This is a genomic window from Burkholderia cenocepacia (assembly GCF_900446215.1).
GTDB lineage: Bacteria > Pseudomonadota > Gammaproteobacteria > Burkholderiales > Burkholderiaceae > Burkholderia > Burkholderia cenocepacia.
The window spans coordinates 113,973-227,756 of sequence record NZ_UAQZ01000015.1; the positions used below are offsets into that span (position 1 = coordinate 113,973).

103 protein-coding genes, 1 tRNA gene and 1 pseudogene (2 of these 105 running past the window's edge) are annotated in these 113,784 nt (G+C 68.2%); 52 read left to right on the plus strand and 53 right to left on the minus strand.

Features of this window, described 5'->3' with window-relative positions:
* From DTA15_RS30200 to DTA15_RS30245, 10 genes are all read right to left on the minus strand, one after another.
* Positions 1 to 368: the 5' portion of a DUF502 domain-containing protein gene (locus DTA15_RS30200; RefSeq protein WP_006477842.1), read on the minus strand. Its footprint begins 283 nt before the window's first position; only the first 368 of its 651 coding nucleotides appear in the window; the start codon lies at positions 366 to 368; its stop codon lies beyond the left edge, outside the window.
* Between the two features lie 61 nt (positions 369 to 429).
* Positions 430 to 783: an FmdB family zinc ribbon protein gene (locus DTA15_RS30205; RefSeq protein WP_006497387.1), complete on the minus strand. Its 354-nt coding sequence runs from the start codon at positions 781 to 783 to the stop codon at positions 430 to 432.
* Positions 784 to 878: 95 nt separating this feature from the next.
* Complete coding sequence (locus tag DTA15_RS30210; protein WP_006487899.1) at positions 879 to 1,505, minus strand: class I SAM-dependent methyltransferase; 627 nt, start codon at positions 1,503 to 1,505, stop codon at positions 879 to 881.
* Positions 1,506 to 1,522: 17 nt separating this feature from the next.
* Positions 1,523 to 3,100 (minus strand): ubiquinone biosynthesis regulatory protein kinase UbiB, encoded by a 1,578-nt coding sequence (ubiB, locus tag DTA15_RS30215; RefSeq protein ID WP_006487907.1) that lies wholly within the window; start codon positions 3,098 to 3,100, stop codon positions 1,523 to 1,525.
* Positions 3,101 to 3,112: 12 nt separating this feature from the next.
* The gene (locus DTA15_RS30220; protein ID WP_006487883.1) at positions 3,113 to 3,739 is read right to left on the minus strand and encodes a ubiquinone biosynthesis accessory factor UbiJ; all 627 of its coding nucleotides are present in this window, start codon (positions 3,737 to 3,739) and stop codon (positions 3,113 to 3,115) included.
* Positions 3,740 to 3,903: 164 nt separating this feature from the next.
* Positions 3,904 to 4,935, minus strand: coding sequence for a Tim44 domain-containing protein (locus DTA15_RS30225; RefSeq protein WP_006487901.1), 1,032 nt, complete (start codon positions 4,933 to 4,935; stop codon positions 3,904 to 3,906).
* Between the two features lie 41 nt (positions 4,936 to 4,976).
* The gene (ubiE, locus tag DTA15_RS30230) at positions 4,977 to 5,708 is read right to left on the minus strand and encodes a bifunctional demethylmenaquinone methyltransferase/2-methoxy-6-polyprenyl-1,4-benzoquinol methylase UbiE (protein ID WP_006477837.1); all 732 of its coding nucleotides are present in this window, start codon (positions 5,706 to 5,708) and stop codon (positions 4,977 to 4,979) included.
* Between the two features lie 52 nt (positions 5,709 to 5,760).
* Positions 5,761 to 6,174 carry a gamma-butyrobetaine hydroxylase family protein gene (locus tag DTA15_RS30235; RefSeq protein WP_006487879.1) on the minus strand — a complete coding sequence of 138 codons (414 nt, stop codon included), beginning with the start codon at positions 6,172 to 6,174 and terminating at the stop codon, positions 5,761 to 5,763.
* Positions 6,171 to 6,614: an HIT family protein gene (locus tag DTA15_RS30240; RefSeq protein WP_006487903.1), complete on the minus strand. Its 444-nt coding sequence runs from the start codon at positions 6,612 to 6,614 to the stop codon at positions 6,171 to 6,173. Before DTA15_RS30240 ends, DTA15_RS30235 begins: the two co-directional genes overlap by 4 nt.
* 84 nt (positions 6,615 to 6,698) lie before the next feature.
* Positions 6,699 to 10,724, minus strand: coding sequence for a DUF3683 domain-containing protein (locus DTA15_RS30245; protein WP_006487887.1), 4,026 nt, complete (start codon positions 10,722 to 10,724; stop codon positions 6,699 to 6,701).
* A 585-nt stretch (positions 10,725 to 11,309) separates the two neighbouring features.
* Between DTA15_RS30245 and ilvA the strand changes: the two genes are divergently transcribed.
* Both ilvA and queF read left to right on the plus strand, forming a co-directional pair.
* Entirely contained in the window at positions 11,310 to 12,833 is a 1,524-nt protein-coding gene (gene ilvA, locus DTA15_RS30255) for a threonine ammonia-lyase, biosynthetic (RefSeq protein WP_006487895.1), read from the plus strand.
* 12 nt (positions 12,834 to 12,845) lie between these two features.
* Entirely contained in the window at positions 12,846 to 13,676 is an 831-nt protein-coding gene (gene queF, locus DTA15_RS30260; protein WP_006487889.1) for an NADPH-dependent 7-cyano-7-deazaguanine reductase QueF, read from the plus strand.
* A gap of 82 nt (positions 13,677 to 13,758) precedes the next feature.
* Here queF and DTA15_RS30265 read toward each other — a convergent pair whose 3' ends face one another.
* From DTA15_RS30265 to DTA15_RS30275, 3 genes are all read right to left on the minus strand, one after another.
* The gene (locus DTA15_RS30265) at positions 13,759 to 14,145 is read right to left on the minus strand and encodes a RidA family protein (RefSeq protein WP_006497391.1); all 387 of its coding nucleotides are present in this window, start codon (positions 14,143 to 14,145) and stop codon (positions 13,759 to 13,761) included.
* Between the two features lie 78 nt (positions 14,146 to 14,223).
* Entirely contained in the window at positions 14,224 to 15,705 is a 1,482-nt protein-coding gene (locus DTA15_RS30270) for an N-acyl-D-amino-acid deacylase family protein (RefSeq protein ID WP_006487893.1), read from the minus strand.
* Between the two features lie 2 nt (positions 15,706 to 15,707).
* Positions 15,708 to 16,646 (minus strand): MurR/RpiR family transcriptional regulator, encoded by a 939-nt coding sequence (locus DTA15_RS30275; RefSeq protein ID WP_006487897.1) that lies wholly within the window; start codon positions 16,644 to 16,646, stop codon positions 15,708 to 15,710.
* Between the two features lie 119 nt (positions 16,647 to 16,765).
* Here DTA15_RS30275 and DTA15_RS30280 point away from each other — a divergent pair, with 119 nt between their 5' ends.
* A complete protein-coding gene (locus DTA15_RS30280; protein WP_020979402.1) occupies positions 16,766 to 18,046 on the plus strand; it encodes an amino acid deaminase in 1,281 nt (426 codons plus the stop codon).
* A 157-nt stretch (positions 18,047 to 18,203) separates the two neighbouring features.
* Positions 18,204 to 18,785, plus strand: a complete 582-nt coding sequence (locus tag DTA15_RS30285; protein WP_006487930.1) for a DJ-1/PfpI family protein — start codon at positions 18,204 to 18,206, stop codon at positions 18,783 to 18,785.
* A gap of 67 nt (positions 18,786 to 18,852) precedes the next feature.
* Here DTA15_RS30285 and DTA15_RS30290 read toward each other — a convergent pair whose 3' ends face one another.
* A complete protein-coding gene (locus tag DTA15_RS30290) occupies positions 18,853 to 19,299 on the minus strand; it encodes a MarR family winged helix-turn-helix transcriptional regulator (RefSeq protein WP_006487928.1) in 447 nt (148 codons plus the stop codon).
* Between the two features lie 58 nt (positions 19,300 to 19,357).
* Positions 19,358 to 20,953: an MDR family MFS transporter gene (locus DTA15_RS30295; protein WP_006487923.1), complete on the minus strand. Its 1,596-nt coding sequence runs from the start codon at positions 20,951 to 20,953 to the stop codon at positions 19,358 to 19,360.
* A 106-nt stretch (positions 20,954 to 21,059) separates the two neighbouring features.
* Here DTA15_RS30295 and DTA15_RS30300 point away from each other — a divergent pair, with 106 nt between their 5' ends.
* Positions 21,060 to 21,902, plus strand: a complete 843-nt coding sequence (locus DTA15_RS30300) for an EcsC family protein (RefSeq protein WP_006497394.1) — start codon at positions 21,060 to 21,062, stop codon at positions 21,900 to 21,902.
* On the opposite strand, the gene DTA15_RS30305 is transcribed toward DTA15_RS30300, so the two are convergent.
* On the minus strand, positions 21,872 to 22,834 hold the full coding sequence (locus DTA15_RS30305) for an alpha/beta hydrolase (RefSeq protein WP_006497395.1): 963 nt from the start codon (positions 22,832 to 22,834) through the stop codon (positions 21,872 to 21,874). The genes DTA15_RS30300 and DTA15_RS30305 overlap by 31 nt on opposite strands.
* An 89-nt stretch (positions 22,835 to 22,923) precedes the next feature.
* Positions 22,924 to 23,358, minus strand: a complete 435-nt coding sequence (locus DTA15_RS30310) for a CHRD domain-containing protein (protein ID WP_006487921.1) — start codon at positions 23,356 to 23,358, stop codon at positions 22,924 to 22,926.
* A gap of 490 nt (positions 23,359 to 23,848) precedes the next feature.
* Here DTA15_RS30310 and DTA15_RS30320 point away from each other — a divergent pair, with 490 nt between their 5' ends.
* The gene (locus DTA15_RS30320; RefSeq protein WP_012492412.1) at positions 23,849 to 24,850 is read left to right on the plus strand and encodes a hypothetical protein; all 1,002 of its coding nucleotides are present in this window, start codon (positions 23,849 to 23,851) and stop codon (positions 24,848 to 24,850) included.
* Positions 24,851 to 24,880: 30 nt separating this feature from the next.
* Here DTA15_RS30320 and DTA15_RS30325 read toward each other — a convergent pair whose 3' ends face one another.
* The 3 genes from DTA15_RS30325 to DTA15_RS30335 form a co-directional block, all read right to left on the minus strand.
* On the minus strand, positions 24,881 to 25,654 hold the full coding sequence (locus tag DTA15_RS30325; RefSeq protein ID WP_006487919.1) for a class II aldolase/adducin family protein: 774 nt from the start codon (positions 25,652 to 25,654) through the stop codon (positions 24,881 to 24,883).
* 243 nt (positions 25,655 to 25,897) lie between these two features.
* A complete protein-coding gene (locus DTA15_RS30330) occupies positions 25,898 to 27,520 on the minus strand; it encodes a phospholipase D family protein (protein ID WP_006487925.1) in 1,623 nt (540 codons plus the stop codon).
* Positions 27,521 to 27,722: 202 nt separating this feature from the next.
* On the minus strand, positions 27,723 to 28,439 hold the full coding sequence (locus tag DTA15_RS30335; RefSeq protein WP_012492411.1) for a FadR/GntR family transcriptional regulator: 717 nt from the start codon (positions 28,437 to 28,439) through the stop codon (positions 27,723 to 27,725).
* Between the two features lie 128 nt (positions 28,440 to 28,567).
* Here DTA15_RS30335 and DTA15_RS30340 point away from each other — a divergent pair, with 128 nt between their 5' ends.
* The 4 genes from DTA15_RS30340 to DTA15_RS30355 are packed head-to-tail and all read left to right on the plus strand — an operon-like array spanning position 28,568 to position 33,278.
* Positions 28,568 to 29,365 carry a (Fe-S)-binding protein gene (locus DTA15_RS30340; RefSeq protein WP_006484086.1) on the plus strand — a complete coding sequence of 266 codons (798 nt, stop codon included), beginning with the start codon at positions 28,568 to 28,570 and terminating at the stop codon, positions 29,363 to 29,365.
* A complete protein-coding gene (locus tag DTA15_RS30345; protein WP_006491603.1) occupies positions 29,362 to 30,087 on the plus strand; it encodes a LutC/YkgG family protein in 726 nt (241 codons plus the stop codon). The genes DTA15_RS30340 and DTA15_RS30345 overlap by 4 nt, the downstream gene beginning before the upstream one ends.
* On the plus strand, positions 30,084 to 31,529 hold the full coding sequence (locus DTA15_RS30350; RefSeq protein ID WP_006488727.1) for a LutB/LldF family L-lactate oxidation iron-sulfur protein: 1,446 nt from the start codon (positions 30,084 to 30,086) through the stop codon (positions 31,527 to 31,529). The genes DTA15_RS30345 and DTA15_RS30350 overlap by 4 nt, the downstream gene beginning before the upstream one ends.
* A gap of 48 nt (positions 31,530 to 31,577) precedes the next feature.
* Positions 31,578 to 33,278, plus strand: coding sequence for a lactate permease LctP family transporter (locus DTA15_RS30355; RefSeq protein ID WP_006488730.1), 1,701 nt, complete (start codon positions 31,578 to 31,580; stop codon positions 33,276 to 33,278).
* 111 nt (positions 33,279 to 33,389) lie between these two features.
* On the opposite strand, the gene loiP is transcribed toward DTA15_RS30355, so the two are convergent.
* The 5 genes from loiP to DTA15_RS30380 form a co-directional block, all read right to left on the minus strand.
* Positions 33,390 to 34,151: a metalloprotease LoiP gene (gene loiP / locus DTA15_RS30360; RefSeq protein WP_006477817.1), complete on the minus strand. Its 762-nt coding sequence runs from the start codon at positions 34,149 to 34,151 to the stop codon at positions 33,390 to 33,392.
* Between the two features lie 202 nt (positions 34,152 to 34,353).
* Positions 34,354 to 35,136, minus strand: coding sequence for a glycosyltransferase family 2 protein (locus tag DTA15_RS30365; RefSeq protein ID WP_012492410.1), 783 nt, complete (start codon positions 35,134 to 35,136; stop codon positions 34,354 to 34,356).
* Between the two features lie 125 nt (positions 35,137 to 35,261).
* A complete protein-coding gene (locus tag DTA15_RS30370) occupies positions 35,262 to 36,566 on the minus strand; it encodes a chorismate transformation FkbO/Hyg5 family protein (protein WP_012492409.1) in 1,305 nt (434 codons plus the stop codon).
* 37 nt (positions 36,567 to 36,603) lie between these two features.
* Positions 36,604 to 37,320, minus strand: coding sequence for a 3-oxoacyl-ACP reductase FabG (gene fabG / locus DTA15_RS30375; protein ID WP_006490635.1), 717 nt, complete (start codon positions 37,318 to 37,320; stop codon positions 36,604 to 36,606).
* Between the two features lie 69 nt (positions 37,321 to 37,389).
* Positions 37,390 to 37,674, minus strand: coding sequence for a phosphopantetheine-binding protein (locus tag DTA15_RS30380; protein ID WP_006490634.1), 285 nt, complete (start codon positions 37,672 to 37,674; stop codon positions 37,390 to 37,392).
* Between the two features lie 545 nt (positions 37,675 to 38,219).
* On the opposite strand from DTA15_RS30380, the gene DTA15_RS30385 reads away from it, so the two are divergent.
* The 10 genes from DTA15_RS30385 to DTA15_RS30430 all read left to right on the plus strand — a co-directional run bounded on the left by DTA15_RS30385 (position 38,220) and on the right by DTA15_RS30430 (position 48,609).
* Complete coding sequence (locus DTA15_RS30385) at positions 38,220 to 38,873, plus strand: COG4648 family protein (protein ID WP_012492407.1); 654 nt, start codon at positions 38,220 to 38,222, stop codon at positions 38,871 to 38,873.
* Between the two features lie 59 nt (positions 38,874 to 38,932).
* Positions 38,933 to 40,690 carry an acyl-CoA synthetase family protein gene (locus DTA15_RS30390; protein WP_006493463.1) on the plus strand — a complete coding sequence of 586 codons (1,758 nt, stop codon included), beginning with the start codon at positions 38,933 to 38,935 and terminating at the stop codon, positions 40,688 to 40,690.
* Complete coding sequence (locus DTA15_RS30395) at positions 40,687 to 41,670, plus strand: lysophospholipid acyltransferase family protein (RefSeq protein ID WP_006490863.1); 984 nt, start codon at positions 40,687 to 40,689, stop codon at positions 41,668 to 41,670. The genes DTA15_RS30390 and DTA15_RS30395 overlap by 4 nt, the downstream gene beginning before the upstream one ends.
* Positions 41,667 to 42,311 carry an outer membrane lipoprotein carrier protein LolA gene (locus tag DTA15_RS30400; protein WP_006490865.1) on the plus strand — a complete coding sequence of 215 codons (645 nt, stop codon included), beginning with the start codon at positions 41,667 to 41,669 and terminating at the stop codon, positions 42,309 to 42,311. Before DTA15_RS30395 ends, DTA15_RS30400 begins: the two co-directional genes overlap by 4 nt.
* On the plus strand, positions 42,311 to 44,779 hold the full coding sequence (locus DTA15_RS30405) for an MMPL family transporter (RefSeq protein WP_012492406.1): 2,469 nt from the start codon (positions 42,311 to 42,313) through the stop codon (positions 44,777 to 44,779). Before DTA15_RS30400 ends, DTA15_RS30405 begins: the two co-directional genes overlap by 1 nt.
* Positions 44,776 to 45,669: a polysaccharide deacetylase family protein gene (locus DTA15_RS30410; RefSeq protein WP_006497413.1), complete on the plus strand. Its 894-nt coding sequence runs from the start codon at positions 44,776 to 44,778 to the stop codon at positions 45,667 to 45,669. The genes DTA15_RS30405 and DTA15_RS30410 overlap by 4 nt, the downstream gene beginning before the upstream one ends.
* Positions 45,670 to 45,732: 63 nt before the next feature.
* Positions 45,733 to 46,956: a beta-ketoacyl-[acyl-carrier-protein] synthase family protein gene (locus tag DTA15_RS30415; protein ID WP_006491657.1), complete on the plus strand. Its 1,224-nt coding sequence runs from the start codon at positions 45,733 to 45,735 to the stop codon at positions 46,954 to 46,956.
* Positions 46,957 to 46,964: 8 nt separating this feature from the next.
* Complete coding sequence (locus DTA15_RS30420) at positions 46,965 to 47,783, plus strand: beta-ketoacyl synthase chain length factor (protein ID WP_012492405.1); 819 nt, start codon at positions 46,965 to 46,967, stop codon at positions 47,781 to 47,783.
* Positions 47,780 to 48,283 (plus strand): hotdog family protein, encoded by a 504-nt coding sequence (locus DTA15_RS30425; RefSeq protein WP_006481514.1) that lies wholly within the window; start codon positions 47,780 to 47,782, stop codon positions 48,281 to 48,283. The genes DTA15_RS30420 and DTA15_RS30425 overlap by 4 nt, the downstream gene beginning before the upstream one ends.
* Positions 48,280 to 48,609 carry a hypothetical protein gene (locus tag DTA15_RS30430; RefSeq protein WP_012492404.1) on the plus strand — a complete coding sequence of 110 codons (330 nt, stop codon included), beginning with the start codon at positions 48,280 to 48,282 and terminating at the stop codon, positions 48,607 to 48,609. The genes DTA15_RS30425 and DTA15_RS30430 overlap by 4 nt, the downstream gene beginning before the upstream one ends.
* Before the next feature lie 101 nt (positions 48,610 to 48,710).
* Here the strand turns inward: DTA15_RS30430 and DTA15_RS30435 are convergent, their stop codons facing one another.
* The 9 genes from DTA15_RS30435 to DTA15_RS30475 all read right to left on the minus strand — a co-directional run bounded on the left by DTA15_RS30435 (position 48,711) and on the right by DTA15_RS30475 (position 56,514).
* The gene (locus tag DTA15_RS30435) at positions 48,711 to 48,917 is read right to left on the minus strand and encodes a hypothetical protein (RefSeq protein WP_006481510.1); all 207 of its coding nucleotides are present in this window, start codon (positions 48,915 to 48,917) and stop codon (positions 48,711 to 48,713) included.
* Positions 48,918 to 49,022: 105 nt separating this feature from the next.
* On the minus strand, positions 49,023 to 49,766 hold the full coding sequence (gene phbB / locus DTA15_RS30440; RefSeq protein ID WP_012492403.1) for an acetoacetyl-CoA reductase: 744 nt from the start codon (positions 49,764 to 49,766) through the stop codon (positions 49,023 to 49,025).
* Between the two features lie 210 nt (positions 49,767 to 49,976).
* Positions 49,977 to 51,170: an acetyl-CoA C-acetyltransferase gene (locus tag DTA15_RS30445; RefSeq protein WP_012492402.1), complete on the minus strand. Its 1,194-nt coding sequence runs from the start codon at positions 51,168 to 51,170 to the stop codon at positions 49,977 to 49,979.
* A 288-nt stretch (positions 51,171 to 51,458) separates the two neighbouring features.
* Positions 51,459 to 52,043 carry a TIGR01841 family phasin gene (gene phaP / locus DTA15_RS30450; RefSeq protein ID WP_006491043.1) on the minus strand — a complete coding sequence of 195 codons (585 nt, stop codon included), beginning with the start codon at positions 52,041 to 52,043 and terminating at the stop codon, positions 51,459 to 51,461.
* A 497-nt stretch (positions 52,044 to 52,540) separates the two neighbouring features.
* Positions 52,541 to 53,305: a ParA family protein gene (locus tag DTA15_RS30455; protein ID WP_006491044.1), complete on the minus strand. Its 765-nt coding sequence runs from the start codon at positions 53,303 to 53,305 to the stop codon at positions 52,541 to 52,543.
* A 101-nt stretch (positions 53,306 to 53,406) separates the two neighbouring features.
* Positions 53,407 to 54,030, minus strand: a complete 624-nt coding sequence (locus tag DTA15_RS30460; protein WP_034178637.1) for a DNA-3-methyladenine glycosylase — start codon at positions 54,028 to 54,030, stop codon at positions 53,407 to 53,409.
* The gene (mug, locus tag DTA15_RS30465; protein WP_006491045.1) at positions 54,017 to 54,547 is read right to left on the minus strand and encodes a G/U mismatch-specific DNA glycosylase; all 531 of its coding nucleotides are present in this window, start codon (positions 54,545 to 54,547) and stop codon (positions 54,017 to 54,019) included. The genes DTA15_RS30460 and mug overlap by 14 nt, the downstream gene beginning before the upstream one ends.
* Positions 54,548 to 54,669: 122 nt before the next feature.
* Positions 54,670 to 55,227, minus strand: coding sequence for a single-stranded DNA-binding protein (locus DTA15_RS30470; protein ID WP_012492400.1), 558 nt, complete (start codon positions 55,225 to 55,227; stop codon positions 54,670 to 54,672).
* Positions 55,228 to 55,326: 99 nt separating this feature from the next.
* On the minus strand, positions 55,327 to 56,514 hold the full coding sequence (locus DTA15_RS30475; protein WP_006483141.1) for an MFS transporter: 1,188 nt from the start codon (positions 56,512 to 56,514) through the stop codon (positions 55,327 to 55,329).
* A 264-nt stretch (positions 56,515 to 56,778) separates the two neighbouring features.
* On the opposite strand from DTA15_RS30475, the gene uvrA reads away from it, so the two are divergent.
* The gene (gene uvrA, locus DTA15_RS30485; protein ID WP_006483142.1) at positions 56,779 to 59,664 is read left to right on the plus strand and encodes an excinuclease ABC subunit UvrA; all 2,886 of its coding nucleotides are present in this window, start codon (positions 56,779 to 56,781) and stop codon (positions 59,662 to 59,664) included.
* 220 nt (positions 59,665 to 59,884) lie between these two features.
* The gene (locus DTA15_RS30490) at positions 59,885 to 60,967 is read left to right on the plus strand and encodes an AI-2E family transporter (RefSeq protein ID WP_006483146.1); all 1,083 of its coding nucleotides are present in this window, start codon (positions 59,885 to 59,887) and stop codon (positions 60,965 to 60,967) included.
* Positions 60,968 to 61,060: 93 nt separating this feature from the next.
* Here DTA15_RS30490 and purU read toward each other — a convergent pair whose 3' ends face one another.
* The 5 genes from purU to DTA15_RS30515 form a co-directional block, all read right to left on the minus strand.
* Positions 61,061 to 61,945 carry a formyltetrahydrofolate deformylase gene (gene purU / locus DTA15_RS30495; protein ID WP_006483149.1) on the minus strand — a complete coding sequence of 295 codons (885 nt, stop codon included), beginning with the start codon at positions 61,943 to 61,945 and terminating at the stop codon, positions 61,061 to 61,063.
* A gap of 73 nt (positions 61,946 to 62,018) precedes the next feature.
* Complete coding sequence (locus DTA15_RS30500) at positions 62,019 to 62,885, minus strand: NUDIX hydrolase (RefSeq protein ID WP_006483154.1); 867 nt, start codon at positions 62,883 to 62,885, stop codon at positions 62,019 to 62,021.
* A gap of 5 nt (positions 62,886 to 62,890) precedes the next feature.
* Positions 62,891 to 63,505, minus strand: coding sequence for a LysE family translocator (locus DTA15_RS30505; protein WP_006483140.1), 615 nt, complete (start codon positions 63,503 to 63,505; stop codon positions 62,891 to 62,893).
* A gap of 75 nt (positions 63,506 to 63,580) precedes the next feature.
* Positions 63,581 to 64,147: an adenine phosphoribosyltransferase gene (locus DTA15_RS30510; RefSeq protein ID WP_034178636.1), complete on the minus strand. Its 567-nt coding sequence runs from the start codon at positions 64,145 to 64,147 to the stop codon at positions 63,581 to 63,583.
* Positions 64,148 to 64,224: 77 nt separating this feature from the next.
* Positions 64,225 to 66,228, minus strand: a complete 2,004-nt coding sequence (locus tag DTA15_RS30515) for a monovalent cation:proton antiporter family protein (RefSeq protein WP_006483134.1) — start codon at positions 66,226 to 66,228, stop codon at positions 64,225 to 64,227.
* Between the two features lie 125 nt (positions 66,229 to 66,353).
* On the opposite strand from DTA15_RS30515, the gene kdsD reads away from it, so the two are divergent.
* From kdsD to DTA15_RS30570, 11 genes and pseudogenes are all read left to right on the plus strand, one after another.
* Positions 66,354 to 67,337: an arabinose 5-phosphate isomerase KdsD gene (gene kdsD, locus DTA15_RS30520; RefSeq protein WP_006483136.1), complete on the plus strand. Its 984-nt coding sequence runs from the start codon at positions 66,354 to 66,356 to the stop codon at positions 67,335 to 67,337.
* Positions 67,337 to 67,873, plus strand: coding sequence for a KdsC family phosphatase (locus DTA15_RS30525; RefSeq protein ID WP_006483148.1), 537 nt, complete (start codon positions 67,337 to 67,339; stop codon positions 67,871 to 67,873). Before kdsD ends, DTA15_RS30525 begins: the two co-directional genes overlap by 1 nt.
* 3 nt (positions 67,874 to 67,876) lie before the next feature.
* Positions 67,877 to 68,491: an LPS export ABC transporter periplasmic protein LptC gene (gene lptC / locus DTA15_RS30530; protein WP_006483145.1), complete on the plus strand. Its 615-nt coding sequence runs from the start codon at positions 67,877 to 67,879 to the stop codon at positions 68,489 to 68,491.
* A 20-nt stretch (positions 68,492 to 68,511) separates the two neighbouring features.
* Positions 68,512 to 69,177, plus strand: a complete 666-nt coding sequence (gene lptA / locus DTA15_RS30535) for a lipopolysaccharide transport periplasmic protein LptA (RefSeq protein ID WP_006483139.1) — start codon at positions 68,512 to 68,514, stop codon at positions 69,175 to 69,177.
* A complete protein-coding gene (lptB, locus tag DTA15_RS30540) occupies positions 69,174 to 69,950 on the plus strand; it encodes an LPS export ABC transporter ATP-binding protein (protein WP_006483143.1) in 777 nt (258 codons plus the stop codon). Before lptA ends, lptB begins: the two co-directional genes overlap by 4 nt.
* Positions 69,951 to 70,122: 172 nt before the next feature.
* Positions 70,123 to 71,628 (plus strand): RNA polymerase factor sigma-54, encoded by a 1,506-nt coding sequence (locus DTA15_RS30545; RefSeq protein WP_006483132.1) that lies wholly within the window; start codon positions 70,123 to 70,125, stop codon positions 71,626 to 71,628.
* Positions 71,629 to 71,786: 158 nt separating this feature from the next.
* Entirely contained in the window at positions 71,787 to 72,146 is a 360-nt protein-coding gene (gene hpf / locus DTA15_RS30550; protein ID WP_006477786.1) for a ribosome hibernation-promoting factor, HPF/YfiA family, read from the plus strand.
* A 195-nt stretch (positions 72,147 to 72,341) separates the two neighbouring features.
* Positions 72,342 to 72,854: pseudogene (locus DTA15_RS30555) on the plus strand (PTS sugar transporter subunit IIA).
* A 129-nt stretch (positions 72,855 to 72,983) separates the two neighbouring features.
* On the plus strand, positions 72,984 to 73,952 hold the full coding sequence (gene hprK, locus DTA15_RS30560) for an HPr(Ser) kinase/phosphatase (RefSeq protein WP_006483133.1): 969 nt from the start codon (positions 72,984 to 72,986) through the stop codon (positions 73,950 to 73,952).
* 74 nt (positions 73,953 to 74,026) lie between these two features.
* Positions 74,027 to 74,935, plus strand: a complete 909-nt coding sequence (rapZ, locus tag DTA15_RS30565) for an RNase adapter RapZ (RefSeq protein ID WP_006483144.1) — start codon at positions 74,027 to 74,029, stop codon at positions 74,933 to 74,935.
* A gap of 26 nt (positions 74,936 to 74,961) precedes the next feature.
* Positions 74,962 to 75,597, plus strand: coding sequence for an LON peptidase substrate-binding domain-containing protein (locus tag DTA15_RS30570; RefSeq protein ID WP_006483137.1), 636 nt, complete (start codon positions 74,962 to 74,964; stop codon positions 75,595 to 75,597).
* A 117-nt stretch (positions 75,598 to 75,714) separates the two neighbouring features.
* Here DTA15_RS30570 and mutY read toward each other — a convergent pair whose 3' ends face one another.
* Positions 75,715 to 76,821: an A/G-specific adenine glycosylase gene (mutY, locus tag DTA15_RS30575; protein ID WP_006483131.1), complete on the minus strand. Its 1,107-nt coding sequence runs from the start codon at positions 76,819 to 76,821 to the stop codon at positions 75,715 to 75,717.
* 24 nt (positions 76,822 to 76,845) lie between these two features.
* Positions 76,846 to 77,673: a bifunctional DNA-formamidopyrimidine glycosylase/DNA-(apurinic or apyrimidinic site) lyase gene (gene mutM / locus DTA15_RS30580; protein ID WP_006483152.1), complete on the minus strand. Its 828-nt coding sequence runs from the start codon at positions 77,671 to 77,673 to the stop codon at positions 76,846 to 76,848.
* A gap of 247 nt (positions 77,674 to 77,920) precedes the next feature.
* On the opposite strand from mutM, the gene DTA15_RS30585 reads away from it, so the two are divergent.
* From DTA15_RS30585 to hisC, 8 genes are all read left to right on the plus strand, one after another.
* Positions 77,921 to 79,744, plus strand: a complete 1,824-nt coding sequence (locus tag DTA15_RS30585) for a tetratricopeptide repeat protein (protein ID WP_006483151.1) — start codon at positions 77,921 to 77,923, stop codon at positions 79,742 to 79,744.
* The gene (gene lolB / locus DTA15_RS30590; RefSeq protein ID WP_020979425.1) at positions 79,744 to 80,364 is read left to right on the plus strand and encodes a lipoprotein insertase outer membrane protein LolB; all 621 of its coding nucleotides are present in this window, start codon (positions 79,744 to 79,746) and stop codon (positions 80,362 to 80,364) included. Before DTA15_RS30585 ends, lolB begins: the two co-directional genes overlap by 1 nt.
* A gap of 27 nt (positions 80,365 to 80,391) precedes the next feature.
* The gene (gene ispE, locus DTA15_RS30595; RefSeq protein WP_006483733.1) at positions 80,392 to 81,273 is read left to right on the plus strand and encodes a 4-(cytidine 5'-diphospho)-2-C-methyl-D-erythritol kinase; all 882 of its coding nucleotides are present in this window, start codon (positions 80,392 to 80,394) and stop codon (positions 81,271 to 81,273) included.
* 55 nt (positions 81,274 to 81,328) lie between these two features.
* A tRNA-Gln gene (locus DTA15_RS30600) sits at positions 81,329 to 81,405 on the plus strand.
* A 44-nt stretch (positions 81,406 to 81,449) separates the two neighbouring features.
* On the plus strand, positions 81,450 to 82,412 hold the full coding sequence (locus DTA15_RS30605; RefSeq protein ID WP_006483739.1) for a ribose-phosphate pyrophosphokinase: 963 nt from the start codon (positions 81,450 to 81,452) through the stop codon (positions 82,410 to 82,412).
* Between the two features lie 161 nt (positions 82,413 to 82,573).
* Entirely contained in the window at positions 82,574 to 83,179 is a 606-nt protein-coding gene (locus DTA15_RS30610) for a 50S ribosomal protein L25/general stress protein Ctc (protein WP_006483734.1), read from the plus strand.
* A gap of 120 nt (positions 83,180 to 83,299) precedes the next feature.
* Entirely contained in the window at positions 83,300 to 83,899 is a 600-nt protein-coding gene (gene pth / locus DTA15_RS30620) for an aminoacyl-tRNA hydrolase (RefSeq protein ID WP_006477776.1), read from the plus strand.
* A 116-nt stretch (positions 83,900 to 84,015) separates the two neighbouring features.
* Positions 84,016 to 85,083: a histidinol-phosphate transaminase gene (gene hisC, locus DTA15_RS30625; protein WP_006483731.1), complete on the plus strand. Its 1,068-nt coding sequence runs from the start codon at positions 84,016 to 84,018 to the stop codon at positions 85,081 to 85,083.
* 77 nt (positions 85,084 to 85,160) lie between these two features.
* Here the strand turns inward: hisC and DTA15_RS30630 are convergent, their stop codons facing one another.
* The 3 genes from DTA15_RS30630 to rsmD form a co-directional block, all read right to left on the minus strand.
* Complete coding sequence (locus tag DTA15_RS30630) at positions 85,161 to 85,427, minus strand: YfhL family 4Fe-4S dicluster ferredoxin (protein ID WP_006483745.1); 267 nt, start codon at positions 85,425 to 85,427, stop codon at positions 85,161 to 85,163.
* 59 nt (positions 85,428 to 85,486) lie between these two features.
* Positions 85,487 to 85,984: a pantetheine-phosphate adenylyltransferase gene (gene coaD, locus DTA15_RS30635; protein ID WP_006477773.1), complete on the minus strand. Its 498-nt coding sequence runs from the start codon at positions 85,982 to 85,984 to the stop codon at positions 85,487 to 85,489.
* 111 nt (positions 85,985 to 86,095) lie between these two features.
* Complete coding sequence (gene rsmD / locus DTA15_RS30640; protein ID WP_006483748.1) at positions 86,096 to 86,710, minus strand: 16S rRNA (guanine(966)-N(2))-methyltransferase RsmD; 615 nt, start codon at positions 86,708 to 86,710, stop codon at positions 86,096 to 86,098.
* Positions 86,711 to 86,926: 216 nt separating this feature from the next.
* Here rsmD and ftsY point away from each other — a divergent pair, with 216 nt between their 5' ends.
* Entirely contained in the window at positions 86,927 to 88,087 is a 1,161-nt protein-coding gene (ftsY, locus tag DTA15_RS30645) for a signal recognition particle-docking protein FtsY (protein ID WP_006483736.1), read from the plus strand.
* An 85-nt stretch (positions 88,088 to 88,172) separates the two neighbouring features.
* On the opposite strand, the gene maiA is transcribed toward ftsY, so the two are convergent.
* On the minus strand, positions 88,173 to 88,817 hold the full coding sequence (maiA, locus tag DTA15_RS30650) for a maleylacetoacetate isomerase (protein WP_006499022.1): 645 nt from the start codon (positions 88,815 to 88,817) through the stop codon (positions 88,173 to 88,175).
* A gap of 179 nt (positions 88,818 to 88,996) precedes the next feature.
* Between maiA and ybiB the strand changes: the two genes are divergently transcribed.
* The gene (gene ybiB, locus DTA15_RS30655; RefSeq protein WP_006483732.1) at positions 88,997 to 89,971 is read left to right on the plus strand and encodes a DNA-binding protein YbiB; all 975 of its coding nucleotides are present in this window, start codon (positions 88,997 to 88,999) and stop codon (positions 89,969 to 89,971) included.
* A 368-nt stretch (positions 89,972 to 90,339) separates the two neighbouring features.
* Positions 90,340 to 91,986: a 2-isopropylmalate synthase gene (leuA, locus tag DTA15_RS30660; RefSeq protein WP_006483729.1), complete on the plus strand. Its 1,647-nt coding sequence runs from the start codon at positions 90,340 to 90,342 to the stop codon at positions 91,984 to 91,986.
* Between the two features lie 143 nt (positions 91,987 to 92,129).
* On the opposite strand, the gene DTA15_RS30665 is transcribed toward leuA, so the two are convergent.
* On the minus strand, positions 92,130 to 92,513 hold the full coding sequence (locus DTA15_RS30665) for a nuclear transport factor 2 family protein (protein ID WP_006483747.1): 384 nt from the start codon (positions 92,511 to 92,513) through the stop codon (positions 92,130 to 92,132).
* A 45-nt stretch (positions 92,514 to 92,558) separates the two neighbouring features.
* Positions 92,559 to 93,128: a lipid A 3-O-deacylase PagL gene (gene pagL / locus DTA15_RS30670; RefSeq protein ID WP_006483740.1), complete on the minus strand. Its 570-nt coding sequence runs from the start codon at positions 93,126 to 93,128 to the stop codon at positions 92,559 to 92,561.
* A 360-nt stretch (positions 93,129 to 93,488) separates the two neighbouring features.
* Here pagL and rpoH point away from each other — a divergent pair, with 360 nt between their 5' ends.
* The 6 genes from rpoH to DTA15_RS30710 all read left to right on the plus strand — a co-directional run bounded on the left by rpoH (position 93,489) and on the right by DTA15_RS30710 (position 101,037).
* Complete coding sequence (rpoH, locus tag DTA15_RS30680) at positions 93,489 to 94,424, plus strand: RNA polymerase sigma factor RpoH (RefSeq protein WP_006483735.1); 936 nt, start codon at positions 93,489 to 93,491, stop codon at positions 94,422 to 94,424.
* Between the two features lie 360 nt (positions 94,425 to 94,784).
* The gene (cydP, locus tag DTA15_RS30685) at positions 94,785 to 95,057 is read left to right on the plus strand and encodes a cytochrome oxidase putative small subunit CydP (RefSeq protein ID WP_369718778.1); all 273 of its coding nucleotides are present in this window, start codon (positions 94,785 to 94,787) and stop codon (positions 95,055 to 95,057) included.
* The gene (locus DTA15_RS30690) at positions 95,047 to 96,627 is read left to right on the plus strand and encodes a cytochrome ubiquinol oxidase subunit I (RefSeq protein ID WP_006483728.1); all 1,581 of its coding nucleotides are present in this window, start codon (positions 95,047 to 95,049) and stop codon (positions 96,625 to 96,627) included. Before cydP ends, DTA15_RS30690 begins: the two co-directional genes overlap by 11 nt.
* Positions 96,628 to 96,658: 31 nt before the next feature.
* The gene (gene cydB, locus DTA15_RS30695; protein WP_006483746.1) at positions 96,659 to 97,795 is read left to right on the plus strand and encodes a cytochrome d ubiquinol oxidase subunit II; all 1,137 of its coding nucleotides are present in this window, start codon (positions 96,659 to 96,661) and stop codon (positions 97,793 to 97,795) included.
* A 62-nt stretch (positions 97,796 to 97,857) separates the two neighbouring features.
* Positions 97,858 to 97,980, plus strand: coding sequence for a cytochrome bd-I oxidase subunit CydX (cydX, locus tag DTA15_RS30700; RefSeq protein WP_006483737.1), 123 nt, complete (start codon positions 97,858 to 97,860; stop codon positions 97,978 to 97,980).
* A 570-nt stretch (positions 97,981 to 98,550) separates the two neighbouring features.
* On the plus strand, positions 98,551 to 101,037 hold the full coding sequence (locus DTA15_RS30710) for a beta-N-acetylhexosaminidase (RefSeq protein WP_012492396.1): 2,487 nt from the start codon (positions 98,551 to 98,553) through the stop codon (positions 101,035 to 101,037).
* A gap of 180 nt (positions 101,038 to 101,217) precedes the next feature.
* Here the strand turns inward: DTA15_RS30710 and nagE are convergent, their stop codons facing one another.
* From nagE to DTA15_RS30740, 6 genes are all read right to left on the minus strand, one after another.
* On the minus strand, positions 101,218 to 102,984 hold the full coding sequence (nagE, locus tag DTA15_RS30715; protein WP_012492395.1) for an N-acetylglucosamine-specific PTS transporter subunit IIBC: 1,767 nt from the start codon (positions 102,982 to 102,984) through the stop codon (positions 101,218 to 101,220).
* 86 nt (positions 102,985 to 103,070) lie between these two features.
* On the minus strand, positions 103,071 to 105,653 hold the full coding sequence (gene ptsP / locus DTA15_RS30720; protein WP_012492394.1) for a phosphoenolpyruvate--protein phosphotransferase: 2,583 nt from the start codon (positions 105,651 to 105,653) through the stop codon (positions 103,071 to 103,073).
* Between the two features lie 15 nt (positions 105,654 to 105,668).
* Complete coding sequence (locus DTA15_RS30725; RefSeq protein ID WP_006499033.1) at positions 105,669 to 106,700, minus strand: SIS domain-containing protein; 1,032 nt, start codon at positions 106,698 to 106,700, stop codon at positions 105,669 to 105,671.
* Positions 106,693 to 107,796, minus strand: a complete 1,104-nt coding sequence (nagA, locus tag DTA15_RS30730) for an N-acetylglucosamine-6-phosphate deacetylase (RefSeq protein WP_012492393.1) — start codon at positions 107,794 to 107,796, stop codon at positions 106,693 to 106,695. The genes DTA15_RS30725 and nagA overlap by 8 nt, the downstream gene beginning before the upstream one ends.
* Positions 107,797 to 107,882: 86 nt before the next feature.
* Complete coding sequence (locus DTA15_RS30735; RefSeq protein WP_006487014.1) at positions 107,883 to 108,617, minus strand: GntR family transcriptional regulator; 735 nt, start codon at positions 108,615 to 108,617, stop codon at positions 107,883 to 107,885.
* 301 nt (positions 108,618 to 108,918) lie between these two features.
* Complete coding sequence (locus DTA15_RS30740) at positions 108,919 to 109,830, minus strand: LysR family transcriptional regulator (RefSeq protein WP_006487039.1); 912 nt, start codon at positions 109,828 to 109,830, stop codon at positions 108,919 to 108,921.
* 183 nt (positions 109,831 to 110,013) lie between these two features.
* Here DTA15_RS30740 and DTA15_RS30745 point away from each other — a divergent pair, with 183 nt between their 5' ends.
* Both DTA15_RS30745 and lhpI read left to right on the plus strand, forming a co-directional pair.
* Positions 110,014 to 113,460 carry a molybdopterin-dependent oxidoreductase gene (locus tag DTA15_RS30745; RefSeq protein WP_006487023.1) on the plus strand — a complete coding sequence of 1,149 codons (3,447 nt, stop codon included), beginning with the start codon at positions 110,014 to 110,016 and terminating at the stop codon, positions 113,458 to 113,460.
* 24 nt (positions 113,461 to 113,484) lie between these two features.
* A protein-coding gene (gene lhpI, locus DTA15_RS30750) for a bifunctional Delta(1)-pyrroline-2-carboxylate/Delta(1)-piperideine-2-carboxylate reductase (protein WP_006487025.1) crosses the window boundary here: on the plus strand, positions 113,485 to 113,784 show its 5' portion. It continues 636 nt past the right edge of the window; only the first 300 of its 936 coding nucleotides appear in the window; its start codon is at positions 113,485 to 113,487; its stop codon lies beyond the right edge, outside the window.

The following is a 113,784-nucleotide window of genomic DNA, read 5'->3' on the forward strand; positions in this document are numbered from 1 at the left end:
AGCGCCTTGCGGAATGCATTGCCGCTGCTCGACAGCAGCGTGTCGGACACCTGCTTGACGCTCGTGTAGATCGGCCCGACGACCGGGATGTGACGCACGACCGCGTTCCACCACGTGACGAGCTTCTGGCCGATGAAGTTCTGCGTGGCCAGCCCGACGACGAAGATGAACGCGAGCGTCAGCACCGCGCCGATCCCCGGCAGATGGAAGCCGAGCATCCGCTCGGGCTGCCACGATTCGGGCAGCAGGAGCAGCGTCTGGTCCATCGTGCCGATGATGAGGCCGAGCACCCACAGCGTGATCGCGAGCGGGACGAGAACCAGCAGGCCGGTCAGGAACACCGTTTTCAGGGTCGTCTTTTTCATCATCTGCCGTCAATGAACCGCGCCGGCGGCGCGGGTTGGTCGCGACCCGGACGGGCCGCGACGGTCAACTACCGGCGGCGGGCGCTGCGGCCGGAGCCGGCGCGGCGCTCGTCGTCGAGGTACTGCCCGAACTGCTCGCCGCAGCCGGCGCGGCCGCGGCGGGTGCGGCTTCAGCCGCCGGTGCGGCCGGCGCCGCGTCGCCCGACGCCGTCGCCGGCGCGCTGGTACCGCCCGAGCCGCCGCGAAAATCGGTGACATACCACCCCGAGCCCTTCAGCTGGAAACCGGCGGCGGTCACCTGTTTGCGAAAAGCATCCTTCCCGCATTCAGGGCATTGCGACAGCGGCGCGTCGCTCATCTTCTGGAGCACGTCCTTCGCGAAACCGCACGCTTCGCATCGATAGGCGTAGATCGGCATGATATTTTTCCCGCAGAAACTGGAAACGGCTTGCAAAACCTTGAATTATAGCCGAAACCCTGGCGCGCTCCGGCAATGGCCGCGACGCCCGTGCCTCAGCGGCGACGCCACGTGAGCCAGCGCTCGTGCCCGTCGAACACGGCCAGCGAATCGGTCACGGGCAAATCCTCGACCAGCTCGAAGTGCGGCGCGAGCAGCGCATCGAGTTCCGCGCGCTCGATCCCGAACGGCGGCCCCTTCGGTTTCGCCACCACGAAGAAATAGCCGGCCAGCAATCCGCCCGCGGGCAGCAGCTCGGCCATCCGCGCCGCATAATCGGCACGCAGGCTCGGCGGCAACGCGCACAGGAACGCACGCTCGTACACCCACTGCACGTCGAACGGCGGCCGGTACTGGAAAAAATCGGCCTGCTCGACGACGTCCGCATGCGCGCCGAGCTGCGCCTTCGCCGCAGCGACCGCCTGCGCGGCGAAATCGATCGCCCGCACCGGCCAGCCGGCCTGCGCGAGCCAGCCGGCCTCCTGCGCGCTGCCGCAGCCGGGAATCAGCACCGCGCGCGGCGCCAGCCGCTGCGCGAACACGCGAAAGCCGTCCGGCACGCCGCCGAATTCCCACGGCGTCACACCGCGCTCGAAGCGCTCGTTCCAGAACGACGCGCTGCCCGGGTCGCGTGTCGCGAAATCGGTGGCCGACGGTGCGGCCGGTTGCTTCGGATCGGACATCGCCGTGCTCCTTTCGATCAAGCGCCGTACGCGAGCGCGAGCAGCACGCGCGCGACGAGCGCCCCGACGCCGACGGCCAGGCCGAAGATCAGCAACGCCTGCAGCAGCCGGTTCGTCCGCTTCTGCTCGACGAGGACCTGACGCATCAGTTCCTCGCTCGCGGCGCGCGGCGCATCGTGGCGCGCGGCCAGCGCATGGTGGATCAAGCGCGGCAGTTGCGGCAGCGTCTTGCTCCACTGCGGCGCCTCGACCTTGAACCGCTCGTACCAGCCGCGCAGGCCGATCTGCTCGGTCATCCAGCGCTCGAGATACGGCTTCGCGGTCTTCCACAGGTCGAGTTCGGGATCGAGCGAGCGGCCGAGCCCTTCGACGTTCAGCATCGTCTTCTGCAGCAGCACGAGCTGCGGCTGGATCTCGACGTTGAAGCGGCGCGACGTCGAGAACAGGCGCATCAGCACCTGGCCGAGCGAAATGTCCTTCAGCGCGCGGTCGAAATACGGCTCGCACACCGCGCGGATCGCGCTTTCGAGCTCCTCGACGCGCGTCTCGGGCGGCACCCAGCCCGATTCGAGGTGGAGCGTCGCGACACGGTGGTAGTCGCGCTTGAAGAACGCGAGGAAGTTCTGCGCGAGGTAGTTCTTGTCGAAATCGGACAGCGCGCCGACGATCCCGAAATCGAGCGCGATATAGCGGCCGAACGTGTTCGGGTCGAGGCTCACCTGGATGTTGCCGGGGTGCATGTCCGCGTGGAAGAAGCCGTCGCGGAACACCTGCGTGAAGAAGATCTCGACGCCTTCGCGCGCGAGCTTCTTGATGTCGACGCCGGCCGAGCGCAGCGTCTCGACCTGGCTGATCGGCACGCCGGTCATGCGCTCCATCACGAGCACCTGCGACGTCGAGAAATCCCAGAACATCTCGGGCACGAGCAGCAGGTCGAGGCCCGCGAAGTTGCGGCGCAGCTGGCTGCCGTTGGCGGCCTCGCGCATCAGGTCGAGCTCGTCGTGCAGGTACTTGTCGAATTCGGCGACGACCTCGCGTGGCTTCAGGCGCCGGCCGTCGGCCCACATGCGTTCGGTCCACGTCGCGATGTCGCGCATCAGCGCGAGGTCGGAATCGATCACCGGCAGCATGTTCGGCCGCAGCACCTTGACGGCGACGGCCTTGCCCGCATGCACGCCCTGCTTCAGCTTCGCGAAATGCACCTGCGCGATCGACGCGCTGGCGATCGGCTCACGCTCGAATTCGTCGAACAGCTCGTCGACCGGCGCGCCGAGCGACTTCTCGATGATCGCGATCGCGACGGCCGAATCGAACGGCGGCACCTGGTCCTGCAGCTTCGCGAGTTCGTTCGCGAAATCGACCGACAGCAGGTCGCGGCGCGTCGACAGCACCTGGCCGAACTTCACGAAGATCGGGCCCAGGCTTTCGAGCGCGTGACGCAACCGCACGGCCGGCGGATCGGAGAAGCGGCGACCAATCGTCGTGATCCGCAGCAGCAGCTTCACCCGCCGGTCGTCGATCCGGGACAGCATCACTTCGTCGAGACCAAAGCGGATGACGGTGTAGACAATCTTGATGAAACGGAAAATGCGCATGCCCTGCGGCCCTCAGTGCGCGCCGCGCGGGCCGGAGCCCGTGCGCGCGCCGATTTTTTGTTCGAGTCGCTCGACCCGCTTTTCGACCCGCGCGAGCGCATCGCGTGCGCGCGCCAGCTCGGCGTCGAAGCCGCCGAGCGACGCGCGCCGGACGACCTGCGGGTTCTCGTCGAGCCAGTATTCGGCGACGGAATCGAGCACGTTGCGGCCGGTGCGGCGTGCGCGCGCGCCGGCGTCGCGCACGACCGTCGCGATCCGGTACGCCGCCGCGTCGCCGACCAGCTTCGCGAGATCTTCTTCCGGTTCCCAGCGCAGGTGCTCGGCCAGCTTCGCGATCTGCGTCGCGAATTCCGCGTCGCCTTCGATCTTCACGTGCTTCATCACGGCCGCCTGGCCGCCCTGCAGGAACGCGGCGACCGTGTCGCCGGCGAGCGCGATCGACACGTCGACCTGTTGCGCATCGTGCGCGTCGACGGCCGACAGATAACCGTCGGGCTGCACCAGCAGCGTGAGCGTGACGGGAGGCACGTCGATCCGGGCGGTCTTGCCCGCATAGGGAATCAGGCGGTCGCGTGCCCACGATTCGCGCGCGAGCAGGTGATTGACGGCAGCAGCAAAAGGCTTGGCGGCAAAGGTCATCGGGCTGGGAAAGAAAAAACCCGCGCAGGCCGGGCGCCCACGCGGGTTTCTATTGTAACGTCGGATCGATGGCGGACCGTGCCTGACCGTACACCCGGGCGGCAAGCGGTCGCAGTGCGGCGGCCGTCGCCCGGGTGCCCGGCGGCGCGGGCCGCCGGCCACGCTCAGTGCGTGTTGATCTGCTGGATACCCGCGAGCAGCCAGCCCTGGCTGCCCGACTTCGACAGGTTCCACACCTCGTCGAACGGCGCCGCCGACGTATTCGCCGATTCGCGGATCAGGCCGTGGAAGCGCACGCTCGCCGACTGCTCGATGCCGCGATCCTCGATCGCGACCAGTTCCGCGTCGAGCTGTACGACGTCGGTCTGGTTCGCGTCGTTGCCGCGCGAATCGAGGTCGATCTTGATCTCGGCGAACATTTCGGGCGTCGTGAACTCGCGGATGTCGGCCAGGTTGCCCTGGTCCCACGCGGCCTGCAGGCGCACGAAATAGACTTTCGCGCTGCGCAGGAACGCTTCGGTGTCGAAGCCGGCCGGCACCTGCAGGGGCGCCGCTGCCGCAGCAGCCGCGCCGGCGGCCGCCGCACCGCCGCCGAACACGCCCTGCGCTTCGTTCGCATAGCTGCTGCCGCTGCCCGCGTAGTTGCTGCCGGCATTGCCTTGCTGGAACGACGGGCTTTGCGAGTAGCCGCCCGACGACGATGCGGCGCCGCCGACCGAATACGCCGGCTCCTGCGGGCGACGGCGGTTCATGAACTTGCGGATCAGCCAGATGCCGACCATCGCGAGCAACGCAATCACGATGACGTTCGCCATCATGCTCGCGAATGCGCCGCCGAGACCGAAGTGCGACAGCAGCGCCGCGATACCGAGACCGGCCGCGAGGCCGGCGATCGGCCCGAGCCAGCGCGAGCGGTTGGGCTGCGCGGCCGGCGTGGGGGCAGCCGGGTTCGTGCGCTGCGCCTGCGACGGTGCGGCCTGCTGCATCGGCTGTTGCGCAGGCGGCGTGGCCTGGCGCTGCGTGACGGTGGAATTCTGGCGGCCGATGCTGCGCCCGCCGCCCATGCGCTTGGCTTCAGCGTCGAGCGATGCGAACGTGCCGGCCGTGAGCAGGCCGACCATCAGCAGCGTGCCGACCCGTCGAGCCCACGGCTTCGACGGTTTGCTACGGTTGAACAACGAACGCGATTCAGACATCAGCTTCTCCGAATGTAAGACGAATGTAGGGAAAGAACCCCTTAGTACTTGGTCCCTAGGTGTAAAGCTACCACGCCACCTGACAAATTGTAATATTTGACGGCGTCGAGGCCCGCTTGTTCCATCATCGTCTTCAGCGTGTCCTGATCGGGGTGCATCCGGATAGATTCAGCAAGATACCGATAACTTTCGGCATCTTTCGCGAACTTGTCGCCAAGCCACGGTAATACTTTGAAAGAATACAGATCGTACGCTTTTTTCAGCGGATCCCAGACTTTCGAGAATTCCAGCACCATCACGCGACCGCCGGGCTTCGTCACGCGGCGCATCTCGGCCAGCGCGGCATCCTTGTGCGTCATGTTGCGCAGCCCGAACGCGACCGTGACCACGTCGAAGTAGTTGTCCGGGAAGGGAATTTTCTCGGCGTCGCACAGCAGCGACGGCGTCACGACGCCCTTGTCGAGCAGCCGGTCGCGGCCCACGCGCAGCATCGATTCGTTGATGTCGGTATGCCAGACCTCGCCCGTCGGCCCGGCCGCCTTCGCGAACGACTTCGTCAGGTCGCCGGTGCCGGCCGCGATGTCGAGCACCTTGAAGCCGGGGCGCACGTTCGCCTGCGCGATCGTGAACGCCTTCCACGCGCGGTGCATGCCCGCCGACATCAGGTCGTTCATCAGATCGTAGTTGCTCGCGACCGAATGAAACACGCCCGCCACTTTCTTCGCTTTTTCGTTTTCCTCGACGCTCTCGAAGCCGAAGTGGGTTTTGCTCATCGCGTTGATCCTCAGTAAATGGCAAGACGGCGCCGAGCGGGCGCCGTCGATTTCAGTGGCAGTGGCCGTGCGGCGCGCCGGCCGCCTGCATCGGCGCGTCGCGCTCGACGCCCGCCGCCTTCAGTTTGTCGAAATAGTCACGCCACAGCGCGTCCTGCTGCGTCGCCAGCTCGTACAGCAGGTCCCACGAGTAGATCCCGGTCGAATGGCCGTCGGAGAACGTCGGCTGCAGCGCGTAGTTGCCGACGCCCTCGAGCGCGGTGATCGTCACTTCGCGCTTGCCGGTCTGCAACGTTTCCTGGCCGGGCCCGTGGCCGCGCACCTCGGCCGACGGCGAATAGACGCGCATCAGCTCGAACGGAATCCGGTAACTCTCGCCGTTCGGGTACTGCAATTCGAGCACGCGCGACACCGCGTGCACGACGACGCCGGACGGAATCGGCGTCGTGGAAGTCAAACCGCTCATGCTTGCCTCGAATCGGTCATGCGTTGAATTTCCTCGCGCACCGCATTGTGCAGCAGCGAGGCCTGCGCCGCGCGCGAACGCAGCAGCGCCTCGGACACGCTGCGCTGGCGCGGCGCCCACACGGGCTGCGGAAAATGGGCGTCGTTGGAAAAGCGCGGAATCACGTGCCAGTGCACGTGTGGCACCATGTTGCCGAGGCTCGCGAGATTCACCTTGTTCGGCTGCATCACGCGGCGCACGGCCCGCTCGACCGCGTAGACCACGCGCATCAGATGTGCCCGCTCGGGCTCGCCGAGATCGGAGAACTCGGCCACGTGCGCGGCCCAGATGACCCGGCAGAAGCCCGGATACTCGTGCTCGCCGGTGGCAAGCACGACGCGCAGCGCATCGTCCTGCCAGAGCACCTCGCCGCCGTCTTCACGGCAAAACACGCATTCCATCGTCGCTCCCATGTGGACGGGCGCCGGCATGCCGCGCCGGCGCCCGCTCATTCCCGGCCCGGTCGGGCGCTCGTCATGCCCGCATTAGACCAGCACGCGCTCGATCCCGCCATGGTTCGCGCGTGCGACATAATCGGCCATCCAGTTCTCGCCGAGCACCTGACGCGCGATTTCGACCACGATGTAGTCGGCTTCGAGGTTCGCGTCCTCGCTGTAGCGCGACAGGCCCTGCAGGCACGACGGGCAGCTCGTCAGGATCTTCACGTCCGGGCCGTTCGCGGCCGCGGCGGCCGGCGCCGGCGCGTCGCCCGCGACCACCGGAATCGCGCGCAGCTTCGCGGCGCCCTTGCGGATCTCTTCCTCCTTGCGGAAGCGGACCTGCGTCGAGATGTCCGGCCGCGTGACCGCCAGCGTGCCCGATTCGCCGCAGCAGCGATCGTTCTTCTCGATCTTGTAGCCGTCCTTCTCGGCGCCCATCAGCTCGTTGACGAGCTTCACCGGGTCGATCGTCTTGATCGGCGTGTGGCACGGGTCGTGATACATGTAGCGCGTGCCCGTCACGCCGTCGAGCTTCATCCCCTTCTCGAGCAGAAACTCGTGGATGTCGATGATCCGGCAGCCCGGGAAGATCTTGTCGAATTCGTAACCCGCGAGCTGGTCGTAGCAGGTGCCGCACGACACGACGACCGTCTTGATGTCGAGGTAGTTCAGCGTGTTCGCGACGCGGTGGAACAGCACGCGGTTGTCCGTGACGATCTTCTCGGCCTTGTCGTACTGGCCCGAACCGCGCTGCGGATAGCCGCAGCACAGGTAGCCCGGCGGCAGCACCGTCTGCACGCCCGCTTCCCACAGCATCGCCTGCGTGGCCAGCCCGACCTGCGAGAACAGGCGCTCGGAGCCGCAGCCCGGGAAGTAGAACACCGCCTCCGAATCGACGGTCGTCGACTTCGGGTTGCGGATGATCGGCACGATCTTGTTGTCCTCGATGTCCAGCAGCGCGCGCGCCGTCTTCTTCGGCAGGTTGCCCGGCATCTTCTTGTTGACGAAGTGGATCACCTGCTCGACCACCGGCGGCTTGCCGGTCGTCGCGGGCGGGTGCTGCGTCTGCTTGGTCACGACCTTCTTCAGCATGTCGTTCGCGAAGCGCTGCACCTTGTAGCCGACGCCCATCATCACGCCGCGCGCGACATTGATCGTCTGCGGATTGGTCGCGTTCAGGAAGAACATGCCCGCCGCGTTGCCGGCGTTGAACTTCTTCTTGCCCATCTTGCGCAACAGGTTGCGCATGTTCATCGTGACGTCGCCGAAATCGATCTTCACCGGGCACGGCGTCGCGCACTTGTGGCACACCGTGCAGTGGTCGGCCACGTCGTTGAACTCGTCCCAGTGCTTGATCGACACGCCGCGGCGCGTCTGTTCTTCGTACAGGAACGCCTCGACTAAGAGCGACGTCGCGAGGATCTTGTTGCGCGGGCTGTACAGCAGGTTCGCGCGCGGCACGTGGGTCGCGCACACCGGCTTGCACTTGCCGCAGCGCAGGCAGTCCTTCACCGAATCGGCGATCGCGCCGATGTCGGACTGCTGCATGATCAGCGATTCGTAGCCCATCAGCCCGAAGCTCGGCGTGTACGCGTTGCGCAGGTCGGCGCCGTCGAGCAGTTTGCCCTTGTTGAAGCGGCCGTTCGGGTCGACGCGCTGCTTGTATGCGCGGAATTCGGCAATCTCGTCGTCGGTCAGGAATTCGAGCTTCGTGATGCCGATCCCGTGTTCGCCGGAAATCACGCCGTCGAGCGAGCGCGCGAGCGTCATGATGCGGGCGACCGACGCGTGTGCGTCCTGCAGCATCTCGTAGTTGTCGGAGTTGACCGGGATGTTGGTGTGGACGTTGCCGTCGCCCGCGTGCATGTGCAGCGCGACGAACACGCGGCCGCGCAGCACGCGCTTGTGGATCGCCTGCGCCTCGTCGAGGATCTGCTTGAATGCGCCGCCGTTGAAGATCGCGCGCAGTTCCGCGCGGATTTCCTGCTTCCACGAGATGCGGACCGTGCGGTCCTGCGTGATGTGGAACACGGTCGCGCCCGGCTGTTCGTCCGCACGATCCGCGAACTTCTCGGCGAGCGCCTCGTAGCCGAGCTGCACCAGGTAGTGCTGCGCCTCGCGCAGCGGCTGGTCGAGCCGGTCGCGCACGAATTCCCAGCGCGCACGCACGCGCTTGAGCAGTTCCAGCGCCTGCTGGACGCGATCCTCGAGCAGTTCCGCGCTCGGGATCTCGTTCGCGTCGTCGGTCTTGCCGAGCGGCAGGTTGCCGCCGCGGAAGAACGCTTCGAGCGCGTCGACCAGCTGCAGCTTGTTCTTCAGCGACAGCTCGATGTTGATCCGCTCGATGCCGTCGGTGTACTCGCCCATCCGGTTCAGCGGGATGACGACGTCCTCGTTGATCTTGAACGCGTTCGTGTGCTTCGCGATCGCGGCCGTGCGGCTGCGGTCGAGCCAGAAGCGCTTGCGCGCCTCCGCGCTGACCGCGACGAAGCCTTCGCCGCTCTTGCCGTTCGCCATCCGGATCACTTCGGACGTCGCGTGCGCGACCGCATCGGCGTCGTCGCCGACGATGTCGCCGATCAGCACCATCTTCGGGAATGCGTTGCGCTTGCTCTTGGTCGCGTAGCCGACCGCGCGCAGGTAGCGCTCGTCGAGGTGCTCGAGGCCCGCGAGGATCGCGCCGCCCTGCTTCGACGTCTCGAACAGGTAATCCTTGATCTCGACGATGCTCGGGATCGCCTCGCGCGCCTGGCCGAAGAATTCGAGGCAGACGGTGCGCGTGTGCGCGGGCATCTTGTGCAGCACCCAGCGCGCGGACGTGATGAGCCCGTCGCAGCCTTCCTTCTGCACGCCCGGCAGGCCGGCGAGGAACTTGTCGGTCACGTCCTTGCCGAGCCCTTCCTTGCGGAACCGGCGGCCTTCGATCTCGAGCATCTCGCTCTTGAGCAGCTTCTCGCCCGGCGCATACGCGCCGTCGAACCACTTCAGCTCGAAGCGCGCGACCGCGATGTCGTGGATCTTGCCCTGGTTGTGCTCGTGGCGCGTGACTTCGAGCCAGTTGCCGTCCGGGTCGACCATCCGCCACCAGGCGAGGTTGTCGAGCGCGGTGCCCCACAGCACGGCCTTCTTGCCGCCCGCGTTCATCGCGACGTTGCCGCCGATGCACGAGGCGTCGAGCGACGTCGGATCGACCGCGAACACGTAGCCGGCCGCCTCGGCCGCTTCCGTCACGCGGCGCGTGACGACGCCCGCGCCGGAGAAGATCGTCGGCACCTTGTGCGCGACGCCGGGCAGCTCGGTCAGCTCGACCGCGCCCAGTTGTTCGAGCTTTTCGGTGTTGATCACCGCGGAGAACGGCGTGAGCGGCACCGCGCCGCCCGTGTAGCCGGTGCCGCCGCCACGCGGGATCACGGTCAGGCCGAGCTCGAAGCACGCCTTGATCAGACCGGCGATCTCGGCTTCGGTATCGGGCGTCAGCACGACGAACGGGTATTCGACGCGCCAGTCGGTCGCGTCGGTCACGTGCGACACGCGCGACAGCCCGTCGAAGCGGATGTTGTCCTTCTGCGTGCAGCGGCCGAGCGCCTTGGTCGCGCGGCGGCGCAGCTCGGCCATCTTGTCGAATTCGTCCGCGAACTCGTTGACCGCACGCTGCGCGGCGGTCTCGAGCATCTCGACGCGCGACGCGCGCTCGCGACCCGCGTCGTCGCGATGCTCGGTGAGATCCGCGCTGCGGCGCTTGCCGATCTCGGTCAGACGGTGGTTCAGCGCCTCGATCAGCAGCGCGCGGCGCTTCGGGTTGTCGAGCAGGTCGTCCTGCAGGTACGGGTTGCGACGCACGACCCAGATGTCGCCGAGCACTTCATACAGCATCCGCGCCGAGCGGCCCGTACGGCGCTCGGCGCGCAGCTCGTCGAGCACCGACCACGCCTCTTCGCCGAGCAGGCGGATCACGATCTCGCGATCCGAGAAGGACGTGTAGTTGTAGGGAATCTCGCGCAAGCGGGGCGCGGGGTCGGCGGCGACGGCGGCGGCCGCGCCATGCGGATCGAAAACTTGTGGTGCGTTCATGTTCGGACGACTCGGAGGGCCGATACACCGTGCACGGGCGTCGGCAAGCGCGTGGGCGCAATCTTGGGGAAATCTGTTCTGTTACCAGGCGCGCGGCTGTCCTTCATGGGGCCGGAGCGGGCGACTCGCCCCTCCTGGCCGGCGACAGGGCCTGGCGGCACTCGGGATCATCAGCACGATCGCGCGCGGCGCGCATGCCGTTCGGCCGCGGGGCTGGCTGCGCGCGGCGTCGGCTTCAACGGTGCGATCCGAGGGTGCCTCTGCATCTTCCGAATCCTTGATTCAAAACGGAATTCTAACCCATGATCGGGCGGTCCGTGACACGCCGGACAGGTCGTGGGGCTATCGCCGCGAGCCGCGCCGGGCGGGGCTCGGCGCGGTTTCATGCGATCATTCGCCGTCCGTCCGGTCGGTAACCACGCGGTTAAGCCGATAAAAAGCGGCGCCCGGCGGCGCGCCTCCCCTGCCGGCACGCCCACCCGGCCGCCCGCAGCTGCCCGCCCGGCATGCCGCTTGCGTACGGGCGGACCCTTGGCGCTATCATTGACCCTTTACCGTCTGCATCCGCACTGCACGCGAGCGCCCATGGCATCCCACGATTACCTGAAGAAAATCCTCACCGCGCGCGTCTACGACGTCGCGATCGAGACGGAACTCGAACCCGCCCGCAACCTGTCGGCCCGGCTGCGCAACGCCGTTTACCTGAAGCGCGAGGACAACCAGCCGGTGTTCTCGTTCAAGCTGCGCGGCGCGTACAACAAGATGGCGCACATTCCGACGGATGCGCTCGCGCGCGGCGTGATTACGGCGTCGGCCGGCAACCACGCGCAGGGTGTCGCGTTCTCGGCGGCCCGGATGGGCATCAAGGCCGTGATCGTCGTGCCGGTCACGACGCCGCAGGTGAAGGTCGACGCGGTGCGCGCGCACGGCGGCCCGAGCGTCGAGGTGATCCAGGCGGGCGAATCGTACAGCGATGCATACGCGCACGCGGTGAAGGTCCAGCAGGAGCGCGACCTCACGTTCGTTCACCCGTTCGACGATCCGTACGTGATCGCCGGCCAGGGCACGATCGCGATGGAGATCCTGCGTCAGCACCAGGGCCCGATCCATGCGATCTTCGTGCCGATCGGCGGCGGCGGGCTCGCGTCCGGCGTCGCCGCGTACGTGAAGGCGGTGCGTCCGGAGATCAAGGTGATCGGCGTGCAGGCCGAGGACTCGTGCGCGATGAAGCAGTCGCTGGACGCGGGCGAGCGCATCGAGCTGAGCGAGGTCGGCCTGTTCGCGGACGGCACCGCGGTGAAGCTCGTCGGCGAGGAAACCTTCCGGCTGTGCCGCGAATTCCTCGACGGCGTCGTGACGGTCAACACCGACGCGCTGTGCGCGGCGATCAAGGACGTGTTCCAGGACACGCGCAGCGTGCTCGAACCGTCGGGCGCGCTCGCGGTCGCGGGCGCGAAGCTGTACGCGGAACGCGAAGGCATCGAGAACCAGACGCTCGTCGCGGTCACGTCCGGCGCGAACATGAACTTCGACCGGATGCGCTTCGTCGCCGAGCGCGCCGAGGTCGGCGAAGCGCGCGAAGCGGTGTTCGCGGTCACGATCCCCGAGGAACGCGGCAGCTTCAAGCGCTTCTGCTCGCTGGTCGGCGATCGCAACGTCACCGAGTTCAACTACCGGATCGCCGACGAGAAGTCCGCGCACATCTTCGTCGGCGTGCAGATCCGCCGTCGCGGCGAATCGGCGGAGATCGCCGCGAACTTCGAGTCGCACGGTTTCAAGAGCGTCGACCTGACGCACGACGAGCTGTCGAAGGAGCACATCCGCTACATGGTCGGCGGCCGCTCGCCGCTCGCGCTCGACGAGCGCCTGTTCCGCTTCGAATTCCCGGAACGGCCGGGCGCGCTGATGAAGTTCCTGTCGTCGATGGCGCCGGACTGGAACATCAGCCTGTTCCACTACCGTAACCAGGGCGCGGACTACAGCTCGATCCTCGTCGGGCTGCAGGTGCCGCAGGCCGACCGCGCCGAATTCGAACGCTTCCTCGCGGCGCTCGGCTATCCGTATGTCGAAGAGAGCGCCAACCCGGCTTACCGCCTCTTCCTGTCGTAAAGGCTGCGTGCAATGAATCCCGAACAATCCCCGCTCGGCAAGGCCACCGTCTACGCGGCGCAGTACGATGCGTCGCTGCTGTTCCCGATCCCGCGCGCCGGCGCGCGCGAGCAGCTCGGCATCACGTCGGCGCTGCCGTTCTTCGGCACCGACATCTGGAACGCGTACGAACTGTCGTGGCTCAACGCGCGCGGCAAGCCGCAGGTCGCGATCGCGACGTTCTACGTGCCGGCCGAATCGCCGAACATCGTCGAATCGAAGTCGTTCAAGCTGTATCTCGGCTCGTTCGCACAGTCGAAGTTCGACTCGGTCGACGCGGTGCGCGACGTGCTGAAGCGCGACGTGTCGGCCGCGTGCGGCGCGAGCGTGTCGGTCCAGCTGGTGTCGGCGCACGATTTCCGCAAGCTGGAGATGGACGAGCTCGACGGGCTGTCGCTCGACCGGCTCGACCTCGACGCCGACGTGTACGAACCCGATCCGTCGCTACTGTCGGCGGCCGACGGCGAGGACGAAGCACCGGTCGAGGAGACGCTCGTGTCCGACCTGCTGCGCTCGAACTGCCCGGTCACGGGCCAGCCCGACTGGGGCAGCGTGCAGATCCACTACGTCGGGCCGCAGATCGACCACGCGGGGCTGCTGCGCTACATCATCTCGTTCCGCAATCACACGGGCTTTCACGAGCAGTGCGTCGAGCGGATCTTCCTCGACATCATGCGCGCGTGCAAACCGGTGAAGCTCGCGGTGTACGCGCGCTATACGCGCCGCGGCGGGCTCGACATCAACCCGTTCCGCACCAACTACAACCAGCCGATGCCGGACAACGCGCGGACGGCGCGGCAGTAACGGCCACGCGCGTCAAACGAAACAGCCCGGTCGGCTTCAACCGACCGGGCTGTTTCACTGTGCGCGGGGAAGCGTGGCCGCGTTACTTCGCCGGCGCCTTGTAAGCGATGCAATCGACCTCGACCTTGCAGTCGATGACCATGCTCGACTGCACGCACGCGCGCGCCGGCGGGTTCTCGCCGAAGTACGAAATGAACACCTTGTTGAACGACGCGAAATCGCGTGCGTCGTCGAGCCATACGCCGCAGCGCACGACGTGCTCGAGGCCGTAGCCGGCTTCCTTCAGAATCGCGATCACGTTCTCGATCGCCTGCTTCGACTGCGTGACGATCCCGCCTTCGACGACCTCGCCGTTCACCATCGGCGTCTGGCCCGACACGTACAGCCAGCCGTCGGCCTCGACCGCCCGTGCAAACGGCATCACCTGGCCGCCGGTGCCCTTCGCTTCGCCTACGCCATATCGCTTCATCGTTTCACTCCTCACATTTCGGTTACGGATGCACGCGCCGGCTGCTGCGGCGCGCACGGAAGATCGGAATGCGTGCGTTCAGAACGCCGCATCGGCACTGGCCGGCACGCGCTCGCCGCGCGCGACGAAACCGCCGGCGCGCTCGCCGGTCGGTTGGCCGTTTTCATAGGTCAGCACGCCGTTCACCCACACGGCGTCGATCCCGTGCGCGGGCTGCTGCGGCTTCTCGAACGTCGCGGCGTCGATCACGCTCGCCGGATCGAACAGCACCAGGTCCGCGTGATAGCCGACATGCACCTCGCCGCGCTTCGGGATGCCATAGCGACGCGCGGACAGCGACGTCATCTTGCGGATCGCCTCCTCGAGCGGCAGCAGGTTGGTGTCGCGCACGTAATGGCCGAGCACGCGCGGAAACGCGCCCCACAACCGCGGATGCGGCAGCGGATCGTTCGGCAGGCCGTCCGAGCCGACCATCGTCGCCGGATGCGACAGGATCCGGCGCACGTCGTCCTCGGACATGTTGTGGTACATGGCGCCGGCCGGACGGATGCGCTGCGCGGCTTCCTGCTCGGTCACGCCCCAGTCGGCCGCGATCGCCTTCAGCAGCTTGCCCGCGACTTCCGGGTGCGGCTCCGACCACGTGATCGTGATGTCGATGTCGCCCGTCACCTGCTTCAGGTCGAGCGTCGACGAACTGCGGCTGTACGGATAGCAGTCGCAGCCGACCGGCTGGTAGCGGCGCGCGCCTTCGAGCGACGCGAGCACCTCGGTGCTGCGCCCCCAGTTCGACGGGCCCGCGCATTTCAGGTGCGAGATCACGACCGGCACCTGCGCGTGACGGCCGACGCGATAGGCTTCGTCCATCGCGTCGAGGATCGCGTCGAACTCGGTGCGCATGTGCGTCGTGTACAGCGCACCGGAGCGGGCGAGCGGCTCGGCGAGCGCCATCACTTCCTCGGTCGGCGCCGCGAACGCGGAACCGTACGCGAGACCCGACGACAGGCCGAGCGCGCCGTTCGCGAGCGCCTCCTCGAGCTGCGCGCGCATGCCGGCGATCTCGCCGTCGGTCGCCGCGCGGTCGAGGCGGTCCATCTGGTTGTTGCGCAGCGCCGTGTGGCCGACGAGCGCCGCGACGTTCACGGCCGGGCGCGCGTCGTTCACGGCCGCGACGTAAGCGGCGAAGGTCGGGTACTGGAACGCGCCGCGCTCGCCGAGCAGGTTCATCGGGTCGGGCGGGTCGCCCGCGAGCGTCACCGGCGATGCGCTGATCCCGCAGTTGCCGACGATCACGGTCGTCACGCCCTGCGAGATCTTCGGGATCATCTCCGGCGCACGGATCACGTGCGTGTCGTCGTGGGTATGCACGTCGACGAAACCCGGCGCGAGCGCCCTGCCGTTCGCGTCGACGACGTGCTCCGCGAGCCAGTTCGACAGGTTGCCGATCGCCGCGATCAGGCCGTTGCGGATCGCGACGTCGCGCGTGACGGGCGGCGCGCCGGTGCCGTCGTACAGTTGCGCGCCGACGATCAGCGTATCGGCCGCTTCGGGATGCGAATGCATGGTCAGTCTCCTACCGGTTGACGGTCGCCGCCGCCGCGGTGCGCGTCAAGCGCGTGTTTGATGCGGCGCAGCGATTCCCGGCCCGCATCGCCGAGCCGCAATGCGACGCCGGTGACGAGCACGTCGATCGCCATCATCATCGCGTAGCGCGAGGTCGACGGCTTGTAAATGAAATCGGTTTCGAACGCGACGACCGGGATCAGGTGGTCGGCGAGCTTCGCGAGCGGCGACGCCGGCGCGGTGATCGCGATCAGCTTCGCGCCGTAGCGCTTCGCGAGCCGGCAGCTCTCGAGCAGCTCGGGCACGCGCCCGCTCACCGACAACGCGACGACGACGGTGTCGCCCGACAGCGTCGCGGCCACCATCCGCTGCAGCAGGCTGTCCTGGTAGCTCGCGACCGGCCGGCCGAAGCGCACGAGCCGGAAGCGCAGCTCGTCGGCGAGCGCGGTCGAGCCGCCGCCCTGCCCGTACACGTACGTCATCTTCGCGCCGGCGAGCAGGTCGGCCGCCGCGTCGAACGACGTGTTGCGCAACAGCTGGTGATTGTGGGCGAGCGCCACGCGGATCTCGTCGTAGACCATCGACGCGGGACTCGCGTCGTCGGCCGGCGTGTCGTCGGACGGCACCAGGAAGCGCTGGCCGACGGCCGCCGCCTGCGCGACGAGCACCTTCAGTTCGCGCACGTCGCGACAGCCGACGGCCTTCGCGAAACGCGTGACCGTCGCGACGCTGACCTCCGCGTCGCGCGCGAGCGCACCGATGCTCGCATGCGCGGCGCGGGCCAGATCGGCGAGGATGAACGCGGCGACCTTGCGCTCGGCCTCGCGCAACTCGGGCGCGCATTCGGCGATCCGCGCGACGATGTCGAGGACCGGCGGAGCGGCCTGAGCCGGATAGGGCTCGGCGGCTGGCGGAGCGGACGGGGAAGCGGGCGTATTCATCTGCGGAAAAGGATACGAAGCTGGATGTTATTAAATAACATCACCGCGCCGATGCTACTTTCTGTACCATCTGCATGTCAACTTCAGTGCAATGCATAGTGATGATGGAGCGGGATGACATGAAAGTTACAAACTATCAGGAAGCGACGATCGATCCGTTCGGCAAGGGCCTGGGCAATCTGCCGAGCGCGAGCGTGCCGCTCGGCGACGCGGGCCGGCTCGAATGGAACCTGCTCGCGGAAGACGTCAGCCTGCCGGCCGCCGTGCTTTACGAGGATCGCGTCGAGCACAACCTGAACTGGATGCAGGCGTTCGTGCAGAAATACGGCGTCAAGTTCGCGCCGCACGGCAAGACGACGATGGCGCCGCAACTGTTCCGCCGCCAGCTCGACGCCGGCGCGTGGGGCATCACGCTCGCGACCGCGCACCAGACGCAGGCCGCGTATCACGGCGGCGTGCGGCGCGTGCTGCTCGCGAACCAGCTGGTCGGCCGCCAGAACATGACGATCATCGCGGGGCTGCTGTCCGATCCCGATTTCGAGTTCTTCTGTCTCGTCGATTCCGCGGAGAGCGTCGACCAGCTCGGCCGCTTCTTCGGCGCCGCGCAGAAGTCGCTGAACGTGCTGATCGAGCTCGGCGTGCCGGGCGGCCGCGCGGGCGTGCGCGATGCCGCGCAGCGCGAGGCCGTGCTGGCCGCGATCGCGCGCTATCCGGACACGCTGAAGCTGGCCGGCATCGAGCTCTATGAAGGCGTGCTGAAAGAGGAAGGCGAGATCCGCGCGTTCCTGCAGCAGGCGGTCGCGCTCACGCGCGAGCTGGCCGAAGCCGGCCGCTTCGCGCGCACGCCGGCGATCCTGTCCGGCGCCGGTTCGGCGTGGTACGACGTGGTCGCGGAAGAATTCCGGAAGGCGTCCGACGCGGGCTTCGCGGAAGTCGTGCTGCGTCCGGGCTGCTACCTGACGCACGACGTCGGCATCTACAAGAAGGCGCAGAGCGACGTGTTCGCGCGCAATCCGATCGCCCGCTCGATGGGCGAAGGGCTGCTGCCGGCGCTGCAGCTGTGGGCGTACGTGCAGTCGGTGCCGGAGCCCGATCGCGCGATCGTCGCGCTCGGCAAGCGCGATGCGGCGTTCGACGCGGGCCTGCCCGAGCCGGCGCGCCACTTCCGCCCGGGCCGCGACAGCGCGCCGCGCGACGTCGCCGCCACCGAAGGCTGGGCCGTCACCGGGATGATGGACCAGCACGCGTACCTGCAGATTCCGCCGGGCGCGGACGTGAAGGTCGGCGACATGGTCGCGTTCGACATCTCGCACCCGTGCCTGACGTTCGACAAGTGGCGCCAGGTGCTGGTGCTCGATCCGCAATTCCGCGTGACGGAAGTCGTCGAAACGTTCTTCTGACGCACGCCGCGCGCGACGCCGCCCAGCCGCTCGCGCGGGGCGGCCGTCACGCGCGCTTCAATCTGCCGGAGTACACTGCGCTTTCGTCCTCAGGGCCCGTCGCCGCCGTCATGCACGGCGCGACCGGGCCTTCAACGCTGCTTCACTGGAGAAAGCCATGGCCGCGAAGAAGATCCTGTTCCTGACCGGCGATTTCGCCGAAGACTACGAAACGATGGTGCCGTTCCAGGCGCTGCAGGCCGTCGGCCACCACGTCGATGCAGTCTGCCCGGGCAAGCGCGCGGGCGACAAGATCAAGACCGCGATCCACGATTTCGAAGGCGACCAGACCTACACCGAGAAGCCCGGCCACCAGTTCACGTTGAATGCGGCATTCGACGACGTCGATGCGGCGCGCTACGACGCGCTCGCGATCGCGGGCGGCCGTGCGCCCGAATACCTGCGACTCGATCCGAAGGTGATCTCGCTCGTGCGCGAGTTCGCCGAGGCCGGTAAGCCGATCGCGGCGATCTGCCACGCGGCGCAACTGCTCGCGGCCGCCGACGTGATCCGCGGCAAGCGCATTTCGGCCTACCCGGCCTGCGCGCCGGAAGTGAAGCTCGCGGGCGGCGAATACGCGGACATCCCGGTCGACGCGGCCGTGACCGACGCGCCGTTCGTCACCGCGCCCGCGTGGCCTGCGCATCCGGCCTGGCTCGCGCAGTTCCTCGCGTTGCTCGGCACGCGCATCGAGCTGTAAACCGTCACCTGATCAGAATGAAATGAAGCGGCGGCCGGCGGCGCTCAAGTACCGCCGGCCCCGCGCATCAACGCGCGACCGGCGTCGACCCGACATCCGCGATCCGCGATTCCAGCATCGCGAGCGCACCCGACAGCGCATTCAGCACATCGTCCGGCAACTGCGCCATCGTCTGGTCGAGAAACGCCTTGCGGCGCGGCAGGCACGCGTCGAACGCCGCGCGGCCGGCTTCCGTCAGCGTGACGTTGGTCACGCGGTTGTCGCGTGCGTCCGATTCGCGCTCGATCCAGCCGAGCGCGTCGAGCGACTTCAACTGGCGCGTGAGCGCGCCCGGATCGATGCGCAGCACTTCGACGAGCTTCTTCTGCGACGCATGCCCGTCCATCGTGTGCAGCGCGACCATGATGCGCCAGCGCGGCATCGGCTGCCCGACGTGCGCTTCGAACGCGGTCATGAAGGCGCGATACGTGCGTCCGAATTGCTGCAAGATCGCGACGCGGTCCTGTTCTTCCATGCGCTGATTTCGTTCCGGTGAATCGTTGAGTCGTCGAATCGCTCGATCGCGTGACCGGTCAGTCGGCCGCGACGTGCGGTTCGATCTTGCGCCGCAGCGCGATCGGCGGCACGCGACGGCACTGCCACACCGACACCACGGCGACGACGGCCGCCATCGCGACCCCCAGGTGAATCGCGCCGACCAGCGATTCGCGGGCCGCTTCCAGCAGCAGCGCGCCATTATGCCCGGCACGCGTCAACTCCGCGACGAGACCGCCCTGCGCCGCGCGATCGATCAGGATCTGCGGATCGGCGAGCCGCGCGTGCCACTGCATCGCGTGGTCGGCGGACAGCGCGTTGCGCACACCGCTCGAATACATCTGGTTGACGAGCGTGCCCGTCAGCGCGGTGCCCAGCATCCCGCCGACCATCCGCAGCGACTGCAAGAGCGCCGTCGCGATGCCGAGATGCTCGCGGCCGGCCGTCTGCTGCGCGAACACGGTGAGGTTCGGCAACACGAAACCGAGCCCGATGCCGCCCGCGACCATCAGCGCCATCAGCATCCAGGCCGGCGTCGTGTGGGTCGCCACGACGATGCCCGCGCACGCGACGGCGAACAGCACGAAGCCGACGTGCAGCATCGCGTTCGGATTGCGGATGCGCGTGACGACGCGGCCGTTCATGATGCTGCCGATGGTGATGAACACGACGAGCGGCGTGATCACGAGCCCGGCCTCCTTCGGCGACATCCCGAAGCCGCCCTGGAACAGCAGCGGCGCGTAGAACAGCAGCGAGAACATCGAGAAACCGGCGAGGATCGCGAGCACGAACAGCGCCGACAGCGCACGGTTGCCGAACATGTCGAACGGCAAAATCGGCTGCGCGCAGCGTTTCTCCCAGTGCCACAGGCCGACGCCCGCCACGACCGCGACGACGAGCAGCAGCGACGCCCAGCTCATGACGCCGTACTTCGGCAGCCATTCGACGAACAGTTGCAGCGCACCGAGCGACAGCGCGATCAAGAGCGCGCCCGGCCAGTCGAGCCGCATCTTGCGATCGTGTTCGACGTGGCGCAGGTGCGGCAGGTAGCGCCACACGAAAATCAGCGACAGGATGCCGATCGGCAGGTTGACGTAGAACACCGAGCGCCAGCCGAACGACTGGGTCAGGAACCCGCCGAGCGACGGGCCGACCGCGTTCGCGATGCCGAACGCGGAACTCATCAGCACCTGCCAGCGCAGCCGCACGACGGAATCGGGGAACAGATCGGGAATGCACGCGAACGCGGTGCCGACCAGCATCCCGCCGCCGATTCCCTGCAGTCCGCGCGCGAGCACGAGGGTCAGCATGTCGTTGGCCATCCCGCACAGCACCGACGCGCCGGTGAACACGACGATCGACGCGATCACGAACGGCTTGCGGCCGTAATAGTCGCCGAGCCGGCCGAAGATCGGCACCGTGATCACGGAACTGAGCAGGTACGAGGTCGCGACCCACGCGTACAGGTCGAAGCCGCGGAGTTCGGCGACGATGGTCGGCAGCGCCGTGCCGACGACCGTCTGGTCCAGCGCGACCAGCATGGTGACGAACGAGATCCCGATCATCGCCAGCAGCGACTCGCGGAACGGCAGGACTTGCCCGCTCGAATGGTGGGCGGCGGTGTGAACGGCCATTTTTTGTCGATGCAACTTTTGCCGAGTCAAAGAATCTCAAAATTCTAGCATGCCGGAGTAATCTAGGCTGGCGATGGTTCAGGGCCCGCTCAGGCCAAGGAGAAAGATGGAACCGATTTCAATCACCCCCGCGACGGCGCTGTCGCCGGAGGATCGGGACGCGCTGCGGCGCGCGAAACAGGTGCTGGAAAGCCCGTCGCTGACGATGAAGCTGACGGGCGTGCTCGGCGCGCCGGTCGAGAAGATGATCGCGCGGCTGCCGGACTTCGCGACCGGCAAGATCAACGACGCGACGCAGCTCGCGCTGCGCAAGTGCCTGAACATCGCGCTGCGCACGCTCGGCAAGCCGCAGGCGCCGGACGCGGAGCCCGAGAAACCCAGCAACCTGCTGCACAAGCTCGCGGTCGCGACGACCGGCGCGGCGGGCGGCGCGTTCGGTTTCCTCGCGCTGCCGGTCGAGCTGCCGGTGACGACCACGCTGATCTTCCGCTCGGTGTGCGACATCGCGCGCAGCGAGGGCGAGGACCTGACGTCGGTCGATACGCAGTTGCAGTGCCTGGCCGTGCTCGGCATGGGCGGCAACCCGGACAAGCAGGAGGAAGACGCCGATCTCGGCTATTTCGTGCTGCGCGGCGCGCTTGCGCAGGCGATCTCGAAGGCGTCGTCGGACATCACGGCGAAAGGCATCGCCGCGCACAGCTCGGCGGCCGTGTTCAAGCTCGTGCAGACCGTGGCCTCGCGCTTCTCGGTGCAGGTGACCGAACAGATGGCCGCGAAGTCGATCCCGGCGATCGGCGCCGTGCTCGGCGCGACCGTCAACACGCTGTTCATCGACCACTTCCAGCAGATGGCGCACGGCCACTTCACCGTGCGCCGGCTCGAACGCAAGTACGGCTCGGTGGCCGTCAAGGCCGCCTATCAGGCGATCGACGCCTCGCCCACGCGCTGAACCGCGCGCTCGACCGCGACGCGGCGCAGGAACGCGGCCGCGCGGTCGAGCGCGTCGCGCGCTTCCGGCACCATCGGTGCGTACAGCTGCCACACGTGCGGCATGTCGGGCCACACCTCGATTTCGACCTGAACGCCGGCCGCCTTTGCCTTCTCGGCGACGCGGCGTGAATCGTCCAGCAGCACCTCGGTGCTGCCGGCCTGGATGTACAGCGGCGGCAGGCCCGTGAAGTCCGCGTAGAGCGGCGATGCGTACGGATTCGTCGCGGGCTCGTCGCCGAGATACAGCTTCGCCGCCTTCGGCAGCGCCGCGGCCGCGAACATCGGATCGACGCCGTCGTTGCTGCGCATCGTGCCGCCGGTGCCGGCCAGGTCGGTCCACGGCGAGAACAGGATCGCGCCGGCCGGCAGCGGCTCGCCGCGATCACGCAGCGCGACGAGCGTCGCGAGCGCGAGGCCGCCGCCCGCCGAATCGCCGCCGAGCACGATCGACTCGGGCGGCGTGCCGAGCGCCAGCAGTTGCCGATAGGCGGCGAGCGCATCGTCGAGCGCGGCGGGGAAACGGTTTTCGGGTGCGAGCCGGTAGTCGAGCGAGAACGAACGGACGCCCGCGCGCTTCGTCAGGCCGAACACCAGCGGTCGGTGGGTCTTCGTCGAACAGAAGTAGTAACCGCCGCCGTGGAAATACAGCAGCGTGCGGCCGGGCCCGCGGCCCGCGCCCGTGTCGGTGCGCTCGAGCCATTCGCCGCGCAGCGGCGCGTCCCCGGCGCCGTAGCACTGCCGCAGCCGGTAGCCTGACGGCGGGCGGCGCGGCACGAACATCCGCAGGTCGGTGAAGCGCCGGGCACGCGCGGGGTCGAGCACCTCGCGCATGGTTTCCGGACGAAACTGCCAGCGCAGCAGCCAGCAGGCGAACTTGCTTTGCCAACTCATCGGACGCACTCCGTCATCGCAGTGTGACGATGGTACGTGCGAACGCTCCCGCGTCGCTCGACAGGTGCCTCTATATCAAACGCCGGCGCTCAGTTCGCCGGCATCACCTGGCCGCGGATCTCGCCGGACGGGTGTTCCTTCGTATGAATGTTGAAGTACCACTTGCCGCCCATCAGGTCGGTGACCTGCGCGTCGGTGAGCGCCTTCGAACCCTTGATCGGGCTCGCCAGCTCGTCCTTCGGAATCGGCACCTGCACGCCGGCGTTCTGGCCGACCGGCGCGGGCCCGTGGAAATGCGCGGCCGTCGCCGGCCCCGTGAGGTGTTCGTAAGTAACCGTCCACTGCAGCATGTGGGTGGCCGTGTCGTAGGTGGCGGCGACGGCGCCCGAGCCCTTGGTCGCCGTCGGCGGCACTTCGCTCGACGGCTGCAGGCTGGCGGACAGGCGCACCGTTTCGGCAGCGGCGCTGCCGGCCGCCAGCACGCCCGCGCATAACGCGACCTGGAGCAAACGCAGCTTGAGCATGGATTCTCCTTGTACGACGTGGTACGCCGCCCGGGCGGCGGCGTCACCCGTGATGGTAGTCGATCGGCGCCCGCTCCGGCAGCCTGCCGAAACCTGGAAGAGACCTTTGCAGCACGGCCCCTGAATCCGTGCACGGCCTTTCGCTACACTTCGTTTCACAGTTGCTTGTTTCCTTCGTCCGAAGGAGTCTGCGAGTATTCACGCGGCCACCCCGGCCGCGTTTTTTTTGCGTGTCTCGAACGGCAAGCGGAAATGCCGCGCGCGAACGCCGCGCTTTGGCCCTGCTCATCATCAAGCAGGACGAATCATGCTTCGTCGCGCACACGTCGCGATCGAAACGCGTGTCGACCAGTACCGCAACCCGCATGTTGTCCCGATGTGCGTAATACGTTATTGCGCGCAGCCGGGTCGACACGTGTTTTCGTGCGCAGGACAATGACCGCGTGTTGTCGTGACTGGAAAGAAGTGAACCGTGCCGGCCCGTCTCCCGATGCCCTGCCCGACCCGCCCCGCCCGTGTCCGCCCGCTGGTGGCCGGTCTCTGCTCCGTCGCCGCGCTCTACGGCGCGCCCGCCGACGCACAGGAGTTCGCGCTGTTCACCGGCCCGCTGTGGGGCGGCGGCCAACGCACGTATTCCTGGGCGTTCGATTACCAGGAAGGCTTGAGCCCGCATACCGCGCTCGGCTTCACGTGGTACAACGAAGGGCACATTCCGAATCATCACCGCGACGGCCAGGCAGTGCAGTTCTGGGGCCGCGTGCCGCTCGCGAACCGCCGCCTGGTGCTGTCGGCCGGCGCGGGCCCGTATCGCTACTTCGACACGGTGCCGGCCGCCGAAGGCCGCGGCTACTCGAATACGCATGGCTGGGGCGTGCTGATGAGCGTGCGCGCCGCGTACTACACGTCGCACCGCTGGATCGCGCAGCTTCAGGTCAACCGCGCGCAGGTGTTCGGCGGGCCCGACACGACGTCGGTGATGTTCGGCGTCGGCTATCAGCTCGATGCACCCGACACGCCGGGCCCGCGCGACACCGCGCTGCCGCGCACGCGCAAGGTCACGCACAACGAAGTCACGGCGATGCTCGGCGAGACGATTCTGAACAGCCGCTCGTCGCCGTCGACGCTCGGCGGCAGCATCGAATACCGGCGCGGCCTCACGCGTTCGCTCGACTGGACCGCGACGTGGATGTACGAAGGCGCGAAGCAGTCGGTTCGCCGCAACGGGATCGCGTCCGAGCTGTGGCTCACGCGCGCGTTCCTGAACGACAAGGTCACGCTGTCGGCCGGGGCCGGCGCGTATTTCACCGTCAACCAGCGCAACCGCGAAGGCCAGCCGGGCCCGGGTGACGGCCGGTTCTCCGGCATCGTGTCGATCTCGGCCAGCTACCGGATCTCCGACCGCTGGCTCACGCGCGTCACCTGGAACCGCGTGGTCACGCGCTACGACCGCGACACCGACGTGATCCAGGCCGGCGTCGGCTACCGGTTCTAGCCCGGTGCCCTCACCGGGCTACCGCCCGCGTCACGCGCGGTAGCCCGGATCGATCCGGTCGACGATACGCTGCAGCGCGTCGAACGCGTCCTGTCCCGCGCCATGCTTCGGATCGAAATTCAGCGAATCGCGCACGCACCCTTCGAGCACTGGCGGCGCGATCGGCAATGCGTCGCCGATCGCATGCGTCGCGACCTGCACCTCGCATGCGCGGTTGAGCAGCCACATCAGCGAAAACGTCTGCGCGAGCGTCGCACCGATCGTCACCGGTCCGTGGTTGCGCAACAGCAGCACGGGCCGCCCGCCCGCACTCCCGACGATGCGCCGGCCTTCCTCGAGATGCACGGTGATGCCTTCGAAGTCGTGATACGCGATCTTCCCGTACAGCTGCGCCGAATAGAAATTCGAGAACGACAGCCCGTCGCGCGAACAGCACACGGCCATCGTCGGCGTCGTGTGCACGTGCATCACGCAGTGCGCATCGGGCAGCGCCGCATGGATCGCGCTGTGGAACGTGAAGCCGGCCGGATTGATCGGCCAGTCGGAGTGACCGATCACGTTGCCGTCGATGTCGATCTTCACGAGATTCGACGCGCATACCTCGCGGTAATGGAGCCCGAACGGGTTGATCAGGAAATGACCGTCCTCGCCCGGCACGCGCAGCGAGATGTGGTTGTAGATCAGCTCGGTCCAGCCGAGATGATCGAAGATGCGGTAGGCGGCCGCGAGCTGCACCCGCGCCTGCCATTCGGCTTCGGAGAAGCGCGCGGGACGCGTGAACGGCTGGTTCGGTACACGTTGCATGAGGAACTCCGGTTGCGGGGGCGCGCGGCCCCGGGCGAATGGCGGCGCGCATCGTCCATCGTGTGCCGGCGCCGCGCGCGGTGCGTACACGCCCGTGCGGCGGCACGCCGTTCGGCGCGTTCCGGCCCGCATGGTGCGAGCGGACCGGCGGCGCCCTCACGATTCACATATCGTTGCGCGCACAACCATATCACCTTTCCCCGCGCACCGGTATCGCGGGTTTTGCCGGAGCCGTTCCCGCCCTTACAACTGGTCGTCGACCGGCAGCAGCGTGAAGATGCCCGTCATCACGTTGCGCAGCAGCCCCGCATGCGGGTCGACGTGATAGGTGGTGGGCTGGCCGCCGTCGGCGCCCGTCCATTCGAGCGCGGGCGGGCTGCCGTCGGTCCGCTTCGCGAGCGTGACGCGGTAGCTTTCGTCCGGCTGCGTCACGCGCGCGAAGATCGCCGCGGCCTGCTGCGCGAGCACCGGGCTGTGGATCACGAGCGCGAGCTCGGTGTTCAGGTACGCGGAACGCGGGTCGAGGTTCAGCGAGCCGATCACGAGGATTTGCCGGTCGATCACGTACGCCTTCGCATGCAGGCTCGCGCGCGAGCGCGAACCGAACAGCCGCGCGGGCAGCTGGTCCGGCTGCGACTTGAACTCGTACAGCTCGACGCCGCGCTGCAGCAACGGCACGCGATACGGCGCATAGCCGGCCTGCACCGCGACCGCGTCGGTCGCCGCGAGCGAATTCGTGACGATCGCGACGCGCACGCCGCGCGCGGTCGTGTCGCCGAGGATCTTCACGCCGGCGTCGTGCGGCACGAAGTACGGCGAGAACGCGAGGAATTCCTTCTGCGCGCCGCGCGTCAGCTCGGCCAGCCGCTGCATCGGCGGGCTCACGTAGGTGCCGGTCGGCCGCGCGACCTTGTCCGGCGCATCGACCTCGAATTCGGCCGGCGCCCACACGAGCTCGAGTTCGTCGCGCGCGATCTGCCGGGCGAGCGGCGTCGCGTTCAGCGGTTTCGCGTTGTACGGATCGGCGTTCTTGCGCCAGTGGTCGCGCAGCTCGTCGCGCATCGCGTCGAGATCCTTCGGATCGAACGTCTGATGATTGAGCACGCGCAACGGATAGCTGCTCGCGCTCGCCCAGTAGTCGTCGAAGCTCTTCGAGATGTCGTTCGTCACCGGGCCGGCCGCGAGCACGTCGAGATCGCGGAACTGCAGCGTCGGGCTCGCGCTGAAGTATTCGTCGCCGAGATTGCGGCCGCCGACGATCGCGATCTGGTTGTCGGCGATCATCGCCTTGTTGTGCATCCGGCGCGTGAAGCTGTCGATCCGCGTGAAGAAGTTGGTCGTGCGCTCGACCATGCCGCGCTGCGACGCGCCGAACGGGTTGAACACGCGGATCTCGATGTTCCGGTGCGTATTCAGCGCGGCCATCACGCGGTCGATATCGTCGAAGTTCAGATCGTCGACCAGCATCCGCACGCGCACGCCGCGATCGGCCGCGTACAGCGCGGCGCCGAGCAGCAGCTTGCCGGTCGTATCCTCGGTCGCGATGTAGTACTGCATGTCGAGCGTCTTCGTCGCCGCTCGCGCGAGCGCGATGCGCATCTGCAACGCGATGGCGCCGTCGGCGAGCAGCCGGAAGCCCGACTGCCCCGGATGCGCGGCTTCCGGCGCGGCCAGCGCATCGCGCAGCGGCGTCGCGGTATCGGCGGACAACGCGTGGGAGACCGGGCGATCGAGCGAGGTGGCGGGCGGATGCGTCGCGCACGCGGCGAGCGGCAGCAGCGCGCAGACGACCAGCGCGCGGGCCTGGCGGCAGGCGGCGCGCCACGACAGCGCGACCGGTGCGCGCCGGATCAAGGACGTGAGCACGGAAGCTTCCTCGACAGTCGGATCAATGGGCACGTCATCGCCGCGGCGCGCGGCTGACAAGCGGTTCCGGTCGATTCTAGTAGGCGCCCGACGAACCGGTCAATCGCGCGGGCCGCGCAGCCGCGCCGCGCGCCGGGCAGGGTGGCGCGCGATGCGCGACCGGCCGCCGCGCGGGCTGCCGCCGTCACTGGTCCGACCAATCTCACGACGTATCGCCGCTGCGTTCGAAATGGCTGCGCACGTAGTCGATATGCGTCTGCATCGCGGTGCGCGCCTCCTCGGGCCGCTGCGCGCAGATCGCCTCGCACACGACCCGGTGCTGCAGCAAGAGCAACTCGGATGCCTGCTCGTCCTCCATCGTCATCCCGGCAACGTTGATCGAAATGTGCTCGCGCAACATTCCGATCACGCTCGTATGCAGGTGCAGGAACATCGTGTTGTGCGACGCGAGCGCGATCGCCTCGTGCAGCTTCGCGTCGGTCGCGGCCTCGACGGCCGCGTCGTCGTTCGCGTGCGCGGTTTCGAGCTCGCGCAGCAGCGCGCGGATCCGGCGCCGGTCGTTCGCATCGGCCCGCAGCGCGGCGAAATAGGCGGTCGCCCCTTCCAGCACGCGGCGGAATTCGAGGATGTCGTCGCGCAGCGCCGGATGATCGGCGACCAGTTGGCCCCACGGCGACGCGATGCCGGCGCGCAACTGGTCCGTCGCGTAGACGCCCGCGCCGCGCCGGCTCTGCAGCAGCCCGCGCGCGACGAGCCGCTGGGTCGCCTCGCGCACCGTATTGCGCGCGACGCCGTACTGCTGCGCGAGCACGCGCTCGGCCGGCAGCCGCGCGCCGGCCGGCCACGTGCCGTCGAGCAGCGCCGTCTCGATCTTGCGCATCACCACTTCGGTCCGGCCCCGTGCCGTCATCGCTGCCATCGTCGCGTCTCCCCGCGGAATGCGTGCCGCGCCGATTGGCCCAACCAATTTGAGCTACAGCGCGGACGCGGGAATTATGCAGCGAAATCGACGCTCCGCATGCCGGGCCGTCGCCTCTGGAGCGAGACATGAACTCAAGGCCGTACCCCACCGCCCCCGCGCACGTCTATCTGTTCGCGACCTGCCTGGTCGACCTGTTCGTCCCCGAAGCGGGGCTCGACGCGGTCCGCCTGCTGGAACGCGAGGGCCTGACGGTCCACTATCCACGCGGCCAGAGCTGCTGCGGGCAACCGGCCTACAGCAGCGGCAACCCCGACGAAGCGCGCCGCGTCGCGGCCGCGCAGCTCGACCTGTTCGCGCAACCGTGGCCGGTGATCGTGCCGTCCGGCTCGTGCGCGGGCATGATCCGGCACCACTGGCCGGCGCTGTTCGCCGACGATCCCGTTCACGGCCCGAAGGCGCGCGCGATCGCGGAGCGGACCTACGAACTCGCCGAATTCCTCGTCCACGTGCTCGACGTACGGCTCGACGCGATCGCGGCCGGCGCCGGGCCCGACGAACGCGTCGTGCTGCACACGTCGTGCGCGGCGCGGCGCGAGATGGGCACGCGCGTGCACGGCGTCGCGCTCGTCGACGCGCTGCCGGGTGTGACGCGCATCGAACACGAACGCGAATCCGAATGCTGCGGCTTCGGCGGCACGTTCTCGCTGAAGCATCCGGACATCTCCGGCGCGATGGTGCGCGACAAGGTCGCGTCGGCCTGCGCGACCGGCTGCGACCGGCTCGTGTCCGCGGACTGCGGCTGCCTGCTGAACATCGGCCACGCCGCGGCCAAGGCCGGCGCGCCGCTGCCGGTCGAGCATCTCGCGAGCTTCCTGTGGCGCCGCACGGCCGGCGCCGGCTCGCTGCGCGGAGAGTCGCAATGAGCGCGCGCAACGCGATCCTCGCGCGGCTGCGCGCAGCCGCCCCGGATGTCGCAACGAACGCGGCCGCTGCACTCGACGCGCGCATCGACACACACTACGCGGCACGGCGTACGCGGGTCGCGCCCGATCCTCTGGCGCTCGCGCAGACGATGCAGACCGCGCTCGCCGCCTCGCACGCGGACGTCTGGTGCGCGAGCGCCGACGCATGGCCCGCGCAGCTGGCCGCGCGGCTCGCCGACGCCGGCGTGCGCCGCCTGCTGCTCGACCCGGTCCGCGCCGAATCCGCGGCGCTCGCCCGCGCGCTGCCCGAGACGGTCGCACCCGTACCGTTCGACCGGCCGATCGACGCATGGAAGGCCGAACTGTTCGACACGATCGACGCCGGCTTCACCGTCGCGCGCTCGGGCATCGCGGCCACCGGCACCGTCGTGCTCGCGCCCGATGCCGGCACGCCGCGCACGGTGTCGCTAGTGCCGCCGCTGCACATCGCGCTCGTTCACGCGAACACGCTGCACGCGGACCTGCACGCCGCCGTGCACGCGGAGCGCTGGCAAGCCGGCATGCCGACCAATCTCGTGCTGGTATCGGGCCCGTCGAAGACGTCCGACATCCAGCAGACGCTCGCCTATGGCGCACACGGCCCGCGCCGCCTGTGGGTCGTGATCGTCACCGATTCGGCCGCGCCGCCGGCCGCCCCCGCCTGCGAGGACCTGCCGCGATGAGCAACCACCCGCTGCAATTCGTCGCCCCCGGCGACTTCAAGACCCGTGCGCGCGCCGCGCTCGACGATCCGGCGCTGCGCCAGAGCTTTCGCGGCGCGATGGACTTCCTGCAGGGCAAGCGTGCGACGCAGTTCCCCGACGACACCGAGCTGCAACGGTTGCGCGATCTCGGCGAAGCCGTGCGGCAGCATGCGCTCGCGCAACTGCCCGTGCTGCTCGAACGGCTGGAGACGAAGCTCACCGAAGCCGGCGTGCACGTGCACTGGGCCGAGACCGCCGCCGACGCGAACGCGATCGTGCTCGGCATCGCGCAGGCAAAGAAGGCGCGCCGCGTGATCAAGGGCAAGTCGATGGCGAGCGAGGAAATCGAGCTGAACCATTACCTCGCGGAGCACGGCGTCGACTGCATCGAATCCGACATGGGCGAATTCATCGTGCAGCTCGCGGGCGAAAAGCCGTCGCATATCGTGATGCCGGCGATCCACAAGACCCGCGGCGACATCGCCGAACTGTTCGCGGCGCACCTGCCCGGCACGCGCTACACGGAAGACGTCGACGAACTGATCCAGACCGGCCGGCGCGCGCTGCGCCGTGCGTTCGCCGAGGCCGACATCGGCCTGTCGGGCGTGAACTTCGCGGCCGCCGACACGGGCACGCTGTGGCTCGTCGAGAACGAAGGCAACGGCCGCCTGTCGACGACGGTGCCCGACACGCACGTGGCGATCATGGGAATCGAGAAGGTCGTCGAGAAGCTCGAGCACATCGTGCCGCTGTCGAGCCTGCTCACGCGCTCGGCCACCGGCCAGGCGATCACGACCTACTTCAACCTGATCTCCGGCCCGCGCCGCGACGGCGAACGCGACGGCCCGCGCGAGCTGCATCTCGTGCTGCTCGACAACGGCCGCACGCAGGCGTACGCGGACGAACAACTGCGCGCGACGCTGCAGTGCATCCGCTGCGGCGCGTGCATGAATCACTGCCCCGTCTATACGCGCATCGGCGGCCACGCGTACGGCACGACCTACCCGGGCCCGATCGGCAAGATCATCTCGCCGCACCTGCTCGGCCTCGACGCGACGGCCGACCTGCCGACCGCGTCGACGCTGTGCGGCGCCTGCGGCGAGGTGTGCCCGGTGCGGATCCCGATCCCGCAACTGCTCGTGCGGCTGCGCACCGAAGCGAACCGCAAGCCCGACGAGCCGGTCGCGCATCCGTTGCGCGGCCAGGGCGCGAACTACCACCGCGCGGAAGAACTCGTGTGGCGCTTCTGGTCGGGTGCGTTCGCGCATCCGCGTGCGTACCGCGCCTTCCGCTGGACCGCGACGCGCCTGCGCGCGCTGACGCCCGCGAAACAGATGGGCTGGACGCAGCACCGCACGCCGCTCGAACCGGCGCCGCGCAGCCTGTCCGACCTGCTGCGCGCACGCGGCCAGCCCGAATAGCACCCGCTTTCAAACCCGTACCCCGATAAATCCATGGAGGAGACACCCATGCAGGTTTGGCACCAGATCTACACCCCGCTCGGCAGCCTCGGGCTGTCGGCGTTCGTCGCCGCGATTCCGATCATCTTCTTTTTCGTCGCGCTGGCCGCGCTGCGGATGAAGGGCCACGTCGCGGCCGCGATCACGCTGCTGTTGTCGCTCGGCGTCGCGATTCTCGCGTACGGGATGCCCGTGCCGCAGGCGCTCGCGGCCGCCGGCTTCGGCTTCGCGTACGGCCTGTGGCCGATCGCGTGGATCATCGTCGCGGCCGTGTTCCTGTACAAGATCGTCGTGAAGACCGGCCAGTTCGACATCATCCGCGCGTCCGTGCTGTCGATCACCGACGACCAGCGCCTGCAAATGCTGCTGATCGGCTTCTCGTTCGGCGCGTTCCTCGAAGGCGCGGCCGGCTTCGGCGCGCCCGTCGCGATCACCGCCGCGCTGCTCGTCGGCCTCGGCTTCAAGCCGCTGCACGCGGCCGGGCTGTGCCTGATCGCGAACACCGCGCCGGTCGCGTTCGGCGCGATGGGCATCCCGATCATCGTCGCCGGGCAGGTGACGGGCATCGATGCGTTCCACATCGGCGCGATGGCCGGCCGCCAGTTGCCGCTGCTGTCGCTCGCGGTGCCGTTCTGGCTCGTGTTCATGATGGACGGGCTGCGCGGCGTACGGCAGACCTGGCCGGCCGCGCTCGTGGCGGGCGGCAGCTTCGCGGTGACGCAGTACTTCACGTCGAACCACATCGGGCCCGAGCTGCCGGACATCACGTCGTCGCTCGTCAGCCTCGTCGCGCTCGCCGCGTTCCTGAAGGTCTGGCAGCCGAGCCGCGCGAAGCAGACGGCGGGCGGCATCGTCGCGTCCGGCGGCGGTGCGGCGCTCGCGGGGTTCGGTACAGGCGGCAACGGCTCCGGCACGAGCCGCCAGCCGTCGCCGTACACGCTCGCGCAGACCGTGCGCGCGTGGTCGCCGTTCCTGATCCTGACGGCCGTCGTCACCGTGTGGAGCATCGCACCGTTCAAGGCGCTGTTCGCCGCGCACGGCGCGCTCGCGTCGACCGTGCTGAAATTTCACGTGGCCGGGCTCGACCAGCTCGTCGTGAAGACCGCGCCGATCGCCGCGACGCCGAAGGCGCTCGACGCGGTGCTGAAGATCGATCTCGTGTCGGCGGTCGGCAGCGCGATTCTCGTGACCGCGCTGATCTCGATGGCGCTGTTGCGGATGAAGCCGCGCGACGCCTGCGTCACGTTCGGCGAGACGCTGAAGGAACTGACGCGCCCGATCCTGTCGATCGGCCTCGTGCTCGCGTTCGCGTTCGTCGCGAACTACTCGGGGATGTCGTCGACGCTCGCGCTGATGCTGGCCGGGACCGGCGCCGCGTTCCCGTTCTTCTCGCCGTTCCTCGGCTGGCTCGGCGTGTTCCTGACCGGCTCGGACACGTCGTCGAACGCGCTGTTCTGCTCGCTGCAGCAGGCCACCGCCCATCAGCTCGGCGTGCCGGAGACGCTCGCGGTCGCCGCGAACACGACGGGCGGCGTGACCGCGAAGATGATCTCGCCGCAATCGATCGCGGTCGCGTGCGCGGCGACGGGCCTCGTCGGCAAGGAATCCGAGCTGTTCCGCTTCACGGTGCGGCACAGCCTGCTGTTCGCGGTGATCGTCGGGCTGATCACGCTCGTGCAGGCGTACGTGCTGCCGGGGATGGTGCCGTAAGCGGCGCGCAGGCACGGCCCAAAACAAAACCCCACGCCCGAACCACGAGCGTGGGGTTTTTCATGTCGCTTGCCGATCGCCGGCGCGAACGGCCGGCGCTCCGCCGCGCGATCAGCTGCCCTTCGCGATGCGATCCTGGATGTGCTGCGCGCGGCTCGCCGACGACGGGTGCGAGCTCATCATCGAGCTCTGGCCGCCGTCCATCTGCGCGAGCTTCTGGAAGCCGGTGACGAGGCCCTTCTGGCTCATGCCCTTCTGCTTCATCAGGTCGAACGAGTAGTCGTCGGCCGCGCTTTCCTGCGACTGCGAGAACTGCGCGTTGATGAACTTCTCGGTGATGTCGCCGAGCTGCGAGCTCGACAGTGCCGCCACGCCCGGCGAGGCCGCGCCGGCCGCGCTGCGCGCCGCGCTCACCGCGTATGCGGTCTGCATCGCCTTCTTCGAGTGGCCGAGCGCGACGTGGCCCATTTCATGGCCGATCACGCCGCGCAGCTCGTCGTCGTTCATCATGTCCATCAGGCCGCTGTACACGCGCACGCAGCCGTTGCCCATCGCCCACGCGTTGACGTCCTTGGTCAGGTAGACCTTGTAGTTGATCTTCTGGCCGTTCAGCGTCATGTCGCCGAAGCCCTTCATCACTTTCGTCAGGCGCTTCGCGTAGGCGCTGTTCGCCGGCGCGATCTTCGATTCGGCGTCGCTCGACTTGCACGATTCGTTCGACAGCGCGGCGATGTCGCTGTCCGACAGCGTCGCTGCCTTGTACAGGTTGGTCCCCGCCGACGTCAGGCTGTTCGCGTCAAGGCTCTGTACCCCGCCGCATGCGCTCAACAGAAACGCCACGCCACACGCCGCCACCGCTTTCTTGAGTTGCATCCCGGAATCCCTCGATAGTTGTATTTGGGAGCGGCGATTTTGCATAATCCGGCAGAAAATTACCAGATGTTTACATCGGATGACACGTTCATTACTCGGTGGATTGACATGACGCGGCGATCCGGCACCGGATTGGCGACGAAAAGCAGGGTAATCGCCGCACGCGGGGCGGCGGCCGCGAAGGAAACGGCCGGCTCTTCGCTCAGGCCGTCTGGTCGCGCCGCCGCGTCAGACGCCGGGCGACCAGCATCGGCAGCCGCATCGCGAAGCCGGCGAACAGGCGCAGGTGCATCCACGCGAGCAGCGCGTTGTCGCGGCCGTAGTGAAAGTGCGACACGCCGCCTTCGTCCCGGCCGAAATAGCGCACCGGCGCGTCGATGCGGATCGGCCGCACGCCGGCCCAGCACAGCCGCACGGCGGCTTCGGGATCGAAGTCGAAGCCGCGCATCCACGGCTGGCGCCGCATGATCGCCGCCAGCGGCGCGACCGGATACACGCGAAAACCGTACAGCGAATCGCCGATCCCGGCCCACAGCGTCTCGAGGTCGGCCCACGCGTTCGACAGCCGGCGCCCCTGCACGCGCAACTGCGGCGCGCTCGCGTCGAACTTCGGCACGCCGAGCACCATCGCATCGGGCGCGGCCTGCGATGCCGCCATGAAGGCGGGAATCAGGTCGGCCGGATGCTGGCCGTCGGAATCCATCGTCAGCACGTGCGTGAAGCCGCTCGCGGCCGCCGCGTCGAGCCCCGCGAGCACCGCGGCGCCCTTGCCGCGATTCTCCGGCAGCACGATCACGCGCAAGCCGGGATCGCGCTCGGCCATCGCCTGCAGCCGTTCGGCGCTGCCGTCGGTGCTGCCGTCGACGACGACCCACACCGGGTTCCACTGCGCGCGCGCATGGCGCACGGTCGTGTCGACCTTGGCGCCCGGGTTGTAGCTCGGAATCAGGACGAGATGAGTGGGCGACGCGTGCAGCTTGAACATGGAAACAGCCGATGACGAAGACGGGGATCCTGACAAAAGTGTATGACCGGCCGACGAACGCCGGCACGCTTCGTCGACCCCGGCCGCCTGCCCGACCGGTGGCCGGATCGTGAGGCTCTCGCGCTTCATGACAGCCACTCCATCGCATGACCGGCGCTGGCCTCGATCTCGACCAGCAGGTCGTCGCGGCACACGTCCGCATGCACGAACAGCGGCCGCACGTGAGGACCGGCGGCCTCGCGCAGCACGCGGCCGATCGCGGCCAGCGCCGCGGTATCGCCTGCATCGCGCACGTAGACGCGATAGCCGAGGTCCGCGAGCGAGAACGGGCCGTGCCCCTGCCGCGCGGCCTGCTCGAGTACCGCCGCGAGGTTCGCGACCGTCTCGCGCGTCTGCGCGACGACGTCGCCGCGATGCACGGTGCGGTGCCCGACGATGCTCGCGGTGCCCGAGACGAACAGCACCGGCGTCGCATCGCCGTCGGCCCACGCGGCGGCGCGCGCGAACGTCGGCGCGCGCGGGCCGTACTGCGCCGGATAGTGATAGGCGCTCACCTGGCGCGGATTCTCGATGGAATCGGCCGGCGTGCGGCTCGCGAGGAAATGGATCGCGAGCGGCGCGGCCGGCGACGCATCGCCGGCGACCGGCACGACCGAGCCGAGCGCGCACGCGGCCGGCACGCCGCCCGTCAGTGCGCGGCGGCACGCGTCGAACGCCTGCTGACGGCCGATATTGAACTGACGATAGCGCTCGATCCCGAACTGCACCGCATTGATTGCCGGCACGGTGTTCCAGATCCGCAGCGGATGCGGCATGCCCAGCGTATCGAGCAGCTCGAACAGCGCGCGGTACGCGTCGAACGTCGCGCGTTCGAGCGGCGTGCCGCCGTCGCGCCGCGCATCGTACGCCGCATCCGTCTCGTGCACGACGAGGCTGCCGAACACGAGCCCCGCCGCTTCGCTGTAGCGGTAATGCAGCGCACCGCGCCGTTCGCTGCGCAGGTCGTGCGCATCGCATTGCCACACTTCGCAGACCGCATCGTCCGGTGCGACGTCGGCGCCGAGCAGCGCCATCTGTACCGGTGCGACCGGCAGGCCGGGCGCGGCATCGGTCAGCATCCGCGCCATGGCGGCCGCGCGCGATGCGTCCGGTGTTCCCGCCGCGCCGATGCACACCGCGCCCAGCGCGCCGGGAAACACGCGATCGAATCCGTCATCCCGGCCGCGCGCATCGTGCAGCAGCGCGACGAGCCGCGCATGGCTCGCCTGGACGAGCCGCAGCGCGCGGCCGCCGCCGTGCGCGAACGGCGCGGCCGCAGGCGCGGCGGCGGGCAACATCGGACACGGACGCCGTTCGGCGTCGACTGGATGCACGGACACTTCGATTTCCTCACGATGCGGCACGGGCCGCGCGATCACGCGGCCCTGCACCGCGTTGCGTTACGTCAGGCCCACGCGGCGCGCTTCGTCATGCGAGCCCGCCGTTGACGGACAACACCTGCCCCGTCACATAGGCCGCGGCGTCGGACACGAGATACGCGACCATCGCCGCGACTTCGTCGGGCCGGCCCGCGCGCTGCGCGGGCACGAGCTGCTTGATGCGTTCGGCGGGAAACGCCTGTTCGGCCATCGGCGACGCGATGATGCCCGGCGCCACCGCGTTCACGGTGATGCCGCGCGACGCGAGCTCCAGCGACAGCGACTTCGTCGCGCCGATCAGCCCCGCCTTCGCGGCCGCGTAGTTGGCCTGCCCGCGATTGCCGGTCACACCGGCCACCGATGCGATGTTGACGATCCGTCCGCGCCGCGTGCGGATCATCGGCAGCAGCAACGGCTGCGTGACGTTGAAAAAGCCGTTGAGCGTCACGTCGATCACGCTGTGCCATTGCCGGCGCGACATGCCGGCCATCGGCGCGTCGTCGTGGATGCCCGCGTTGTTGACGAGGATCTGCACCGGCGCATCGTCGATGAACGGCTGCAGCGCGGCGAGCGTCGCGTCGGCGTCGGTCACGTCGAACGCGATCGCGTGCGCGGCGCCGCCGGCCGCGACGATCTGCTGCGCGACCGCCTCCGCCTGCGCGAGATGGCGGTTCGCATGCACCCACACTTCATGGCCGGCCTGCGCGAGCGCCGTGCAGATCGCCTGCCCCAGCGCACCGCTGCCGCCCGTCACGAGCGCCCGCATCGCCTTGCTCCGTTCATCGCGTTTTCCCCTCGATCGATGCCGTCGCGCATCGTCCGCCGAGCGACGCCGTCACTTCGTGCGATGCGCGGCGACGTAGGCAGCCAGCGCACCGAGCGTCGCAAAGATTGTCTGGTTGTCCGGATTGTCCGAGCGCAGTTCGAAGCCGTATTTCTTCGAGATCAGCAGCGCGATTTCCAGGATGTCGATGGAGTCGAGCCCGAAACCTTCGCCATACAGCGGGGTGTCGGCCGTCACTGTTTCGAGCGGGACGTCTTCGAGATTCAGTTCGCCGATGATCAGCGTGGCGAGCTCTTGTTCCAGTGCGTTCATCATGCGTGCGGGCAGGCGGCCCATGGCAGCGGGAGGCGCCCGGAAACGGCAACCGTCGTGCACGCCCGGCGCGTGCAAATCTCCGTCCCTCCGGCGTCTGCCGGCTTCCCCGCCTGCGTCATGTGGGGATCGTTTGTAAAAGTTACGCGGATTCTAGACGATGGGTATCGGGTCGTATACCGCGAATGGTTACAGACTCGCTAGCCGGCGCCGCGGCCCGTTTCGCACGGGAATGGACGAGACGCTTGAGCCGCTTTGGATGGAAATGGACCGACCCCGCGAAACCGTTCGTCCGGTGCCATACAATCGGTTACAAAACCCGGTCGCGGGCGGCCCGAAGCCGCCCCGCCGCGGCCCTAAAATGAGCGTGCCCGACCATCGGCCCGGACTCGCGTCCCGGCCGCCATTCATATGATGTTTGACGGCCCGACCCCGCGTCCGGCCACGATCCGCCCGATGTTTCCAGTGATGCCGCGTCCGCCCTTGCGCCCCGTTCCGGTTCGCCCGCCCGTCAGCCGCTGCAGCCCGGCCGCCGGCCGGTGCGCGCGCCGTGCGCCCGGAGGCCGTCGATGAGCCGGCTGCTGCCCGTCGTGCGCGGCGTCGCAGCGGTCGGCACCGTGGCCGCGTACCAGATTGGCGCGCACTACGCGAGCGCGACACCGGGCGCGCACGGCGTCGGCCTCGCGATGGCGCTCGTGCCGCCGCTGCTGCTCGCGCTCGGCGTGGCGCTGCGCTCGCCGCGGCGCGCGTGGCTCGTGCCGGCATGGCTGCTGGCCGCCGCCGCGTTGTGGGCCGCGCGCGCGCCGCTCGCGCAGCACTTCGAATGGGGCCTGTATCTGGAGCACGCGAGCTTCAACGTCGCGATGGCGCTGCTGTTCGGCCGCACGCTCGTGGCCGGCGACGTGCCGCTGTGCACCCGCTTCGCCGCGATGATCCACGGCACCGTCACGCCGGCCGTCGCGCGCTACACGCGCCGGATCACGCTCGCGTGGACGCTGTTCTTCGTCGCGACCGCCGCCGTGTCGACGCTGCTGTTCGCGACCGCGCCGATCGTCACGTGGTCGACCTTCGCGAACTACCTGTCGCTGCCGCTCGTCGCCGTGATGTTCGCCGCCGAGCATGCGTGCCGGCGTGTCGCGCTGCCGCACGAGCCGCGGCCGCGAATGGTCGACGCGGTGCGCGCGTATCGCGCGTCGACCCACGCATCGCAGGCCTCGCGATGAATTCATGACCGGCGCGGCTCCATGGCCGCGCCGGCCTTCGTTCCCGTCTTGACCGATTTATGCCGACTCACCCGCTGGTATTCCATTCCTCGCCCGACCGGACGATCGCCTGGCGCGACGGCTCGCCCGTCACCGTACGCGCGTTCGTCGCCGACGTCGCGCGCGTGGCCGCCGCGCTGCCCGCCGGCGGCCACGTGTTCAACGTGTGCCGCGACCGCTATCGCTTCGCGGTCAGCCTGTGCGCGGCGCTCGTCGCCGGCAAGATCAGCCTGCTGCCGTCGACGCACACGCCGGAAATGGTCCGCCAGCTCGCGTCGTTCGCGCCCGATGCGTTCTGCCTGCACGATGCGCCCGACTGCGCGATCGACCTGCCGCGCTTCGCGTATCCCGACGCCGCGCCGGGCGAACCGGCGGCCGATGCGCCGTTCGCCGTCCCGCAAATCGACGCGGCGCGGATCATGGCCTACGTGTTCACGTCCGGCTCGACCGGCGCGCCGGTGCCGCACCGCAAGACCTGGGGCTTCCTGGTCGGCTGCGTGCGCGCGGCGGCCGAGCGGCTCGGGCTGCTCGACGGCCGTGCGGCGACGCTGATCGGCACGGTGCCCGCGCAACACATGTACGGTTTCGAGTCGACGGTGCTGCTCGCGCTGATCGGCGGCCTCGCGTTCAGCAACCGCCAGCCGTTCTACCCGAGCGACATTCGCGACGAACTCGACGCGCTCCCGCAGCCGCGCGTGCTCGTCACGTCGCCGATCCACCTGCGCGCGCTGCTGTCCGCCGGCCATGCGCTGCCGCGCGCGGCGCTGGTGCTGTCGGCCACCGCGCCGCTGTCGGAAAAGCTCGCGCGCGAAGCCGAGGCCGCGCTCGACGCGCCGCTCGTCGAGATCTACGGCAGCACCGAGACCGGTCAGATCGCGACCCGTCGCACGTCGCAAGGCGCGGCGTGGGAACGGTTCCCGGACATCCGGCTCGATGCCCGCGACGCACCGGACGGCGACGACAGCGGGCCGACCGTGTGGGTATCGGGCGGGCACGTCGAGGCGCCCGTGCCGATGGGCGATGCGCTCGAACTGCTCGGCGACGGCCGGTTCCTGCTGCACGGCCGCAAGGCCGACCTCGTCAACATCGCCGGCAAGCGCACGTCGCTCGCGTACCTGAACCATCAGCTCAACGCGATCGCGGAGGTGGTCGACGGCGTGTTCTTCATGCCGGACGAAGCCGCGCCGGCGCACGGCGACACCGCCCTCGAGCCGGTCACGCGGCTCGTCGCGCTGGTCGTCGCGCCGACGCTCTCGGCCGCCGATCTGCAACGCGCGCTGCGCGAGCGGATCGATCCGGCGTTCATGCCGCGCCCGCTCGTGTTCGTCGATGCGCTGCCGCGCAACGAAACGGGCAAGCTGCCGCGCGACGTGCTGGCGGCGCTCGTGGCGCAACATGCGCGTGCCACGGGCGCGACGCCCACGCCGCCGGCCGGGCGCGACCCGGCCCGCACGCCGTCGTCCGCGCTCGCGTTCACGATTGCCGCCGACCACCCCGCGCTGCCCGGCCACTTCCCCGGCCATCCGGTCGTGCCGGGCGTCGTGCTGCTCGATCACGCGATCCACATGATCGGCGCGGCGATGAACCGTCCGCTGCATGCGTGGCGGCTCGGGTCCGCGAAATTCCTGAGCCCGGTCGCGCCCGGCGAACCGCTCGATCTCGCGTACGACGCGGCGGCCAGCGGCGCGATCCGTTTCACGGTGCGCACCGGGTCGCGCGAGGTCGCGACCGGCGTGCTGTCCGCACCACCGTCCGTGCAGGATGGCGCGCAGCCATGAAGCGCACCGCATGGGCCGAACGCCAGGAGCGCAGCAACGCGGGCTTGCTGCGCGTGATGACGTGGATCTCGCTGCGCTTCGGCCGGCCGCGCGCGCGTATCGTGCTGCACCTGATCGCGACGTATTTCGTGCTGTTCTCGCCGGCCGCGTGCGCGGCGTCGCGCGACTACCTGCGCCGCGTGCTCGGGCGCCCCGCGCGCTGGCGCGACGTCTATCGGCACGTGTTCACGTTCGCGGCGACGATCCACGATCGCGTGTACCTGATGAACGGGCGCTTCGACCTGTTCGACATCCGGCTGCACGGCGAAACGCTCGTCGACGATGCGCTCGCGGGCGGACGTGGCGCGTTCCTGATGGGCGCGCATCTCGGCAGCTTCGAAGTCGTGCGCGCGATCGGCCGCACGCATCCGGACCTGCGCGTGGTCGTCACGATGTACGAGAAGAACGCGCGCAAGATCAACGCGACGCTCGCGGCGGTGAACCCGGCCGCGCAGCCGGAGGTGATTCCGCTCGGCCAGGTCGACTCGATGCTGAAGGTGCGCGAGCGCCTCGACGCGAACTGCATGGTCGGCATGCTTGCCGACCGCACGCTGCTCGACGACGCGGCCGCGTCGCTGCGGCGCGTGCCGCTGCTCGGCGCGCCGGCCGCGTTCCCGCTCGGGCCGCTTTACATGGCCGCGATGCTGAAGCGCCCGGTGATCTTCATGACGGGCCTCTATCGCGACGGCAACCGCTACGATGTGCACTTCGAGACGCTCGCCGATTTCTCCGACGTGCGGCGCGATGCGCGCGCGGCGGCGGTCGACGCGGCGCTCGCGCGCTACGTCGCGCTGCTCGACCGGTACTGCCGCGCGGCGCCGTACAACTGGTTCAACTATTTCGATTTCTGGCAAGGCGGCGATGCCACGGCCGCAACCGCGCGCCGCGAGGCGGCGCACGCCGGCGCCGACCTGACCACCACGAGGGATTCCGACGCATGACCGCCGTTCGCCGCTGCCTGCTCCCGTTTTCGTCGCCCCGCATCGCCGGTGTTATCCGCGTGATCGCCGCCACCGCCGCCGCGATCGCGCTGGCCGTGCCCGCGCACGCGGCCGATACCGGAACGGCCTGGACCCTCGACCGGCTGATGTCGACGCTCGCGCAGCACAAGTCGGGCCGCGCGACCTTCACCGAGACGAAGACCCTGTCGATCGCCACGCAGCCGATCGAATCGTCGGGCGAACTGGTGTTCGTCGCGCCGGATCATCTGGAAAAGCACACGCTGCGCCCGACGCCCGAACACCTCGTCGTCGACGGCGAGATGCTCACCGTCGAGCGCAACAACCGCAAATACACGCTCGCGCTCGCGCGCTATCCGGAACTCGGCGCGTTCATCGACAGCATCCGCGCGACGCTCGCCGGCAACCGCTTCGCGCTCGAACAGGTGTACAAGGTCGCCCTTGCCGGACGCGGCGACGACTGGACGCTGACGCTCACGCCGCTCGACTCGCGGATGCTGAAGGTCGTCAGCACGATCACGCTCGACGGCACGCGCGACGTGTTGCGCAGCGTCGCGATCCGGCAGGCCGACGGCGATCGTTCGGTGATGCGCCTGCAACCCGTCGCGGCGCACGCGAACTGATGGACGATCGTACGCGCCCCTCGCCCGTCACGCGTCGCCCACCCGCGTGGCGGCAGCGCGCGGTGCTCGTGTGGCTGCTCGCGCTCGTCGCGTGCGGCGTCGCGATCGGGCGCGCGCAGTTCACGGCCGACCTGTCCGCATTCCTGCCGAATGCGCCGAGCGCCGGACAGCGCGTGCTCGTCGACCAGTTGCGCGACGGCATCGTGTCGCGCCTGATCCTCGTCGCGATCGACGGCGGCGATGCCGGCACGCGCGCCGCGCTGTCGCGGCGCGTCGCCGGCACGCTGCGCACCGATCCGCGGGTCGCGGCCGTGCACAACGGCGAAGCCGCGAACGACGCGCGCGACCGGCAATTCGTCTTCGCTCATCGCTACCTGCTGAGCCCGGCCGTCACGCCGCAGCGCTTCAGCGCCGACGGCCTGCACCAGGCGCTCGGCGACAGCCTCGACCTGCTGAGTTCGTCGGCCGGCCTCGTCGCGAAGGCGATGCTGCCGCGCGACCCGACCGGCGAAGTCGCCGCGCTCGTCGACGGGCTCGACAGCGCGGCCGAACCGGCGAGCCGCGACGGCGTGTGGGCGTCGCGCGACGGCACGCGCGCGGTGCTGGTCGTGCAGACGGCCGCCGCCGGCTCCGATACCGATGCGCAGGCCCGCGCGATCGACGCCGTGCGCCGCGCGTTCGCGGCCGCGACGCAGGCCGTGCCGAATGCGGCCGGCACCACGCTCGCGATGACCGGCCCCGGCGTGTTCTCGGTCGACACGCGCGACACGATCCGGCACGACGTCGAGCGGCTGTCGACGGCGAGCGTCGTGCTGATCGTCGCGCTGCTGCTCACGCTGTACCGGTCGCCGCGCACGCTCGCGCTCGGCCTGCTGCCGGTGCTGACGGGCGTCGCGGCCGGGATCGCGGCGGTCAGCATCGCGTTCGGCACGGTCCACGGGCTGACGCTCGGGTTCGGTACGACGCTGATCGGCGAAGCCGTCGACTATTCGATCTACCTGTTCGTGCAATCGGCGCAGGCCGGCACGCGCGGCACGGCACGCCCGGCCGACGCGACGCGCGCGTGGGTCGCCGCGTACTGGCCGACGATCCGGCTCGGCGTGCTGACGTCGGTGTGCGGGTTCGCGTCGATGCTGTTCTCCGGCTTCCCGGGCCTCGTGCAGCTCGGGCTGTATTCGATCGTCGGCCTGACGGCCGCCGCGCTCGTCACGCGCTTCGTGCTGCCGCACCTGCGCGGCGAGCATGTCGCGATCCGCGACGTCTCGCGCGTCGGCGCCGTGCTCGCGCGCGCGGCCGACGCCGCGCCGCGGCTGCGCTGGCCGCTCGCGGTGCTCATGGTCGCCGCCTGCGCGACGCTCGCGCTGCATCGCGACGGCCTGTGGAGCCGCGAGCTCGCCGCGCTCAGCCCCGTACCGGCACCGGCGCAGGCGCTCGACGCCCGGCTGCGCGCCGACGTCGGCGCGCCCGACGTGCGCTACCTCGTCGTGATTACCGCGCCGACCGAACAGGCCGCACTCGAAGGCGCGGAAAAAGTGGCCGCGCAATTGCAGCCGCTCGTCGAGCGCGGCACGCTCGGCGGTTTCGACAATCCGGCCCGCTACCTGCCGAGCGACGCCGCGCAGCGCGCCCGCCAGGCGAGCCTGCCGGATGCGAACACGCTTGCCGCGCGGATGCGCGATGCCGTCGCGCACCAGCCGATCGCGGTGAAGCCCGACCTGTTCGCGCCGTTCCTCACCGACGTCGACGCCGCGCGTCACGCGCCGCTGCTGACACGCGCGGACCTGCACGGCACGTCGATGGCGCTCGCCGTCGACGCGCTGCTGACCGAACGCGACGACCGCTGGAGCGCGATGCTGCCGCTGCGTGCGCCGGACGCCGCACGCACCGCGCAACCGGCGTCGAGCCTCGACGCGACACCGATTCGCGCCGCCGTCGCGCGCGCGGGCGTGCCCGATGCGCTGTTCGTCGACATGAAGGCCGAAGCCGATCGCCTGTACGTGAGCTACGTGCACGAGGACATCCGGCTGTCGCTCGCGGGGTTCGCCGCGATCGCCGTGCTGCTGCTGATCGCGCTGCGATCGCCGCGCCGCGCCGCGCGCGCCCTTGCGCCACTCGTCGCGGCCGTGCTGGTCGTGACGGCCGGCTTCGCGCTCGCCGGCGTGCAACTGACGATCCTGCACCTGGTCGGGATGCTGCTGATCGTCGCGGTCGGCTCGAACTACGCGCTGTTCTTCTGCCGGCGCGCGGATGCGCAGCCCGTCACGCCGTACACGCTGGTATCGCTGCTGATCGCGAACCTCGCGACGGTCGCCGGCTTCGGGCTGCTCGCGCTGTCGCGCGTGCCGCTGCTCGAAACCTTCGGGTTGACCGTCGGCCCCGGCGCGATGCTCGCGCTCGCGTTCGCGGCGATTCTCGCGCCGCGCGCCGCGGCGACGATCGGTCATGGTGAACGTGGAGGCCGCGCATGAACGCGTCGTCGTCCATGCCGCCGCGCCACGCCGGCGACGCACGCCGCTGGAAGCCGACGCCGCTGATCGCGGGCGCCGCCGCACTGCACGCGGGCGCGGCCGCCGCCGTGGTCGCGCAACCGGCCACGTGGCCGTGGGCCGTCGGTGGCGCGGTCGCATCGCATCTCGCGCTGACCGCGGCGGGCCTGTGGCCGCGCAGCACGCTGCTCGGCCCGAACTGGACGCGCCTGCCGGCCGGCGCGGGCCGCCGCATCGCGCTGACGATCGACGACGGCCCGGACCCGGACGTCACACCGCGCGTGCTCGACCTGCTCGACCGTTACGACGCGCGTGCGACGTTCTTCTGCATCGGCGATCTCGCGCGTCGCCATCCGCGGTGGATCGAGGCGATCGTCGCGCGTGGTCACGCGGTGGAGAACCACAGCCAGCGGCACCGCCATACGTTCTCGCTGTCGGGGCCGGCCGCGCTGCGGCGCGAGATCGCGGCCGCGCAGCAGACGCTGACCGACATCGCCGGCACGCGCCCGCTGTTCTTCCGCGCGCCGGCCGGCCTGCGCAATCCGTTTCTCGAACCGGTGCTGTGCGAATTCGGGCTGCAACTGGCGAGCTGGACGCGGCGCGGCTTCGACACGCGGGCGCGCGACGCCGCGACCGTCACGCGCCGCCTGCTGCACGGCCTCGAGGCGCGCGACATCCTGCTGGTCCACGACGGTCATGCCGCACGCGATGCGCGCGGCGAACCGGTCGTGCTCGACGTGCTGCACGCGGTGCTGCGCGCGGCCGCCGACGCGCAGTTGCACTGGACCACGTTGCGCGCGGCGCTCGCGCCTGAACCGCCCGAACCGCCCGGCCAGCCGCGCGTGCCGGCACCCCCGTTTGATAAAATCTGACCGCGAACGGCGCGCCTGCCAGCTCTGCTGCGGCGCCCGTTCCGGCCACCGGATGCGACCCTCGTGAACCCTCTCCTGCTCTCGCACTTCACCGCCACCAGCTGCATCGGCCGCGGCCTCGACGCGACCCTCGATGCGCTGCGCCGCGCCCGCGGCGGGCTCGTGCCGTGCAACTTCGAGCGCGCGGATCTCGACACGTGGATCGGCGCGGTGGACGGCGTCGATGCGCACCCCGTGCGCGCCGATCTCGCCGACTTCGAATGCCGCAACAACCGCCTCGCGCAACTCGGCCTGACGCAGGACGGCTTCGACGCCCGCGTCGCGGCGGCCGCCGCGCGCTACGGCGCCGCACGCATCGGCGTGTTCGTCGGCACGAGCACGGCCGGCATCCTCGAAACCGAACGCGCGTACCAGCGCCGCGATCCGTCGAGCGGCGCGCTGCCGGCCGATTTCCGCTATGCGCACACGCACAACCCGTATTCGCCGGCCGCGTTCGTGCGCGCGTATTTCGCGCTGCGCGGGCCGGCGATGGCGATCTCGTCCGCGTGTTCGTCCGGCGCGAAGGCGTTCGGCTCCGCGCGCCGCATGATCGAGGCCGGGCTGATCGACGCGGCCGTCGTCGGCGGCGTCGATTCGCTGTGCCTGACGACGCTGTACGGCTTCAATTCGCTCGAACTGCTGTCGCGCCGGCCATGCCGGCCGTTCGACACGGCACGCGACGGCATCTCGATCGGCGAGGCCGCCGCGTTCGCGCTCGTCGAACGTGTGCCCGACCCGCCCGCTGCGCTCGACGACGACGCGATCCTGCTGCTCGGCATCGGCGAATCGAGCGATGCGCATCACATGTCGTCGCCGCATCCGGAAGGGCTCGGCGCGCGCGCCGCGATCGAGCAGGCGCTCGCGTCCGCCGGCCTCGGCGCGCACGATATCGACTACGTGAACCTGCACGGCACCGCGACCCCGAGCAACGATGCAGCGGAAAGCCGCGCGCTCGGCGCGCTGTTCGCCCGCACGCCGTGCAGCTCGACGAAGGGCGCGACCGGCCACACGCTGGGCGCGGCCGGCGCGCTGGAGGCGATCGTCGCCGCGCTCGCGCTGCAGGAGCAGTTCGTGCCGGCCGGCGTCAACACGACGCAGCCCGACCCGGCGCTCGTCGCCGACTACGTGCTCGCGAGCCGCGACACGCGCGTGCGCGCCGTCCTCTCCAATTCGTTCGGCTTCGGCGGCACGAATTGCAGCCTGATCCTCGGCCGCGCCCGGCACGTGGCCGGTCGCGCCCGCCGTTGAGGCCCGCCATGACACTCACCGCGTTCATCGAAAGCGTCGGCCTCGTCGGGCCGGGACTGACCGACTGGCCGCACGCGGCCGACGTGCTCGCGGGCCGCGCACCCTACGCGGCCGTCCGCACCGAACTGCCGCCGCCCGCCGGGCTGCCGTCCGCCGAGCGGCGTCGCACGGGCCCCGTCGTGCGCGCCGCGCTCGCGGTCGGCCACGCGGCGGTGGCCGCGAGCGGCCGCGATGCCGCGACGCTCGCGACCGTGTTCAGCGCATCCGGCGGCGACGGCCAGAACTGCCACGCGATCTGCGAAACGCTCGCCGGCGACGATCGCCAGCTGTCGCCGACCCGCTTCCACAACTCGGTGCACAACGCCCCGGCCGGCTACTGGAGCATCGCGACCCGCGCGATGGCGACGTCGAACGTGCTGTGCGCGCACGACGGCAGCTTTGCCGCCGGCCTGCTCGAAAGCCTGTGCCAGGTCGTCGTCGATCGCGTGCCGAGCCTGCTGATCGCGTACGACACCGACTATCCGGAACCGCTGCGTGCGGTGCGGCCGATCGGCGACGCGTTCGGCGTCGCGCTCGTGTTCGCGCCGGAAGCGAGCGAACGCACGCTCGCCCGCATCGACGTGCAGCTCACCGATGCGCCCGCCACGACGCTCGCGCATGCCGAGCTCGACGCACTGCGCGCCGGCAATCCGGCCGCCCGCGTGCTGCCGCTGCTTGACGCGCTCGCCACGCGGCAATCGACGCGCGTCGTGCTCGACTACCTGGCCGATACGCGCGTGCAGGTCGACGTCGCGATGCCCGACTCTTTCGCGGAGCGCGCGCGATGACCACGACGGTCGTATTGACCGCGCCGCTCGACCACGCGTGGATTGCCGCGCACATTCCGCACGCCGGCACGATGTGCGTGCTCGATTCGGTCGATGCGTGGGATGCCGAACGAATTCGCTGCACCGCGACGAGCCACCGCGATCCGCACAACCCGCTGCGCGCGCACGGGCGGCTCGCGTCGGTCTGCGGCATCGAGTACGCGGCGCAGGCGATGGCCGTACACGGCGCGCTGCTCGGTGCGCATGAGGCGCGCCCGCGCGCCGGCTATCTCGCGAGCGTGCGCAACGTCGACGCGTTCGTCGACCGGCTCGACACCTTCGAGCAGCCGCTCACCGTCGACGCGGAACGCATGAGCGGCGACGGCCGCTCGGTGCTGTACGGCTTCGCGCTGCGCTGCGGCGAGCGCGTGCTGCTGTCCGGCCGCGCGGCGGTGATGCTCGACGCATCGGCCGCCGGCGCGTTTCAACCGGCGCCCGCCGGCAACACGAATCCTCGATGAAGAGGCTTACCTCAAGGAAACCGGTCGTGAAAGTTCGTCAGTTCATTGGCGCCGCGCTCGTTCTGGCGCTGCTCGGCCCGCTCGCCCACGCGGACATGTCGGAAGTGAAGCAGGACATCAAGCGCGATTCGAAGGAAGCCGCGCACAAGACCGGCGACGCGGCGCGCAGCTTCGGCCACGCGACCGCGAGCGCCGCGAAGGCGGTCGGGCACGGCGTCGCGCATGCGTCGCGCGAAGGCTGGGAAGCCACCAAGCGCACGACGAAGCGGATCTTCCACAAGAACGACTCGGGCGAGTCTGCCGGAAAGAGCGAAAGGAACGACTGATCGCGCATCCCGCGCGCGTGGCCGACGGCATGCGCGCGGGGCATGACAGCCCATCGATCGCCGATCGAGCGTTCACCGATCGCGACGCGTCGGCGCCGCGCTCAGCGTGCACCGCGCATGCGGCGCAACGACCGCGCCGGCCTGCGCGCGAAGCACTTGCCGTACGCGACGAGCCAGCAATCGCGATGATCGAAATTCCGCAGCAGCCGCGCGCGGCGCCGCTCGAGCCAGTAGAGCGCGATCGCCATCGTCAGCGCGACGGCCAGTGCCGAGCCGCCGATCACGAGTCCCATCCAGGTGTCGCCCATGCGTTCTCCGGAATGCGAGGCCGAAGCGGCGCGCCTGCCGCTTCGGCACGGAATGGTGCGGAACGCGGCCCGCCCGGGCGCGAACGCCGTGCGGGCCGCCGCGCGTCAGTGCATGTGCTGACCGCCGTTGATCGCGATGTTGGAGCCCGTCACGAAGCCGGCCTCCTCCGAGCACAGATAGGCCACCAGCGCCGCGACTTCCTCGGGCTTGCCGAGCCGGCCCGCCGGAATCTGCGGGAGGATCTTCGTGTCGAGGATGTCCTGCGGGATCGCGGTGACCATCTTCGTCGCGAGATAGCCGGGCGACACCGTGTTCACCGTCACGCCCTTGCGCGCGATCTCCAGCGCGAGCGATTTCGTGAAGCCGTGCATGCCGGCCTTCGCGGCCGCATAGTTGGTCTGGCCGACCGACCCCTTCGAGCCGTTCACCGACGAGATGTTGACGATGCGGCCCCAGCCGCGCTCGACCATGCCGTCGCAGACAGGCTTCGTCATGTTGAACACGGAGTCGAGGTTGGTGCGGATCACGGCATCCCAGTTGACCTTGTCGAGCTTGCGCAGCGTCATGTCGCGCGTGATGCCCGCATTGTTCACGAGAATGTCGACCGGGCCGACGTCCCGCACGATCTTCTCGATGCATTGCTGGCATGAATCGTGATCGGCCACGTCCACCGGATACGCATGGAATTCGCGGCCGGCCGCATGCATCTCGGTCAGCCAGCGGTCCGCGCCGGTGTTGTTCGGCGAATACGTGACGACTACCCGATGACCCGCGTCGTTCAACCTGATGCTGACCGCTTCGCCGAGGCCGCCCATCCCACCCGTCACAACTGCAATTCGCTTAGTCATACTATGAATTACCGACAAAAAAGTAATCGATGAAAGGCGGGGCGACGGCATCGGACATGCCGCCGCCCCACCGCTTCGATGCGCAGCCCCCGCCCGCTTCGCGGACGCGTCGCGCATCGGCACCGCGCTTTGTTGTTGACTGCCTGTGTTGCGCGAAAACCGTCCGGCTCGCCCGCGGCACTGGCCCACGCCGCAAAGCGAACCGTGTCGTCAGGCCGCTGCTCCGACGCGCTCGACCGCGAGCGCGACGCCCATCCCGCCGCCGATGCACAGCGACGCCAGCCCGCGCTTCGCATCGCGCTTGACCATCTCGTGCAGCAGCGTCACCAGGATCCGGCAGCCCGACGCACCGATCGGGTGGCCGATCGCGATCGCCCCGCCGTTCACGTTCACCTTCGACGTGTCCCAGCCCATCTGCTTGTGCACCGCCAGCGCCTGCGCCGCGAACGCCTCGTTGATCTCCATCAGGTCCAGGTCGCCCGGCGTCCAGCCCGCGCGCTCCAGCGCACGGCGCGACGCCGGCACCGGGCCCATGCCCATCACGCTCGGGTCCACGCCCGCGTTCGCATACGCCTTGATCCGCGCCAGCGGCGTCAGGCCCAAGGCGGCTGCCTTCTGCGCCGACATCACCAGCACCGCCGCCGCTCCATCGTTCAGCCCCGACGCGTTCGCCGCCGTCACCGAGCCGTCCTTCGCGAACGCCGGCTTCAGCCCCGCCAGCGACTCCGCCGTCACGCCGTGACGCACGAACTCGTCCGTCGCGAACTGCAGCGGCTCGCCCTTGCGTTGCGGAATCGACACCGGCACGATCTCGTCGTCGAAGCGCCCGGCCTTCTGCGCGGCTTCCGCCTTGTTCTGCGACAGCGCCGCGAACGCGTCCTGCTCTTCGCGCGTGATCCCGTATTCCTTCGCGACGTTCTCCGCCGTGATCCCCATGTGGTACTGGTTGTACACGTCCCACAGCCCGTCGACGATCATCGTGTCGACCAGCTTCGCGTCGCCCATCCGGAACCCGTCGCGCGAGCCCGGCAGCACGTGCGGCGACGCGCTCATGTTCTCCTGGCCACCCGCGATCACGATCTCCGCGTCGCCCGCGACGATCGCGTTCGCCGCCAGCATCACGGCCTTCAGGCCCGAGCCGCACACCTTGTTGATCGTCATCCCCGGCACGGCGTTCGGCAGCCCCGCCTTGATCAGCGACTGCCGCGCCGGGTTCTGCCCGGAGCCGGCCGTCAGCACCTGGCCCATGATCACTTCGCTGACCTGCTCGGGCTTCACGCCCGCACGCTCCAGCACTGCGCGGATCACCGTCGCGCCCAGTTCGGGCGCCGCAACCTTCGCCAGCGAGCCGCCGAATTTGCCGACCGCGGTCCGCGCGGCCGATACGATCACTACATCCGTCATGTTCAATTCCTGCATCGAAATCAGTTCGTCGTTGTGACGCCGGCACGGGGCGACGGCGCGCGTCGGGCCAACCGGTGCGATCGCGGTCGCGGTCGCGCGCCGTGTTGGCGGGCGGCGCCTGTTCGCACCGGCGGCACGACACACCGCCGCACGGGCAACCGTGCACGGGCGTCTTGCGGCGCATCGGACGCTCGCCGGCCCCCGCGTGGCACACGCGGCGCCGGCGCCGTCCGGCGCCGATCAAGCGTGTCGCGCCTGCGCGCGACACGCGTTCAGCACGCGTTCAGATCACGCAGCCGATTCGCGCGCAGCCGCGGCGTCCTTGCGGGCGGCCGCAGCCGTCTGCTTGGCACCGCGCGTGGCCGTTTCGCTGACTGCATCGAAACCGCTCTGCGCCGCTTCGATCGCCTGCCCCGTCGCTGCACGCACGGAGTCGGCCGCGGCGGTCGCCGCGGACAACGCCGAATTCAGCGCGGCCACCACCGGCGCCGAGCCGGCCGGTGCGTGCTTCGACAGTTCGCCGAGCACGTCCTTCAGGCGCTTGTCGTTCTGTTCGTACTGGGCCTGCGCGACCTTCGCCCACTCGGATTGCGTCGACACCGCGATGTCGAACAGATGGCGGCCATACGACACGACCTTGCCGGCCGCTTCCTGCGGCGCGGCGACCTGCTGCGCGAAGCCCGCGGCCGGGTTGTTGCCGTTGAACGCGTTCTTCAGCTTGTCCTCGTATTCCTCGAGCGCCGTGCGGGCCGCTTGCAGGTTGAGTTCGACGACGGCCTCGAAACCGTGGATCGCCGGACGGGCGATCGCGAACCAGGCGGCGATACCGGATTGATAATCGGCGGCGAGTTTTTCGGGGGCAAATACGGACATCGGGCACGCTCCTGTTAGCAATGCGAGAGACGACGTAAAGAAAAATGGAAGCTTGATCGACAGCGCTTCCTTATTGACGACCCGTACCTGTTTGAGCACGAGCGGTTGAAGGAAGTCATTTTAGAGCGATTAATTGTCAATTAAATGGCATTAATGATAGGTATAAACCCTTATTACCCTTTAGAGCGGCCGCCGTAGCCCGGCGCGCCGACATCGCGGGCAGGATGCCCGCACGCTCCGCCCCGCAATGCCTTTTTACCTTTTTACAGCATAGCGCATCGTGACATCGCGCAATATTTACCAATCCATTATTCCGTTTATTAGAAAACCGGCCCTCATTAAAAATGGAGTGGCCGCCGATGTAATCGTTTTTTCGGGATTTATTATGAAATCGTTTTCTGGATTATTAATGACGAATTCAATGATCGGATGAATTACGGTCGCGATAAAAACGAGGCCGCTCGAAGCGGCCTTGGTCGATGCGGTGAAGCGGGGGGTCAGCCGGCCAGTTCGCGATGCAGCGCGCGGAATTCCTGCGCGAGCTTGTGGGTCGGCTCGAGATGGATCACCGGCGTCGACTGCTGATGCGATTCGCGGATCTTCACCGACGCGGACAACCGCGACGCGAGCACCGGCAGCCCTTCGTCGACGAGTTCGTTGACCAGCCGTTGCGGCAGGCTCGCGCGCGGCTGGAACTGGTTGATGACGATCCCTTCGACTTCGAGCGCCGCGTTGTGGTCCTGCTGGATTTCCTTCACGTTCTCGAGCAGCGTGTACAGCGCGCGGCGCGAGAAATCGTCGCAGTCGAACGGGATCAGGCAGCGCTCGACCGCGATCAGCGCCGAGCGCGTATAGAAGTTCAGCGCGGGCGGCGTGTCGATGTACACCGCATCGTAAGTGTCGAGCTCGTTGAGCGCGTCGCGCAGCTTGTAGATCTTGTAGCGCGATTCGAGCTTGCCGTGCAGCGTGTCGAGATCCGGATGCGCGGGCATCACGTCGAGTCCGTCGAACGGGGTCGCGTGGATGAACGACGCGATGTCGACCGGCCGGAAGTTGAAGGTCAGCGCGGTTTCGAAGAAACCGGCCACGCCCGGTTGCGCGTCGGCCGCCGCGTCGCCGAGCAGGTAGCGCGTCGAGTTCGCCTGCGCATCGAGATCGATGACGAGCGTGCGCAATCCTTCGCTCGCGCTGATCGCCGCCAGGTTGCAGACGATCGTCGACTTGCCCACGCCGCCCTTCTGGTTGAATACGACCCGCCGCATGGTGTCCCCTCGCTCGAAACGTCGAAACGGCCAGCTTAGCGGGTCAATCATGGCGACCGCGTGACGCAGGTCGAATTGGACGCGACAGTGCGCGCCACGCGTCACACGCGCGGCACCGCGCCCGATACGTAGCGGTTGCCGGGCACGCTCCACCGCCACGGGAGATCCTGGCCGACGCGAACGCCGATGCGCGGCCCGCCCGCCAGATCGGCGGGCGGCGCCAGCCCGTCGTCGTCGATCGCGAACCCTTGATGCGCGCCGGCCAGGTCGACGCCATCCTGCGCGCCGCCGATCCCCATCGCCTGCGTCAGCCGGGCCGGCCCGCGGCACAAGTCGCGATCGCGCGTGCGCGGCGGCCGCGCCGCACGCATCTGTTCGAGTCCGTGCAGCGGCTCCAGCGCCCGGATCAGCACGCCCGTTCCAGCGCCGTCCGGGCCGCACACGCAGTTGCAGCACCAGTGCATGCCGTACGTGAAATAGACGTAGAAGTGCCCGGGCGGCCCGAACATCGTCGCGTTGCGCGGGGTCTTGCCGCGATAGGTGTGCGCCGCCGGATCGAGTGCGCCCGCATACGCTTCCACTTCGACGATGCGGCCGGCCCGGCCGTCCGCGGCCGCGAGGATCTTGTTGAGCAGTTGCGGCGCGACCTCGGTGGCCATGCGGTCGAAGAATGCGCGCGGCACGATGGTGCCCGGCCACGGAGCCACCGTCTTACTGCGTCGCATCGTGTCCCTCCGTGATCGCCGCGAAATGAAGCTCGCGATACGCATCGATCAGATCGTCGAGCCCGAATGCGCGGTTTCTCCCGCTGGGATTCGGCAGCACCCACACCCGCGCATGCTCGATGCGGGCCGACTGCAATCCCCACGCGACTTCGCGCTGCCCCGACAGCGCCGAATAGGCCACCTTGCCGAGAAACGCGACGAAGCGCGGCGCATGCTGCGCGACTTTCTGCTGGAACGCGGCGCCGGCGGCCGCGAATTCCGCGCGCGAAAGCTGATCGGCACGCGCGGTCGGCCGCGGCACCACGGCCGTCAGCCCGCAGCCGTAACGGAGGATCTCGCGATCGTCCAGCGGCGAAATTTCCGTCGGCGTGAAGCCGGCGAGATGGAGCACGCGCCAGAAGCGGTTGTTTCTCCCCGCGAAGTGATGGCCGGTCGCGGCCGCGAGCAGGCCGGGATTGATCCCGCAGAACAGGACGTCGAGATCGGGCGCGATGAGGTCGGAGAGTGCGTCAGCCACGGTTCATCCGGCGTGCGACTGGCGGGAACGACGTAAACGAAACAAGGCCCGAAAACCCGGGCCAAGCGACTGGCTTGACTCGGATATTCGGGCCCATCGTGATGCGAGGGTGCGACTGGCGATCAGAACGGGATATCGTCGTCCATCTCGTCGAAGCCGCCGCCTGCCGGTGCGCTCGGACGGCTCTGGCCGCCACCACCCGCACCGCCACGCGCCGCGCCGCCGCCGCCGGCACGACCGCCGCCGCCACGCTCCGCCTGCTCGCCGCGACCGCCGCCACCACCACCACCGTAGCCGCCGCCATAACCGCCTTCGTCACCGCCGCCACCGCCGCCGCCCGAACCGCCGCGGCCGCCGAGCATCTGCATCTGTTCGGCGACGATTTCGGTCGAGTAACGGTCCTGGCCGTCCTGGCCCTGCCACTTGCGCGTGCGGATGCGGCCTTCGATATAGACCGACGAACCCTTCTTCAGGTACTCGCTGACGATTTCCGCCAGACGGCCGAAGAACGCGACGCGATGCCACTCGGTCATTTCCTTGAAATCGCCGCTCGCCTTGTCCTTGTAGCGATCGGTCGTCGCGAGACGGATGTTCGCAACCGCGTCGCCGCTCGGCAGGTAACGGACTTCAGGATCGGCGCCGAGATTGCCGACGAGGATGACCTTGTTGACGGATGCCATGTGTTTCTCCAGTAAATTCGATGCCGGGCCGCCCCCGTGTGTCGCCGGAACGGCCCGCCGGGCACGCCGGCGCGCTGCCGATGCCTGCCCGAGTGAGGTTCAGGCCTTGCGCGGCGGCGCCTTCATATTGGCCGCGATTATAAGCCACGCGGCCACGAGCCCCGAACACGTGTAGAACACCGTGTTCGCGCCCCCATGCTTCAGCAGCCAGCCGCCCACGATGCCGCCGAGCGCGAGCCCGATCGACTGCGTGGTGTTGTAGACGCCCGTGGCCGCGCCCTTGCGCGAACCCGGCGCGAGCTTCGACACGAGCGACGGCTGCGACGCTTCCAGGATGTTGAACCCGAGGAAGTAGACGAAGAGAATCGCCGCCACAATCAGGATGGTATGCGGCGCGCTGCCCAGCAGCAATTGACCGATCAGGATAGCCAGAATGCCGCCGAGCAGCACCGGCTTCATCTTGCCCCGTTTTTCCGCGACGATGATCGCCGGCACCATCATCACGAACGCGAGCCCCATCACCGGCAGGTAGACCTTCCAGTGCGCGGCGACCGGCAGCCCGCCGTCGACCAAGAGGCGCGGCACGACGAGGAACAGCGCCGTCTGCGTCGCATGCAGCACCAGCACGCCGAAGTTCAGGCGCAGCAGCTCGACGTTGTGCAGCACCTCGGCGAACGGCGCGGGCACGTGCACGGGCTTCGCCGCATCGGGCACGATCCACAGCACGACGCCGATCGCGAGGATCGACAGCACGCCGACGATCGCGAACAGCCCGCTCATCCCGACCCAGTGGAACACGATCGGCGCGCCGACGATCGCGACCGCGAACGACACGCCGATCGACCCGCCGACCATCGCCATCGCCTTCGTGCGGTTCTGCTCGGAAGTCAGGTCGGCGATGAACGCGAGCACCGCCGACGACACGGCGCCCATCCCCTGGATCACGCGGCCGACGATGATCCACGTGATGTCGTGCGCGAACGCGGCGACGAAGCTGCCGAGCGCGAAGATCACGAGGCCGGTGGCGATCACCGGCTTGCGGCCGAACTTGTCGGACGCCCAGCCGTAGAAGATATAGAACAGCGACTGCGTGACGCCGTAGGCCCCGAGCGCGATCCCGACGAGCAGCACGTTGTCGCCGCCCGGGATGGTTTTCGCGTAGACCGAGAACACCGGCATGATCATGAACAGGCCGAGCATGCGCAACGCGAAGATCGCCGCGAGCGACGTGGTCGCGCGCAGTTCGGGCGCAGTCATGCGGGAAGACGTGGCAGACGGATTGGACATCGGGAATGAATTTCGAATGATCGGAATGTCCGCCCGGCGGCGGGCGGCGGAAGATCAGGACCGGCGGCCTGGCGGCCTTTCGGGCGACGCGTCGGGGCCGGATGCAGACGGCCTGCGGGCCGCCCGGAACCGTGCGGCGCGACCGCATTCCCCGGCGCAGGTGTCGCCTTGCTGCCACCTGCTGTAAAGGCTGGGGGCCGTAAACGACGGTCTCGAAAAGCCGTTATAGTAGCAGGTTTGGTTCCCTCCATTTTCGCCAGGTTCATGGAACAGATCCGTATCCGTGGGGCACGCACCCACAACCTGAAAAACGTCAATCTCGACCTGCCGCGCCACAAGCTGGTCGTGATTACCGGGTTGTCCGGGTCGGGCAAGTCGTCGCTCGCGTTCGACACCCTTTATGCCGAAGGCCAGCGCCGCTACGTGGAAAGCCTGTCCGCGTACGCCCGCCAGTTCCTGCAGTTGATGGAGAAGCCCGACGTCGACCTGATCGAGGGGCTGTCGCCGGCGATCTCGATCGAGCAGAAGGCCACGTCCCACAACCCGCGTTCGACCGTCGGCACGGTCACGGAAATCCACGACTACCTGCGACTTTTGTACGCACGTGTCGGCACGCCGTACTGCCCCGACCACGACATCCCGCTCGAGGCGCAGAGCGTGTCGCAGATGGTCGACGCGGCGCTCGCGCTGCCCGAGGAAACCAAGCTGATGATCCTCGCGCCCGTCGTCGCGAACCGCAAGGGCGAGCACGCCGAGCTGTTCGAGGACATGCAGGCGCAGGGCTTCGTGCGCTTTCGCGTGCGCTCGGGCGGCGGCGCCGCGAACGAAGGCGTCGCGAAGATCTACGAGGTCGAGTCGCTGCCGAAGCTGAAGAAGAACGACAAGCACACGATCGACGTCGTCGTCGATCGCCTGAAAGTGCGCCCGGACATGAAGCAGCGGCTCGCCGAATCGTTCGAAACCGCGCTGCGCCTGGCCGACGGCCGCGCGATCGCGCTCGAGATGGATACCGATCACGAGCACCTGTTCAGCTCGAAGTTCGCGTGCCCGATCTGCTCGTACTCGCTGCAGGAGCTCGAGCCGCGCCTGTTCTCGTTCAACAACCCGATGGGCGCGTGCCCGGAATGCGACGGCCTCGGCCAGATCACGTTCTTCGACCCGAAGCGGGTCGTCGCGCACCCGTCGCTGTCGCTGGCCGCGGGCGCGGTGAAGGGCTGGGACCGCCGCAACCAGTTCTACTTCCAGATGCTGCAGAGCCTCGCGGCGTTCTACGAGTTCGACATCGACGCCGCATTCGAGGATCTCCCCGAAAAGATCCGCAAGGTGCTGCTGTTCGGCTCGGGTAAGCAGACGATCCCGTTCTCGTACATCAACGAGCGCGGCCGCACGACGATCCGCGAGCACGTGTTCGAAGGGATCATCCCGAACCTCGAGCGCCGTTACCGCGAGACCGATTCGGTCGCGGTGCGCGAAGAGCTGTCGAAGTACCAGAACAACCAGCCGTGCCCGTCGTGCGACGGCACGCGCCTGCGCCGCGAGGCGCGCCACGTGCGGATCGGCACCGGCGACTACGCGCGCGGCATCTATGAAATCAGCGGCTGGCCGCTGCGCGACGCGCTCGGCTACTTCGACGGGCTGACGCTCGACGGCGCGAAGCGCGAGATCGCCGACAAGGTGATCAAGGAAATCGTCGCGCGCCTGACGTTCCTGAACAACGTCGGCCTCGACTACCTGTCGCTCGAGCGCAGCGCCGAGACCTTGTCGGGCGGCGAGGCGCAGCGCATCCGGCTCGCGTCGCAGATCGGCTCGGGGCTCACGGGCGTGATGTACGTGCTCGACGAGCCGTCGATCGGCCTGCACCAGCGCGACAACGACCGCCTGATCGCGACGCTCAAGCACCTGCGCGACCTCGGCAACTCGGTGATCGTCGTCGAGCACGACGAGGACATGATCCGCACGGCCGACTACGTGGTCGACATGGGCCCCGGCGCGGGCGAGCACGGCGGCGTCGTGGTCGCCGAAGGCACGCCGAAGCAGGTGCAGTCGAATCCGCAGTCGCTGACCGGCCAGTACCTGCTCGGCAAGCGCGTGATCGAGTATCCGGACGAGCGGCTCGCGCCCGATCCGGAGCGGATGCTGCGCATCGTCGACGCGCACGGCAACAACCTGAAGCACGTCGATCTGGAACTGCCGGTCGGCCTCCTGACCTGCATCACCGGCGTGTCGGGCTCCGGCAAGTCGACGCTGATCAACGACACGCTGTATCACGCGGTCGCGCGCCACCTGTACGGCTCGGCCGCCGAGCCGGCGCCGCACGAGGCGATCGAGGGCCTCGAGCACTTCGACAAGGTGATCAACGTCGACCAGTCGCCGATCGGCCGCACGCCGCGCTCGAACCCGGCCACGTACACGGGCCTGTTCACGCCGATCCGCGAGCTGTTCTCGGGCGTCCCGACGTCGAAGGAGCGCGGCTACGATCCGGGCCGCTTCTCGTTCAACGTGAAGGGCGGCCGCTGCGAATCGTGCCAGGGCGACGGCGTGCTGAAGGTCGAGATGCACTTTTTGCCGGACGTCTACGTGCCGTGCGACGTGTGCCACGGCAAGCGCTACAACCGCGAAACGCTCGAAGTGCAGTACAAGGGCAAGAACATCAGCGAAGTGCTCGACATGACGGTCGAGCACGCGTACGAGTTCTTCAGCGCGGTGCCGGTCATCGCACGCAAGCTGAAGACGCTGCTCGACGTCGGCCTCGGCTACATCCGCCTCGGCCAGTCGGCCACAACGCTGTCGGGCGGCGAGGCGCAGCGCGTGAAGCTGTCGCTGGAGCTGTCCAAGCGCGACACCGGCCGCACGCTGTACATCCTCGACGAGCCGACCACCGGCCTGCACTTCCACGACATCGCGCTGCTGCTGGAAGTGATCCACCGGCTGCGCGACCAGGGCAACACGGTCGTGATCATCGAGCACAACCTCGACGTGATCAAGACGGCCGACTGGGTGATCGACCTCGGCCCCGAGGGCGGCGCCGGCGGCGGCCAGATCATCGCGCAAGGCACGCCCGAGCAGGTCGCGAAGACGAAGGCGAGCTTCACCGGCAAGTACCTCGCGCCGCTGCTCAAGCGTCCGACCCGCAAAGTCGCGGCCGGCTGACGCCGCTCCACCCTGCCCGCGCGCGGCCGTCCGGCCGCGCGCCTCCTCGTTTTCCCTTCTGCGTTTACACCACGCGCCAAACGGCCCGTTTGCGGACCATAATGGCAGCTATACTTTACGGTCGTAAGGTTCGCCATCCGCACCAATCCGGTGCGGCGCCGGGCGGCCCGCACGCTGCCGCGCGCTGCGCGGCACGACACACGGACGACAGGAATCCACGATGGAGAAGCAACAAGAGTCGCGCGACACGCAGAACCGCGAGCCGCACCTGCGCAGCGTGCGGCTGACGAGCGACTTGAGCCTGCCGAAGCTGTCGGCACTCGAGATCGGCAGCTATCTCTTCGCGCTCGTCATGATGTGGCTCGTCCTCGAGCTCCGGCTGCTCGGCGGGATGCTCGCCGGCCTGCTCGTCTATCAGCTGATCCACACGATCGCACCCGTGATCGAACGTCACACCACCAGCATGCGCGCGCGCTGGGTCGCCGTCGTGCTGTTGTCGATCGCGATCGTCGGCGCGCTCACCGGCCTGACGATCGGCATCATCGAGCATTTCGAGCACACGGTGCCGAACCTGCAGAGCCTGCTCGACCAGCTGATGCAGATCGTCGAGCAGACCCGCGCACGCACGCCGGCGTGGATCGCCAATCTGCTGCCCGTCGACGTCGAACAGATGAAGACGAAGGCGGCCGTGCTGATGCACTCGCACATGGACCAGCTCCAGCAAAGCGGCAAGAGCGTCGCGCGCGGCTTCGGCCACGTGCTGTTCGGGATGATCATCGGCGCGATGATCGCGATCGGCGTCGAGCAGGGCAAGGTGCGCCGGCCGCTGTCGACCGCGCTCGTCATGCGCGTGTCGCGCTTCTCCGACGCGTTCCGCCGCATCGTGTTCGCGCAGATCAAGATCTCGGCGATCAACGCGGCATTCACCGGCATCTACCTGCTCGTCGCGCTGCCGATCTTCCACCAGCGGCTGCCGCTGTCGAAAACGCTCGTGCTCGTCACGTTCATCGTCGGCCTGCTGCCGGTGATCGGCAACCTGATCTCGAACACGCTGATCGTCGCGGTGTCGCTGTCGGTCAGCATGGGCACCGCGATCGCGTCGCTCGCGTTCCTCGTGGTCATCCACAAGCTCGAATACTTCCTGAACGCGAAGATCATCGGCGGCCAGATCGAGTCGCGCGCGTGGGAGCTGCTGCTCGCGATGCTGATCATGGAGGCCGCGTTCGGGCTGCCGGGCGTGATCGCCGCGCCGATCTTCTATGCGTACCTGAAACGCGAGCTGTACCTGCTGCGGCTGATCTGAAGCCGCCCGCCAGCCAGCGGAAAGCAAAAACGCCGCGCCCCGTGAAGGGCGCGGCGTTTTCGTTTGCGGCGCGGGCCTGCCGGGGCCGGCGAATCAGCGGAACACGACCGTCTTCGTCCCGTTCAGCACGATCCGGTGCTCGACGTGCCACTTCACCGCCCGCGCGAGCGTCACGCACTCGACGTCGCGGCCGATCGCGGTCAGCTGGTCGGGCGTCATGCTGTGATCGACACGTTCGACTTCCTGCTCGATGATCGGGCCTTCGTCGAGATCGGTCGTCACGTAGTGCGCGGTCGCGCCGATCAGCTTCACGCCGCGGTCGAATGCCTGGTAGTACGGCTTCGCGCCCTTGAAGCTCGGCAGAAACGAATGGTGGATGTTGATCGCCCGCCCGGCGAGCTGCTCGCACATATTCGGCGACAGGATCTGCATGTAGCGCGCGAGCACGACGAGATCGGCCTGGTGCTCGTCGATCACTTCCAGCACGCGCGCTTCCTGCGCGGCCTTCGCGGCATCGGACGAACCGCCGATCAGCGGGAAGTGATGGAACGGAATGTTGTAGCTCGCCGCGAGCTGGTAGAACTCCTTGTGGTTCGACACGATCGCCGGAATCTCGATCGGCAGCTGGCCCGTGCGATAGCGGAACAGCAGGTCGTTCAGGCAGTGGCCGATCTTCGACACCATGATCACGACGCGCGGCTTCACGGCCGCATCGTGCAGCTCCCAGCGCATCGAGAACTGTTCGGCGAGCGGCGCGAATTCCTTGCGAAGCGTGTCGAGCGCCGACGCGGCATCCACGCCGCCGCCGTCCTGCTCGAAGTGCACGCGCATGAAGAACTCGCTGGTGCGGCTGTCGCCGAACTGCGCGGAATCGAGGATGTTGTTGCTGCGCTCGAACAGGAAGCCCGAGACCGCATGGACGATGCCGTGCCGGTCGGGGCACGACAGTTTCAAGATAAAGCTGTGATCGGTCGGCATGACCGCTACTCCCATTGTTTCCGTATTCGTCAAATTGCCCGTTCGCGCCGCGCGGCTGCGCGCTCGGCGCGCGTCACGCCGCCGGTACGAACAGCGCGTCGATGCCGGCCGCGTCGGCCGCCGCAATCCAGCGGTGGCGCAGCAGCGTATCGAGCGTCGCGAGGCTCGCATCCATCGTCGCGCGGCCTTCGCGCAACCAGCCGATCACCTCGGGCACGCTGGCCAGCAGGTGCTCGGCCACTTCGCCGTCCTGGTTGCGTGGCGCGAAGTCGTGCGGCAGCGGCAGGTCGTACACGAAGATCAGTTCGGATTGCGTGCCTTCCGGCAGCGAATTCAGCACCTGCACCGTGCGGCCCGCGATCGCGCGCGCCGCCAGGTCGGCCGGAATGCCGGCTTCTTCCCAGCATTCCTTCGCGAGCGTCTCGTGAACGCCCAGCCCCCAGCCGATCCCGCCCGCGACGACGTTGTCGAGCATGCCGGGGTCGGTGGCCTTGGTCGCGCTGCGGCGGCCGAGCCACATCTTCGGCGCAGCCGCGGCGGGCGGCTCGCCCGGCGTAACCGCATATTCTACGATGCCGTTCACGTGCACCGCATAGGTCTGCGTGCCGAAGAAGCGCGACGCGGCGCGCTCGATGTACGCGAGCGGCGGATCGTCGAAGCGGTTGCGGATCGCGTAGATCTCGTCGCGCCAGCCGGGAATCGCGCCTTCGGCGGCGAGCGCGCCGATCGCGCTGGCCAGCGCCATGCTGCGCGCGTCGACCGAATCGTAGCGCGCCGACAGCACGACGCGCTCGCCGGTCAGCTCGAACACGTCGGGCCAGCGCGCGAGCTTCGCGACGTCCTGGCGGCGCACCCAGCCGACCGCCTGGCCGGCGATCTCGAAACGCAGGTGCGCGGCCGGATCGAAGCGGCGCGCGGCCGCGATGCACGGAAACGTCATCGTCATCAATCCTTCAGCGCGACGCGAATGCCGATCGCGATGAACGTCGCGCCGGCGATCCGGTCGAGCCACACGCCGGCCTTCGGGCGGCGCTTCAGCCACGTGCCGATCATGCCCGCGCCGACGCCGAACAGCGAGAAGACCGCGGCCGTCTGCAGCATGAACAGCGCGCCGAGTTCGAACATCTGCAGCGTCACGCTCTGCGCGCCGTGCGGATCGACGAACTGCGGCAGGAACACGACGAAGAACAGCGTGACCTTCGGGTTCATCAGGTTGCCGATCACGCTCTGCCGGAAGATCGTGCCGAGCGGCTGCGGCGGCCGCGCATGCGCGTTCGCGAGGCCCTGGCTGCGCAGCGCCTTGATGCCGATCCACACGAGGTACGCGGCGCCCGCGAGCTTCAGGATCTGGAACGCGACCGGCGACGAACGCAGCACGGCCGCGACGCCGAGCGCCGCGAGCGTCGTGTGGAACAGGATCCCCGCCGTGAAGCCGAGCGCGGCGACGAAGCCGGCCGCGCGACCCTGCGAGATGCCGCGGGCGAGCACCTGCAGGTTGTCGGGACCCGGCGCGAACGTGATCGCGATCGACGTGGCGAGAAACAGCATGAAGTTGGGCATCGTGACCTCGCTGCGGAATGTGAACCAGGCGTGAATCAGCGCAAGCCGGGGCGGCCCGCCCCGGGGGACCGGCGTTCAGTGGCCGGAGAATTCGGTAACGGTGTAGACCGGCAGTCCGGCGTTGCGCAGCAGCGCCGAGCCGCCGAGATCGGGCAGGTCGATGATCGCCGCACCCTCGACGACCACCGCGCCGAGCCGCTGCAGCAGGTTGCGCCCCGCCATCATCGTGCCGCCGGTCGCGATCAGGTCGTCCATGATGATCACGCGATCGCCGGGGCGGCACGCATCTTCGTGGATCTCGACCGTCGCGCTGCCGTATTCGAGGTCGTACGATTCCGAACGGGTCTTGTACGGCAGCTTGCCGACCTTGCGGATCGGCACGAAGCCGACGCTCAGCTCGTACGCGACGATCGGCGCGATGATGAAGCCGCGCGCGTCGAGGCCCGCGACGTAGTCGAGCTTCGCGTCGACATAGCGTTCGACGAACAGGTCGACGAGGATGCGCAGCGCCTTCGGGCTCTGCAGCAGCGTCGTGATGTCGCGGAACTGCACGCCCGGCTGCGGCCAGTCCGGCACCGTGCGGATCTGGCTATGGATGAAGGCGACCGGATCGAGCGGTGCGCCCGACGACGAATGCGGCATGAAACTCTCCGAAAAAAACGGTGCGCGAAGATCGGGCACCGTTTCTGATCAATACGGGTCAGGTTGTGAATCGCGGCTCACGCGGCCGCGGCCGGCGGGTCGCGCCGATGGCGCGACAACCGCTCCTCCGCGAGCGCGAGCGCCTCGGGCAGCCCGCGCAGCACCACGATGTCGCTCGCGCGCAGCTTGGTCTGCGGATCGGGTTCGACGCCGCGGATGCCGTGCCGGCGGATCGCCGTGACTTCCAGCCCGAGCGCGTACAGCCCGAGTTCTTCCAGCGAACGCCCGACCGCGTCCGCGCGCGCATCGACCGGCACCGATTGTAGCCGCACCTGCTCGTGATCGTCGTCGTCCGCGTCGTCGGCGCCGCGGAAATAGCCGCGCAGCAGGCTGTAACGCTCGTCGCGCATCTCCTCGACGCGCCGCACGACCTTGCGCATCGGCACGCCGACCAGCACCAGCGTATGCGACGCCAGCATCAGGCTGCCCTCGACGATCTCCGGAATCACCTCGGTCGCGCCGGCCGCGAGCAGTTTCTCCAGGTCGGCATCGTCCACGGTACGCACGATCGCGGGCAGCGTCGGTTCGAGCTCGTGCACGTGGTGCAGCACGCGCAGCGCGGACGGCGTGTTCGCGTAGGTGATCGCGACGGCCGCCGCCCGGTGGATACCGGCCGCGAGCAGCGACTCGCGGCGCGCCGCGTCGCCGAACACCACCGATTCGCCGGCGGTCGCCGCCGCGCTCACGCGATCGGGATCGAGGTCGAGCGCGACGTACGAAATGCCTTCCTGTTCGAGCATGCGCGCGAGGTTCTGGCCCGCGCGGCCGTAGCCGCAGATGATCACGTGGCCGCGCTGCTTCAGGCTTTGCGTCGCGATCCGCGTCATCTGCAGCGACTGCTGCATCCATTCGGTCGACGACAGCCGCATCACGATGCGGTCGGCGTTCTGGATCAGGAACGGCGCGGCGAGCATCGACAGCAGCATCGACGCGAGGATCGCCTGCAGCAGCGTCGAATCGACGAGATGCCGGTCGAGGATCAGGTTCAGCAGCACGAAGCCGAATTCGCCGGCCTGCGCGAGGCCGATGCCCGTGCGCATCGCGACGCCCGGCGTCGCGCCGAACAGCCGCGCGAGCCCGGCGATCATCGTCGCCTTGAACAGGATCTGCCCGACGAAGAAGCCGAGCACGATCAGCGGATGCTCCCAGATCACGCGCGGGTCGAGCAGCATCCCCGTCGTCACGAAGAACAGGCCGAGCAGCACGTCGCGGAACGGCTTGATGTCCTCCTCCACCTGATGGCGGAACGGCGTCTCGGAAATGAGCATCCCGGCGATGAACGCGCCGAGCGCGAGCGACAGCCCGAAGCGGTCGGTGATGAACGCGGCGCCGAGCGTGACGAGCAGCAGGTTCAGCACGAACAGCTCCTGCGAGCGGCGCCGCGCGACGACGTTGAGCCAGCGCGTCATGAAGCGCTGGCCGATGACGAGCAGCAGCGCGAGCGCGATCACGATCTTGACCGCCGCGAAGCCGAGCGTGAGCGCGAGATCCTTCGACGACTCGGCGCCGAACGCGGCGATCACGATCAAGAGCGGCACCACCGCGAGATCCTGGAACAGCAGCACGCCGAAGATGTTGCGGCCGTGCTCGGTCTCGATCTCGAGCCGCTCGGCGAGCATCTTCGACACGATCGCCGTCGACGACATCGCGAGCGCGCCGCCGAGCGCGATACTGCCCTGCCACGTGATGTGCACCCAGCGCTCGAACAGCGCGCCGAGCACGAGCGCGAGCACGAGGGTCGCGACGACCTGCAAGAGGCCGAGTCCGAACACGAGCCGCTGCATCGCCCTCAGCTTCGCAAGCGAGAATTCGAGGCCGATCGAAAACATCAGGAACACCACGCCGAATTCCGCGAGGTGCTCGGCCCGTTCGAGATCCGCCGCGACGCCGAAGGCGTGCGGGCCGACCAGGATGCCGACGGTCAGATAGCCGAGCATCGGCGGCAGGTTCAACGAGCGGAATACGACGACGCCCACCACCGAGGCCAGCAGCAGCAGGGTCATTTCGAGCGGGGAAATCACAGGCGAAGCGTCCTCGTTCGTCGGGGCCACGGCAATGCGGGCGCGGGTGGTGGCGGTGGACAGGCGACCTCGGACGAGTCCGAAGGCGCGGCGCGGCGAACAAACGCCTTTGCTATACTCCGCGCATGATAGCGAAAATCAATGATGATCGGGCGCTCGCGCTCGCCCGCGACGTGCTCGACATCGAGGCGGACGCCGTGCGCGCGCTGCGCGACCAGCTCGACGGCGGCTTCGTCCAGGCCGTGGCGCTGCTGCTCGGCTGCCGCGGCCGCGTCGTGGTCTCCGGGATCGGCAAATCGGGGCATATCGCCCGCAAGATCGCAGCCACGCTGGCCAGCACCGGTACGCCGGCCTTCTTCGTCCACCCCGCCGAGGCCAGCCACGGCGACCTCGGGATGGTCACCTCCGACGACGTCTTCATCGGCATCTCCTATTCCGGCGAGTCGGAAGAACTCGTCGCGATCCTGCCGCTCGTGAAGCGGATCGGCGCGAAGCTGATCGCGATCACGGGCCGCGCGGGGTCGAGCCTCGGCACGCTCGCCGACGTGAACCTGAACGCCGCGGTGTCGAAGGAAGCGTGCCCGCTGAACCTCGCGCCCACCGCGAGCACGACCGCGGCGCTCGCGCTCGGCGACGCGCTCGCCGTCGCCGTGCTCGACGCGCGCGGCTTCGGCTCGGAAGATTTCGCGCGCTCGCATCCGGGCGGCGCGCTCGGCCGGCGCCTGCTCACCTACGTGCGCGACGTGATGCGCTCGGGCGACGACGTCCCGTCCGTCGGGCTGAACGCGACGCTGTCGGACGCGCTGTTCCAGATCACCGCGAAGCGCCTCGGCATGACGGCCGTGGTCGACGCCGACGGCAAGGTCGCCGGCATCTTCACGGACGGCGACCTGCGCCGCGTGCTCGCCCGCGACGGCGATTTCCGCACGCTGCCGATCACCGAAGTCATGACGCGCGACCCGCGCACGATCGCGCCGGATCACCTGGCCGTCGAGGCCGTGGAACTGATGGAGCGCCACCGGATCAACCAGATGCTGGTCGTCGATGCCGACGGCGCGCTGATCGGCGCGCTGAACATGCACGACCTGTTTTCGAAGAAGGTGATCTGATGAGCGCAGCGCTGACTGCGGCCGAACGCGCGAGCCGCGTGAAGCTGATGATTTTCGACGTCGACGGCGTGCTGACCGACGGCGGCCTGCTGTTTACCGCGGCCGGCGACGCGATGAAGTCGTTCAATTCGCTCGACGGCCATGGCGTGAAGCTGCTCGGCGAAGCCGGCATCGCGACCGCGATCATCACGGGCCGCCGCTCGGACATCGTCGCGGCGCGCGCGAAGGAAATGAAGATCGCGCACCTGTTCCAGGGCGTCGAGAACAAGCTCACCGTGTTCGCCGACCTGATCGCGTCGCTCGGCCTGACGGCCGACGCCTGCGGCTACATGGGCGACGACTGGCCCGACCTGCCGGTGATGCTGCGCTGCGGCTTCGCGACGGCCCCCGCGAACGCGCACCCCGAGGTGATCGCCCGCGCGCACTGGGTCGCCGAGGCCCGCGGCGGCCACGGCGCCGTGCGCGAGGTCTGCGATGCGATCCTGCGCGCGCAGCGCCGCTACGACGCGCTGCTCGCTGCCGCCTGCGGAGCCTGACCGATGAGCACGCATTTCCGCTGGACCCAGATGCTGCCGCTCGTCGCGGTCGCCGCGCTCGCGGGCGTCACGTGGTGGCTGCTGCAGGCCACGCTGCCGCCGCCCGGCGAGGGCGCCGTGCAGCCGAAGCGCCATACGCCCGACTATTTCGCCGACAACTTCTCGGTCACCGAGCTCGACCAGACCGGCACGACCCAGTACCGGCTGACGGCCGCGAAGCTGGTCCATTACGAAGACACCGAAGGCAGCGACCTGACCGATCCGGCCATGCGCGCGTTCCAGCCCGGCAAGCCGGTCGTGACGACCACCGCGAAGCGCGGCACCGTCAACGGCGACGTGTCGATCGTCGATTTGTACGACGATGCGCGCATCCTGCGCGCGGCCGGCGGCGGCGATCCGCAGATGCAGGCCGATTCCCAGCATTTCCGGATCTTCGTCAATGACGATGTGATCCAGACCGAAAAGCCGGTTAAACTTCAGCGCGGCCTGTCGCTCGTCAACGCGACCGACGGCATGAAGTACAACAACGTCACCCGGGTCATCGAGCTTTACGGCAACGTGCGCGGCACGATCGCCGCGGCGGACACGTCCGGCGGCTCGAAAGGTCAACCCAGGTGACGCATCCCTCACGTGACTGCATGAACGAACCGTTCCCTCGACAGATTTCCGGCGGCGCTGCGCGCGCCGTCCGCGCCGCGCTCGCCGCGACGCTCGTGGCGCTCCCGCTCGTCGGGCTGGCGCCGCTCGCCCATGCCGAGAAGGCCGACCAGAACAAGCCGATCAACGTCGAGGCCGACAACCTGACCTATGACGATCTGAAGCAGGTCACGGTCGCGACCGGCAACGTCGTGATCACGAAGGGCACGATCATCATCAAGGGCGATCGCGTCGAAGTGCGCCAGGACCCGGAAGGCTATCAGTACGCGACGTCGTTCGGCAGCGGCAAGAAGCACGCGACGTTCCGCCAGAAGCGCGAAGGCCTCGACGAATACATCGACGGCGACGCCGAGCGCATCGACTACGACGGCAAGCAGGATCTCACCACGCTGACCACCGCCGCGACCGTGCGCCGCCTGCAGGGCACGTCGACGGTCGCCGATACCGTGCACGGCAGCGTGATCACGTACGACGGCCAGCGCGACTTCTACACCGCGAAGGGCGGCAAGGACGTCGCGGCGCCGGGTAACCCGAACGGCCGCGTGCGCGCGATGCTGTCGCCGAAGAACGGCGGCCCCGCGCCGCTGAACGGGGCGCCGGCCAAGCTGTCGCCGTCGACCACGATCCAGGGAGCGCCGGGCCAATGAACGCGCTTCCGAACCGCCAGCCGGCCGGCACGACGAGCTCGCTCGTCGTGCGCAACCTGAAGAAGCGCTACGGCTCACGCACGGTCGTCAAGGACGTGTCGCTCGACGTGAAGAGCGGCGAAGTCGTCGGCCTGCTCGGCCCGAACGGCGCCGGCAAGACCACGTCGTTCTACATGATCGTCGGCCTCGTGCCGACGGACGCGGGCGAAATCACGCTGAACGGCAGCTCGATCAGCCTGCTGCCGATCCACAAGCGCGCGTCGCTCGGCCTGTCGTACCTGCCGCAGGAAGCGTCGGTGTTCCGCAAGCTGACCGTCGAGGAAAACATCCGCGCGGTGCTCGAGCTGCAGCACGACGAGGACGGCAAGCGGCTGTCGAAGGACGCGATCTCGTCGCGTACCGAAGCGCTGCTCGACGAGCTGCAGATCGGCCACCTGCGCGAGAACCCCGCGCTGTCGCTGTCGGGCGGCGAACGGCGCCGCGTCGAGATCGCGCGCGCGCTCGCGACCAACCCGAGCTTCATCCTGCTCGACGAACCGTTCGCCGGCGTCGATCCGATCGCGGTGCTCGAGATCCAGAAGATCGTCAAGTTCCTGAAACAGCGCAACATCGGCGTGCTGATCACGGACCACAACGTCCGCGAAACGCTCGGCATCTGCGACCACGCGTACATCATCAGCGACGGTTCGGTGCTGGCCGCCGGCGCGCCGAGCGAAATCATCGAAAACGAAAGCGTGCGCCGCGTGTACCTCGGCGAACACTTCCGCATGTAACGTCCTCCTCGTGGCTGGCTGCACCCCGCCCGGCATCGCCGCGCGGGGCTGCGCCCCGCTTTGCATCCACGCCCGCGGGCATGCCCGCGGCCGGGCGGCGCGCCGCGCGTAATCGCGGATGGCTCAATGCGCCTGGGTCGTGGCAAACTGCCGGTATGACTCCCTCCTTGCCATGAAAGCCAGCCTTCAACTCCGCCTGTCGCAACATCTTGCGCTGACGCCTCAGCTGCAGCAGTCGATCCGGCTCCTGCAGTTGTCGACGCTCGAACTGCAGCAGGAAGTCGCGATGGCCGTCGCGCAGAACCCGCTGCTCGAGAACGACGACGAATGGATCGCGAGCCCGCTGCGCGTCGCGGCGGACGGATCGCTGATCGCGCAGACGCCGCCCGCACAGAACACCGAGCCCGCCGCGACCAACGGCAGCAGCCCGTCCAGCGATCGCGCGGAGCGCGACGAACCGGCCGGCGCCGACGAATACGACGGTTACGGGTCCGGCGACGGCAACGACGGCCCGCAGTGGAACCTCGACGAATACGGCCGCTCGAGCGGCGCGTCCGACGACGACGACCTGCCGCCGCTGCAGGTGCAGGAAGCCGCGACGTCGCTGCGCGACCACCTCGCCGCGCAGTTGCGCGTCACGCAGGCCGGCCCGCGCGATCGCGCGCTCGTGATGTTCCTGATCGAATCGCTCGACGACGACGGCTACCTGACCGCCACGCTCGACGAAGTGCTCGCCGACCTGCCGCCCGAACTGGAAATCGACTGCGACGAACTCAACGCGGCGCTCGCGCTGCTGCACAGCTTCGACCCGGCCGGTGTCGGCGCGCGCTCGGCGTCCGAATGCCTGAAGCTGCAGCTGCTGCGTCTCGATCCGTCCCCGACGCGCACGCTCGCGCTCGAGATCGTGTCGCAGCACCTTGAACTGCTCGCCGCACGCGACTTCACACGGTTGCGCAAGCACCTGAAGGCGAGCGACGACGCGCTGCGCGACGCGCACGCACTGATCCGCTCGCTGGAGCCGTTCCCCGGCGCCGCATACGGCAAGGCCGAGGCCGACTACGTCGTGCCCGACATCATCGTGAAGAAGGCCGGCCAGGGCTGGCTCGCGGAGCTCAATCCGGAAGTCGTGCCGCGCCTGCGGATCAACAACCTGTACGCGAACATCCTGCGCAACAGCCGCGGCGATCCGTCGGCCGGATCGCTGAAACAGCAGCTCCAGGAAGCGCGCTGGCTGATCAAGAATATCCAGCAGCGATTCGACACGATCCTGCGTGTCGCGCAGGCTATTGTCGAGCGTCAGAAGAATTTCTTTGCGCACGGTGAAATTGCCATGCGCCCCTTGGTTTTGCGGGAAATAGCTGATACGCTGGGCCTACACGAGTCGACTGTCAGCCGTGTGACAACCGGGAAGTACATGCTGACCCCGTTCGGGACGCTTGAATTTAAGTACTTCTTCGGATCTCACGTCTCGACCGACACCGGTGGCGCCGCCTCGTCGACCGCCATCCGAGCCCTCATCAAGCAACTGATAGGAGCTGAAGACCCAAAATCGCCACTTTCGGACAGCCGCATTGCCGAGCTGCTGGCAGAACAGGGTTTCGTGGTCGCGCGCCGCACGGTTGCGAAATATCGCGAAGCCCTCAAGATCCCGGCAGTGAATCTGCGCAAGTCTCTTTAAGCCTGCTGCCTGCCCGGCGGCAGGCGTGTCCCGGCCACCGCGCACACGGGGAACAGGCCGGACGATCTGTCCGCGATACGCCGCTTCGTGCGGCACGGGCAAGTCGACCGGAGCGCCGCCTCGATGCGGCCGGGTGGCCACTCGCTTGGAGAAGCACTATGAACCTGAAGATCAGTGGACATCATCTCGAAGTCACGCCTGCGATTCGCGAATACGTGATCACCAAGCTGGACCGGGTGCTACGGCATAGCGATCAGGTGATCGATGGCACTGTGATCCTCTCGGTCGACAACCACAAGGAAAAGGACAAGCAGCAGCGCGCGGAAATCAACCTGCACCTGAAGGGCAAGGACATCTTCGTCGAAAGCGCGAACGGCAACCTGTATGCCGCGATCGATCTGCTGATCGACAAGCTGGATCGCCAGGTCGTCAAGCACATGGAGCGCCTGCAAACGCACGCGCACGACCCGATCAAGCTTCAGCCGTCGATCGACCAGATCGAGCTGCCGCCGCAATAACCGTCACCGCAACACGCACGCCGCCCGGTTCGCCGGGCGTTTTTTTTGTGACTCCGCGCGAAGGTGCAACCGGTCCGTCCGTGCTGCGCCACGCACGCGGCTGTGCTCTATAATGTTCCGGTTATCGCCGGGGGGCGTTGGATGCGGTAGCTGCGCTGCAGGTTGCCGATGCCACATGCCTTGATATCGCCGAACATGGAAAATCAGTCCGCCGCCGCAAGGAGACCCCAGGCCGCCCAATCGCCTGCCAACATGAATCGCCTAGCCAAAATCCTGCCCATAGAGAACGTCGTCATCGACCTCTCCGTCACCAGCAAGAAACGCGTCTTCGAACAAGCCGGGCTGATGTTCGAGAATCAGAACGGCATCGCCCGCAGCACCGTCACGGACAACCTGTTCGCGCGCTAGCGCCTCGGTTCGACCGGGCTCGGCGAAGGTGTCGCGATTCCGCACGGCCGCATCAAGGGCCTCAAGCACCCGCTCGCCGCGTTCGTCCGCCTCGCCGATGCGATCCCGTTCGAAGCGCCCGACGGCCAGCCGGTCGGCCTCCTGATCTTCCTGCTCGTTCCCGAGCAAGCCACCCAGCAGCACCTCGAGATCCTGTCGGAAATCGCGCAACTGCTGTCCGATCGCGACGCCCGCGAGCGTCTGCACAACGAAACGGATATCGCCGAGTTGCATCGCCTGCTCACTCAGTGGCAACCTTGAGTTGTTCCGGGCGGAATATTTCCCCGTACGAGGCGGCCCACGCCGCCGTCCAGGGCCGCCCGGCGCCGGCCCGGCATGGCGACGTCCGTCGCCGCGCGCCCGCACCGGCCCATTGGAGTGACGAGAGTCATGGATACGTCCAGCATCAACGCCCAGAGCATCTTCGACGACAACGCAGCCACGCTGAAACTGAGCTGGCTGACGGGGCATGAAGGCTGGGAACGCGGCTTTTCGGCCGACACGGTCGGCAACGCCACGTCGAGCGCCGACCTCGTCGGCCACCTGAACCTGATCCACCCGAACCGGATCCAGGTGCTCGGCGAAGCCGAAATCGACTACTACCAGCGCCAGACCGACGAAGACCGCTCGCGCCACATGGCCGAGCTGATCGCGCTCGAACCGCCGTTCCTCGTCGTCGCCGGCGGCGCCGCGGCGCCGCCCGAACTGGTGCTGCGCTGCACGCGCTCGTCCACTCCGTTGTTCACGACGCCGATGTCGGCCGCCGCGGTGATCGACAGCCTGCGGCTCTACATGTCGCGCATCCTCGCGCCGCGCGCGACGCTGCACGGCGTGTTCCTCGACATCCTCGGGATGGGCGTGCTGCTGACCGGCGATTCGGGCCTCGGCAAGAGCGAGCTCGGCCTCGAGCTGATCAGCCGCGGCCACGGCCTCGTCGCCGACGACGCGGTCGATTTCGTCCGTCTTGGCCCCGATTTCGTCGAAGGGCGCTGCCCGCCGTTGCTGCAGAACCTGCTCGAAGTGCGCGGCCTCGGCCTGCTCGACATCAAGACGATCTTCGGCGAAACCGCCGTGCGGCGGAAAATGAAGCTGAAGCTGATCGTTCAGCTCGTGCGGCGCCCCGACGGCGAATTCCAGCGCCTGCCGCTCGAAAGCCAGACCGTCGACGTGCTCGGCTTGCCGATCAGCAAGGTCACGATCCAGGTCGCGGCCGGCCGCAACCTCGCGGTGCTCGTCGAGGCGGCCGTCCGGAACACGATCCTGCAGTTGCGCGGAATCGACACGTTGCGCGATTTCATGGATCGGCAACGACTCGCGATGCAAGATCCCGACAGTCAGTTCCCCGGCAAACTCGTGTAACCCGCACGCGCCGGCCGCGCAACGCCGACGCGTCGAGCCGGTGCTATGATGAAATGTCAGGATTCTCCGTTCCCATGCGCATCGTCCTCATCACCGGCATCTCCGGCTCAGGCAAGTCCGTCGCGCTGAACGCGCTCGAAGACGCAGGCTATTACTGCGTCGACAACCTGCCGCCGCACGTGCTCCCCGAACTCGCCCGCTACCTTGCCCAGGACGGCCAGCGCCGGCTTGCGGTCGCGATCGACGCGCGCTCGAGCGCGTCGCTCGACGAGATGCCCGGCCTGATCCGCGAGCTGTCCCGCGAACACGACGTGCGCGTGCTGTTCCTCAACGCGAGCACCCAGGCGCTGATCCAGCGCTTCTCCGAAACGCGCCGCCGCCATCCGCTGTCCGGCTCGCTGTCGCACGATGCGGATGTCGGCCTGCTGTCGTCGCTCGAGGAAGCGATCGAGCGCGAGCGCGAACTCGTCGCGCCGCTCGCCGAATTCGGCCACCAGATCGATACCAGCACGCTGCGCGCGAACGCGCTGCGCACCTGGGTCAAGCGCTTCATCGAGCAGAAGAACAACGATCTGATGGTGATGTTCGAATCGTTCGGCTTCAAGCGCGGCGTGCCGCTCGACGCCGACCTGATGTTCGACGTGCGCGCGCTGCCGAATCCGTACTACGACCACCAGTTGCGCCCGCTCACCGGGCTCGACCAGCCGGTCATCGCCTTTCTCGACGCACTGCCGATCGTCCATCAGATGATCGACGACATCCATGCGTTCCTGATGAAATGGCTGCCGCACTTCCGCGATGACAACCGCAGCTACCTGACCGTCGCCATCGGCTGCACGGGCGGCCAGCATCGCTCGGTGTTCATCGCGGAAACGCTCGCCGCGCGCCTGGCGCGCGAGGCGAACGTGATCGTGCGGCATCGTGACGCGCCAGTGGATGTCGACGCGTCGTCGCGGCTCGTCTCCGAGGTCGACCGACCCTAGCGACACCCGCCCAACGCCCGCGCGCCATGTCCTCCCTATCGACCACCCTGATCGACCTGCCGTTGTTTCCGCTGCACACGGTGCTGTTTCCCGGAGGCCTGCTCCCGCTCAAGGTGTTCGAGGCGCGCTATCTCGACATGTCCCGCACGTGCCTGCGCGACGACGCCCCGTTCGGCGTGTGCCTGCTCAAGAGCGGACCCGAAGTCGCGCAGGACGGCGCGGTGTCGGTGCCCGAAACCATCGGCTGCATGGCGCGCATCACCGAGTGCGATACCGGCGAATTCGGGATGCTGTATCTGCAGGCGATCGGCACGCAGCGTTTCGAGCTGCTGTCGTATCGCGTCGAAGGCAACGGGCTGCTGGTCGGCATCGCGGAGCCGCTGCCCGACGACATCCCGCTCGAAGGCGAACAGGCGCTCGCGCAGTTCGGTTCGTGCGCCGAGGTGCTCGAGCGCATCATCGACGCGTTGAAGAAATCCGATCCGGAAAAAATGCCGTTCGGCGAACCGTTCCGCCTCGACGATCCGAGCTGGGTATCGAACCGCCTCGCGGAATTGCTGCCGCTCGACCTGCGCGCGCGACAGAAGCTGATGGAGTTTCCGGACGTCGGTGCGCGCATCGACGCCGTACACCACGTGCTCGACCGGCACGGCTGGCTATAAGGCCGGCTTGATTATCGCGGCTGATTCGTCGCGCATCGCACGTCCGAAAGCCTTTCCCACGCGCAGTGGGCCGCCGCCCTGTCGAACGCCGCCCGCGCCGCGCCTTTCCCCGGTTCGTTACAGCAGCGGCCCGCTCAGCGCATCGAGCAGCTTGCGCACGGGCGCCGGCACGCCGTACGCGTCGAGCCGGCTCAGCGGCACCCATGCGGTGTCCGCGTCCCGCGCCTGCGACGGCAGGCCGACGCCGTCCGCCAGATCGCTCAGCCGCGGCTCGATCTCGAGCCGGAAATGCGTGAACGTATGCGTGAGCGGCGCGAGCGGCACCGTGCGACCGCCACCGAAACCGCGCGCGAGATCCGCGAGCGCGGCATCGCCGTCCGCTTGCGGCAGGCTCCATAGTCCGCCCCAGATGCCGGTCGGCGGCCGGCGCTCGAGCAGCACGGCGTCGCCATCGCGCAGCACGAGCATCCAGGTCTTGCGCGTCGGCACGGCCTTCTTCGGCCGTGCGGCCGGCAGTTCGCGCTGGCGGCCGGTCGATTGCGCGACGCAGTCGCCCGCGAACGGACAGCGCGCGCAATCGGGCTTGCCGCGCACGCACAGCGTCGCGCCCAGATCCATCAGCCCCTGCGTATACGCGCTCACGTCGGCCGCGTTCGCGGCATCGGGCAGCAGCGATTCGGCGAGCGCCCACATGTCGTTCTCGACACGCTTCTCGCCCGGAAAGCCCTCGACGCCGAATACCCGCGCAAGCACGCGCTTCACGTTGCCGTCGAGGATCGTCGCGCGCGCACCGTACGCAAACGACGCGATCGCGGCGGCCGTCGAGCGGCCGATGCCCGGCAGTTCGGCCAGCGCGTCGGGCGTCGCCGGAAACGCGCCGCCGTGCTCGGCGACGACGACCTGCGCGCAGCGGTGCAGGTTGCGCGCGCGCGAGTAGTAGCCAAGGCCCGCCCACAGCGCCATCACGTCGTCGCTCGGCGCGGCCGCGAGCGCGGCGACGTCCGGGTAGCGATCGAGAAAGCGCGTGTAATACGGAATGACGGTCGATACCTGCGTCTGCTGCAGCATGATTTCCGACAGCCAGATCCGGTACGGATCGCGGGTGTTCTGCCACGGCAGGTCATGGCGGCCGTGCGCGCGCTGCCACGCGACGAGACGCGTGGCGAACGTGCGGTGCAGCGGCGTGGCGGGGAACGGAGCGGGGGCGATGCGGGGCGGCTTCAAGTTATCGAATTGTGGAAAAGGGTTTCAACGCTGGCACGTCGGGCAGTAATAGGTCGACCGCTGGCCCTGCACGATCTGGCGAATCGGCGTGCCACATACGCGGCACGGCTGGCCGGCGCGATCGTAGACGAAACAGTCGAGCTGGAAGTAGCCGCTTTCGCCGTTGCTGCCGACGAAATCGCGCAATGTACTGCCGCCGCGCTCGATCGCGTCCGCGAGCGTCGCGCGCACCGCGTCGGCCAGCCGCTCGTAGCGCGGCAGCGAAACCTTGCCGGCAGCCGTCGTCGGCCGGATGCCGGCGCGAAACAGGCTCTCCGACGCGTAGATGTTGCCGACGCCGACGACCATGTCGCCCGCGAGCAGCGCCTGCTTGACCGACACCGTGCGGCCCCGCGTGCGCGCATGCAGCAGCGCGCCGGTGAACGCCGGCGAAAACGGCTCGACGCCGAGGCTCGCGAGGAGCGGATGCGCATGCACGTCGCCGGCTTCGCGCGGGTGCCACAGCACGGCGCCGAAGCGGCGCGGATCGCGGAACCGCAGCACGAATTCGTCGAAGATCCAGTCGATGTGGTCGTGCTTCGCGGCGACCGGCACGCCGGCCGCGGGCAGCACGCGCAGCGTGCCCGTCATCCCGAGGTGGACGATGAACCAGCCCGCATCGACCTCGAACAGCAGATATTTGCCGCGGCGCTCGACGGCGAGCACCTCGCGCGCGCGCAACTGCTCGGCGAGCCCCGCCGGCACGGGCCAGCGCAGCATCGCGGTACGGACGTCGACACGCTCGACGCGGCGGCCCGCGACAAAGGGCTCGATGCCCCGGCGCGTGACTTCGACTTCTGGCAACTCTGGCATGTTTTGCGGGTCTGAGGCTACGGTCTGCTTACAGAAAGAATGCGCATGCGGCGCCACGAGAACGGCCGTTCTCGCGACGACCCCGAATTAAACACGGGAATGCCCGAAATCGCCCGGCCTGGCAGCACGCGAGGCGGGCGATTTCGGGCATTCGCATGTGGGTTCCACAGGTAAACGGACCCTATCACGATCGTGCGTGTATTGTAGCGAGCGCGTTACAATCGGTTGAAACATCGAACGGATTTCCATGACCCTGCCCTCGAAGCTGCTTCAGAAGCGCCCCGCCGCCGTGCGCGGCGCGCGCGCCTTCCCGGTCCGCCGTGCACTCGGTGCCGCGCTGTTTGCCGCCTGGACCCTCACCGCCTTTCCGGCCCACGCGCAGGATCCGGCCTCGGACGACGCGGAGCCGCAGGGTGCGTTCGAGCATGTGATGCCGGACGAGCAGAAAAATCTCCCCGCTGTGCCGCTGACGAGCCAGATCGTCTATCAGGTGCTCGCCGCCGAGGTCGCGCTTCAGCGCAACCAGCCGGCGCCGGCCTACCAGACCTACCTCGCGCTGGCCCGCGACACGCGCGACCCGCGCATGGCGCAGCGCGCGACCGAAATCGCGCTCGGCGCGCAGAGCCCGGCCGACGCGCTGTCCGCCGCGAATCTGTGGCGCCAGTACGCACCGGATTCGAACCGGGCATCGCAGGTCGACGCCGCGCTGCTGGTGCTCGCCGGCAAGCCGGCCGATGCGCAGCCGATGCTCGCGCGCGAGCTGGCCCGCGCGACCGGCGACACGCGCGGTCCGGCGATCCTCGCACTGCAGGCGCTGCTGGTACGCGGCCCCGACCGCGTCGGCGGCCTCGCGGTGCTGAAGGACATGCTGAAGAACGACATGAATCGCCCCGAGGCGCAGCTCGCGATCGCGCGGCAGCAGCTCGCGGTCGACGACAAGGACGGCGCCGCGCAATCGCTGAAGCAGGCGCTGCAGATCCGCCCCGACTACCTGCCGGCGGCGCTGATGCTGTCGCAGATGGGGCCGGCGGAACGCGCGGCGGGCATCGCGTCGTTCGAGAAATATGTTCAGCAGAATCCGAAGTCCCGCGACGCGCGGCTCGCACTGTCGCAGCTCTATCTCGCCGACGACCGCCTCGATGACGCGCAGAAGCAGTTCGAGACGATGCGCAAGCTCGACTCGAAGGATCCGACGCCGCTGATGGCGCTCGCGCTGATCAAGATCCAGCAGAAGAAACTCGACGAGGCGACCGGCTACCTGAAGCAGTACGTCCAGCTCGGCGACAAGCAGCCGAACCTCGACGTCGGCCAAGGCTACATCTACCTCGCGCAGATCGCGATCGACCAGAACAACGACGCGCAGGCGTCGCAATGGCTCGACAAGGTCGACCAGACGAGCCAGCACTACCTGCCCGCGCAGATCACGCGCGCACAGCTGCTGCAGAAACAGGGCAAGACCGACGAGGCGCGCAAGGTGCTCGACAACCTGCCGATCACGGATCCGCGCGACGCGGCCGTGGTGGCGCGCACCGATGCGTCGATCCTGTTCACCGCGAAGCGCTATCCGGAAGCGGAGGCGCGGCTCGGGCAGGCCGTCCAGGACTTCCCGGACGATCCCGACCTGCGCTACGACTACGCGATGGCGGCCGAAAAGACCGGCCACTACGCGACGATGGAAAAGCAGTTGCGCGAACTGATCCGCACGCAGCCCGACAACCCGCAGGCCTACAACGCGCTCGGCTATTCGCTCGCCGATCGCAACCAGCGCCTGCCCGAGGCCAGCAAGCTGATCGACAAGGCGATGGCGCTCGCGCCGAACGACGCGTACATCATGGACAGCCTCGGCTGGGTGAAGTACCGGATGGGCGACACGGCCGGCGCGACGAAAGTGCTGCAACGCGCGTACGAATTGCAGCCGAACGCCGAAATCGGCGCGCATCTCGGCGAAGTGCTGTGGAAGAGCGGCGCGCAGGACGACGCGCGCAACGCGTGGCGCGCCGCGCAGAAGCTCGAGCCCGACAATGAAACGCTCGTGCAGACGCTGAAACGCCTGCAGATCAACGGCCTCTGATGCGGATGTTCCCGATGTTTTCCCTGTCCTTCCGCACGCAGCGCACGCTGGCCGCGGCCGGCGCGGCGCTCGCGCTCGCCGGCTGCGCGAGCACGCCGCCGCCGGCCGGCACGTCGACGGGCGCCGCACTGCAGACGGCCGCGACGCATGCGTACCATGGCCGCTTCGCGGTGCGGTACGACGATCGGCTCGGCAACCCGCAGAACGTGTACGGCAACTTCGACTGGCAGGAGCACGGCGACGACGTGTCGCTCGAGCTGCGCAGCCCGCTCGGCCAGACGCTCGCGGTCGTGAAATCGACGCCGCGCGCGGCGTCGCTCGAATTGCCGAACCGTCCGACCCAATATGCGCCCGACGTCGGCGACCTGATGCAGAAAACGCTCGGCTTCGAGCTGCCGCTCGCGGGCCTGCGCTACTGGCTGCTGCCGACCGTTGCCCCCGCGACGCCGGCGGAAACCGTGCGCGACCCGGCCGACGGCACGCGCGTCAAGCAGATCCGTCAGGACGGCTGGACGATCGACTACCTTGCCTACGCGGATGCCCCGGCCACGGGCGTCAAACGCGTCAACCTCGTGCGCGCGACGCCGCCGCTCGACATCAAGCTCGTGCTCGATCAGTGAGCACGCGCGCCTAGCCCCGATACCCGCATGACCGATTCGACCCGCTCGCTGCGCAACTGTCTGGCGCCCGCGAAACTCAACCTGTTCCTGCACATCACCGGCCGTCGTCCGAACGGCTATCACGATCTGCAGAGCGTATTCCAGCTGCTGAACTGGGGCGACACGCTGCACTTCACGCTGCGCGACGACGGCCGCGTCGCACGCGTCACCGACGTGCCCGGCGTGCCCGAGGAAAGCGACCTCGTCGTGCGCGCGGCCAACCTGCTGAAAACGCATACGGGCACCGCGCACGGCGTCGACATCGAGATCGACAAGATCCTGCCGATGGGCGCCGGCCTCGGCGGCGGCAGCTCCGACGCGGCGACGACGCTGCTCGCGCTGAACCGCCTGTGGCAACTCGATTTGCCGCGCGCCGAACTTCAATCGCTCGCGGTCAAACTCGGCGCCGACGTGCCGTTTTTTATTTTTGGAAAAAATGCGTTCGCAGAGGGTATCGGAGAAGAATTAGCTGAGGTACAATTGCCGACTCGCTGGTTCTTGGTTGTGACGCCACGCGTTCATGTCCCGACCGCTGAAATATTTTCAGATGAGTTGTTGACAAGAGATACGAAGCCCGTCACAATTGCTGACTTTCTTGCACAGCAAACCAGCGATGCGGGATGGCCAGATAGCTTCGGCCGGAACGATATGCAGGAAGTTGTAACAAGGAAGTACGCGGAAGTTGCGCAGGTGGTCAAATGGTTGTATGATGTGACCCCCGCGAGGATGACCGGCTCCGGAGCAAGCGTGTTTGCAGCGTTTCACAGCAAGCACGAGGCAGAAGCGGCGAAAGCCAAACTGCCCGCCAGTTGGAATGGCGCAGTTGCCGAGAGTCTGAACGAGCATCCGCTCTTCACTTTCGCGTCATGAAGTTTTACTTTGCCGAACGGCCTACACGAGTTCGGTGAAGTTATCAGTTAAGTGTAGGGGAGTCGCCAAGTTGGTCAAGGCACCGGATTTTGATTCCGGCATGCGAGGGTTCGAGTCCTTCCTCCCCTGCCAAAAATTTTCCCGCATTTCCCGCCCAAGCCTGAAGCAGGTGCACGATGAGCAGCCACAGCCATGATGGCCTGATGGTCTTTACTGGCAACGCGAATCCCGCGCTCGCCCAGGAAGTCGTCAATATCCTTGGTATCCCCCTCGGCAAAGCAATGGTCAGCCGTTTCTCCGACGGCGAGATCCAGGTCGAGATCCAGGAAAACGTGCGCGGCAAGGACGTCTTCGTCCTGCAATCCACGTGCGCACCGACGAACGACAACCTGATGGAACTGATGATCATGGTCGATGCGCTCAAGCGCGCATCCGCTGGCCGGATCACTGCTGCCATCCCCTACTTCGGCTATGCCCGTCAGGATCGCCGCCCGCGTTCGGCGCGCGTCGCGATCTCGGCGAAGGTCATCGCGAACATGCTGGAAATCGCCGGCGTCGAGCGGATCATCACGATGGATCTGCACGCCGACCAGATTCAAGGCTTCTTCGACATCCCGGTCGACAACATCTACGCCACGCCGATCCTGCTGGGCGACCTGCGCAAGCAGAACTACTCGGATCTGCTCGTCGTGTCGCCGGACGTCGGCGGCGTCGTGCGTGCCCGTGCACTCGCGAAGCAGCTCAACTGCGATCTCGCGATCATCGACAAGCGTCGTCCGAAGGCGAACGTCGCCGAAGTGATGAACATCATCGGTGAAGTCGAAGGCCGCACCTGCGTGATCATGGACGACATGGTCGATACGGCCGGCACGCTGTGCAAGGCCGCGCAAGTGCTGAAGGACCGCGGTGCGAAGCAGGTGTTCGCGTACGCGACGCATCCGGTGCTGTCCGGCGGCGCCGCCGATCGCATCGCCGCGTCGGCACTCGACGAGCTCGTCGTCACCGATACGATTCCGCTGTCGGCCGAATCGCTGGCCTGCTCGAAGATCCGCTCGCTGACGAGCGCGAGCCTGCTGGCCGAAACGTTCTCGCGGATTCGCCGCGGCGATTCGGTGATGTCGCTGTTCGCGGAATCCTGATCGCGAATCGACTGAACAAAGCATGCGCAGAAAGCGAAGCGGCGACGCTTCGCTTTTTGCACAATCGGACGGGATAGACGAAACCCCGGCCGTTTCATCGGGGGCCACCAGTTGATGGCCCCGTTTTACTGCCTGGTCGCGGGCAGCCATTGGAGAATCACATGAAAGTCGTCGCTTTCGAGCGCCAACAGCAAGGTACGGGTGCGAGCCGCCGCCTGCGCAACGCCGGTAAGACCACGGGTATCGTTTACGGTGGCGAAGCAGCCCCGCAAAAGATCGAACTCGATCACAACGCCCTGTGGCACGCCCTGAAGAAGGAAGCTTTCCACTCGTCGATCCTCGACCTCGAAGTGGCCGGCCAGTCGCAACAGGTTCTGCTGCGCGACGTGCAATACCACCCGTTCAAGCAACTGGTGCTGCACGTGGACTTCCAGCGCGTCGACGCGAAGAAGAAGCTGCACACGAAGGTGCCGCTGCACTTCCTGAACGCTGAAGTCAGCCCGGCCGTGAAGCTGTCGAGCGCGATCGTTTCGCACGTCGCGACGGAAATCGAAGTCGAGTGCCTGCCGGCTGCCCTGCCGGAGTTCCTCGAAGTCGACCTGTCGAAGATCGAAGCCGGTCAGTCGCTGCACGCGAAGGACATCGCACTGCCGAAGGGCGTGACGCTGGTCGCGCACGTCGACGCGGAAAACCCGGTTGTCGCCTCGGCGACGGTCCCGGCTGGCGCCGTGTCGGACGCAGCAGAAGGCGAAACGCCGGCTGCCTAAGCGGCTGCGTACGCGCCCCCTCGATCCGTTTCACGAAACGGTCGACGCAACCCGCCGCGGCTTGCCCGGCGGGTTTTTCTTTTTCTGCGCCCAGGCGGCCGTTGCCGCCTTCGAAACGTCATGATCAAACTGATCGTCGGCCTCGGCAATCCCGGGGCGGAATATACCGCGACGCGCCACAACGCCGGCTTCTGGCTGATCGACCAGCTCGCCCGCGAAGCCGGCACGACGCTGCGCGACGAACGCCGCTTCCACGGCTTCTATGCGAAAGCGCGCCTGCATGGCGAGGAAGTCCATCTGCTCGAGCCGCAGACCTACATGAACCGCTCCGGCCAGTCGGTCGTCGCGCTCGCGCAATTCTTCAAGATCCTGCCCGACCAGATCCTCGTCGCGCACGACGAGCTCGACCTGCCGCCCGGCACCGTGAAGCTGAAGCTCGGCGGCGGCAGCGGCGGCCACAACGGCCTCAAGGACATCACCGCGCACCTGTCGTCGCAGCAATACTGGCGGCTGCGGATCGGCATCGGCCATCCGCGCGACCTGATTCCGGAAAGCGCGCGCGCCGGCGCGAAGCCCGACGTCGCGAACTTCGTGCTGAAGCCGCCGCGCCGCGAGGAGCAGGACGTGATCGACGCATCGATCGAACGCGCGCTCGCCGTGATGCCGATGGTCGTCAAGGGCGAACTCGACCGCGCGACGATGCAGCTGCATCGCAACTGACGCCCGTCGCACCCGCCTGGTGCATCGGCCGTCCGGCGCAACCGGGCGGCCTCGTCCGCCCCACCGCGACGCGCACATGCGGTAATCTCGACGTTTTGCCCGACAGGAGCCAAGCGGTGAGCCGTTACTGGAGCGACGTCGTTCAGCAACTCGTGCCTTACGTGCCGGGCGAACAGCCCGCGCTTGCGCACCCCGTCAAGCTGAACACCAACGAGAATCCCTATCCGCCGTCGCCGCGCGTCGTCGCGGCGATCGCCCGCGAACTCGGCGACACCGGCGACACGCTGCGCCGCTATCCGGACCCGGTCGCGCGCGCGCTGCGCGAGACGGTCGCGGCCCATCACCGCATCAAGCCCGAACAGGTGTTCGTCGGCAACGGCTCCGACGAGGTGCTCGCGCACACGTTCCAGGCGCTGCTCAAGCACGACCGGCCGCTGCGCTTCCCCGACATCACGTACAGCTTCTATCCGACCTACGCGCGCCTGTACGGCGTCGAGACCACGGTCGTGCCGCTCGCGGACGATTTCTCGATCCGTGTCGACGACTATCTCGACGACGCCGGCGGCGTGCTGTTTCCAAACCCGAATGCACCGACCGGGCGCGCGCTGCCGCTCGCGGACGTCGAGCGGATCGCGGCCGCGAATCCGTCGTCGGTCGTCGTGATCGACGAAGCGTACGTCGATTTCGGCGCGCAGTCGGCCATTACGCTGATCGATCGCCATCCGAATCTGCTCGTCGTGCATACGACGTCGAAGGCGCGCTCGCTCGCGGGCATGCGCGTCGGCTTCGCGTTCGGCGATGCGGCGCTGATCGACGCGTTGAACCGCGTAAAGGACAGCTTCAACTCGTATCCGCTCGACCGGCTCGCGCAGGTCGCCGCGCAGGCCGCGTACGAAGACACCGACTATTTCAACGCCACCTGCCGGCGCGTGATCGACAGCCGGGCGCGGCTCACGCAGGCGCTCGACGCACTCGGCTTCGAGATCGTGCCGTCGGCCGCGAATTTCGTGTTCGCGCGCCATCCCGCGCACGATGCGGGCGCGATCGCGGCGAAGCTGAAGGAACGGGAAATTTTCGTGCGGCACTTCCGGCTGCCGCGGATCGACCAGCATCTGCGCATCACCGTCGGCACCGATGCCGAATGCGACGCGCTCGTCGCGGCGTTGCGCGAGCTGCTGGCCTGATACGGAAGAACCGGCGCCGAATGGCGCCGGGCTGAAAGCGCGACGCGCGCGCCACTCAAGCGCGCGTCAGCGCCGGATCACGACGCGTCGCCGCCCTTCACGGCGATCAGCGTGTGGTACTTCTCCATCAATTGCGCATGCGATTCGTCATGCTGCGGATCGCGCGGAATGCATTCGACCGGACACACCTGCTGGCACTGCGGTTCGTCGAAATGGCCGACGCACTCGGTGCACTTGTTCGGGTCGATCACGTAGATGTCCGGGCCCATCGAAATCGCGCCGTTCGGGCACTCGGGCTCGCACACGTCGCAATTGATGCACTCGTCGGTAATCATCAAAGCCATACTGATCTCACTTCTTCAGGCCGGCGGCCGGCTTCGCAACGAAACCGGCCGGCGCCGCATCACGCGGCAGGGCCTCCCATCGCGGTGACCTTCTCGGTCAGCCATTTCTCGACGGACGGAAACACGAATTTGCTGACATCGCCGCCCAATTGCGCGATTTCGCGCACGATCGTCCCCGAGATGAACTGGTACTGGTCGGACGGCGTCATGAACATCGTCTCGACGTCGGGCAGCAGATAGCGGTTCATCCCCGCCATCTGGAACTCATATTCGAAATCGGACACCGCGCGCAGCCCGCGCACGATCACGCGCGCATTGTTCACGCGGACGAAATCCTTCAGGAGGCCGGTGAAACTCATCACCTTCACGTTCGGGTAATGGCCGAGCACCTCGTTCGCAATCGTCAGACGTTCCTCGAGCGAGAAAAACGGCTTTTTCGCGCGGCTGTCGGCAACGCCCACCACCAGCGTATCAAAAATGCTCGACGCACGCCGCACGAGGTCTTCGTGCCCGCGCGTCAGCGGATCGAACGTACCGGGATACACGGCGACTACCATGTCGCTCCTCCTGTCATCACGCAAACGGGATGGCAGCCGTGCGATGCACGCGCCGCTGCCGAGATGGGCATGCGTCGCCTTTGCGGCGCGCCGCCTCGTATGGAACGCGCATTATTCATCATTTTCGCGCCGCAGCAAATGATAGTGAACCGCACCGGCCTTGCCGTGCTTCACCACCTGCCAGCCTGCGAGCGCGTCGTGCGCGGCCGGATCGAGTTCCGCCCCCGTTTCGACGTACAACGCGCCACCCGCCGCGACGAGCGGCGCCGACAGCGCGATCGCACGCTCGAGCGCGGCCAGGTCGTCGAACGGCGGATCGAGGAACACGACGTCGAACGCGCCCGGCGTCAGGCCGGCCGCGAGCCGCAGCGCATCGGCTTCGGCGATCTCGACCGAACGGGCGCCGAGCTTGTCCTTGATCGCCCGCAACTGCTGCGCGGCGCGCGGATGACGCTCGACCATCACGACGCTCGCCGCGCCGCGCGACGCGGCCTCGAAGCCGAGCGCGCCGGTGCCCGCGAACAGGTCGAGGCAGCGGCGGCCTTCGAGATCCTGGCCGAGCCAGTTGAACAGCGTCTCGCGCACGCGATCGGGGGTCGGGCGCAAGCCGTCGAGATCGAGCACCGCGAGCGGCGTGCGTTTCCAGTCGCCGCCGATGATGCGGATCGTGTGCGGCTTGCCGCGGCCGGGAGAGGCCGCGGGGCGGCCGGAAGAGGAACGGGACATACGGGATATCGACAACGGAGGGACCGGGCACGCGCAGGGGCGCGCCGCCAAACAGGCGCACGTTACCACAGCGGCGACGCGCACTGACGCGAGCGCCACGCCGCACTGATAAAATGCACGGTTTCGGCCGCCGTGCGCCGCGCCCGCGCGAACGCAGAACGGCCCGTCCGGCGCCCCGCTCCCGGCGGCGGCCCGCCCTCTTCCCGACGTCAGACCATGTTCAGTTTCTTCAAACGATTCAAGAAAACGCAGGAGCCCGATCCGGCGGAATCGCAATCGGCCGACGCGCAGCAAGCGGACGAAGCGTCCGACGCCGACGCGCCCGTGCTCGACGCGCCGCCCGCGGCCAGCGTGCCGCCAGCGCCCGCGCAACCGGCTGCGCCGGCCGTCGTGATGACCGTCACGCCGACCAACGACGGCCGCGACGAAGTCGTCGAGACGGTCGAGATCGTGCCGCCGCCGCTGCAGGACGCGTCCGCGAAGAAGTCGTGGCTCGCGCGCCTGAAGACGGGGCTCGCGAAGACGGGCTCGAGCATCACCGGCGTCTTCGTCAACACGAAGATCGACGAGGATCTGTACGAGGAGCTCGAAACCGCGCTGCTGATGTCCGACGCGGGCGTCGACGCGACCGAATACCTGCTCGGCGCGCTGCGCGAAAAGGTGCGCGCGGGCCGGCTGACCGATCCGCAGCAGGTGAAGGCTGCGCTGCACGACCTGCTCGTCGAGCTGCTGACGCCGCTCGAGAAATCGCTGATGCTCGGCCGCGCGCAGCCGCTCGTGATGATGATCACCGGCGTGAACGGCGCAGGCAAGACGACCAGCATCGGCAAGCTCGCGAAGCACCTGCAGAGCTTCGACCAGTCGGTGCTGCTGGCTGCCGGCGACACGTTCCGCGCGGCCGCGCGCGAACAGCTGGCGGTCTGGGGCGAGCGCAACAACGTGACGGTCGTGCAGCAGGAGAGCGGCGATCCGGCCGCGGTGATCTTCGACGCGGTCAGCGCCGCGCGCGCGCGCAAGATCGACGTGATGATGGCCGACACGGCCGGCCGCCTGCCGACGCAGCTGCATCTGATGGAGGAGCTGAAGAAGGTGAAGCGCGTGATCGCGAAGGCGCACGACGGCGCGCCGCACGAAGTGCTGCTGGTGATCGACGCGAACACCGGCCAGAACGCGCTCACGCAGGTGAAGGCCTTCGACGACGCGCTGGGCCTGACCGGCCTGATCGTCACGAAGCTCGACGGCACCGCGAAGGGCGGGATTCTCGCCGCGATCGCGCGGCAACGGCCGGTGCCCGTCTACTTCATCGGCGTCGGCGAGAAGGTCGAGGACCTGCAGCCGTTCAGCGCGGTGGAATTCGCGGACGCGCTGCTCGGCTGAACGCCGCCGGCCTGCATCGCACGGGGCGCCTTCGGGCGCCCTTTTTCATGCGCGCCCGATCATGCTCGCCACGGGCGCGCCGCGCTCATTCCGCGTCGGGCTGCGCGCCCGGCTCGGCGGCCTTGAACGCGTCGATCGTCGCCGCATGGTCGACGATCCGCTGGATCGTCGGGAAGCGCGTCGTGTCGATCGAGAAGCGGTTCGCGTTGAACACCTGCGGCACGAGGCACACGTCGGCGAGCGTCGGCGTGTCGCCGAAGCACAGCTTGCCGGTGCGCGGGTCGTTCGCGAGACGCGCCTCGAGCGTTTCGAAGCCCGCCTCGATCCAGTGCCGGTACCACGCGTTCTTTGCGTCCTCGGGCACCTTCAGCGTGTGCTTCAGGTACTTGAGCACGCGCAGGTTGTTGAGCGGGTGGATTTCGCACGCGATCTGCAGCGCGACCGCGCGCACGTACGCACGATCGACCGGCTGCTTCGGCAGGAGCGCGGGCTCGGGATGGGTTTCGTCGAGATATTCGATGATCGCGAGCGACTGCTGCAGCGTCGCGTCGCCATCGATCAGCGTCGGCACGACCGCATCCGGATTCAGCGCGCGGTACGCGTCCTTCAGTTGCTCGCCGCCATCGCGCAGCATGTGCACGGGCGCATAGTCGAACGGCAACTGCTTGAGGTTCAGGGCGATCCGCACGCGGTACGACGCGGAACTGCGGAAATAGCTGTAGAGCTTCATGGGATGTCTCTCGTAGTCGTATTCGGTCGGCAGCGGCACGGGCGCGGCGCAGCCGGTGCGCGCGCCGCCGGGAACCAGAGTGTAGCGCGGCACGATGCGCGCCCGCGCCCGTGCGATACTCGGGACATTCCTCACCGCTCACCGCGCGGCCCGATGCCGGCCGCCCGCCCCACGTTCCGATGACCGCTTCCCACGATCCCGCCGCCGCTCCGTTCCCTTGCGCCCGCTTCATCAAGGAAATCGGCCGCGGCCCGCACGGCGCGCGCGCCCTGTCCGCCGAGGACACGTTCACGCTCTATCGCGCGATGCTCGATGCGCGCGTGTCGGACGTCGAACTCGGCGCGATCCTGATCGCCTATCGGCTGAAGGGCGAATCCGCCGACGAACTGGCCGCGATGCTCGCCGCCGCGCAGGCGTCGTTCGAGCCGGTGCACGTGCAGGACGCCGCGTTCCGCCCGGTGTCGATTCCGAGCTACAACGGCGCGCGCAAGCAACCGAACCTCGTGCCGCTGCTCGCGCTGCTGCTCGCGCGCGAAGGCGTGCCGGTGCTCGTGCATGGGGTCGAGCAGGATCCGGGCCGCGTGACGAGCGCCGAGATCTTCTCGGCGCTGTCGCTCCCGCCGTCGACGTCGCACGATGCGATCGAGGACACGCTCGCCGAACGCCGCGTCGCGTTCGCGCCGATCGACGTGCTGGCGCCGCGCATCGCGCACCTGCTGTCGATGCGCAGCGTGCTCGGCGTGCGCAACTCGACGCATACGCTCGTGAAGATCCTGCAGCCGTTCGCGCCGGCCGGGCTGCGGCTCGTCAACTACACGCACCCGCCGTACCGTGACAGCCTCGCGCAGTTGTTCCGCGATCATCCGGACGCCGCGCTCGGCGGCGCGCTGCTCGCGCGCGGCACCGAAGGCGAAGCGGTGGCCGACACGCGGCGCCAGGTGCAGGTCGACTGGCTGCATGACGGCGTGTGCGACACGCTGATCGAGGCCGAGCGTTCGTCGACCGACGCACCGCCCGTCGCGCTGCCCGAGTCGCGCGATGCGGCGACCACGGCCGCGTGGACGGACGCCGTGCTGCGCGGCGAGGTGCCGGTGCCCGACACCGTGGCGCGCCAGGTCGCGACGATCGTGCAGGTCGCCCGCATCGCGCGCTGACGACCTGCCCCTTTATCCCGACATTTGACACGCGAGCGCATCCTGGCATAGAGTGGCCGTCATGCGTTCCTTTCCGAACACCCTCCGAATTACCTCCGGCCGCCTAGCGCGGCCGCTATCGCTACGACTAGCCTAAGGCTGTCGTAGCGCCGTGTGCTGTTCGCACGGTCCTCCCAGCAGTTTCTCGCAGTACCCCTCTCGCAGTTTTTACAACCCGAAGTCGTCAGCCTTCGTCCGTCTATCCGTCGGCCGATTCGCGAAGATCATCCGCATCCGCGGCGCCATCGTGCGCCGGGATGCGAGGCAGCGCCAACCGTCGCCCATGCCGCCCCGTCTTCGCTCGCGACTTGAGACCCGAGGTCCAGAAGATGATGCGCAATCCGCAAGACAAGTACCGTCCGTTCGAGCCCGTTCGCCTCAATGGCCGCCGCTGGCCGGCCCGCACCATCGAGCGTGCGCCCGTGTGGATGAGCACCGACCTGCGCGACGGCAACCAGTCGCTGATCGAGCCGATGAGCATCGAGCAGAAGCTCGAGTTCTTCGAAATGCTGGTCGCCATCGGGTTCAAGGAGATCGAAGTCGGTTTTCCGTCGGCGTCGCAAACCGACTTCGATTTCGTCCGCAAGCTGATCGACGACAAGCGGATTCCCGACGACGTGACGATCGAGGTGCTCGTGCAGTCGCGCGAAGACCTGATCGCCCGTACGTTCGATGCGCTCGAAGGCGTGCCGCGCGCGATCGTGCACCTGTACAACGCGGTCTGCCCGTCGTTCCGCCGCATCGTGTTCGGCATGTCGAAGAACGACGTGAAGGCGCTCGCGATCGACGGCACGCGCATCATCAAGGCACACGCGGCCGCGCGCCCGGAGACGCACTGGACCTTCCAGTACTCGCCGGAAACCTTCAGCATGACCGAGCTGACGTTCGCGCGCGAGATCTGCGACGCGGTCGCGCAGACGTGGCGCCCGACCCGCGACCACAAGATGATCGTCAACCTGCCGGCCACCGTCGAGGCCGCAACCCCGAACGTGTTCGCCGACCAGATCGAATGGATGGACCGCAACCTCGCGTATCGCGACAGCATCGTGCTGTCCGTGCATCCGCACAACGATCGCGGCACCGCGGTCGCGGCGGCCGAACTCGCGCTGCTCGCGGGCGCCGACCGCATCGAAGGCTGCCTGTTCGGCAACGGCGAGCGCACCGGCAACGTCGATCTCGTCACGCTCGCGCTGAACCTCTACACGCAAGGCATCGACCCGGGCCTCGACTTCTCCGACATCGACGCCGTGCGCCGCGTCGTCGAACGCTGCAACCAGATTCCCGTGCATCCGCGCCATCCGTACGCGGGCGACCTCGTGTTCACCGCGTTTTCCGGCTCGCACCAGGACGCGATCCGCAAGGGCTTCGCGCAGCAGCACCCCGATGCGATCTGGGAAGTGCCGTACCTGCCGATCGACCCCGCGGATCTCGGCCGCAGCTATGACGCGGTGATCCGCGTGAACAGCCAGTCCGGCAAGGGCGGCGTGACCTTCCTGCTCGAACGCGGGATGGGCTTCACGCCGACGCGCCGCGTCCAGATCGAGTTCAGCCATGCGGTGCAGACGCTCGCCGACGCATCGGGCGAGGAAGTGACGGGCGACACGATCTGCGCGCTGTTCGCGCGCGAATTCTTCGAGACGGACGGCCCGGCCGCGCGCCACGGCAGCGGCGCGCGCTGGCAAAACCGCGAGATCGCGCTGGCGCCCGCCGCCGACGCGACGCCCGACGACGCCGTGCGACGTTTCGCCGCGGCATTCGCGAGCGCCGCCGGCGCCACGATCGACATCGCGTCGTGCGAATCCACGCGCACGGCGGACGGCCGGGTCGCGGTATCGGTCGGCTGCCGGGTCGGCGACGCGCCGCTGCGGCACGGTGTCGGCGTGCACGCCGATGCGGCGAGTGCGGCGCTCGATGCGGTCGTCAGCGCGATCAACCGCTCGGCATGGCACTGCGCGGATCGCCGCGCAGCGGCCTGAACGCGGGGCTTCGATGCAGGGTTGAAACGTCAGCGAGCGGGGCGTGACCGCCCGTGCGACGCGCGATCCGCGCCGCACGCGGCAACAAAAAGCGGCTCAGAAGGCCGCTTCGGTCGGGACATGAAAAAGCGCGTTACCCGCGCTCACGCCTCGGTCGCGCACCGCGTCGCCTGCCACGCGAACAGGCTCCAGCGACCGTGGTCGTGCGTGTGGACGGACGTATAGGCAATCGGGAACACGAGGCCGCCGTTGTTGGTTTCCATCTCGATCAACGCGCGCCCGGTCACGACGCAGGTCTCGTCGCCGACCGGCAGCACGTCCTGCGACTGGATTTCGATCTGGCGATAGCGGCGGCGGCCGGCGACGATGGCGTCGATGAACTGCTGCTTGGTTTCGCGTTTGCCGTTGGTATGGACGAAAAACACCTTGTCCGACAACAGCGCGTCGAGCGCCTCGCCGTCGCCGTCCACCATCGCCCGGAACCGGTCGCGCTCGAGCGCGCGGATCGCATCGACCACCTTCGCCATCGCCTGACTCCTCGGCAACGCGCCCGCCTTGCACGGGCGTACGGATCAGAAGTTGTACTGCAGGTAGAACTGGTGGAAATTTATACCAGGATTCGGCTCTTTGATACCCGCGTTAGACACATGTTCAAAACGGTAGCCGACCTGATACTGTTGCCGTTGGCCGAACTGCACGCCCACGCCGCCCGTCGGCGCGAACTGGAACGCGGTCGACAGCGAGAAATTGTCCGAGATCGTCGGGTGCGTCAGGAGCCGGACGCCGCCGCCCGCCTCGATGAACGGGCGAATCTGCCCGCTGCTCTTGATGAAGCGGAACATCGGCGTCACGCCGAACTCGCCGATGCTGCTGTGGACGTTGCCGCCCGTGTGCCAGTAGCCGGCATGCCCTTCGACGACGAACGCGAAGTGCCAGCCGCCGACTTCCCACCAGTTCCAGCCCGGATCCCACACCACGCCGATATCGGCCTTGTCGACCCCGTGACGATCCGAAAACCCGCCGCCCGCCTGGATCCCCCAGCGATCCGCGAAAGCCGCACCCGATCCGCCCAGAAGAGACGCTGCCAGCATCGCATGCAGCACCAGCCGGCTGCGGGGCCGGCGATTCTTCTTATTGTTCATCTGACACTCCAACTTTGTGGGTTGAATGGAGCCTGCCGCAACGGCCGGGCCCGAGCGAACTGAATGGTATGGTAAAGGACTTTTCGGATCGGCATCACGAAACGAAATGGCTTCCTTCCAAAACGACAAAAATCGAAATCGTCTACTGATTCCCATCAGAAACAACGGCTTACGGAACTTCGTGGCGCCACCCTGGTCGCAGAATAGACTATCGGCTCGACTGGTTCGATAGAAAAATGGGGAACTCCGATGCCCCCGCCCGCTCTAAGGAATTAGCACTCACCTTGCGGGAGTGCTAAGATGATCCACGGAATCTCATTCGAGACCGGGGGTTTGTCCCTGATTCCAAAGGAGTTTTTAGTGAGCAACGCCCTGACCCTCCCGAACACCCTGAGCCCGACGCCGGCCAAGGCCGAATCGGCAGGCTCGCTGGCGCTCGCAGCCCAATCGATGTTGCCCGGCCAGCTCGGCAACATCGACGCGTACATCCAGGCCGTCAACCGCATCCCGCTGCTGACCGCCGAGGAGGAACGCCGCTACGCAACCGAATTCCGCGACGACAACAACCTCGACGCGGCGCGCCGTCTCGTGCTGTCGCACCTGCGTCTCGTCGTGTCGATCGCGCGCAACTATCTCGGCTACGGCCTGCCGCACGGCGACCTGATCCAGGAAGGCAACATCGGCCTGATGAAAGCCGTGAAGCGATTCGACCCGGCGCAAAACGTGCGCCTGGTGTCGTATGCGATTCACTGGATCAAGGCCGAGATCCACGAGTACATCCTGCGCAACTGGCGCATGGTGAAGGTCGCGACGACGAAGGCGCAGCGCAAGCTGTTCTTCAACCTGCGCAGCCACAAGAAGAGCATGCAGGCGATGACGCCCGAGGAAATCGACGGCCTCGCGCAGGAGCTCAACGTCAAGCGCGAGGAAGTCACCGAGATGGAAACGCGCCTGTCGGGCGGCGACATCGCGCTCGAAGGCCAGGTGGAAGACGGCGAGGAGTCGTACGCGCCGATCGCCTACCTGGCCGACTCGCACAACGAGCCGACCGCCGTGCTCGCCGCGCGTCAGCGCGACATGCTGCAGACGGACGGCATCGCGCAGGCGCTCGACGCGCTCGATGCACGCAGCCGCCGCATCATCGAGGCGCGCTGGCTGCACGTCGACGACGACGGCTCGGGCGGCTCGACGCTGCACGATCTCGCCGCCGAGTTCGGCGTGTCGGCGGAACGCATCCGCCAGATCGAAGCGAGCGCGATGAAAAAGATGCGCACGGCGCTCGCCGAATACGCGTAAATCGCGGCAATTTAGAGCGCTTCGTCGAAAACCGCTGCCTGACCGGCAGCGGTTTTTTTTCGTCCGTTTTTCCGCTGCTTTTCCCCCGCTTTTCAACGCGTTTCACACGCCGTTTCTACGCCGATTAATTGACCTGATTCATCGGATATTGCGTCATTTGCAGCGCCCTTCCACATAACCTTGATCCACCTCAATTTTTACCCCACGCTTCGCGACGGTCTGCCGCAGCGCAGCACTCGGCAGCGGAAAGCCGTCCTTTTAAAATTGGCATGTCAGGCGCAAAAGGATTAAAACAGCTTCACGGCCGTCACCAATCCGACGTAAAGTCGCCCCCAATCCGATCTCAATCGATTCAGGATAATCGCCTTGATCTCGATCAATAAAGAGCCTTCGCGGCCGGCCGGCACGATCGGCTGGCGCGCGCGCATCGCCGCGTGGGCACGCGGCCCCACCCTCGCCCGCGACATCGCGCTGGTGCTGATCGTCAAGCTGATCCTCCTGATGTCGCTCAAATACGCATTCTTCAATCATCCGCAGGCCGAGCACATGTCGTTGCCGCCTGCCGCCGTGGCCGAGAAGCTGCTCTCGGTGCCGGCGCCTGCATCTACCGAGGGAGACCACCATGATAAGTAGCGAAGTCGTCGATCTGTCACGTCTGCAGTTCGGCATCACGGCGCTCTACCACTTCCTGTTCGTGCCGCTGACGCTCGGCCTGTCCTGGCTGCTCGTCATCATGGAAGCCGTCTACGTGATGACCGGCAAACAGGTCTACAAGGACATGACCCAGTTCTGGGGCAAGCTGTTCGGGATCAACTTCGCGATGGGCGTGACGACCGGCATCACGCTCGAATTCCAGTTCGGCACGAACTGGTCGTACTACTCGCACTACGTCGGCGACATCTTCGGCGTGCCGCTCGCGGTCGAAGGCCTGATGGCGTTCTTCCTCGAATCCACGTTCGTCGGCCTGTTCTTCTTCGGCTGGAACCGCCTGTCGAAGGTCAAGCACCTGGTCGTCACGTTCCTCGTCGCGCTGGGCTCGAACCTGTCCGCGCTGTGGATCCTCGTCGCGAACGGCTGGATGAACAACCCGGTCGGCGCCGAGTTCAACTACCAGACGATGCGTATGGAGCTGACGAGCCTGTTCGACGTGCTGTTCAACCCGGTCGCGCAGGTGAAGTTCGTGCACACCGTGTCGGCCGGTTACGTGACGGCCGCGATGTTCGTGCTCGGCATTTCGTCGTGGTACCTGCTGAAAAAGCGCGACGTCGACTTCGCGCTGCGCTCGTTCGCGGTCGCGGCCGGCTTCGGCCTCGCGGCCACGCTGTGCGTGATCGTGCTCGGCGACGAATCGGGCTACACGACCGGCGAAGTGCAGAAGATGAAGCTCGCCGCGATCGAATCGGAATGGGAAACCCAGCCGGCGCCGGCATCGTTCACGCTGATCGGCATCCCGAACCAGAAGGAAGAACGCACCGACTACGCGATCAAGATCCCGTACGCGCTCGGCCTGATCGCGACGCGCTCGATCGACGAGCCGGTGATCGGCCTGCGCGAGCTCGCGAAGCACAGCGAGGAACACATCCAGAGCGGGATGGTCGCGTACGGCGCCTTGCAGAAGATCAAGGAAGGCGACACGAGCGACGCGACCCGCGCGCTGTTCGACCAGCACAAGCAGTATCTCGGCTACGGACTGATGCTCAAGCAGTTCACGCCGAACGTGGTCGATGCGACGCCCGAGCAGATCAAGGCCGCCGCGAAGAAGACGATCCCGCCGGTCGCGCCCGTATTCTTCTCGTTCCGGATCATGGTGTTCCTCGGCTTCCTGTTCCTCGCGACCTTCGTCGCCGCGTTCTGGTTCTGCGCGCGCCGGCAGTTGCTGCAGGACAACCGCCGCTGGTTCCTGCGCTATGCGGTGTGGGCGATCCCGCTGCCGTGGCTCGCCGCGGAATTCGGCTGGGTCGTCGCCGAGCTCGGCCGCCAGCCGTGGACGATCGCGGGCATCCTGCCGACGCATCTGTCCGCGTCCAGCCTGACGTCGACGGACCTGTACCTGAGCCTCGCCGGTTTCATCGCGTTCTACACGGTACTGTTCATCATCGAGATCAAGCTGATGTTCAAGTACGCGCGCCTCGGCCCGTCGTCGCTGCATACCGGCCGCTATCACCACGAACTCGCCGCCGCCGGCGAGCGGGCCGCGGTCTGAGCACGCCCTCGCAACCGAACAAGGAATCGCTATGGACTATGCAACTCTCAAGCTGATCTGGTGGCTGCTCGTCGGCGTGCTGCTGATCGGCTTCGCCGTCACCGACGGCTTCGACATGGGCGCGACCGCGCTGCTGCCGTTCCTCGGCAAGACCGACGAGGAGCGCCGCATCATCGTCAACACGGTCGGCGCGACGTGGGAAGGCAACCAGGTGTGGCTGATCACGGCCGGCGGTGCGATGTTCGCCGCGTGGCCGCTCGTCTACGCCGCGTCGTTCTCCGGCTTCTACTTCGCGATGCTGCTCGTGCTGTTCGCGCTGTTCTTCCGGCCGGTGGGCTTCGACTACCGCAGCAAGCGGCCCGACCCGCGCTGGCGCGCGGGCTGGGACTGGGGCCTGTTCGTCGGCGGCTTCGTGCCGGCGCTGGTGTTCGGCGTCGCGTTCGGCAACCTGCTGCAGGGCGTGCCGTTCAAGTTCGACAGCGACCTGCGCGTGACCTACTACGGCGGCTTCTGGGCGCTGCTGAACCCGTTCGCGCTGCTGTGCGGGCTCGTCAGCCTCACGATGCTCGTCGCGCACGGCGCCGCGTTCATCAAGATGAAGACCGACGGCGTGATCGCGCGCCGTGCGTCGATCGCGCTGCGCGTCGCGTCGTTCCTCGCGGTCGTGCTGTTCGTGCTGGCCGGCGTGCTCGTCGCTTCGTATATCGGCGGCTTCCACATCACCCACGCCGCGCCGACCGACACCGTCGCGAACCCGCTGCTCAAGGACGTCGCCGCCGGTTCGGGCCTCTGGCTCGCGAACTACGGCGAGTATCCGTGGATGATCGCGGCGCCCGTCGTCGGGATCGCGGGCGGCGTGCTCGCGCTGCTGCTCGCCGGCTCGAAGCAGGAGAAGACGGCGTTCTTCTGCACGGGCCTGATGATCGTCGGCGTGATCCTGACCGCCGGCTTCTCGATGTTCCCGTTCATCATGCCGTCGTCGCTCGACCCGCGCAGCAGCCTGACCGTGTGGGATTCGACGTCGAGCCACATGACGCTGCAGGTAATGCTGTTCGCGGTGATCGTGTTCCTGCCGATCATCCTGCTCTACACGAGCTGGGTGTATCGCGTGATGCGCGGCAAGGTCACGCACCAGACGCTCGAAGAGAACAAGCACTCGATGTATTGACGCACTGAACCGGGCCGGGGCGCGCAGGCGCCCTCGCCCACCGTTTCGCAAGGAGTCGGATCATGTGGTATTTCAGCTGGATTCTCGGTATCGGCGTCGCGCTGTCGTTCGGCATCGTCAACGCGATGTGGCTCGAAGCGCGGCAGAAGCCGCAGGAAGCGCCGGTGCGTGCGCGCCGCGACTGACGCAGTGACGCACCGCGCGCGATACGCGCGGCCGCCGTCCGACAACGGAAAGAACCTCGCTTCGCGCGAGGTTTTTTTTCGTCACGGCCGCGCCGGCGGGACGTCGCACGGCGATGCCAATTTAGCGCCAGATTGATACCACTTGAATACCAATAAAAGGTTTCATAAGATCGTTGGACACGGCCGCTGACAGGCCGATTCCTTCTGGGTGGGGGAGACATGCGAATCCCGTGTGTGGCGTGCGCGTGCGCGCCGTGTCGATGTCCGCGTGCCACGGCGCGTGCCGTCGTCGCGCTCGTGCGCGGCCAACCGTGCGCCGTCGATTGCGGCCGTCTCGCCGCTGCAGCGAACGCCGCGAGCCGCCGATGATTCCGCGCACGCCGCCGCGCCGCGCCGACCGGCACGCATGCCCGCCTCCCGTTCCGTAACGCACGCGCCCGCGTGCCGAGTGCGCGCGGCGCAGCCGCATCGCTCCGCGTGCTGGTATCTCCCGCAGCTCCACTGAAAGACCCGATCGCAGCGACGTCGCGTCACGGCGCCGCTACGCCCCCTTTTTCTCAGGAGTTCGAATTGAAGCGTACCTTGCCCTCCCTCATTGCCGGCCTGCTGATCGCGGTGCTGTCGCCGGCGGTGATCTCCGCGGCGCCGGCGTCGGCCGCCGCTGGCGCGAACGCCGGCACCGCGCAAGCGGCCGCCGCCCAGGCGGCCAGCCTCGCGATGCTGCTGTCGAACGGCCTCGCGTTGCGCGTGGCCGTCGACAACAACCACGCGGCCGCGGCCGGCGTACCGTGCGCCGATCTCGGCGCCGACGGCGCCGCCTGCGCGACCGGCCGCCTGATCCTGCAGAACCGAGGCCATGCGGCGATCGCCGACGGCGGCTGGAAGCTCTACCTGCACAGCATCCGCCGCCTGCTGCGGATCGACCGGCCGGGCTTCGCGCTGCGGCGGCTCACCGGCGACCTGTACGAGCTGACGCCGCAGCCGGGCTCGGTGCGGCTCGCGCCCGGCGAGCGCATCGAGCTGCCGTTCGTCGCCGAATACTGGCTGCTGCGTTACAGCGACGTGATTCCGCGTCCGTACGTCGTCGTCGACGGCGCGCCGCCGGCCGTGCTGCGCTACGACGACACCGACAACGAGCTGCGCTACGTCGAATCGCTGCCGGCCGACGCGCAGAACAACTCGACCGGCAACGCGCCGCCCGTGGCCGCGCGGCCCGATCCCGGTCGCGCGCTGCCGAGCGTGAAGCGCGAGCTGCCGCTGCCCGGCACGCTCGAGCTGCGCGGCGTCGAACTCGCGCTGCCGGACCTGCCGGACGCGCAGGTCGCGGCGCTGCGCGAGCGCGCGACGACCCTCGGACTCGACGGCGCAGGCGTGCCGGTACGCGGCTTCGTCGCGCCGCGCCGGCTGCCGGCCGACCTCGCGACACCGGGTGGCTACCGGCTCGCGATCGGGCCGCGCGGCGTGCTGATCGAAGGCTACGATCGCGCGGGCCTCTACTACGGCGTGCAGACGCTCTACTCGCTCGCGCCGGCCGGCGGCGGCCCGATCCCGGCGATGCTCGTCGAGGATGCGCCGCGCTTCACGCATCGCGGGATGCACGTCGACCTCGCGCGCAACTTCAAGCAGCCGGCGACGCTGCGCCGCCTGATCGACCAGATGAGCGCGTACAAGCTCAACCGCCTGCACCTGCATCTGTCCGACGACGAAGGCTGGCGCATCGAGATTCCCGGCCTGCCCGAGCTGACCGAGATCGGGGGACGCCGCTGCCACGACCCGAGCGAGACGCGCTGCCTGCTGCCGCAGCTCGGCTCCGGGCCGGACAATCGCTCGGGCGGCGGCTACCTGACGCGCGACGACTACGTGGCGCTCGTGCGCTACGCGGCCGCGCGCTTCGTTCAGATCATTCCCGAGATCGACATGCCCGCGCATGCGCGGGCGGCCGTCGTGACGATGGAGGCGCGCTACCGGCGGCTGCATGCGGCGGGTCGCGAGCAGGAAGCGAACGCATACCGGCTGCTCGACCCGCAGGACACGACGAACCTGACGACGGTGCAGTTCTACGACCGGCGCAGCGACCTGAACCCGTGCGTGCCGGGCGCGCTCAACTTCGCGTCGAAGGTGATCCGCGAGATCGCGGCGATGCACGCGGACGCGCAGGCGCCGCTGCAGACGTGGCACTACGGCGGCGACGAAGCGAAGAACATCTTCCTCGGCGGCGGCTTCCAGCCGCTGAACGGCACCGACCCGAACAAGGGGCGCATCGATCTGGCCGCGCAGGACAAGCCGTGGGCGCGTTCGCCCGCTTGCACGGCGCTGCTCCAGCGCGGCGAGATCAAGTCGATCGACGAGCTGCCGACGCGTTTCGCGAAACAGGTGAGCGCGGCGGTCAACGCGAACGGGATCGGCACGATGGCCGCGTGGCAGGACGGCATCAAGCATGCGAACGGGCCACAGGATTTCAGCACGCGCCACGTGATGGTGTCGCTGTGGGACACGATCTTCTGGGGCGCGTCGGACAGCGCGCGCGACCTGAGCGGCAAGGGCTACCAGACGGTGCTCGCGCTGCCCGACTACCTGTACTTCGACTTCCCGTACACGCTCAATCCGCGCGAGCGCGGCTACTACTGGGGCTCGCACGCGACCGACGAGTACAAGGTGTTCTCGCTCGCGCCGGAGAACCTGCCGCAGAACGCCGAAGTGATGGGCGACCGCGACGGCAACCCGTTCGAGGTGACGGGCACGGGCCCCGCGCCGCGCATCGATGGCATGCAGGGCCAGGCGTGGGGCGAGGTGATGCGCAACGACACCTTTCTCGAATACATGACCTATCCGCGACTGCTCGCGCTCGCCGAGCGCGCGTGGCACCGGGCCGACTGGGAGCTGCCGTATGCGGCCGGCGTGCGCTTCAAGCGCGGCGACACGCATCACGTCGACATCGCCACGCTGCAGCGCGACTGGGCCGGCTTCGCGACGCTGCTCACGCAACGCGAATTGCCGAAGCTCGACCGCGCCGGCGTCGGCTACCGGAAGCCGACCTTCACGCTGACGAATCCGTGATCGGCTGACCGGCCAGGCAGTCGAGCGACAAGCGATGCGGCGCAACGCATCGCGTATCGCGCACCGCCGTCTCCAAAGCAAAAACGGCTTGCGACATCGTCGTCGCAAGCCGTTTTCTTTTGGCCTCTCTTGACCGCCGACCCGCATCCGCCGCGCGGAGGCCGGGCCGGCTTCACCGCATCACGCCGGTTGGGCTGCCGCCCCGCCGCCCGACGGCGGCAGGCGCGCGCCGAGTTGTTCGGCATAGCGCGCGGCCGCGTTGCCGCAGACGATGTGGAACGTGTCGAGCGACACCCACGCGACGTCGAGCGTGCCGAGACGCTCGCGATCGACCGCCGACGGATCGCGCACGACCACGCGCAGGCGCGTGGTGGCCACCGCATCGAGCGACGCGACGTTGGTCGCACCGCCGAACACCGCGAGCCAGCGGGTCGGTTCCGGATCGAGCGGGCCGGCGGCCGCGCCCGTGACCGGCTGCGCGGCGGCCGTCGCCGGCGCGGCCGCACCGGTCGCGCCGCCGCCGATCGCGGCACGCATCTCGTCGGCAATGATGTCGGCCTCGGGCCCGATGATCACCTGCACGCTGTTGCCGCCGCGCTTGAGCACGCCGCGCGCGCCGATCGACTTCAGTTGCGGCTCCGATACCTGCTCCGGATCGACGACGGTCAGGCGCAGGCGCGTCGTGCACGCGTCGACGACCGACAGGTTGGCCGCGCCGCCGAGCGCGGCGATGTAGCGTTGCGCGCGCGGTGCGGCAGCCGTTGCAGCCGCGCCCGCGGCCGGTGCGACGAACCCGCCCGATGCGTACGATTCCGTGGCCGCATCGGTCGACGCCGGCTCGCGGCCCGGCGTGGCCATGTTGAACTTGCGGATGAAGAAGCGGAACAGCCCGTAGTACGCGGCGCCGTACGCGATGCCGAGCGGAATCGCGATCCAGCCCTTCGTCGACAGCCCGTAGTTCAGCACGTAGTCGATCGCGCCGGCGGAGAACGTGAAGCCGAGCTTCACGCCGAGAATCTGGCAGATCGCGAGCGACAAGCCCGTCAGCACCGCGTGGATCACGTACAGCACCGGCGCGAGGAACATGAAGCTGAACTCGATCGGCTCGGTCACGCCGGTCAGGAACGACGTCAGCGCCATCGAGAACAGCAGGCCGCCGACCATCGCGCGGCGCTCCTTCGGCGCCTCGTGCAGCATCGCGAGACACGCCGCCGGCAGGCCGAACATCATGATCGGGAAGAAGCCGGCCATGAAGGTGCCCGCGGTCGGGTCGCCCGCGAAGAAGCGGTGCAGGTCGCCGTGCACGATCTCGCCGCCGGCGGGCGGCGTGAAGTTGCCGAACACGAACCACGCGAGCGAGTTGATGATGTGGTGCAGGCCGGTGACGAGCAGCAGACGGTTCAGGAAGCCGAACACGAACGCACCGATCGCGCCCGCCGTCGTCAGCCACTGGCCGGCCGCGTCGATCGCATGCTGGATCGGCTGCCACACGTACCCGAACGCGATGCCCAGTATCACGCAGACCAGCCCGGTGATGATCGGCACGAACCGCTTGCCGCCGAAGAACGCGAGGTAGTCCGGCAGCTTGATGTCCTTGTAGCGGTTGTACAGCAGGCCCGCGACGACCCCCGCGATGATCCCGGACAGCACGCCCATGTTCAGCTTGGGATCGATGTCCTTCATGATCGCGGTTTCGATCAGGTAACCGATCGCGCCCGCGAGCGCCGCCACGCCGTTGTTGTCCTTCGCGAAGCCGACCGCCACGCCGATCGCGAACAAGAGCGGCAGGTTGTCGAAGATCGCGCCGCCGGCGTCGGCGATCATCTTGATGTTGAACACGTCCGGCTGGCCGAGTCGCAGCAGGATGCCGGCGACCGGCAATACCGCGATCGGCAGCATCAGTGCCCGGCCCAGGCCCTGTATTTTCAGAAACGGATTCCCGTTCATTCAGTCCTCCAATCCTTGTCTCGTCATTAATCGTCGTTGAGCGAATGCCTTCGTCGTGAAACCGGTCGCGAACCTGCCGTCGACGCTCAGTCGAGCGGCCAGACCTCGCGGCTTGCTGCCCTTACCGCCTGTGCCGAGTCGAGCGCGAGCAGATCCTGCGCGCGCTGACGGCACAACTGGTAATCGAGACGGCGCACACGCGCCTTGATGCCCGGCACCGACACCGGATCGACCGACAGTTCGGTCACGCCGAGGCCCACCAGGACCGGCACCGCGAGCGGATCGCCGCCGAGCGCGCCGCATACGCCGACCCACTTGCCGTGCTTCGCGGCGCCGCGCACCGCGATGTCGATCAGGCGCAGCACGGCCGGATGCAGGCCGTCGGACTGCGCGGCCAGGTCGGCCTGGCAGCGGTCCATCGCGAGCGTGTACTGGGTCAGGTCGTTGGTGCCGATCGACAGGAAATCCGCGTGCTGCGCGAGCTGGTCGGCCAGCAGCGCGGCCGACGGCACCTCGATCATCACGCCGACCTCGATCGGCTCGGTGCGGCCCTGCGCGCGCGCGAATTCGTCGATGCGCTTGCGCAGCCGCACGAGCTCGCCTGCGTCGGTCACCATCGGCAGCAGGATGCGCACCGCGCCAAACGGCTTCACCGCGAGCAGGCCCTGCAACTGATCGTCGAGCAGATCGGGGCGCACCTGCGCGAGACGGATGCCGCGCAGGCCGAGCGCCGGGTTCGGTTCGGGCGGCAGCGTCAGGTAGTCGACTTCCTTGTCCGCGCCGACGTCGAGCGTGCGGATGATCGCCGTGCGGCCCTGCAGCGCGTCGACGATCGACTGGTAGCTCTGCTGATGCTCGACCACCGTCGGCGCGGCCTGGCGATGGATGAACATCAGTTCGGTGCGCAGCAGGCCGACCGCGTCCGCGCCGTTGTCGACCGCGGTACTCGCGTCGTCGAGCGTCGCGATGTTCGCGGCGACCTCGATCGCGCGACCGTCGACCGTCGCGGCCGCCTCGCCGGCCTGTTGCCGGTTCGCCTCGCGCACGCCGTCCAGGCGCTGGCGCTCGTGCCGCGCGCGCTCGACGTCGAGCGCGGTCGGGGCATGTTCGAGCCGGCCCGCGCTCGCATCGACGACGACCTGCGTGCCGTCCGGAATCGCGTACAGTGCATCGCCGACCGCCACCAGCGCCGGGATGCCGAGCTGCCGCGCGATGATCGCCGCGTGCGACGTCGCGCCGCCGCGCGCCATCACGAGCGCGGTCACACGTTCGCGATCGAGCGACGCCAGGTCGGACGGCGTGAATTCCTCGGCCGCGAGCACGGCCTCGTCGGGCAGCGCGCGCGCGGCGCCGTTCGTATGGCCGAGCGCGCGCAGCACGCGCTTCTCGATGTCGCGCAGGTCGGCCGCGCGTTCGGCGAGCAGCGCGTCGTCGAGCTTCGACAGCGTGTCGATCTGCGTGCGGATCGTCGCGCGCCACGCGAAGCCCGCGCCCTTGCCGAGACTGATCAGGTCGCGCGCCGCGTCGACCAGCGTCGGGTCCTCCAGCAGCACGCGATGCACCGCGAAGATGCCCGCCTCGCCCACCGCGCCGCGCGCCGAGGCGTTGCGCACCGTTTCGCCGAGTTCGGCGTCGACCGCCTTCAGCGCCTGGTCGAGGCGGCGGCTTTCCGCGGCCGGCGTGCCGGACGCCTGCTCGGGCGGCACGATGTCCGCATCGTCGAGACGCACCAGCGTGCCGACCGCGATGCCGGGCGCCGCGCATACGCCGGCGAGCGTGTTCGGGTCGAGCGTCGCGCCGGGTGCGTGCGCGATGGCTTGCGGCGCGGGCGACTTCAGCCGCGCCGGCTTTTCTTCCACTTCGCCGTGCGCCTCGCGCAGCAGCTCGCGCTCGACCGCATCGACGGCCTGCTGCGCGTGCGCGCCGCGCCCGACCAGTTCGACCGTCGCGCCTTCGCCAGCGCCGAGGCCGAGCAGGCCGACGACGCTCGCGATCGACGCCTTGCGGCCGTCGAACAGCACGTCGACGGTCGCATCGAACCCGCGCACGGCTTCACGCGCCCGTGCGGCCGGCCGCGCATGCAGCCCGCCCGGCTGCGCGAGCACGATCTCGCGGCGCACTTCGTTCTGCGCGGCAGCACCGGCCTGCGCCGCCTGCGCGGCGGCTTCGCCCTTGCCGCGCAGCGCGAGCAACGGCGTCTCGCCGGCGGTCGCGAAACCGCTCGCGCGCTCGACCACCTCGAACGCGTCGGAATTCGCGATCGCGATCACCGACACGAGCGAATGCGCGTGGCGCGCCACCGCGTCCTGGTCGAACTCGATCAACAGCGCGCCTGCCTCGACACGCGCGCCGGCTTCGACGTGCGCGGTGAAGCCCTGCCCGTTCAGCTCGACGGTGTCGATGCCGATGTGCAGCAGCACTTCCGCGCCTTGCGGTGTCGTGATCGTGACCGCATGGCCCGTGCGCGCGAGATGCGACACGACGCCCGCGCACGGCGCGACGAGCCGGCCCGCGAGCGGGTCGATGCCGATGCCGTCGCCGAACATCCCGCCGGAGAACACCGGATCGGGCACGTCGGCCAGCGCGACGATCGGCCCCGTCAATGGGCTGAGCAGAACGATCTGATCGTGGGTGGGGCTCTTCAACTGGGATTCCTCGGCGCGTCTCATCGGCTTTCTCGGCTATCAGTGCGTTTCGGTGACTTTGTTCAGGTGGCGCGGCGTGTCGGGATTGCGCCCGCGCGCGACGGCGAGATCCGCCGCCATCACGTAGAACGAAAGAATGGCGGCGATCGGGTCGAGCGCCGAATGGGCGGACTGCGCGAGCGGCAGCACGGTGCCCGATACGCCGGGCGTCGATACGCCGGGCGTGCCGGCCGGCGCCGCGAGCAGCACGGCGGCGCCGCGGGCGCGCATGTCCGCGGCGAGCTGCAGCAGGCCGGCCTGTTCGGGCCCCGGCGGCGCGAACACGAGCAGCGGATAGTCGCGGTCGATCAGCTCCATCGGGCCGTGACGGACTTCGGCGCTCGAGAATGCCTCGGCCTGGATGCCGGACGTTTCCTTCAACTTCAGCGCGGCTTCCTGCGCGATCGCGAGGCCCAGACCACGGCCGATGACGATCATCCGCTCGACGCCCGCGAGCGCCGCGACGGCTTGCGACCAGTCGAGCCGGCCGGCCTGCGCGAGCACGTCGGGCAGCCCGCGCAACGCGGTCATCAGCGCGGCGTCGCGCTGCCAGTACGCGACGATCTGCGCGGACAGCGACAGCATCGCGATATAGCTCTTGGTCGCGGCGACCGACAGTTCGGGGCCGGCCAGCAGCGGCAACTGGTGCTCGCACGCATCGGCGAGCGGCGACGGCAGCACGTTCACGGCGGCGACGGTGCGCGCGCCGGCTTCGCGCAGCGCGGCCATCGTATTGACGAGATCGGGGCTCTTGCCCGACTGGGAGAACGCGATCGCGAGCTGGTCCTGCACCTTCAGCGGCGCCTGCTGCAGCGTCGCGACCGACATCGGCAGCGACGCGACCGGCACGCCGAGGCGGCTCATCGTCAGGCTCGCGAAATAGCTGGCGGCGTGATCCGAGCTGCCGCGCGCGACCGTCAGCGCGACGGCCGGCGGGTGATCGAGCAATTGGCCGGCGAGCGCTTCGACGCGCGCGGTGTCGGCGATCTGCGCGGCGACGACCTGGGCGGACTCGCGCGCTTCCTTAAGCATATTCGACAATCGATTCTCCTTCGACGTAGGTCGCGGTGAGGTTCAGGTCGCGATCGAACACCGCGAGGTCGGCCCATGCGCCGCGCTCGAGGCGGCCGCGATCGGTCACGCCGAGGTAGTCGGCCGCGTAGCGCGACATCCGGTTCGACACGTCGGCGATCGGCAGGCCGAGCGACACGAGGTTGCGCAGCGCCTGGTCCATCGTCAGCGTGCTGCCGGCGAGCGTGCCGTCGGCGAGCCGCACGCCGCCGAGGCACTTCGTCACGTGCTGGCTGCCAAGCCGGTATTCGCCGTCGGGCATGCCGGTGGCGGACGTGCTGTCGGTCACGACGTACAGGCGCGGAATCGCGCGCAGCGCAGCACGAATCGCGCCCGGGTGGACGTGCAGCAGATCGGGGATGATTTCCGCGTATTCGGCATGCGCGAGCGCCGCGCCGACGAGGCCCGGGTTGCGGTGATGCAGCGGCGACATCGCGTTGAACAGGTGCGTGAAACCGCATGCGCCGTGCTTGAGCGCGGCGACCGCGTCGTCGTAGGTCGCGAGCGAGTGGCCGAGCTGCACGCGCACGCCGCGCGCGGCCATCTCGCCGATGATCTCGATGTGGCCCGCGATTTCCGGCGCGAGCGTGACGACGCGGATCGGCGCGATCGACAGGTACTTCAGCACCTCGTCGAGCACGGCCGACACGGCCGCGTCGGGCTGCGCGCCGAGCTTGCCGGGGTTGATGTACGGCCCTTCGAGATGCACGCCGAGCACGCGGGCGCCGCCCGGCGTGCGGGCCCGCGCGGCGGTGCCGAGATTCGCGACGACTTCCATCAGTTCGTCGCGCGGCGCGGTCATCGTCGTCGCGAGCAGGCTCGTCGTGCCGAATTGCGCATGCGTGCGGACGATCGTTTCGATCGCGTCGCCGCCTTCCATCACGTCGGCGCCGCCGCCGCCATGCACGTGCAGGTCGATGAAGCCGGGCAGGATGTACGGCGCGTCGTTCTTCGCGGGATCGACGGGCGCGCCGTCGAGCGTGGTGATGCGGCCGTTCTCGCTATCGAGCGAACCGTGAATCCAGCCGTCGGGGGTGAGGATGTTTCCAGTCAGCATGACGTTCTCTTGATGATCTGGTGACGCGGGCATCCGCGTCGTGATTTGCAAATCCGTTGCATGTGCTGCGCGGGCAGTCTCGCGCGTCAGCGTTTCAGTTCGGCGACGAAGTCGTAATAGTCGTCGCGGCAATACGTTTCGCTCATTTCGATCGCGCGCTGGTCGACACCGTAGCCGATCCGCGTGATCACCAGCAGCGCCGAGCCCGGCTTCACCGCCATCCATTTCGCGATCGCGTGCGTCGCGTTCGCCGCGCGAAAGTGCTGCAGCGCGCGCACGACGGTCATGCCGCGCGCCTCCAGGTATTCGTACAGCGATGCACCGAGCACCTGCGGATCGGGCACCACCGCCGCGGGCAGCGTCGAATGCTCGACCGCCATCACGATGCCGTCCGCGCGGCGCAGCCGTTCGAGCCGCGCCACCGTCGCGCCGGGCGCGAGGCCGAGATGCGTGAGCTCGTCGCGGCTCGCGGTGCGCAGCGTGCGCGACAGCCACACCGAATCGGGCACGAAGCCGCGCTGGCGCATCTTCGCGGTGAAGCCGACGAGGCGCGACAGCGGATCGGCAACGCGCGGCGTGATGAAGCTGCCCGCGCCGCGCGCCCGCTTGATCAGGCCCTGCTCGACCAGCAGCGCGAGGGCGCGACGCGCGGTGATCCGCGACACGCCGACCGACACCGACAGCAGCCGCTCCGACGGCAGCGCCTCGCCGGCCTGCCACGCGCCCGCGTGGATCGCGCTCGCCAGATTGCGGGCGAGCTGCAGATAGAGCGGCGTATCGTCGAGGGGATCGGGCGCCAGTTCGGCCCAGCCGGTTTCCATGTGCCTCCGCGTGTCGGACGACGATCTCCGACCGTCGAAAGTGAACGCATTATATAACCACCATAATACCAGTCAACGAACTGGTATTAGCGCCGCGGAAATCGCCGAAAGCCTTGCGCGGCAAGCGTTTTAGTACTGGCAAAGCCTTTGTTTACAACGCAGTGCGGGATAGGGATTTACCCGAAGTGGTATGCAGGGGGACAGTTCGATGGGCGGATTTACCGCGTTTTTGGAGGGCAGGAGCAGACCAGGATAGAACCACTTGGGGCGACTGGTATGCATCACGCGGCGGGCCGATGCCCTACCCGGCCGTCTTTCTCCACGACCGGAACAGCTCCAGCAGCGCGCGGCACGGCGTCGACGTCGCGCCGCCCCGCCGCCACACCGCGCCGACGTCCATCGTCGGCACCGTCACGCTGAGATTGCGACGGCTGATCCGGTTGCCTTCCAGCGACCACGGCCGATAGACGAGATCCGAGAGGATCGTCACCCCGTGCCCGAGCGCGACGAGGCTTCTCACCGCTTCGATCGACTTGCTCTGCATCCAGACGTTCGGCGCGATGCCGTAGCTGCCCCAGTACTTGCCGACGGTGCGCAGGTGCTCGTCCATGTCGAGCAGCAGATAGTTCTCGCGCGCGACGTCCTCGAGGGTCACGCGATGGGCGTCCTGCAGTGGATGCGCCGGATGGGTCCACAGCCGGCGCGGCGAGCGCAGAATCGTCTCGTATTTGAGGTCGGCGACTTCCGCGGTATTCGACACCAGCAGCAGCGCGATATCGAGGCGATCGTCGACCAGCATCGTCTCGATCGCTTCGCGTTCGCTTTCGACGATGCTCACGCCGAGGTTGCCGAAGCGCCGGGAAATGGCGGACATCAGCGCCGGCATCAGATACGCCGAGATGGTTTCGGTCATCCCGATCCGGACATGTCCGGAGATCTGCTCCGGCTCCTCCTGCGCGGCCGCGACCGCGCGATCGATCGACGTCGTCGCGTGCTGCACGTGACGCAGGAACCGCTCGCCGGCCGGGGTCAGGCGCACGCCTTTCGGATGACGCAGCAGCAGCGTGACGCCGACCGCCTCCTCGAGGTTCTTCAACGCGATCGTCATCGACGATTGCGACACCGAACAGAGATTGGCCGACTTCGAAATCTGCCCCGTGTCGGCAACCGACACGAAGTATTCGATCTGGCGCAGGGTGATGTGCGTGTTCACGGGAAAAGGTCCGGGAAGGCCGGGCAGCTCCGAATCAGCACTGCCTCGAAGGCCCGAACAGTACCGCAGATCGATGGACGCGATATTGATTCAATATATACCGGACCATCGAAAGGATGAATTTGTCATGGCCGCCGCGGCTTCCTAGCATAGTCGCAAACATGAAGCGGACGGTGCCAGGCGATGGAGACGCAGGAAAAGAAGGGCTATTGCACGTTGTGCCGGTCGCGATGCGGCACGATCAACGTCGTGCGTGGCGACATGATGATCAAGGTCCGGCCCGACGATACGCACCCGACCGGCCACGCGATGTGCATGAAGGGGAAAGCGGCGCCGGAACTCGTGCATAGCCCGAACCGCGTGCTGTACCCGATGCGGCGCACGCGTCCGAAGGGTGCCGCCGACCCCGGCTGGCAACGCATCGGCTGGGACGAAGCGCTGGCCGAGATCGCCGGGCGTCTCGCGTATTTCAAGCGGGAAAACGGCGCCGAATCGGTCGCGTTCGGCGTGACCACGCCCAGCGGCACGCCGATGAGCGACAGCATCGACTGGGTCGAGCGATTCGTCTGGTTGTTCGGGAGCCCGAATATTTGCTACGCGACCGAGATTTGCAACTGGCACAAGGACAGCGCGCATGCGTTCACGTTCGGCTGCGGCATTCCCGTCGCGGATTACCGGCATGCCGAGCTCATCGTGCTGTGGGGCAACAACCCCGCCAACACCTGGCTCGCGCAGGCCGACGCGATCGCGAAAAGCCGCCGCAACGGCGCCAGGCTGATCGTCGTCGATCCGCGGCCGACCGCGCTCGCGCGGGAGGCCGATCTGTGGCTGCGCGTGCAGCCCGGCACCGACGGCGCGCTCGCGATGGCGATCGCGCGGCAGATGATCGCGACCGGCAACGTCGACGACGCATTCGTGCGCGAATGGACCAACGGCCCGTTGCTCGTGCGGGCCGACACCGGGCGGTTCCTGCGCGAGCGGGATCTCGACGGCGAGGCGTCCGGCAACCGCTACGTGGTCTGGAACGCGACGCTCGAGCGGCTGGAATGCGCCGGCGAGGAATCCGCGACGCGGTCCGCCGACCTGTTGACGACCGGCGTGCGTCGCGTGGCGATCCGCGATGCGGCCGGCCGCTGCGTGGAGGTGGACTGCACGCCGGCCTTCGACCTCTATGCGAAGGCGCTCGACGCCTATACGCCGGAACAGGCGGCCGCGCTCACCGGCGTCGCCGCAGCCGACATCGTGAAGGCCGCCGCCATGCTGCGCCCGCACCAGGCGATCGCCTATCACGCATGGTCGGGCGTCGGCATGCACACCAATGCCACGCAGACCGAGCGCGCCATCGCGACGTTGTATGCGTTGACGGGGGCGTTCGACACGCGCGGCTCGAACCGCGAATGGACGAAGCAGCCGGCCAACGCGGTCAGCAGCTACGCGATGCTGAGCCCGCAGCAACGCGCGAAAGCGCTCGGCCTCGCGGAGCGGCCGCTCGGCCCGCCCGCGCAAGGCTGGGTCACGGCACGCGACGTCTATCGCGCGATCCTCGACGGCGAACCCTACCGCGTGCGCGCGCTGTTCGCGTTCGGCACGAACATGGTGATGTCGCAGGCGGATGGCGGCCTCGCGCACGAGGCGCTCTGCGCGCTCGACTTTCATGTCCACTGCGATCTCTTCGAGACGCCGTCGTCACGCTATGCGGACATCCTGCTCCCGGTGAACACGCCGTGGGAACGCGAAGGGCTGCGGCTCGGCTTCGAGATCGACGAGCGCGCGGTCGAACTGGTTCAGTTGCGACAGCGCATGGTGCCGCCGCGAGGCGAGAGCCGCGCCGACTACGACATCGTCTTCGACCTGGCCGTGCGGCTCGGCATGCAGGACGCATTCTTCGGCGGCAGCATCGAGGCCGGCTGGAATCACGTGCTCGAACCGCTCGGGCTGGACGTCGCGTCGCTGCGCGCGCATCCGGAAGGCCTCTACCGGCCGTTGCCGCAACGCGAGCGGCAATACGCGGCGGCGACGCCCGACGGCGTTCGCGGTTTCAACACGGAGACGCTGCGCGTCGAACTGTATTCCGAGAGGTTGCATCGTCACGGCTATCCGCCGGTCCCGCAGTACGTGCCGCCGCAGCATGGCGACGATGCGCGCGCGGACAACCGCCGCCGCTTTCCGTGCACGTTGACGTCGATGAAGAACGGGTACTACTGCCACAGCCAGCATCGCGGCCTGCCGAGCCTGCGTCGCCGCGCGCCGTACCCGATGGCGGAACTCAACGACGCACTCGCGGCGGAGCACGGCATCGTCGACGGCGACTGGTGCGTGATCGAAACGACCAACGGCTCGGCGCGCTTCAAGGCGCGCGTCGTCCCGGAACTGGCGCGCAACGTGATCGTGGCCGAGTACGGCTGGTGGCAGGCGTGCGACGAGGTCGGCCTCGATGCGCTCGCCGCGGGCGGCCGCGACAACAGCAATTTCAACCAGCTCGTGTCGGCGACACGACTCGATCCGGTCAGCGGCTCGTCGCCGCTGCGCTCCGTGCGCTGCCGCATCCGGCGCGATCCGTCGGTCGATCCGGCGCGCCGCGCATGGAAAGGGCTGCGCGATTTCGTCGTGTCCGCGATCCGCGAAGAAGCGAGCGGCGTGCGCACCGTCACGTTTCGGGCCGCGGACGGCGGCGCGCTGCCGGACTATTTGCCCGGTCAGCACGTGACGCTGCATATCCCGTCGCTCGGCGACGGCGGGACGACACGCGCCTATTCGCTGACGGGCGCCGCGCACGAGGACGATCGCCGCAGTTACGCGATCTCGGTGCGGCACCAGAAGGGTCAGACGCGCGACGGCGCCGCGTTCGAAGGTGCGATGTCGTCCTACATTCACGGCGTGCTCAAGGTCGGCGACCCGGTGTTGCTCGGTGCGCCCGGCGGCACGTTCGTCGTGCCGCCGGCATCGCGCCAACCCGTCGTGATGTTCGCGGGCGGCATCGGCATCACGCCGTTCATTTCGTACCTCGAATCGATTCGTGATCTGGCGGACCGCGCACCGGAATCGCGGCTCTTCTATGCGAACCTGAACAGCAGGACGCACGCGTTCCGCGACCGCATCGAGACGTTGAAGCAGCGCCTGCCGACGCTCGACGTCGTCAATTGCTACAACCAGCCGGGCGACGAGATACCGGGGCGCGACTTTCAGCTGCACGGCTACCTGTCGGCCGACGTGGTCGCCGACGACCTGATCCGGCGGCGTGCGCGGTTTTATCTGTGCGGCCCCGAACCGATGATGGAGGCGATCACGGCGGGCCTGATCGCGCGCGGCGTCCCGCCCTTCGACATCTTCAAGGAAGCGTTCCGGTCACCGTCCCGGCCGACGCTCGACCCGTCGAAGCGATACGCGGTGCAGTTCACGCGGTCGCGCCGCACGGCCACCTGGACACCCGGCGACGGCAGCCTGCTGTCGTTCGCGGAAAGCCTCGGCATCGCGTTGCCGAGCGGTTGCCGGGTCGGACAGTGCGAGAGCTGCGCGGTCAAGGTCGTCTCGGGCGAAGTCTCGCATCCGAGCGGACAGGGGCCGGACGAAGCCGACCTGTGCCTCGCCTGCCAGGCCATTCCGGCAACCGACATCAGCATCGACGCATAAACCCCATTCGAGGAAAGGTTCACCATGAAACATTTCGACGCCGTCGCGACCCGCGACGCGCTGGATTTCGAATCGCTGGTCGCCCGCCTGCGGCAAGCGTTCGTCGACGGCTGCCACGTGCCGCTGCGACATTCGCACGTCGTCAATGCCGGCAGCACGGACGAAGGCACGGTACTCGTCATGCCCGCGTGGCAGGACCACGGCTATCTGGGCATCAAGACGGTCAACATCTTCCCCGGCAATGCGGAACACGGCCTGCCCGGCTTGCATTCGACCTACGTGCTCTACGACGGGCGGACGGGTCGCCCGCTCGCGCAACTGGAC

Excerpts from the sequence above, each read along its gene's own strand:
- DTA15_RS30205 (WP_006497387.1), bottom strand. The coding sequence starts at position 783 with ATGCCGATCTACGCCTATCGATGCGAAGCGTGCGGTTTCGCGAAGGAC.
- DTA15_RS30210 (WP_006487899.1), bottom strand. The coding sequence starts at position 1,505 with ATGTCCGATCCGAAGCAACCGGCCGCACCGTCGGCCACCGATTTCGCG.
- ubiB (WP_006487907.1), bottom strand. The coding sequence starts at position 3,100 with ATGCGCATTTTCCGTTTCATCAAGATTGTCTACACCGTCATCCGCTTT.
- DTA15_RS30220 (WP_006487883.1), bottom strand. The coding sequence starts at position 3,739 with ATGACCTTTGCCGCCAAGCCTTTTGCTGCTGCCGTCAATCACCTGCTC.
- DTA15_RS30225 (WP_006487901.1), bottom strand. The coding sequence starts at position 4,935 with ATGTCTGAATCGCGTTCGTTGTTCAACCGTAGCAAACCGTCGAAGCCG.
- ubiE (WP_006477837.1), bottom strand. The coding sequence starts at position 5,708 with ATGAGCAAAACCCACTTCGGCTTCGAGAGCGTCGAGGAAAACGAAAAA.
- DTA15_RS30235 (WP_006487879.1), bottom strand. The coding sequence starts at position 6,174 with ATGAGCGGTTTGACTTCCACGACGCCGATTCCGTCCGGCGTCGTCGTG.
- DTA15_RS30240 (WP_006487903.1), bottom strand. The coding sequence starts at position 6,614 with ATGGAATGCGTGTTTTGCCGTGAAGACGGCGGCGAGGTGCTCTGGCAG.
- DTA15_RS30245 (WP_006487887.1), bottom strand. The coding sequence starts at position 10,724 with ATGAACGCACCACAAGTTTTCGATCCGCATGGCGCGGCCGCCGCCGTC.
- ilvA (WP_006487895.1), top strand. The coding sequence starts at position 11,310 with ATGGCATCCCACGATTACCTGAAGAAAATCCTCACCGCGCGCGTCTAC.
- queF (WP_006487889.1), top strand. The coding sequence starts at position 12,846 with ATGAATCCCGAACAATCCCCGCTCGGCAAGGCCACCGTCTACGCGGCG.
- DTA15_RS30265 (WP_006497391.1), bottom strand. The coding sequence starts at position 14,145 with ATGAAGCGATATGGCGTAGGCGAAGCGAAGGGCACCGGCGGCCAGGTG.
- DTA15_RS30270 (WP_006487893.1), bottom strand. The coding sequence starts at position 15,705 with ATGCATTCGCATCCCGAAGCGGCCGATACGCTGATCGTCGGCGCGCAA.
- DTA15_RS30275 (WP_006487897.1), bottom strand. The coding sequence starts at position 16,646 with ATGAATACGCCCGCTTCCCCGTCCGCTCCGCCAGCCGCCGAGCCCTAT.
- DTA15_RS30280 (WP_020979402.1), top strand. The coding sequence starts at position 16,766 with ATGAAAGTTACAAACTATCAGGAAGCGACGATCGATCCGTTCGGCAAG.
- DTA15_RS30285 (WP_006487930.1), top strand. The coding sequence starts at position 18,204 with ATGGCCGCGAAGAAGATCCTGTTCCTGACCGGCGATTTCGCCGAAGAC.
- DTA15_RS30290 (WP_006487928.1), bottom strand. The coding sequence starts at position 19,299 with ATGGAAGAACAGGACCGCGTCGCGATCTTGCAGCAATTCGGACGCACG.
- DTA15_RS30295 (WP_006487923.1), bottom strand. The coding sequence starts at position 20,953 with ATGGCCGTTCACACCGCCGCCCACCATTCGAGCGGGCAAGTCCTGCCG.
- DTA15_RS30300 (WP_006497394.1), top strand. The coding sequence starts at position 21,060 with ATGGAACCGATTTCAATCACCCCCGCGACGGCGCTGTCGCCGGAGGAT.
- DTA15_RS30305 (WP_006497395.1), bottom strand. The coding sequence starts at position 22,834 with ATGAGTTGGCAAAGCAAGTTCGCCTGCTGGCTGCTGCGCTGGCAGTTT.
- DTA15_RS30310 (WP_006487921.1), bottom strand. The coding sequence starts at position 23,358 with ATGCTCAAGCTGCGTTTGCTCCAGGTCGCGTTATGCGCGGGCGTGCTG.
- DTA15_RS30320 (WP_012492412.1), top strand. The coding sequence starts at position 23,849 with ATGCCCTGCCCGACCCGCCCCGCCCGTGTCCGCCCGCTGGTGGCCGGT.
- DTA15_RS30325 (WP_006487919.1), bottom strand. The coding sequence starts at position 25,654 with ATGCAACGTGTACCGAACCAGCCGTTCACGCGTCCCGCGCGCTTCTCC.
- DTA15_RS30335 (WP_012492411.1), bottom strand. The coding sequence starts at position 28,439 with ATGGCAGCGATGACGGCACGGGGCCGGACCGAAGTGGTGATGCGCAAG.
- DTA15_RS30340 (WP_006484086.1), top strand. The coding sequence starts at position 28,568 with ATGAACTCAAGGCCGTACCCCACCGCCCCCGCGCACGTCTATCTGTTC.
- DTA15_RS30345 (WP_006491603.1), top strand. The coding sequence starts at position 29,362 with ATGAGCGCGCGCAACGCGATCCTCGCGCGGCTGCGCGCAGCCGCCCCG.
- DTA15_RS30350 (WP_006488727.1), top strand. The coding sequence starts at position 30,084 with ATGAGCAACCACCCGCTGCAATTCGTCGCCCCCGGCGACTTCAAGACC.
- DTA15_RS30355 (WP_006488730.1), top strand. The coding sequence starts at position 31,578 with ATGCAGGTTTGGCACCAGATCTACACCCCGCTCGGCAGCCTCGGGCTG.
- loiP (WP_006477817.1), bottom strand. The coding sequence starts at position 34,151 with ATGCAACTCAAGAAAGCGGTGGCGGCGTGTGGCGTGGCGTTTCTGTTG.
- DTA15_RS30365 (WP_012492410.1), bottom strand. The coding sequence starts at position 35,136 with ATGTTCAAGCTGCACGCGTCGCCCACTCATCTCGTCCTGATTCCGAGC.
- fabG (WP_006490635.1), bottom strand. The coding sequence starts at position 37,320 with ATGCGGGCGCTCGTGACGGGCGGCAGCGGTGCGCTGGGGCAGGCGATC.
- DTA15_RS30380 (WP_006490634.1), bottom strand. The coding sequence starts at position 37,674 with ATGGGCCGCCTGCCCGCACGCATGATGAACGCACTGGAACAAGAGCTC.
- DTA15_RS30385 (WP_012492407.1), top strand. The coding sequence starts at position 38,220 with ATGAGCCGGCTGCTGCCCGTCGTGCGCGGCGTCGCAGCGGTCGGCACC.
- DTA15_RS30390 (WP_006493463.1), top strand. The coding sequence starts at position 38,933 with ATGCCGACTCACCCGCTGGTATTCCATTCCTCGCCCGACCGGACGATC.
- DTA15_RS30395 (WP_006490863.1), top strand. The coding sequence starts at position 40,687 with ATGAAGCGCACCGCATGGGCCGAACGCCAGGAGCGCAGCAACGCGGGC.
- DTA15_RS30400 (WP_006490865.1), top strand. The coding sequence starts at position 41,667 with ATGACCGCCGTTCGCCGCTGCCTGCTCCCGTTTTCGTCGCCCCGCATC.
- DTA15_RS30405 (WP_012492406.1), top strand. The coding sequence starts at position 42,311 with ATGGACGATCGTACGCGCCCCTCGCCCGTCACGCGTCGCCCACCCGCG.
- DTA15_RS30410 (WP_006497413.1), top strand. The coding sequence starts at position 44,776 with ATGAACGCGTCGTCGTCCATGCCGCCGCGCCACGCCGGCGACGCACGC.
- DTA15_RS30420 (WP_012492405.1), top strand. The coding sequence starts at position 46,965 with ATGACACTCACCGCGTTCATCGAAAGCGTCGGCCTCGTCGGGCCGGGA.
- DTA15_RS30425 (WP_006481514.1), top strand. The coding sequence starts at position 47,780 with ATGACCACGACGGTCGTATTGACCGCGCCGCTCGACCACGCGTGGATT.
- DTA15_RS30430 (WP_012492404.1), top strand. The coding sequence starts at position 48,280 with ATGAAGAGGCTTACCTCAAGGAAACCGGTCGTGAAAGTTCGTCAGTTC.
- DTA15_RS30435 (WP_006481510.1), bottom strand. The coding sequence starts at position 48,917 with ATGGGCGACACCTGGATGGGACTCGTGATCGGCGGCTCGGCACTGGCC.
- phbB (WP_012492403.1), bottom strand. The coding sequence starts at position 49,766 with ATGACTAAGCGAATTGCAGTTGTGACGGGTGGGATGGGCGGCCTCGGC.
- DTA15_RS30445 (WP_012492402.1), bottom strand. The coding sequence starts at position 51,170 with ATGACGGATGTAGTGATCGTATCGGCCGCGCGGACCGCGGTCGGCAAA.
- phaP (WP_006491043.1), bottom strand. The coding sequence starts at position 52,043 with ATGTCCGTATTTGCCCCCGAAAAACTCGCCGCCGATTATCAATCCGGT.
- DTA15_RS30455 (WP_006491044.1), bottom strand. The coding sequence starts at position 53,305 with ATGCGGCGGGTCGTATTCAACCAGAAGGGCGGCGTGGGCAAGTCGACG.
- DTA15_RS30460 (WP_034178637.1), bottom strand. The coding sequence starts at position 54,030 with ATGCGACGCAGTAAGACGGTGGCTCCGTGGCCGGGCACCATCGTGCCG.
- DTA15_RS30470 (WP_012492400.1), bottom strand. The coding sequence starts at position 55,227 with ATGGCATCCGTCAACAAGGTCATCCTCGTCGGCAATCTCGGCGCCGAT.
- DTA15_RS30475 (WP_006483141.1), bottom strand. The coding sequence starts at position 56,514 with ATGTCCAATCCGTCTGCCACGTCTTCCCGCATGACTGCGCCCGAACTG.
- uvrA (WP_006483142.1), top strand. The coding sequence starts at position 56,779 with ATGGAACAGATCCGTATCCGTGGGGCACGCACCCACAACCTGAAAAAC.
- DTA15_RS30490 (WP_006483146.1), top strand. The coding sequence starts at position 59,885 with ATGGAGAAGCAACAAGAGTCGCGCGACACGCAGAACCGCGAGCCGCAC.
- purU (WP_006483149.1), bottom strand. The coding sequence starts at position 61,945 with ATGCCGACCGATCACAGCTTTATCTTGAAACTGTCGTGCCCCGACCGG.
- DTA15_RS30500 (WP_006483154.1), bottom strand. The coding sequence starts at position 62,885 with ATGACGTTTCCGTGCATCGCGGCCGCGCGCCGCTTCGATCCGGCCGCG.
- DTA15_RS30505 (WP_006483140.1), bottom strand. The coding sequence starts at position 63,505 with ATGCCCAACTTCATGCTGTTTCTCGCCACGTCGATCGCGATCACGTTC.
- DTA15_RS30510 (WP_034178636.1), bottom strand. The coding sequence starts at position 64,147 with ATGCCGCATTCGTCGTCGGGCGCACCGCTCGATCCGGTCGCCTTCATC.
- kdsD (WP_006483136.1), top strand. The coding sequence starts at position 66,354 with ATGATAGCGAAAATCAATGATGATCGGGCGCTCGCGCTCGCCCGCGAC.
- DTA15_RS30525 (WP_006483148.1), top strand. The coding sequence starts at position 67,337 with ATGAGCGCAGCGCTGACTGCGGCCGAACGCGCGAGCCGCGTGAAGCTG.
- lptC (WP_006483145.1), top strand. The coding sequence starts at position 67,877 with ATGAGCACGCATTTCCGCTGGACCCAGATGCTGCCGCTCGTCGCGGTC.
- lptA (WP_006483139.1), top strand. The coding sequence starts at position 68,512 with ATGAACGAACCGTTCCCTCGACAGATTTCCGGCGGCGCTGCGCGCGCC.
- lptB (WP_006483143.1), top strand. The coding sequence starts at position 69,174 with ATGAACGCGCTTCCGAACCGCCAGCCGGCCGGCACGACGAGCTCGCTC.
- DTA15_RS30545 (WP_006483132.1), top strand. The coding sequence starts at position 70,123 with ATGAAAGCCAGCCTTCAACTCCGCCTGTCGCAACATCTTGCGCTGACG.
- hpf (WP_006477786.1), top strand. The coding sequence starts at position 71,787 with ATGAACCTGAAGATCAGTGGACATCATCTCGAAGTCACGCCTGCGATT.
- hprK (WP_006483133.1), top strand. The coding sequence starts at position 72,984 with ATGGATACGTCCAGCATCAACGCCCAGAGCATCTTCGACGACAACGCA.
- rapZ (WP_006483144.1), top strand. The coding sequence starts at position 74,027 with ATGCGCATCGTCCTCATCACCGGCATCTCCGGCTCAGGCAAGTCCGTC.
- DTA15_RS30570 (WP_006483137.1), top strand. The coding sequence starts at position 74,962 with ATGTCCTCCCTATCGACCACCCTGATCGACCTGCCGTTGTTTCCGCTG.
- mutM (WP_006483152.1), bottom strand. The coding sequence starts at position 77,673 with ATGCCAGAGTTGCCAGAAGTCGAAGTCACGCGCCGGGGCATCGAGCCC.
- DTA15_RS30585 (WP_006483151.1), top strand. The coding sequence starts at position 77,921 with ATGACCCTGCCCTCGAAGCTGCTTCAGAAGCGCCCCGCCGCCGTGCGC.
- lolB (WP_020979425.1), top strand. The coding sequence starts at position 79,744 with ATGCGGATGTTCCCGATGTTTTCCCTGTCCTTCCGCACGCAGCGCACG.
- ispE (WP_006483733.1), top strand. The coding sequence starts at position 80,392 with ATGACCGATTCGACCCGCTCGCTGCGCAACTGTCTGGCGCCCGCGAAA.
- DTA15_RS30605 (WP_006483739.1), top strand. The coding sequence starts at position 81,450 with ATGAGCAGCCACAGCCATGATGGCCTGATGGTCTTTACTGGCAACGCG.
- DTA15_RS30610 (WP_006483734.1), top strand. The coding sequence starts at position 82,574 with ATGAAAGTCGTCGCTTTCGAGCGCCAACAGCAAGGTACGGGTGCGAGC.
- pth (WP_006477776.1), top strand. The coding sequence starts at position 83,300 with ATGATCAAACTGATCGTCGGCCTCGGCAATCCCGGGGCGGAATATACC.
- DTA15_RS30630 (WP_006483745.1), bottom strand. The coding sequence starts at position 85,427 with ATGGCTTTGATGATTACCGACGAGTGCATCAATTGCGACGTGTGCGAG.
- coaD (WP_006477773.1), bottom strand. The coding sequence starts at position 85,984 with ATGGTAGTCGCCGTGTATCCCGGTACGTTCGATCCGCTGACGCGCGGG.
- rsmD (WP_006483748.1), bottom strand. The coding sequence starts at position 86,710 with ATGTCCCGTTCCTCTTCCGGCCGCCCCGCGGCCTCTCCCGGCCGCGGC.
- ftsY (WP_006483736.1), top strand. The coding sequence starts at position 86,927 with ATGTTCAGTTTCTTCAAACGATTCAAGAAAACGCAGGAGCCCGATCCG.
- maiA (WP_006499022.1), bottom strand. The coding sequence starts at position 88,817 with ATGAAGCTCTACAGCTATTTCCGCAGTTCCGCGTCGTACCGCGTGCGG.
- ybiB (WP_006483732.1), top strand. The coding sequence starts at position 88,997 with ATGACCGCTTCCCACGATCCCGCCGCCGCTCCGTTCCCTTGCGCCCGC.
- leuA (WP_006483729.1), top strand. The coding sequence starts at position 90,340 with ATGATGCGCAATCCGCAAGACAAGTACCGTCCGTTCGAGCCCGTTCGC.
- DTA15_RS30665 (WP_006483747.1), bottom strand. The coding sequence starts at position 92,513 with ATGGCGAAGGTGGTCGATGCGATCCGCGCGCTCGAGCGCGACCGGTTC.
- pagL (WP_006483740.1), bottom strand. The coding sequence starts at position 93,128 with ATGAACAATAAGAAGAATCGCCGGCCCCGCAGCCGGCTGGTGCTGCAT.
- DTA15_RS30690 (WP_006483728.1), top strand. The coding sequence starts at position 95,047 with ATGATAAGTAGCGAAGTCGTCGATCTGTCACGTCTGCAGTTCGGCATC.
- cydB (WP_006483746.1), top strand. The coding sequence starts at position 96,659 with ATGGACTATGCAACTCTCAAGCTGATCTGGTGGCTGCTCGTCGGCGTG.
- cydX (WP_006483737.1), top strand. The coding sequence starts at position 97,858 with ATGTGGTATTTCAGCTGGATTCTCGGTATCGGCGTCGCGCTGTCGTTC.
- nagE (WP_012492395.1), bottom strand. The coding sequence starts at position 102,984 with ATGAACGGGAATCCGTTTCTGAAAATACAGGGCCTGGGCCGGGCACTG.
- ptsP (WP_012492394.1), bottom strand. The coding sequence starts at position 105,653 with ATGAGACGCGCCGAGGAATCCCAGTTGAAGAGCCCCACCCACGATCAG.
- DTA15_RS30725 (WP_006499033.1), bottom strand. The coding sequence starts at position 106,700 with ATGCTTAAGGAAGCGCGCGAGTCCGCCCAGGTCGTCGCCGCGCAGATC.
- nagA (WP_012492393.1), bottom strand. The coding sequence starts at position 107,796 with ATGCTGACTGGAAACATCCTCACCCCCGACGGCTGGATTCACGGTTCG.
- DTA15_RS30735 (WP_006487014.1), bottom strand. The coding sequence starts at position 108,617 with ATGGAAACCGGCTGGGCCGAACTGGCGCCCGATCCCCTCGACGATACG.
- DTA15_RS30745 (WP_006487023.1), top strand. The coding sequence starts at position 110,014 with ATGGAGACGCAGGAAAAGAAGGGCTATTGCACGTTGTGCCGGTCGCGA.